This window comes from Mesorhizobium sp. M1078, assembly GCF_040318615.1.
In the GTDB taxonomy this organism is placed as follows: domain Bacteria; phylum Pseudomonadota; class Alphaproteobacteria; order Rhizobiales; family Rhizobiaceae; genus Mesorhizobium.
The window spans coordinates 1-112893 of record NZ_JAMYMP010000013.1; the positions used below are offsets into that span (position 1 = coordinate 1).

At 62.2% G+C, this 112893-nt stretch carries 105 protein-coding genes, 2 tRNA genes and 4 pseudogenes (1 of these 111 only partly in view); 52 read left to right on the top strand and 59 right to left on the bottom strand.

The window, feature by feature from the left end; all coding sequences use genetic code 11:
• Window positions 1–193 precede the first annotated feature (193 nt).
• Complete coding sequence (locus tag NKH38_RS17950) at window positions 194–1123, top strand: LysR family transcriptional regulator (RefSeq protein WP_352762140.1); 930 nt, start codon at window positions 194–196, stop codon at window positions 1121–1123.
• A 106-nt stretch (window positions 1124–1229) separates the two neighbouring features.
• Here the strand turns inward: NKH38_RS17950 and NKH38_RS17955 are convergent, their stop codons facing one another.
• The 3 genes and pseudogenes from NKH38_RS17955 to NKH38_RS17965 all read right to left on the bottom strand — a co-directional run bounded on the left by NKH38_RS17955 (window position 1230) and on the right by NKH38_RS17965 (window position 3195).
• On the bottom strand, window positions 1230–1703 hold the full coding sequence (locus NKH38_RS17955; protein ID WP_352762139.1) for a Ros/MucR family transcriptional regulator: 474 nt from the start codon (window positions 1701–1703) through the stop codon (window positions 1230–1232).
• Window positions 1704–1988: 285 nt separating this feature from the next.
• Window positions 1989–2251, bottom strand: a pseudogene (locus NKH38_RS17960) (ornithine cyclodeaminase); the annotation flags it as partial.
• Between the two features lie 59 nt (window positions 2252–2310).
• Window positions 2311–3195 carry a LysR substrate-binding domain-containing protein gene (locus NKH38_RS17965; RefSeq protein ID WP_352446654.1) on the bottom strand — a complete coding sequence of 295 codons (885 nt, stop codon included), beginning with the start codon at window positions 3193–3195 and terminating at the stop codon, window positions 2311–2313.
• A 103-nt stretch (window positions 3196–3298) separates the two neighbouring features.
• Here NKH38_RS17965 and NKH38_RS17970 point away from each other — a divergent pair, with 103 nt between their 5' ends.
• The 7 genes and pseudogenes from NKH38_RS17970 (at window position 3299) to NKH38_RS18000 (ending at window position 11390) form a co-directional block, all read left to right on the top strand.
• Entirely contained in the window at window positions 3299–4507 is a 1209-nt protein-coding gene (locus tag NKH38_RS17970; protein ID WP_352762138.1) for a trans-sulfuration enzyme family protein, read from the top strand.
• A gap of 231 nt (window positions 4508–4738) precedes the next feature.
• A pseudogene (locus NKH38_RS17975) lies at window positions 4739–6059 on the top strand (ABC transporter substrate-binding protein).
• A gap of 8 nt (window positions 6060–6067) precedes the next feature.
• Entirely contained in the window at window positions 6068–7009 is a 942-nt protein-coding gene (locus NKH38_RS17980) for an ABC transporter permease (protein ID WP_023669026.1), read from the top strand.
• Window positions 7006–7896: an ABC transporter permease gene (locus tag NKH38_RS17985; protein ID WP_352446657.1), complete on the top strand. Its 891-nt coding sequence runs from the start codon at window positions 7006–7008 to the stop codon at window positions 7894–7896. The genes NKH38_RS17980 and NKH38_RS17985 overlap by 4 nt, the downstream gene beginning before the upstream one ends.
• Window positions 7896–8897 (top strand): ABC transporter ATP-binding protein, encoded by a 1002-nt coding sequence (locus NKH38_RS17990; RefSeq protein ID WP_352762137.1) that lies wholly within the window; start codon window positions 7896–7898, stop codon window positions 8895–8897. The genes NKH38_RS17985 and NKH38_RS17990 overlap by 1 nt, the downstream gene beginning before the upstream one ends.
• Window positions 8897–9943 carry an ABC transporter ATP-binding protein gene (locus NKH38_RS17995; protein WP_352762136.1) on the top strand — a complete coding sequence of 349 codons (1047 nt, stop codon included), beginning with the start codon at window positions 8897–8899 and terminating at the stop codon, window positions 9941–9943. The genes NKH38_RS17990 and NKH38_RS17995 overlap by 1 nt, the downstream gene beginning before the upstream one ends.
• 31 nt (window positions 9944–9974) lie before the next feature.
• The gene (locus NKH38_RS18000) at window positions 9975–11390 is read left to right on the top strand and encodes an amidase (protein ID WP_352762135.1); all 1416 of its coding nucleotides are present in this window, start codon (window positions 9975–9977) and stop codon (window positions 11388–11390) included.
• Window positions 11391–11558: 168 nt separating this feature from the next.
• On the opposite strand, the gene NKH38_RS18005 is transcribed toward NKH38_RS18000, so the two are convergent.
• Window positions 11559–12620: a site-specific integrase gene (locus NKH38_RS18005; RefSeq protein WP_081727403.1), complete on the bottom strand. Its 1062-nt coding sequence runs from the start codon at window positions 12618–12620 to the stop codon at window positions 11559–11561.
• 115 nt (window positions 12621–12735) lie between these two features.
• Here NKH38_RS18005 and dusA point away from each other — a divergent pair, with 115 nt between their 5' ends.
• Window positions 12736–13731, top strand: a complete 996-nt coding sequence (gene dusA / locus NKH38_RS18010; protein WP_352762134.1) for a tRNA dihydrouridine(20/20a) synthase DusA — start codon at window positions 12736–12738, stop codon at window positions 13729–13731.
• Window positions 13732–13736: 5 nt separating this feature from the next.
• Here dusA and NKH38_RS18015 read toward each other — a convergent pair whose 3' ends face one another.
• Window positions 13737–14441, bottom strand: coding sequence for a TIGR02281 family clan AA aspartic protease (locus tag NKH38_RS18015; RefSeq protein WP_023726599.1), 705 nt, complete (start codon window positions 14439–14441; stop codon window positions 13737–13739).
• Between the two features lie 13 nt (window positions 14442–14454).
• A complete protein-coding gene (locus tag NKH38_RS18020) occupies window positions 14455–14688 on the bottom strand; it encodes a DUF1289 domain-containing protein (protein WP_023824914.1) in 234 nt (77 codons plus the stop codon).
• Between the two features lie 186 nt (window positions 14689–14874).
• Between NKH38_RS18020 and NKH38_RS18025 the strand changes: the two genes are divergently transcribed.
• The gene (locus tag NKH38_RS18025) at window positions 14875–15873 is read left to right on the top strand and encodes a nicotinate-nucleotide--dimethylbenzimidazole phosphoribosyltransferase (RefSeq protein ID WP_352762143.1); all 999 of its coding nucleotides are present in this window, start codon (window positions 14875–14877) and stop codon (window positions 15871–15873) included.
• A 9-nt stretch (window positions 15874–15882) separates the two neighbouring features.
• Here the strand turns inward: NKH38_RS18025 and NKH38_RS18030 are convergent, their stop codons facing one another.
• Entirely contained in the window at window positions 15883–17406 is a 1524-nt protein-coding gene (locus NKH38_RS18030) for a sensor histidine kinase (protein WP_352762133.1), read from the bottom strand.
• 75 nt (window positions 17407–17481) lie between these two features.
• Here NKH38_RS18030 and NKH38_RS18035 point away from each other — a divergent pair, with 75 nt between their 5' ends.
• The 4 genes from NKH38_RS18035 (at window position 17482) to NKH38_RS18050 (ending at window position 20008) form a co-directional block, all read left to right on the top strand.
• Window positions 17482–18105, top strand: a complete 624-nt coding sequence (locus NKH38_RS18035; protein ID WP_023682482.1) for a thermonuclease family protein — start codon at window positions 17482–17484, stop codon at window positions 18103–18105.
• 39 nt (window positions 18106–18144) lie between these two features.
• Window positions 18145–18756: a glutathione S-transferase gene (locus NKH38_RS18040; RefSeq protein ID WP_023752261.1), complete on the top strand. Its 612-nt coding sequence runs from the start codon at window positions 18145–18147 to the stop codon at window positions 18754–18756.
• On the top strand, window positions 18756–19373 hold the full coding sequence (locus tag NKH38_RS18045; RefSeq protein ID WP_352745890.1) for a uracil-DNA glycosylase family protein: 618 nt from the start codon (window positions 18756–18758) through the stop codon (window positions 19371–19373). Before NKH38_RS18040 ends, NKH38_RS18045 begins: the two co-directional genes overlap by 1 nt.
• 143 nt (window positions 19374–19516) lie before the next feature.
• On the top strand, window positions 19517–20008 hold the full coding sequence (locus tag NKH38_RS18050) for an Lrp/AsnC family transcriptional regulator (RefSeq protein ID WP_023669013.1): 492 nt from the start codon (window positions 19517–19519) through the stop codon (window positions 20006–20008).
• Between the two features lie 48 nt (window positions 20009–20056).
• Here NKH38_RS18050 and NKH38_RS18055 read toward each other — a convergent pair whose 3' ends face one another.
• The 12 genes from NKH38_RS18055 to moaA form a co-directional block, all read right to left on the bottom strand.
• Window positions 20057–20626 (bottom strand): DUF3299 domain-containing protein, encoded by a 570-nt coding sequence (locus NKH38_RS18055; protein WP_352762132.1) that lies wholly within the window; start codon window positions 20624–20626, stop codon window positions 20057–20059.
• Between the two features lie 102 nt (window positions 20627–20728).
• A complete protein-coding gene (locus NKH38_RS18060; RefSeq protein WP_352762131.1) occupies window positions 20729–21433 on the bottom strand; it encodes a DNA alkylation repair protein in 705 nt (234 codons plus the stop codon).
• Between the two features lie 9 nt (window positions 21434–21442).
• Window positions 21443–22312 carry an NAD(P)-dependent oxidoreductase gene (locus NKH38_RS18065; protein ID WP_352444271.1) on the bottom strand — a complete coding sequence of 290 codons (870 nt, stop codon included), beginning with the start codon at window positions 22310–22312 and terminating at the stop codon, window positions 21443–21445.
• A 103-nt stretch (window positions 22313–22415) separates the two neighbouring features.
• A complete protein-coding gene (locus NKH38_RS18070) occupies window positions 22416–23330 on the bottom strand; it encodes an ABC transporter permease (protein WP_352762130.1) in 915 nt (304 codons plus the stop codon).
• Complete coding sequence (locus NKH38_RS18075; RefSeq protein WP_023669007.1) at window positions 23327–24043, bottom strand: ABC transporter permease; 717 nt, start codon at window positions 24041–24043, stop codon at window positions 23327–23329. Before NKH38_RS18075 ends, NKH38_RS18070 begins: the two co-directional genes overlap by 4 nt.
• Window positions 24044–24118: 75 nt before the next feature.
• Window positions 24119–24904 (bottom strand): ABC transporter substrate-binding protein, encoded by a 786-nt coding sequence (locus NKH38_RS18080; protein WP_023688509.1) that lies wholly within the window; start codon window positions 24902–24904, stop codon window positions 24119–24121.
• A 319-nt stretch (window positions 24905–25223) separates the two neighbouring features.
• The gene (gene mobB / locus NKH38_RS18085) at window positions 25224–25727 is read right to left on the bottom strand and encodes a molybdopterin-guanine dinucleotide biosynthesis protein B (protein WP_023690740.1); all 504 of its coding nucleotides are present in this window, start codon (window positions 25725–25727) and stop codon (window positions 25224–25226) included.
• Window positions 25724–26356, bottom strand: coding sequence for a molybdenum cofactor guanylyltransferase MobA (gene mobA, locus NKH38_RS18090; protein ID WP_352638304.1), 633 nt, complete (start codon window positions 26354–26356; stop codon window positions 25724–25726). The genes mobB and mobA overlap by 4 nt, the downstream gene beginning before the upstream one ends.
• Window positions 26357–26363: 7 nt before the next feature.
• Window positions 26364–27284: a DMT family transporter gene (locus tag NKH38_RS18095; RefSeq protein WP_352444278.1), complete on the bottom strand. Its 921-nt coding sequence runs from the start codon at window positions 27282–27284 to the stop codon at window positions 26364–26366.
• Window positions 27285–27510: 226 nt separating this feature from the next.
• The gene (locus NKH38_RS18100) at window positions 27511–27867 is read right to left on the bottom strand and encodes a hypothetical protein (protein ID WP_023669002.1); all 357 of its coding nucleotides are present in this window, start codon (window positions 27865–27867) and stop codon (window positions 27511–27513) included.
• Window positions 27868–27963: 96 nt separating this feature from the next.
• Entirely contained in the window at window positions 27964–28464 is a 501-nt protein-coding gene (locus NKH38_RS18105; RefSeq protein WP_352762129.1) for a hypothetical protein, read from the bottom strand.
• Window positions 28465–28516: 52 nt separating this feature from the next.
• Window positions 28517–29512, bottom strand: a complete 996-nt coding sequence (gene moaA / locus NKH38_RS18110) for a GTP 3',8-cyclase MoaA (RefSeq protein ID WP_031193366.1) — start codon at window positions 29510–29512, stop codon at window positions 28517–28519.
• 198 nt (window positions 29513–29710) lie between these two features.
• Here moaA and NKH38_RS18115 point away from each other — a divergent pair, with 198 nt between their 5' ends.
• Both NKH38_RS18115 and NKH38_RS18120 read left to right on the top strand, forming a co-directional pair.
• Window positions 29711–30064: a gamma-butyrobetaine hydroxylase family protein gene (locus tag NKH38_RS18115; protein WP_023668999.1), complete on the top strand. Its 354-nt coding sequence runs from the start codon at window positions 29711–29713 to the stop codon at window positions 30062–30064.
• 64 nt (window positions 30065–30128) lie between these two features.
• Window positions 30129–30740 carry a pyridoxamine 5'-phosphate oxidase family protein gene (locus NKH38_RS18120; RefSeq protein WP_352762128.1) on the top strand — a complete coding sequence of 204 codons (612 nt, stop codon included), beginning with the start codon at window positions 30129–30131 and terminating at the stop codon, window positions 30738–30740.
• Window positions 30741–30766: 26 nt separating this feature from the next.
• On the opposite strand, the gene NKH38_RS18125 is transcribed toward NKH38_RS18120, so the two are convergent.
• The gene (locus tag NKH38_RS18125) at window positions 30767–31219 is read right to left on the bottom strand and encodes a MarR family winged helix-turn-helix transcriptional regulator (protein WP_352638299.1); all 453 of its coding nucleotides are present in this window, start codon (window positions 31217–31219) and stop codon (window positions 30767–30769) included.
• 48 nt (window positions 31220–31267) lie between these two features.
• Between NKH38_RS18125 and NKH38_RS18130 the strand changes: the two genes are divergently transcribed.
• Window positions 31268–32176, top strand: coding sequence for an alpha/beta hydrolase (locus NKH38_RS18130; protein ID WP_023710493.1), 909 nt, complete (start codon window positions 31268–31270; stop codon window positions 32174–32176).
• A 45-nt stretch (window positions 32177–32221) separates the two neighbouring features.
• Here NKH38_RS18130 and NKH38_RS18135 read toward each other — a convergent pair whose 3' ends face one another.
• Window positions 32222–32620 (bottom strand): rhodanese-like domain-containing protein, encoded by a 399-nt coding sequence (locus NKH38_RS18135; protein ID WP_352638297.1) that lies wholly within the window; start codon window positions 32618–32620, stop codon window positions 32222–32224.
• Window positions 32621–32682: 62 nt separating this feature from the next.
• Window positions 32683–33291, bottom strand: a complete 609-nt coding sequence (locus tag NKH38_RS18140) for a TetR/AcrR family transcriptional regulator (RefSeq protein ID WP_023710494.1) — start codon at window positions 33289–33291, stop codon at window positions 32683–32685.
• A 100-nt stretch (window positions 33292–33391) separates the two neighbouring features.
• Here NKH38_RS18140 and NKH38_RS18145 point away from each other — a divergent pair.
• Together NKH38_RS18145 and NKH38_RS18150 are read left to right on the top strand one after the other, a co-directional pair.
• A pseudogene (locus NKH38_RS18145) lies at window positions 33392–34138 on the top strand (SDR family oxidoreductase).
• A 212-nt stretch (window positions 34139–34350) separates the two neighbouring features.
• Entirely contained in the window at window positions 34351–36231 is a 1881-nt protein-coding gene (locus tag NKH38_RS18150) for a L,D-transpeptidase family protein (RefSeq protein ID WP_352762127.1), read from the top strand.
• A 96-nt stretch (window positions 36232–36327) separates the two neighbouring features.
• Here the strand turns inward: NKH38_RS18150 and NKH38_RS18155 are convergent, their stop codons facing one another.
• The 3 genes from NKH38_RS18155 to NKH38_RS18165 form a co-directional block, all read right to left on the bottom strand.
• A complete protein-coding gene (locus tag NKH38_RS18155; protein ID WP_352762126.1) occupies window positions 36328–36798 on the bottom strand; it encodes a hypothetical protein in 471 nt (156 codons plus the stop codon).
• A gap of 91 nt (window positions 36799–36889) precedes the next feature.
• Window positions 36890–37630: a lysozyme inhibitor LprI family protein gene (locus NKH38_RS18160; RefSeq protein ID WP_352638291.1), complete on the bottom strand. Its 741-nt coding sequence runs from the start codon at window positions 37628–37630 to the stop codon at window positions 36890–36892.
• A gap of 82 nt (window positions 37631–37712) precedes the next feature.
• Window positions 37713–37970 carry a PepSY domain-containing protein gene (locus NKH38_RS18165; protein WP_023668990.1) on the bottom strand — a complete coding sequence of 86 codons (258 nt, stop codon included), beginning with the start codon at window positions 37968–37970 and terminating at the stop codon, window positions 37713–37715.
• Between the two features lie 356 nt (window positions 37971–38326).
• On the opposite strand from NKH38_RS18165, the gene NKH38_RS18170 reads away from it, so the two are divergent.
• Together NKH38_RS18170 and NKH38_RS18175 are read left to right on the top strand one after the other, a co-directional pair.
• Window positions 38327–40099: an adenylate/guanylate cyclase domain-containing protein gene (locus NKH38_RS18170; protein ID WP_023730571.1), complete on the top strand. Its 1773-nt coding sequence runs from the start codon at window positions 38327–38329 to the stop codon at window positions 40097–40099.
• A gap of 129 nt (window positions 40100–40228) precedes the next feature.
• On the top strand, window positions 40229–44551 hold the full coding sequence (locus tag NKH38_RS18175; protein ID WP_352762125.1) for a cytochrome P450: 4323 nt from the start codon (window positions 40229–40231) through the stop codon (window positions 44549–44551).
• Window positions 44552–44558: 7 nt separating this feature from the next.
• On the opposite strand, the gene NKH38_RS18180 is transcribed toward NKH38_RS18175, so the two are convergent.
• Window positions 44559–45245 (bottom strand): Crp/Fnr family transcriptional regulator, encoded by a 687-nt coding sequence (locus NKH38_RS18180; RefSeq protein WP_352762124.1) that lies wholly within the window; start codon window positions 45243–45245, stop codon window positions 44559–44561.
• Between the two features lie 510 nt (window positions 45246–45755).
• On the opposite strand from NKH38_RS18180, the gene NKH38_RS18185 reads away from it, so the two are divergent.
• From NKH38_RS18185 to NKH38_RS18205, 5 genes are all read left to right on the top strand, one after another.
• The gene (locus NKH38_RS18185; RefSeq protein ID WP_352762123.1) at window positions 45756–48020 is read left to right on the top strand and encodes a DNA/RNA non-specific endonuclease; all 2265 of its coding nucleotides are present in this window, start codon (window positions 45756–45758) and stop codon (window positions 48018–48020) included.
• 16 nt (window positions 48021–48036) lie between these two features.
• Window positions 48037–49020, top strand: coding sequence for a trypsin-like peptidase domain-containing protein (locus tag NKH38_RS18190; RefSeq protein ID WP_023726582.1), 984 nt, complete (start codon window positions 48037–48039; stop codon window positions 49018–49020).
• Between the two features lie 304 nt (window positions 49021–49324).
• Window positions 49325–50455, top strand: a complete 1131-nt coding sequence (locus tag NKH38_RS18195) for a hypothetical protein (RefSeq protein ID WP_352762122.1) — start codon at window positions 49325–49327, stop codon at window positions 50453–50455.
• The gene (locus NKH38_RS18200) at window positions 50452–53121 is read left to right on the top strand and encodes a DNA/RNA non-specific endonuclease (protein ID WP_023688491.1); all 2670 of its coding nucleotides are present in this window, start codon (window positions 50452–50454) and stop codon (window positions 53119–53121) included. Before NKH38_RS18195 ends, NKH38_RS18200 begins: the two co-directional genes overlap by 4 nt.
• Before the next feature lie 111 nt (window positions 53122–53232).
• Window positions 53233–53505 carry a hypothetical protein gene (locus NKH38_RS18205; protein ID WP_023668982.1) on the top strand — a complete coding sequence of 91 codons (273 nt, stop codon included), beginning with the start codon at window positions 53233–53235 and terminating at the stop codon, window positions 53503–53505.
• A gap of 38 nt (window positions 53506–53543) precedes the next feature.
• Here the strand turns inward: NKH38_RS18205 and NKH38_RS18210 are convergent.
• Together NKH38_RS18210 and NKH38_RS18215 are read right to left on the bottom strand one after the other, a co-directional pair.
• A tRNA-Val gene (locus tag NKH38_RS18210) sits at window positions 53544–53618 on the bottom strand.
• 127 nt (window positions 53619–53745) lie between these two features.
• Window positions 53746–54429: a phosphoglycolate phosphatase gene (locus tag NKH38_RS18215; RefSeq protein ID WP_023752269.1), complete on the bottom strand. Its 684-nt coding sequence runs from the start codon at window positions 54427–54429 to the stop codon at window positions 53746–53748.
• A 155-nt stretch (window positions 54430–54584) separates the two neighbouring features.
• On the opposite strand from NKH38_RS18215, the gene rpiA reads away from it, so the two are divergent.
• The 3 genes from rpiA to gor all read left to right on the top strand — a co-directional run bounded on the left by rpiA (window position 54585) and on the right by gor (window position 57436).
• Window positions 54585–55316, top strand: coding sequence for a ribose-5-phosphate isomerase RpiA (gene rpiA, locus NKH38_RS18220; RefSeq protein WP_023710501.1), 732 nt, complete (start codon window positions 54585–54587; stop codon window positions 55314–55316).
• The gene (locus NKH38_RS18225; protein WP_023668979.1) at window positions 55303–55920 is read left to right on the top strand and encodes a DUF2059 domain-containing protein; all 618 of its coding nucleotides are present in this window, start codon (window positions 55303–55305) and stop codon (window positions 55918–55920) included. Before rpiA ends, NKH38_RS18225 begins: the two co-directional genes overlap by 14 nt.
• Before the next feature lie 124 nt (window positions 55921–56044).
• On the top strand, window positions 56045–57436 hold the full coding sequence (gor, locus tag NKH38_RS18230; RefSeq protein WP_352762121.1) for a glutathione-disulfide reductase: 1392 nt from the start codon (window positions 56045–56047) through the stop codon (window positions 57434–57436).
• A 73-nt stretch (window positions 57437–57509) separates the two neighbouring features.
• Here gor and mgtE read toward each other — a convergent pair whose 3' ends face one another.
• Window positions 57510–58877: a magnesium transporter gene (mgtE, locus tag NKH38_RS18235; RefSeq protein WP_352762120.1), complete on the bottom strand. Its 1368-nt coding sequence runs from the start codon at window positions 58875–58877 to the stop codon at window positions 57510–57512.
• A 289-nt stretch (window positions 58878–59166) separates the two neighbouring features.
• Window positions 59167–61053 carry an ABC transporter ATP-binding protein/permease gene (locus NKH38_RS18240; RefSeq protein ID WP_352638278.1) on the bottom strand — a complete coding sequence of 629 codons (1887 nt, stop codon included), beginning with the start codon at window positions 61051–61053 and terminating at the stop codon, window positions 59167–59169.
• Between the two features lie 606 nt (window positions 61054–61659).
• On the opposite strand from NKH38_RS18240, the gene NKH38_RS18245 reads away from it, so the two are divergent.
• Complete coding sequence (locus tag NKH38_RS18245; RefSeq protein ID WP_352762119.1) at window positions 61660–62094, top strand: hypothetical protein; 435 nt, start codon at window positions 61660–61662, stop codon at window positions 62092–62094.
• A gap of 126 nt (window positions 62095–62220) precedes the next feature.
• Here NKH38_RS18245 and NKH38_RS18250 read toward each other — a convergent pair whose 3' ends face one another.
• On the bottom strand, window positions 62221–62901 hold the full coding sequence (locus tag NKH38_RS18250) for a DsbA family oxidoreductase (protein ID WP_352762118.1): 681 nt from the start codon (window positions 62899–62901) through the stop codon (window positions 62221–62223).
• Window positions 62902–62950: 49 nt separating this feature from the next.
• A complete protein-coding gene (locus tag NKH38_RS18255; RefSeq protein ID WP_023706824.1) occupies window positions 62951–64771 on the bottom strand; it encodes an extracellular solute-binding protein in 1821 nt (606 codons plus the stop codon).
• A gap of 259 nt (window positions 64772–65030) precedes the next feature.
• Here NKH38_RS18255 and NKH38_RS18260 point away from each other — a divergent pair, with 259 nt between their 5' ends.
• Window positions 65031–65654: an invasion associated locus B family protein gene (locus NKH38_RS18260; RefSeq protein WP_023668972.1), complete on the top strand. Its 624-nt coding sequence runs from the start codon at window positions 65031–65033 to the stop codon at window positions 65652–65654.
• 81 nt (window positions 65655–65735) lie between these two features.
• On the opposite strand, the gene hspQ is transcribed toward NKH38_RS18260, so the two are convergent.
• Window positions 65736–66059 carry a heat shock protein HspQ gene (hspQ, locus tag NKH38_RS18265; RefSeq protein WP_023668971.1) on the bottom strand — a complete coding sequence of 108 codons (324 nt, stop codon included), beginning with the start codon at window positions 66057–66059 and terminating at the stop codon, window positions 65736–65738.
• Window positions 66060–66283: 224 nt separating this feature from the next.
• On the opposite strand from hspQ, the gene NKH38_RS18270 reads away from it, so the two are divergent.
• Entirely contained in the window at window positions 66284–67246 is a 963-nt protein-coding gene (locus NKH38_RS18270) for an AEC family transporter (RefSeq protein WP_352762117.1), read from the top strand.
• Here the strand turns inward: NKH38_RS18270 and NKH38_RS18275 are convergent.
• Entirely contained in the window at window positions 67223–68434 is a 1212-nt protein-coding gene (locus tag NKH38_RS18275) for a UbiH/UbiF family hydroxylase (RefSeq protein ID WP_352762116.1), read from the bottom strand. The two genes, NKH38_RS18270 and NKH38_RS18275, sit on opposite strands and share 24 nt — an antisense overlap.
• 95 nt (window positions 68435–68529) lie before the next feature.
• Here NKH38_RS18275 and NKH38_RS18280 point away from each other — a divergent pair, with 95 nt between their 5' ends.
• The 8 genes from NKH38_RS18280 to NKH38_RS18315 all read left to right on the top strand — a co-directional run bounded on the left by NKH38_RS18280 (window position 68530) and on the right by NKH38_RS18315 (window position 76815).
• The gene (locus NKH38_RS18280; protein ID WP_352762115.1) at window positions 68530–69417 is read left to right on the top strand and encodes a DUF2182 domain-containing protein; all 888 of its coding nucleotides are present in this window, start codon (window positions 68530–68532) and stop codon (window positions 69415–69417) included.
• A gap of 14 nt (window positions 69418–69431) precedes the next feature.
• Window positions 69432–70046, top strand: a complete 615-nt coding sequence (locus tag NKH38_RS18285; RefSeq protein WP_023688484.1) for a DUF1326 domain-containing protein — start codon at window positions 69432–69434, stop codon at window positions 70044–70046.
• Window positions 70043–70873 carry a phosphatidylcholine synthase gene (pcsA, locus tag NKH38_RS18290; RefSeq protein ID WP_023688483.1) on the top strand — a complete coding sequence of 277 codons (831 nt, stop codon included), beginning with the start codon at window positions 70043–70045 and terminating at the stop codon, window positions 70871–70873. Before NKH38_RS18285 ends, pcsA begins: the two co-directional genes overlap by 4 nt.
• A gap of 17 nt (window positions 70874–70890) precedes the next feature.
• Window positions 70891–71868 (top strand): quinone oxidoreductase family protein, encoded by a 978-nt coding sequence (locus NKH38_RS18295; protein ID WP_023668965.1) that lies wholly within the window; start codon window positions 70891–70893, stop codon window positions 71866–71868.
• Window positions 71869–72078: 210 nt separating this feature from the next.
• Window positions 72079–73656, top strand: coding sequence for an ABC transporter ATP-binding protein (locus NKH38_RS18300; protein ID WP_352762142.1), 1578 nt, complete (start codon window positions 72079–72081; stop codon window positions 73654–73656).
• Complete coding sequence (locus NKH38_RS18305) at window positions 73653–74777, top strand: ABC transporter permease (RefSeq protein WP_352762114.1); 1125 nt, start codon at window positions 73653–73655, stop codon at window positions 74775–74777. The genes NKH38_RS18300 and NKH38_RS18305 overlap by 4 nt, the downstream gene beginning before the upstream one ends.
• Window positions 74777–75697, top strand: a complete 921-nt coding sequence (locus NKH38_RS18310) for an ABC transporter permease (protein WP_023668962.1) — start codon at window positions 74777–74779, stop codon at window positions 75695–75697. Before NKH38_RS18305 ends, NKH38_RS18310 begins: the two co-directional genes overlap by 1 nt.
• A gap of 50 nt (window positions 75698–75747) precedes the next feature.
• Complete coding sequence (locus NKH38_RS18315; protein ID WP_023682527.1) at window positions 75748–76815, top strand: BMP family ABC transporter substrate-binding protein; 1068 nt, start codon at window positions 75748–75750, stop codon at window positions 76813–76815.
• A gap of 138 nt (window positions 76816–76953) precedes the next feature.
• Here the strand turns inward: NKH38_RS18315 and rimO are convergent, their stop codons facing one another.
• The 6 genes from rimO to NKH38_RS18345 all read right to left on the bottom strand — a co-directional run bounded on the left by rimO (window position 76954) and on the right by NKH38_RS18345 (window position 82430).
• Window positions 76954–78267 (bottom strand): 30S ribosomal protein S12 methylthiotransferase RimO, encoded by a 1314-nt coding sequence (gene rimO, locus NKH38_RS18320; RefSeq protein WP_352762113.1) that lies wholly within the window; start codon window positions 78265–78267, stop codon window positions 76954–76956.
• A gap of 142 nt (window positions 78268–78409) precedes the next feature.
• A complete protein-coding gene (locus NKH38_RS18325) occupies window positions 78410–79069 on the bottom strand; it encodes a TerC family protein (RefSeq protein WP_023668959.1) in 660 nt (219 codons plus the stop codon).
• A 262-nt stretch (window positions 79070–79331) separates the two neighbouring features.
• Entirely contained in the window at window positions 79332–79739 is a 408-nt protein-coding gene (locus NKH38_RS18330; RefSeq protein WP_352762112.1) for a DUF930 domain-containing protein, read from the bottom strand.
• Window positions 79740–79849: 110 nt separating this feature from the next.
• The gene (locus NKH38_RS18335; protein WP_352762111.1) at window positions 79850–80776 is read right to left on the bottom strand and encodes a glycosyltransferase family 2 protein; all 927 of its coding nucleotides are present in this window, start codon (window positions 80774–80776) and stop codon (window positions 79850–79852) included.
• On the bottom strand, window positions 80777–81976 hold the full coding sequence (locus NKH38_RS18340) for an FAD-dependent oxidoreductase (protein WP_352762110.1): 1200 nt from the start codon (window positions 81974–81976) through the stop codon (window positions 80777–80779).
• A 64-nt stretch (window positions 81977–82040) separates the two neighbouring features.
• Window positions 82041–82430, bottom strand: coding sequence for a sugar 3,4-ketoisomerase (locus NKH38_RS18345; RefSeq protein ID WP_023730596.1), 390 nt, complete (start codon window positions 82428–82430; stop codon window positions 82041–82043).
• Window positions 82431–82861: 431 nt separating this feature from the next.
• Here NKH38_RS18345 and NKH38_RS18350 point away from each other — a divergent pair, with 431 nt between their 5' ends.
• Window positions 82862–83593 carry a hypothetical protein gene (locus NKH38_RS18350; RefSeq protein ID WP_352762109.1) on the top strand — a complete coding sequence of 244 codons (732 nt, stop codon included), beginning with the start codon at window positions 82862–82864 and terminating at the stop codon, window positions 83591–83593.
• Between the two features lie 347 nt (window positions 83594–83940).
• Here the strand turns inward: NKH38_RS18350 and NKH38_RS18355 are convergent, their stop codons facing one another.
• Complete coding sequence (locus NKH38_RS18355) at window positions 83941–84132, bottom strand: DUF3606 domain-containing protein (protein WP_352638266.1); 192 nt, start codon at window positions 84130–84132, stop codon at window positions 83941–83943.
• Between the two features lie 186 nt (window positions 84133–84318).
• Between NKH38_RS18355 and NKH38_RS18360 the strand changes: the two genes are divergently transcribed.
• Complete coding sequence (locus NKH38_RS18360) at window positions 84319–84480, top strand: hypothetical protein (protein WP_023691300.1); 162 nt, start codon at window positions 84319–84321, stop codon at window positions 84478–84480.
• Window positions 84481–84627: 147 nt separating this feature from the next.
• Here the strand turns inward: NKH38_RS18360 and NKH38_RS18365 are convergent.
• Together NKH38_RS18365 and NKH38_RS18370 are read right to left on the bottom strand one after the other, a co-directional pair.
• Window positions 84628–84717, bottom strand: a tRNA-Ser gene (locus tag NKH38_RS18365).
• Between the two features lie 212 nt (window positions 84718–84929).
• A complete protein-coding gene (locus NKH38_RS18370; RefSeq protein WP_502896608.1) occupies window positions 84930–85460 on the bottom strand; it encodes an MgtC/SapB family protein in 531 nt (176 codons plus the stop codon).
• A gap of 246 nt (window positions 85461–85706) precedes the next feature.
• Between NKH38_RS18370 and NKH38_RS18375 the strand changes: the two genes are divergently transcribed.
• From NKH38_RS18375 to NKH38_RS18405, 7 genes are all read left to right on the top strand, one after another.
• Window positions 85707–86912: a septal ring lytic transglycosylase RlpA family protein gene (locus NKH38_RS18375; RefSeq protein WP_023701721.1), complete on the top strand. Its 1206-nt coding sequence runs from the start codon at window positions 85707–85709 to the stop codon at window positions 86910–86912.
• Window positions 86913–87014: 102 nt separating this feature from the next.
• A complete protein-coding gene (locus NKH38_RS18380; protein ID WP_352762108.1) occupies window positions 87015–88181 on the top strand; it encodes a D-alanyl-D-alanine carboxypeptidase family protein in 1167 nt (388 codons plus the stop codon).
• Window positions 88182–88253: 72 nt separating this feature from the next.
• The gene (gene tmk, locus NKH38_RS18385) at window positions 88254–88928 is read left to right on the top strand and encodes a dTMP kinase (RefSeq protein ID WP_352762107.1); all 675 of its coding nucleotides are present in this window, start codon (window positions 88254–88256) and stop codon (window positions 88926–88928) included.
• Window positions 88925–89980 (top strand): DNA polymerase III subunit delta', encoded by a 1056-nt coding sequence (locus NKH38_RS18390; RefSeq protein WP_352762106.1) that lies wholly within the window; start codon window positions 88925–88927, stop codon window positions 89978–89980. The genes tmk and NKH38_RS18390 overlap by 4 nt, the downstream gene beginning before the upstream one ends.
• Window positions 89981–90070: 90 nt before the next feature.
• Complete coding sequence (gene metG, locus NKH38_RS18395; protein WP_352762105.1) at window positions 90071–91621, top strand: methionine--tRNA ligase; 1551 nt, start codon at window positions 90071–90073, stop codon at window positions 91619–91621.
• Complete coding sequence (locus tag NKH38_RS18400; protein ID WP_023734018.1) at window positions 91621–92409, top strand: TatD family hydrolase; 789 nt, start codon at window positions 91621–91623, stop codon at window positions 92407–92409. Before metG ends, NKH38_RS18400 begins: the two co-directional genes overlap by 1 nt.
• A 3-nt stretch (window positions 92410–92412) precedes the next feature.
• Window positions 92413–93222: an MBL fold metallo-hydrolase gene (locus tag NKH38_RS18405; RefSeq protein WP_023688471.1), complete on the top strand. Its 810-nt coding sequence runs from the start codon at window positions 92413–92415 to the stop codon at window positions 93220–93222.
• 23 nt (window positions 93223–93245) lie between these two features.
• Here the strand turns inward: NKH38_RS18405 and NKH38_RS18410 are convergent, their stop codons facing one another.
• From NKH38_RS18410 to NKH38_RS18450, 9 genes and pseudogenes are all read right to left on the bottom strand, one after another.
• Window positions 93246–94007 carry a GNAT family N-acetyltransferase gene (locus NKH38_RS18410; RefSeq protein WP_023730624.1) on the bottom strand — a complete coding sequence of 254 codons (762 nt, stop codon included), beginning with the start codon at window positions 94005–94007 and terminating at the stop codon, window positions 93246–93248.
• A 513-nt stretch (window positions 94008–94520) separates the two neighbouring features.
• A pseudogene (locus NKH38_RS18415) lies at window positions 94521–95371 on the bottom strand (translation factor GTPase family protein); the annotation flags it as partial.
• 41 nt (window positions 95372–95412) lie between these two features.
• A complete protein-coding gene (locus NKH38_RS18420) occupies window positions 95413–96315 on the bottom strand; it encodes an alpha/beta fold hydrolase (RefSeq protein ID WP_352762104.1) in 903 nt (300 codons plus the stop codon).
• Between the two features lie 70 nt (window positions 96316–96385).
• Complete coding sequence (locus tag NKH38_RS18425; protein ID WP_352512113.1) at window positions 96386–97162, bottom strand: DUF8605 domain-containing protein; 777 nt, start codon at window positions 97160–97162, stop codon at window positions 96386–96388.
• A 107-nt stretch (window positions 97163–97269) separates the two neighbouring features.
• Window positions 97270–98046, bottom strand: coding sequence for a pyrroline-5-carboxylate reductase (locus NKH38_RS18430; protein ID WP_023730628.1), 777 nt, complete (start codon window positions 98044–98046; stop codon window positions 97270–97272).
• A gap of 23 nt (window positions 98047–98069) precedes the next feature.
• A complete protein-coding gene (locus NKH38_RS18435) occupies window positions 98070–98948 on the bottom strand; it encodes an aldose 1-epimerase family protein (RefSeq protein ID WP_352762103.1) in 879 nt (292 codons plus the stop codon).
• A gap of 174 nt (window positions 98949–99122) precedes the next feature.
• Complete coding sequence (locus NKH38_RS18440; protein ID WP_023710521.1) at window positions 99123–99839, bottom strand: Bax inhibitor-1/YccA family protein; 717 nt, start codon at window positions 99837–99839, stop codon at window positions 99123–99125.
• A 38-nt stretch (window positions 99840–99877) separates the two neighbouring features.
• Window positions 99878–100654 carry an anti-sigma factor family protein gene (locus tag NKH38_RS18445; protein WP_023805228.1) on the bottom strand — a complete coding sequence of 259 codons (777 nt, stop codon included), beginning with the start codon at window positions 100652–100654 and terminating at the stop codon, window positions 99878–99880.
• Complete coding sequence (locus NKH38_RS18450) at window positions 100651–101184, bottom strand: sigma-70 family RNA polymerase sigma factor (RefSeq protein ID WP_023688465.1); 534 nt, start codon at window positions 101182–101184, stop codon at window positions 100651–100653. Before NKH38_RS18450 ends, NKH38_RS18445 begins: the two co-directional genes overlap by 4 nt.
• Before the next feature lie 175 nt (window positions 101185–101359).
• On the opposite strand from NKH38_RS18450, the gene NKH38_RS18455 reads away from it, so the two are divergent.
• From NKH38_RS18455 to mazG, 3 genes are all read left to right on the top strand, one after another.
• Window positions 101360–101797: a DUF3592 domain-containing protein gene (locus NKH38_RS18455; protein WP_023706554.1), complete on the top strand. Its 438-nt coding sequence runs from the start codon at window positions 101360–101362 to the stop codon at window positions 101795–101797.
• 128 nt (window positions 101798–101925) lie between these two features.
• On the top strand, window positions 101926–103110 hold the full coding sequence (locus NKH38_RS18460; RefSeq protein WP_352762102.1) for an amino acid aminotransferase: 1185 nt from the start codon (window positions 101926–101928) through the stop codon (window positions 103108–103110).
• An 80-nt stretch (window positions 103111–103190) separates the two neighbouring features.
• Window positions 103191–104015, top strand: coding sequence for a nucleoside triphosphate pyrophosphohydrolase (gene mazG, locus NKH38_RS18465; RefSeq protein WP_352762101.1), 825 nt, complete (start codon window positions 103191–103193; stop codon window positions 104013–104015).
• A gap of 6 nt (window positions 104016–104021) precedes the next feature.
• Here the strand turns inward: mazG and hflX are convergent, their stop codons facing one another.
• From hflX to NKH38_RS18500, 7 genes are all read right to left on the bottom strand, one after another.
• Complete coding sequence (gene hflX, locus NKH38_RS18470) at window positions 104022–105413, bottom strand: GTPase HflX (protein WP_023688461.1); 1392 nt, start codon at window positions 105411–105413, stop codon at window positions 104022–104024.
• Complete coding sequence (hfq, locus tag NKH38_RS18475; RefSeq protein WP_006202172.1) at window positions 105414–105659, bottom strand: RNA chaperone Hfq; 246 nt, start codon at window positions 105657–105659, stop codon at window positions 105414–105416.
• Between the two features lie 145 nt (window positions 105660–105804).
• A complete protein-coding gene (locus NKH38_RS18480) occupies window positions 105805–106665 on the bottom strand; it encodes a D-amino-acid transaminase (protein WP_023668930.1) in 861 nt (286 codons plus the stop codon).
• Window positions 106666–106767: 102 nt separating this feature from the next.
• Window positions 106768–108129: a nitrogen assimilation response regulator NtrX gene (gene ntrX, locus NKH38_RS18485; protein ID WP_023668929.1), complete on the bottom strand. Its 1362-nt coding sequence runs from the start codon at window positions 108127–108129 to the stop codon at window positions 106768–106770.
• On the bottom strand, window positions 108119–110407 hold the full coding sequence (locus tag NKH38_RS18490; RefSeq protein ID WP_023688460.1) for a sensor histidine kinase NtrY-like: 2289 nt from the start codon (window positions 110405–110407) through the stop codon (window positions 108119–108121). Before NKH38_RS18490 ends, ntrX begins: the two co-directional genes overlap by 11 nt.
• Before the next feature lie 144 nt (window positions 110408–110551).
• Complete coding sequence (gene ntrC / locus NKH38_RS18495) at window positions 110552–112009, bottom strand: nitrogen regulation protein NR(I) (RefSeq protein WP_023710528.1); 1458 nt, start codon at window positions 112007–112009, stop codon at window positions 110552–110554.
• On the bottom strand, window positions 112006–112893 hold the 3' portion of the coding sequence (locus tag NKH38_RS18500; protein ID WP_023706549.1) for a two-component system sensor histidine kinase NtrB. 258 nt of this gene lie beyond the right edge of the window; 888 of the gene's 1146 nt are visible here — the last part of the coding sequence; the start codon falls outside the window, past its right edge; its stop codon occupies window positions 112006–112008. Before NKH38_RS18500 ends, ntrC begins: the two co-directional genes overlap by 4 nt.

The window sequence follows — 112893 nt, forward strand, 5'->3', positions numbered from 1 at the left end:
CGGATTGTTATATTTGTAATCTGGAGTTAATTTGGGGTATTGGCTAATTCTAGCGCTTGAAATTACACACTCAATCTATAATTTTTATTATTTTATCTATAACGCGCCGTTATATACTGAGGCGGTTCGTTGCTCCCCAGGTAGGCGTCGTCTGCTCCCCGGGTGGGCGTTTTCATGGAAAGGCGCGCAGGGAATGGAATTGCTGCAGGGCGCCCTCAAGCTCCGTCAACTGAAGGTCTTCCGGGAAGTCTTGCGGGCCGGATCGACAAGGCGAGCAGCAGTTGCGCTCGGGATAAGCCAGCCGGCCGTCAGTCAACATGTGAAACAACTCGAGACCACGCTCGGCATCACTCTCTTCAAGAGATCAGCCAACCGCATCGTCCCCTTGCAGGAAGCCTGGGAACTCCTGCGAAACGTAGAACTTGCCCTGACGTCGCTGGATCGGCTGGAAGCGTCGATCTTCGCAATGAAGAACGAGGAAAAGCAACGGATTGCGATTGCCGCGCCCTCTGTTTTCGGTTTCGTGACCTTGCCCAAGGTCGTGGCGATCATCCGCTCACAGAGCGCTTCGAATGTCCGCTCGATTTCGGGAAGCTACGAGCAGATCGGCGAGCATATCCTGGCGGGACGCGCAGATCTCGGAATCTCAAGACTGCCCCTGGATCCACGCCTGTTCGATTGGGCGCCGCTTGGGTCGGCACGAAACGTATGCATTTTTCATCCCGACCACCGCTTTTCAAAACAGACCTGTATCGAGGCGCAAGACCTGGCAGGCGAAACGATCGTCGATATCGATCCCCAGTTTGCCGCCCACCAGATGAACTTCAATGCCTTGCGCTTCGCCGGCGTTGAGCCGGACATACTGGTGGAATTCGATTGCAACGGTCACGAAGCCGGATACGTCTCGGCTGGCCTGGGCATTTCGATCACAAACGAGATCATCGCGCGTGAGTACGCGGCGTTTCAGCTGGGAATAAGGCCAGTAGAACCGTCCGCGCTCTATCACTACGTTGCGATTTGGCAGAAGGGTAGGACCTTTTCGAACGCACTGGATGTGACGCTCGAGGCGATCATCGCCGCGTTTTCCCAGTCCGCTAGAGGGGGATCATCCCTTGAGGGCTGATATCCTCGGCAGCCGCTGCCCACAACAAGCAGCGGTTCTTTCTGACGGAGCAATCGGCCCGCGCCCTTGAACAGGATGCGGGCTTTTGTGCGAAATAGCCCCTATGTCAGGTTGTTTTGATGCCGATCTTGCGGCGCTTGGCCGGTGCCGGCAACGTTACGGGTTCAGGCGCGACGGCCTTCCGTCCAAGGCCGATCGCCTTTGCCATCGCGGATCGCACCGCGGCATAGTTCGGCGCAACCATTGGGTAATCGGAGGGCAGGCCCCATTTCGCCCGGTACGCATCCGGCGAAAGATCGTAGTGAGTGCCAAGGTGCCGCCTGAGCGATTTGAACCTCTTGCCGTCTTCCAGGCAGATGATGAAATCGGGCGTCACCGATTTCTTGATCGGGACTGCGGGTGTAAGCTTCTCTTCCGCTTTGGGTGGGAGTGCTCCCTGCAGCTTGCTGATTGCTCCATAGGTATCGGCAATTATGCGGGCGAGTTCCGCGACGGGAATCGGGTTGTTGCTGACATAAGCGGAAACGATGTCAGCTGTCATCTCCAGCAATTCCGCGTCGGAGCTAAGATCTTCAGGCATTTAGCCACCCTTCATTTGCTCTTCAGTTGCCGTAGCCCCGATCTACGTCAGCTGCCTCGCTACAGCAAATCGCACCGGGTGCACAAGACAAGAAGTCACAAAGAGGAACGTGGCGGGGGCGTGGGCCACGAAACTCTGCATGAAGCAGTTCAGGCGAGGCACCGCCCAGCAATAAAGGCAATTGGGCGGGAGGGCGGAAGCTGGTTTCAAGCGAGCCTTGTTATCCTGCCGGCTGCATGGCTGCCTTCGCTAGCATGCCGAACAGAGCTGGCGGCTCGTCGGTGCTTGTAGCGGGTCGCGCACGTATCGCAGCGCCGAAAAATCTTCGATGGCGAGGCCGACGGAAGTGAAGAGGGTGATCTGCTGACGTCCCGGCGGCCTTGCGCGTTGGCGGCGATCACTCCCCGAACTCGGTACCCGGACAGTTGGGGTCCAGTTGCTGGATCTCGCCCTTGATGCGTGTCCGTGGTGGGAATTCGACGAAGATGTCAGAGACGCACCAGGATGCCGCCGTGCAGTTCAGTCTTGCCAGGGCAGTCGCCACCGACGCGCCCGGCTAAGGTAGAATCGACCGAAACCTTACGCTCACGACGTCGATCGCGCTCACCTATACCCCGGAGGACCCCTTCAACAGCTCTTCTATAAAATCAGCCACAATCGTCGAAGGCTCCCTTTGAGGCGGGAGCAACAGAAGCGTCCGAAAGTGAATTGCTGGCTCGAACGGCACGATCATCATTCCCCGTCCGAGGAAGGGGTCCGCCGTAATCGGATTGACCATGCCGCAGCCAAGACCAGCCTCGACCATCGCCGCGATCGTCGTCGAATAAGGGGTCTCCAAGACAATTTTTGGCTTCACCCCATGCTCCGCGAAGATCGCCTCCGCCTCTCGCCTTGTCGTGTCCTCCGGCGCGAGTGCGACGAAGTTTTCATCGTGGAGGTCTCTTGGATAGATAACTGCTCTGCCCTGCAAACGGTGGCCCGGAGGCAGGGCAATGGCAACCTGATAGCTGGCAAAGGGCCGAGCGATGACGCCCGCGAGATCGATCTCGTCCGCCGCCACACCGACGTCGAACTGGCCGGAAGCAACCAACTCCTTGACCGAGGACGACATCCGCGCTTGGAATGTTATAGCCACCTGCGGGTGGCGCTTCTGGAACGAGCGCATGACTTTCGGCATAACGTTTGTGCTTAACGCCGACAGGCTTGCCACTCTTATTTCGCCCGACCCGAAGTCTCTTATACGCGCAGCCGCACTCTTGAGATGGATCAGGCCGGAAAACGAGGTTTCAACCTCTCGGAAGAAGAGCCGCCCTTCCGCAGTTGGGCTCATGCGCCCCTTAGCGCGATTGAACAGCGCAAAGCCAACGGTGCGCTCCAACTCCTGAACTGCCTTGCTCACGGCCGGCTGTGAGATGCGCAGGATCTCGGCCGCACGTGTCGTCGTGCCGTTTGTCATCAGGGCATGGAAGACTTCGATCTGCCTCAGGTTCATCCGACCCTATAACCTCCGAGAATAGTAAACCGCAATCTTGATATTAGACCGCATAGTGAGGAGTGTGCTTAAACAATCGCCATGTCCAGGGGGTGGCGAGAGAATGAACGACTTTACCGAGGTAGTGCTGACCCCGAAGGTTAGGAATGAGGGCTTCGATCCTCTTGGAACGGCGGTCCACAGAGCTTCGACAATCGTGTTCGAGAATGCGGAGGCATACGCCAACCGCGCGCAGCGCGGGCCTGAAGGATATTCCTACGGCTTGTACGGCACGCCGACGACGCGCACGCTCGAACAAAAGCTTACCAAGCTCGAAGGAGGCGTCCGGACGTTCCTCGCCCCTTCTGGCCAAGCGGCCAACTCGGTAGCGATGCTTTCTTTCCTGAAGGCTGGCGACAACATCCTCGTTGTAGACACGTCCTACCCGCCCGTCAGGGACTTCGCCAACCAGGACCTGGCACGCTTCCAGATAGAGACGAGGTACTTCGATCCATCCACGATCGATGATCTCGAAAGCAAGATCGACGAGCGCACCGCGATTGTCTGGTGCGAGTCTCCTGGTTCGACGAGCATGGACGTCCAGGACATACCAGCCATTGTGGCGGTGGCCCGGAGCCGCGGCATTCTCGTCGGATGCGACAACACTTGGGCGACGCCGCTGAACTTCAAGCCGATCCTGCACGGCGTCCATATCGTCACAGAGGCGTTGACCAAATACATCTCCGGGCACTCCGACATACTGATGGGATCGATTACGATCGCCCGTCCCGAACACGAGGCTGTGGTCAAGGGTTTCATGGGACGCTTTGGGATAGGCGTCTCGCCGGACGACGCGGCCCTCGTCCTGCGCGGCATGGAGACACTCGGCATCCGGATGCAGCGCTCGTTCGAAAGCGCGCGGACCTTGGTCGAACAGATCGAACGGCATCCGTTGGTAGACCGCGTGCTGTGGCCGCCACTCGCCCATTCGCCTGGTCATGAGTTCTGGAAACGCGACTTCGTTGGAGCGAGTGGCGTATTCGGCGTGCTGTTCAAGGACGCCTGCACCCCACATGTCTCACCAGCGCTCGACGTCTTGACGACCTTCGCCATCGGCGCCTCCTGGGGAGGCACCCGCAGTCTCGTCGCACCGATGCCCGTCCGGCAGAACAGAACGGCGACAGAATGGCTCGCGTCCGACCTCGTGCTGCGCATCAGTGTCGGGATCGAGGCGCTTGAGGATTTGCAGGCGGACGTCGCTCGCTTGCTCGAAGACATATCTGTTCGGACCGCACAAGATCGGTCCGGCACGGGAGCTCGCGCCTACGGGTAATCAAATCAAAAACAAGGGGAATGGAACATGGACAGCAGCAAATTCATAGCAATTCACAGGCGGTCGTTTCTGACAGGCTTGTCCGGCATGATCGGCATCGCCGCCGGCGGCTCATTCTTTCCGAGCATGGTCGCGGCCGCGGCTGATAATGATACGCTTAGGATCGCCATCTCTGTGGCCCCCGGCGACTTGGACCCCCACAAATTTAAGGGGCTCTACGCGGTCCAGGACATGGTGTTCGAACCACTCGTCACATACTCCTATGACGGAAAAATTGAACCTGGACTGGCGACCGCTTGGTCCATCGAGAATGAGGGCAAGCTCCTGCGCCTGACGCTCAGAGAGCGGGTGGTCTTCCATGACGGGACACCCTTCGACGCCACCGCGGCCAAGTGGAACCTGGGGCGCTGGATGGGGCAGGCTGACAACAACTGGATGAACTGCTCCAGGCTCTTCGTGGACGCCACCGTCGTCGACGACAGTCATATCGATATTCGCTTCAAGGAGCCCGTTCTTGGGCTGCTGCAAGAATTGGCCTATGTCCGCCCCGGTCGTTTCCTCAGCCCGAAATCGGTCGCAGCTGACGGGAGCTACAAGGCTCCGGTCGGGACCGGTCCGTGGCGTGAAATCAGCGCGGATAACTCGGGCAGCGTCTTCGAGCGGTTCGACCGCTATTGGGGCGAGAAGCCCAAGTTCTCGAAAGTCCAGTTGCTTCGTATCGCCGATCACCGCGATCGAGGCCCAGACCTTGAAGCAGGCGGGGCTAGACGTCGTTGTGGAACCCGGTTCGACGACGATGATCATGGCATTCAATCCCGACCGGGCTCCAGCTCTCAAGGAAGTCGCAGTCCGGAAGGCCATCGATATCGGCATAGACCGGGCAGCAATTTCAAAGGTACTTTATCGCGGGATGGCAGCGACGTCGGCCAATCTCTTCGCCGAATCCGTTCCACTTGCCGGAAAGCGCTATGAGGTTCCCCAGATCGACGTCGAAGGCGCTAAGGCGCTTTTGGAAAAAGCGGGATGGGTCGGCAGTCCTGTGAGAGAGAAGGAGGGTACTCCGCTCGCTCTCGAAATCGTCGTCAGCGAAGAACAAATTCCCGGATCGAGATCCGTCGCCGAGGTGCTTCAGGCGGAACTGCAGGAGATTGGCATTCAGCTTACGATCCGCTCGGTGGACCATGCCTCGCGACACAGCGATATTCCCGAGCGCAAGTTCGACCTTGCTTTCTTCCAGACATACGGCGCCCCTTACGAGCCTTTCGCCACAATCGTCGGTCTTTTCCTGTCTACCTACGACAACGGGGTCGACGGCAAGCTGTTCGTCGACGCCGAGCGGCTCGATCCGCTCGTGACCGCGACGATGTCGGCGTTGGACCCAAACATGGAAGCCAACGTCCAGAAGGTTTACGATTGGCTGCACGACAACGTCGCCATCGCTCCACTGATTTACGTGCCAGGTATCTGGGCGCACTCCAGCCGCGTCAAAGACTTCAAGGCCCCAGCAACGGAGTACGACATGCCTTACGAAAACATCAGCCTGAGCGAATAGGAGACGCCGTGTTCTTCTTCATCGCAAAGAGAGCCCGGAACGCGCTCATTCTGCTTTTTCTGGCTTCCGTCTTGTGCTTCTCGCTGGTGGTGTCAGCCCCAGGCAACATCGCTATCTTGATTGCGGAGCTTCGCACCCCAACGGCGACCAAGGCAGACATTGCCAAGGTCGCCGAGGAAATCGGCCTGAACAAGCCATTGCTCATTCGATACACGGATTGGCTTGGCAATGCCGCTCACGGCAACTTCGGTATCTCCTACAAGACTGGGGAGGACGTTGGAACATCTCTTCGGAGCCGGTTATCGGTTACCGCTACGCTGGTCGCCGGCGGAGCCATGGTCGCCCTCGTGTTGAGTTTGCTCATAGGATTTCTCGGGGCCCTGTGGGCACACAGAATGCCCGACCACATTGCACGCGGACTGGCGTTGTTCGGTGCATCCACGCCCTCGTTCTTCGTCGGTGCGCTTCTGGTCTATGCTTTCTCAGTGTCGTTCAAGATATTTCCGACATTCGGCTACGACGGTTTTCGCAGCTTCATTTTGCCATGGCTCACAATAGCGATGCTGCCTGCCGCTGTCCTCAGCCGCGTCGTCCGAGTCGGCCTTGAGGAGGCCATGGCGCGTCCTTTCGTCCTGACCGCGATGAGCAAGGGCTTCAAACGTGAGCGGATACTCGTGCGCGACGCTTTGCCCAACATCGCGCCGACCTACCTTAATGCGCTCGGAACTCAGATAGGTCTCATGGTCGTGGGCGCCGTCGTGGTGGAGCCGCTGTTCGCCTGGCAAGGGGTCGCAGAGCTGTTCCTGACCGGGGTCCGGTTCCGCGACTTCATGGTGGTGCAGGCCTGTCTCCTGATCTTCATAACCTTCTTCATTATCCTGAATGTGATCGTGGACGTCCTGATGATGCTCACCGATCCGCGGATGCGCCGGCAAAGGAGCGGATCATGAACATAGTAGGCAAATTGGCAGAGCCGATAAGGAAACTGCCGCGCGCATCCGTCATCACCATTGGCGCTTTCGTATTCATTGGCGTGTTCGCACCGCTGCTCACACCTCACGCACCGAACGCCCAGAACCTGCTGCTCGCAGGCGAAGGGCCAACCATGACACACTGGCTGGGCGCCGACCACCTTGGACGGGACACGCTCAGCAGGCTGATAACCGCTGCCCGGACCTCACTTGTCGGCGTCTGTCTCGTGCTCGTCATCGCCCACACGATAGGAACCACCATCGGTACGGTCGCCGGATATCGACGCGGCTGGACGGACGAGATCCTGATGCGCATTGTCGACGTCGGTCTCGCTATCCCCAGCCTTATCATTTCGCTCGCGGTCATCGGCGTATTCGGGGCCAGCTACTGGAACATGATCCTCGCCTTGGCGCTGGCTTGGTGGCCGGGTAGCGCTCGCGTCAGCCGCGCGGTGGCCGTGAGCGTCATGAACAAGCCCGAGATGGAGGCGCTGCGCGTCCTTGGTGCTAGCCCTATGCGGATCTACTTCGTCCATCTTCTTCCAACGACGCTCGGCGCCGTCCTTGTCTATGCCACGGCAGACGCGGGCGCAGTAGCTCTGGCGATTGCCACTCTGAGCTTTCTCGGCCTCGGCATCCAACCGCCAACTCCAGAATGGGGGCAGATGCTGGTCGATGCGCTTCCCTATCTGGAAACGGATCCACGGCAGGTCGTTCTCCCGGGTCTTGCCCTTACGCTGGCCGTGATTGGATTCAATATCCTGGGTGAAGCAGTCGCGCTGAACCGCGTGCCGACCCCGCTCACGAACAAGATGCTTGTCGCGCGTCGCCGCGCCACGGCGCTCTGGGCAAAGGAGTCGATCTGATGCCCGCTCAAACCATACTGGACGTGAGAAACCTGACTGTCGATCTCTTAACTGGCCATGGGGCGGTCCGTCCGGTCGATGGCGTCAGTTATTCGATACGACGCGGGGAGACGTTGGCTGTCGTAGGAGAGAGCGGCAGCGGCAAGACCGTGATGAACTTCGCTCCTCTCGGTCTGATGCCGATTGGTGTGAAAGCGGACGTTTCGGGCTCAGTGGTCTTCGACGGTACCGAGCTGGTTGGAGCCTCCGAGGACAAAATCAGACGCCTCCGTGGAAAATCGATAGGCTTCATTTTTCAGGACCCGATGAGTGCACTGAACCCCGCAAGAAGGGTGGGGCGACAAATCGCGGAGGTGGCTGAGTTCCACTTGGGCATGTCGGCAACTGCCGCCGAAGCAAGGGCGCTAGACCTTCTTAAATTGGTCGACATATCCGACCCGGCGGCGCGACTAAGGCAGTATCCTCACGAACTGTCCGGTGGCCTCAGGCAGCGCGTGATGATTGCAATTGCCATCGCGGCCGAACCCAAGCTCCTGATTGCGGACGAGCCGACCACCGCGCTCGACGTCACCGTTCAGGCACAGATCCTGCGCCTGCTCAAGAACATTCAGTCAAAGCTTAAAATGGCGATGGTTCTCATTACTCACGACATGGGCGTCGTCGCAGGATCGGCAGACCGAGTGGTCGTCATGTACGCGGGCCGGAACGCGGAAACCGGTCCCGTCGAAAAGGTTCTGGTTTCCCCGCATCATCCCTACACGATGGGGCTGATCGACGCCATCCCGCGGCGTGAAGACGCGATCGGGGCACCCTTCCGGGGACTCCCCGGCGTGCCGCCTATGCTCGCGGCTCCTATTGTCGGGTGTGCTTTTGAGCCGCGCTGCGTTCATTCGGTCCAAAGCTGCAAATCGCATCGGCCTAAGCTCGTCGAGACGCTCGACCCTTCGGTCTTCGCCGCATGTCCTGTGATCAACGACCACCTCTTGGAGAGAGTAAGCTGATGGCTGTTCTCGAAGTCGAAAACCTTGTGACCAGCTTTCCCAGCGCGATGAGGGGCAAGACCATCAAGGCCGTAAACGACGTGTCAATCACGTTGAACGCGGGCGAAATCGTCGGCCTCGTCGGCGAGTCCGGCTGCGGTAAGTCGACACTTGGCCGATCCATCGTGGGGCTGGAGAACCCTCAGTCGGGTAGAGTGATCTTCGACGGCGTCGATCTCGGATCCCTCTCGGGCAGACGCCTTAGGGAAGTGCGCCGTGCCGTCCAATACGTGTTCCAGGACCCCTACGCCTCGTTGAACGATCGACAGACCGTTGGCGAAGCAATCGCAGAGGCTCTGATCATCAAAGGGATGCGCTCGAAGGAACAACGTGCGGCGCGTACGACGGAGCTGTTGGACCAGGTCGGACTGGCGACCCAGGTCAGGGACCGGTTCACCCGAGAGCTGTCCGGTGGACAGCGTCAACGTGTGGCAATCGCGAGGTCACTTGCCGTGGAACCGCGGGTGCTGATCTGCGACGAGCCCGTTAGCGCGCTCGATCTTTCGATCAGGGCGCAAGTGATGAATTTGTTCATGGGACTGCGCAGGGACCTTGGCGTCGCCTGTTTGTTCATCGCTCACGACCTCGGCCTCGTTCGACAGGCTTCGTCGCGTGTTTACGTCATGTACCTTGGTCGGATCGTCGAGATGGGAACGTCTGAGGACGTCTACAACCATCCGAGCCACCCCTACACGCAGTTGCTCCTGGCATCGGTTCCAGTAGCCGATCCCATTGAGGAGAGAAATCGGAAGGTCCCGCTGCTCGTAGGAGAAATACCGAGCCCGACCAATCCTCCTTCGGGATGCGCGTTTCGGACGCGTTGTCCACTAGTTGTCGCCGACTGTGCGACAGCACTCCCGCCTCAGGTCGAGGTCAGTGCCGGTCACCGGGCGGCGTGCGTGCTCGCGGAAAAGGTCTTCCGTGGAGAACGCAGTGCTCTCAACGTCCCGCCTGAATCCGGAAGAATGCCCGGGCAAGTGCGTCTGATGACTGCCCCCGCCCTCTGAAAGTAATTGTTCAAGATCGAGTCGCACCTGCATGAGTCTGTCACCGGACATCGCCCTGCTGTCGCTTGCGGAACTGTCCCGCAGACTTCGCGCGAGGGAAATATCTCCCCTTGAACTCACGAAGACGTACCTCGACAGAATCGCTGCGCTGGACCAGAGACTTCACAGCTTCAACTCGCTGCGAACTGAAAGCGCGTTGCAGGAGGCATCGGCGGCGGAGCAGGCGCTCATGCGCGGGGACTGGCTAGGCCCTCTGCACGGCGTGCCCATTGGCATCAAGGACCTCATCGATGTCGCGGGACTGCCGACCACGGCGCAGGCTGTTCACAGGCGCGACGCGATCGCCAGCGAGGATGCAGGCGTCGTCGCATCCTTGAAGCGGGCCGGCGCGATTATCCTCGGGAAGCAAGCAACCACCGAATACGCGGTGTCCGGGACGCAGTTCGATCTTGGCTGGCCGCCCGCCCGCAACCCGTGGAACCTCGATCTCGACCCATCGTCGTCATCGAGCGGCTCGGCGATTGCGGTTGCGGCGGGTTTGTGCGCCGGGTCGGTGGGGACGGAGACCGCAGGCTCCATACGAGATCCTGCCGCGTGGTGTGGGGTCGCAGGTCTCAAGCCGACCGACGCGCTGGTAAGCCGAAAAGGCGTACTTCCGCTGTCACGATCAATGGACTGCGTCGGTCCGCTAGCCTGGACGGTCGAGGACTGCGCCCTCATGATAGCGTCGATGGTGTCGACGGATACTGACGATCTTTTGCTTAGAGGTTTCAAGAGCCCTGATATCTCAGGGATAGGAGAAGGGATCCGAGGTCTGCGTGTCGGCGTCATAAGGCAATTCTATGAGGGCGATCCCGACGTCGATCAGGACGTGCTCGACGCGATGGAGAATACGCTCGCCGTCGTGCAGGATCTTGGCGGCCGTGTTTCCTCCGTCAAACTGGCGGATTTCGGCCTGTACGGTTCTGTCGCAAGGAACATTACCTGGCCGGAGGAATACGCCGAACATCGGGCGGAGCTCGATGCCTATCCAGAACGGTTTCACCCTGTCAGCCGCTCCCGCCTGCAGGACGGGAAGACCGTTTCGGCGGCCGACTATATCGATGCCCGCCTTCGGCAGAAGGCGCTGACTGAAGCCCTAGCCGGCATTATGGAGGACGTCGACGTCCTTGTCCTGCCGACGATGAAGACGCCCGCTCAGGCCCTAGGTTATGAGATGACGGAGATGGGCGAGATGGAACTTTCGCTCAGCCGGCCTTTCAACCTTACTGGTAGCCCGGCGCTTGCGATCTGCAACGGCTTTACCGCGACGGGACTTCCGATCTCGATGCAGATCGTGGGCCGCAAGTTTGAGGACGACACAGTGCTGAGGGCGGGACACTCCGTGGAGCAGGCGCTGGGACTTCGATCCAGGAGGCCGGTGGTGGCGACAGAAAATCCCGGGTGAGACCCGCCAAAGCGCAGCCAGCCGAAACGCGTCGATCTCATGGCGCCTTCGGACCTATGTGCAGAGCAATCTCCCGAAGGCGGTGCACTCGGTCAATGCCACGCTCGTTTTGTAACAGCTTACAAGGCAGAAAGCGTGGCGGAGATGCCAGTTAACCCGAGCCGCGGACTACGCTGCCCTCGCAGCTTGGAGAGTGTGCAGCATCTCCGGCTTGAGATGCGTATACCGCCGCAACATCTTCCAATCCTTGTGACCCGTGACCAAAGCTACCTGTTCGATCGTGAATCCAGCTTCGAAGAGGCGGCTTGTTCCTTCATGCCGCAAGTCGTGAAAGTGAAGGTCGTCGATGGCCAGGTCAGCGCATCCTCGACGAAAGGCGGTGCCGACCGACCTATGATTGAAGGGGAAAATTCGATCATCGTCATTGCTTCGCTTGGCCAGTCGGTCCTCGACAATGGCCCATGCGTCGTACCCAGTTGCCGCGAACAAGGGTATGCGTTGATTGTTCCCGTTTTTGTTTCGTGGGTCTTTCCGGTCACGGATGAGAAGCATCCGCGTGCGGGCGTCCATGTCGGACCACCGCGCCTTGCAGATTTCCTCCTGGCGCATCGCCGTTGCGACGGCGAAACGTATTATCTGACCAACCGGCGCTATTTGACGAGGATTTGCATCGAAGTGGGCGATGAGTCTGTCGAGTTCATCCTGGGTCGGCCTCCTGTCGCGCTGATTGCCTTTACCAACGAGGCCAAGCCTCTTTAGGGCAATACGCGCGAGATCAACCGGTTCGACCTTGACGGGCAGGCCGTGCACCGCAGCGGCATGAGCCAGTATGAGTTTTACAAAGCCGATGTCCATGCCGAGCGTCATCGGTCCGGCACCTTGGGCGGCCCGGTCGCGCCCAAAACGAATGAGCCGTTCGCGATCGAGAGCCGCAATGTTGCACTTCCCCAGATGTCTTTGGAGCATATCGAGAGCCGCGGCCTTGGAGCGGCGAGGGGACTTGCCTACATCACACATGTCGTCGATATGAAGGTCGATGAGTTCACCGAAAGTTTTCAGGCGGGCTATACGGGACTTGGTCGGCGTCTCACCACGATCGACTTGGCGCTCGGCTTCGGTTGCCCAGCGCCGTGCGTCGTCGCGGCGTAGGAAGGTCTCGCTGACGTAGCGACCCTTGCGACGGACTTGGACGCGCCAGGAACCGGACGAGAGTTTTGTGTAGGTGGCCATTTTTTTGTGTGCGCTCTGTGTGCACTGAGAGATCGAAACGTGGCGAAAAGGGTCGTATTCTGGCGTAAATTCGTGTGCACTCAGTAGGTTCTAACGATTTGATGTTAAAGAAAAAATGTTGAAAAATCAAGAGCATAGACTTGCTATTGCACCCATGATGGACTGGACCGACCGGCATTGCCGGTTCTTCCACCGGCAGTTGACGCAGCGTGCGCTGCTCTACACCGAAATGGTGGTGGCGGACGCTGTCATCCATGGTGCGCGCGAGCGGCTGCTTGGTTTTGACGAGACCGAACATCCGGTGGCACTGCAGCTCGGCGGCTCCGATCCGCAAAAGCTGGCCGAGGCGGCGCGCATCGGCGAGGGCTTCGGTTACGACGAGATCAATCTCAATGTCGGCTGTCCGTCCGACCGCGTCCAGTCCGGCACGTTCGGCGCCTGCCTGATGAAAGTGCCTGACCTCGTCGCCGATTGTGTGGCGGCGATGAAGGCGGCGGTGAAAATCCCGGTGACGGTCAAATGCCGCATCGGCGTCGACGAGCAGGATCCGGAGCCCGCGCTCGACGCGCTGGCCGACGGCGTTTTCGCGGCCGGCGCCGACGCGCTGTGGGTGCATGCGCGCAAGGCTTGGCTGGAGGGTCTGAGCCCGAAGGAAAATCGCGACATCCCGCCGCTCGACTATGACAGGGTCTATCGCCTCAAGGCTAGAAAATCGAACAAATTCATTGGCATCAATGGAGGCGTTCAATCGCTCGAAGAGGCGGCTCGCCACCTCGATCATGTCGATGGCGCCATGCTTGGCCGCGCCGCCTACCACACGCCAGGCATCCTGGCCGGCGTCGACGCGGCATTCTACGGCGACAAGGCCGGCGCCTACGATTTTGCCGCGCTGATCGACACGATGGCCGACTACGCCGCGCGGCATATCGAGCAGGGCGGGCGGCTCGGCCACGTCACCCGCCACATGGTCGGGCTGTTCCACGGCCTGCCGGGCGCGCGCCGCTTCCGGCAGATACTGTCCACCGACGCGACGAAACCCGGCGCCGGACCGGATGTGCTGAAGGCAGCGTTCGCTGCCGTCGATTTCGACCGTGTTGAAAAGGCCGCTTAAGCAGTTCAGTCGCGCAGAATCATCCGGTCGCCGCGCACGTCGAAACCCGACAGCGAACCGATGAAGTTCATGCCGAGCAGGCTCTGGCTGAGCGCGCCGGGCGCGGCGACCATCACCTGCATGTTCTTGCGCACGATGCCGCCGATCGCCAGTTCGTCGGTGCGCACCGAAGCGGCGCGTGCCATGCCATTGGCGGTCGAGACCGGGACGGTGAAGCTCAGCGCGGCCGGATTGAAGCCGGCCGCCTGCGCGTCTTCGGCGGTGAGCACTGTACTGGTCGCGCCGGTATCGACGACGGTGCGGATCGGCGCGCCGTTGATCGTGATGCGGGCCTCGAAATGGCCGCTGTCGGCCTTGTCCAGGGTCACGGTGGCATGGCCGTCCTCGACGCCGAGCGCCAGCGGGCTGCCGGGAACGAGGCCCGCCGTCACCCGGCTGGCGAAATCCTGCAACTCGTAGCGGTACTGGTAGCCGGCGACGAGCGCCAGCACGATCAGGGCCCACGTGCCGAGATTGCGGGCCATGACGCCGAGCGGCCTGCCGGACCGGACAAGGCCGGCGCTGACCAGCAAGCCGATCGCCCCCAGCCAGACCAGACGGCTGAAATCGTAATTCTCGATGCCGAACGTGCTGCCGGCGTCGTTGTTGATCATCAGCAGCACCAGCCCGAGGCCGATTGCCGCCATCACGATCCAGAACAGTCGGTTCATTGGACCTGCCGCCTCAAGAGAGGACGTCGCGCTCGCGCGCCATGCGGCTGCGGCGTGTTTCCCGGCGCGGCCGGCGCTCGACCGTTTCCAATCGGGCCGGCAACTCGGCCATGACGCTGCGGCGTACCTCCGGCGTCATGCCCATCCAGGCGCCGATTTCATCGCGCGTGCGGCCACAGCCGAAGCAGAAGCCGGTTTTCATGTCGATCGAACAGACCAGGATGCACGGGGATTCGATGGCCGTCATGACTTTCTCTTGAAGGTTCCGTCCGGATCCCTCGTTCCATCTCCACATGGTGCAACGGCAAAGCCAATGCAAGCCCTTCGGAATGCGGCGCGGGCAACCGCTTTCGCGCCAATGTCGAGGGGAGTTGTGCCGGCCGGGCAAGGCGGTTATGCCGCTGATCAACCACAGGGAATGATCAGGACCGACATGACCAGCGCGCTGCCCTTCGACGACTTTCGCAATCTGCTGGCGAGCCTGCCGCCTGCCGATACAGTCGCAGAAAACAGGGTGCGCACCCTATTTTCCAAGGCCGACAAGCCGAAAGCCTCGCTTGGCCGCATCGAGGACATCGCCGCCTGGCTTGCTGCCTGGAGCGGGCGCGCCCCGCCGGCGGTGAACCGGCCCCTGGTGGCGATCTTCGCCGGCAACCATGGCGTGACCCGCCACGGCATCTCGCCGCGCCCTGTCGCTGCGACCGCAAACGCCGTTGCGCTGTGCGCCGCCGGCGGTGCGGCAATCAACCAGATTTGCGTCGCCAACAATCTTGGCCTCAAGGTGTTCGATCTGGCGCTGCACATTGCGACCGCCGACATCACCGAGGACGCCGCCCTCGACGAACGCGGCTGCGCCGCCACCATGGCCTTCGGGATGGAAGCCATCGCCGGTGGCGCCGATCTGATTTGCCTCGGCGATCTCGGCGTCGGCAACTCCACCGTTGCGGCGGCCTTGTGCGCGGCCCTGTTCGGCGGCGGCGGCGCCGACTGGGTCGGCCCCGGCTCCGGTGCCGACGCGGCCATGCAGGCGCGCAAGGCTGATGTAGTCGATGCAGCCGTCGCCTTCCATGGTGCGGCTCTGAAGGACCCGTTGGAAGCACTGCGCCGGGTGGGTGGCCGCGAGTTTGCGGCCATTGCCGGCGCCATCCTCGCCGCCCGGATGCAAAAAATCCCGGTGCTGCTCGACGGCTTCGCCGCGACCGCTGCCGCTGCCGTGCTGCATGCCGCCAACCCGGGTGCGCTCGACCATTGCCTGCTGGCCAGCCAGTCGCCCGAACCCGGCCAAAGGCTTGCCGCCGAGCGGCTCGGCCTCAGGCCGCTGTTCGATCTCGGCATCAGCCACGGCGAAGGGGTAGGGGCCGCCCTTGCCGCCGGTCTGGTCAAGGCGGCGGCGCTTACCAGTTCGGGCATGGCGGCGGCGGTCAAAGCCTAGAACAAGCTGTCAACGTCGGCGGGCCGCCGCCACGGTCTTGGTTGGCAGCGCCGGCAGTTCCTCCATCACTCGGGCGAGCGGGAAGATGGCGATTGCCTCGGTGCCTTCGCGCAATTTCGACTGAAGTTCGAATTCGCCGCCATGCATGGCGAGCAGGCCCTGAACGATCGGCAGCCCGAGCCCGGTGCCCTGTTCGGCGCTCTTGATGGCGATCGAGCCCTGGCCGAAGGCGGACAGCACGATCGGGATTTCGTCCTCCGGTATGCCCGGCCCATTGTCCTTGACCGAAATGTACTGGCCACCGCCCGCCGTCCAGCCGACGCGCACGCGAACTTCGCCCCCGGTGGCGGTGAATTTGATGGCGTTGGACAGGAGGTTGAGCGTGATCTGCCGCACCGCGCGCTCGTCGGCGAACAGCCGCGGCAGGGCACTTTCGAAATCCTGGACGATGCGGATGTCCTTGTTGCGCGCCTTCAATTCCATCATGTGGCAGCAATCTTCGGCGATGTTGAGCAGCATCACCGGCTCTTCGTTGAGCTGATAGCGGCCGGCCTCGATGCGCGACAGATCGAGGATTTCGTTGATCAGGTCGAGCAGATGCTGGCCGGAATCGTGCACGTCGCGGGCGTAGTCGCGATAGGTCGGGTTGCTCATCGGCCCGAGCACCTCATTGGCCATCACCTCGGAAAAACCGAGAATGGCGTTGAGGGGCGTCCTGAGCTCATGGCTCATAGAAGCAAGGAAGCGCGACTTCGCCAGATTGGCGTCTTCGGCCCGCCGACGAGCTTCGTCCGACATCGATTTCGCGGTCTCCACCTCGGCGAGCAGCGCATCCTTTTCGGAGCGGAAGGACAGAAGTATCAGCGACGAGCGGTTGAGATGGCGCGCGATATAGGCAAAGAACGGCAATGCAGCGACCAGCAGGGCGACCATGATCGTCCCGACCGGCACCGAAAATTTCGTTTCGGCATAGGCATAGACCGCCACCGGAACGACGAAGGTGGCAAGCAGCGAGCCGCGCAAGGACGACGCCATGATAGCGGTCGCCGCCATGGCCAGCAGCAGCACCACCGCCTTGGCCACCTGGAACTGGTCGATCTGGCAGGTGGCGCAGCCGAGCCAGGCGAACCACGCCCAGCCGAGGCCGCACAGCGAATGGCCGATCAGGAATTCCCTGCGGGTGCGAACAGCGTTGAGCTCGGCGGCTTCGGTGCGGCCGACGCGGCGCGCCATGAAGGCGACGATCGAATAGCAGATCAGGGTGAACAGCGCCCAGACGCTGATCTGTTTGTCCACACCGGCCAGCAGCCCGGCCGCCGCGACCGCCAACACCAGCAGTGGGATGATGGCTGCGCCGCGCACCATGGTCCCGGCATGCAGCTTCAGCAGCTCGCGGTCGAAGTCGAGATTGCCGACCTGCTGCGAAAGACGGTCGCGCGTCTTGCGCACCGCGCGCGCCACATCGCTGTTGCGGTGCGGTTTCCGGCGGTCCACAATGAATTTATCCGCTGTGTTCGAGCGTAGCAGAGGCATGGAAACTTCGATTTATGCGCGCAGCGATCTCAATTCGTTAAGCTACGTTCGAATGATTAAGAGACTGTTTGCCATATGAGCCGTTCGTGGTCGCCAAGACCGCGCCGGCGATACTATCCGCCGCCTCCGCGAAGCCTGTGGCGCAAGCTGCTGGATTACGCGCTGACGGTCATTCTGCTCGGCCTGCTGATCCTGCTCGCCGCACGCCTCGACCGTTTCGAGACGCGCAAGGCGCAAGGGGCGGCGATCGTCAACGATGGCGATTCACTCACCCTTGGCACCGAACGTATCCGCATGCGCGGCATCGACGCTCCGGAATACCAGCAGATCTGCCGTAGGGATGGCGCAGACTACGCTTGCGGCAGGCTGGCACGCCAGGCGCTGGTGCGGCTGATATCAGGCAATCCGGTGACCTGCAGCGGCTGGCAGCGCGACCGCTACGGCCGCCTGCTCGGCGATTGCAAGGCCGGTGGAAAGGATCTCAACCGGGCCCAGGTTGAGGCCGGCTGGGCAATTGCCTATGGCGATTTCGACACCGAGCAGGCCATTGCCCGCGCCGGCAAGGTTGGCATCTGGGCCGGCACTTTCGATCAGCCGCAAGACTGGCGCGAAAGCCACCACGGTGGCCCGCTCGAAAGAAAGCACGGCACCCTGGCTTCGGTCGGTGACGCCTTGCGAGAGATGTTTCGCTTCTGGTGACGAGCACTATAGTTGAAGGACCAGATCGGGAGGATAAGCATGAAACTGTTCGACGGCGGCCGCGCCCCCAACCCGCGGCGAGTACGGGTTTTCCTCGCCGAAAAGGGCATCGCAGTGCCGCTGGTGCCGGTCGACATGGGTGCGATGGGGCACAAGCAGGAGCCGGTCAGGTCGCGCAACCCGCTGCAGCGGCTGCCGGTGCTCGAGCTCGACGACGGTACCATCCTCACCGAATCCGTCGCCATATGCCGCTATTTCGAGGAACTGCATCCCGAACCGGCGCTGTTCGGGCAAGGCGCGCTCGGCAAGGCCAAGGTCGAGATGTGGCAAAGGCGCATGGAGTTCAATCTGCTCAGCTGCGTCGCCCAGGCTTTTCGCCACATCCATCCGGCGATGAAGGAATGGGAAATTCCGCAGATCCCCGAATGGGGCGAGGCCAACAAGGCGAAAGCGGTTGAATTCCTGAAACTGCTCGAGCCCGAACTGGCAAACTGCGAATTCGCCGCCGGCGACGCCTATTCGATCGCCGATATCACCGGCATGATCGCCATGGATTTCATGAAACCGGCGCGCATCAAAGTGCCGGACGAGTGCACAAACGTGCTGCGCTGGTACAGTGCCGTCTCCAGTCGCCCGAGCGCTTCCGCCTGATGGAGGCGGAACTCGAACGCCTGACGGCAAAGGTCCGCGCTTGCCGCATCTGCGTCGACACTCCAGTCGGCAGGCCGCTGCCGCACGAGCCGCGCCCGGTGCTGCTGCCATCATCCAGCGCCCGCATCCTGCTCGCCGGCCAGGCGCCAGGCACAAAGGTGCATTTGTCGGGCATGCCGTTCACCGACGCGTCCGGCCACCGCTTGCGAAGCTGGCTGGGCGTAACCAGCGAGGAATTCTACGACACGGAAAAATTCGCCATCGTGCCGATGGGCTTTTGCTTCCCCGGCCAGGACGCAAAGGGCGGTGACCTGCCGCCGCGCCGAGAATGCGCGCTGGCCTGGCGCGCGCCGCTGATAGCACTGATGCCGCAGATCGACCTCGTTCTGACAATCGGCTCCTACGCGCAATCCTGGCATATGGGCGCCACGCGCCGGCCGTCGCTGACCGAAACCGTGAAGGACTGGCGCACCATCTGGGATGCGCCGGCCAGCCCGAAAGTGCTGCCGCTGCCACACCCGTCATGGCGCAACTCAGGATGGCTGAAGCAGAATCCATGGTTTGAAATGGATTTGCTGCCGTTTCTGAGATCGGAAATCCGCTATCGCATAGATTAGACTTTAAGCAAGATATCACTCGCTTTTGTGCCATCCGGCAGAATTTCTTTCTTGTGAAAGGTCGAAATAAGAGGGAGTATAGCCAATCTATTCCCAAAGCGCGTCGCGCCCGAGGGAACGCGGCCTGCACCAGGAGCACCTCAATGGATCGCCTCGACAGAAAAATTCTCCGCCTCCTGCAGGAGGACGCGACGCTCGCGGTTGCCGATGTCGCCAAGAAAGTCGGCCTGTCGACGACGCCGTGCTGGCGCCGCATCCAGAAGCTGGAGGAAGAGGGAGTCATCAAGCGGCGGGTCGCCATCCTCGACCACGAAAAGGTCAATGTGCGCGTCACCGTCTTCGTGTCGATCCGCACCAATTCGCACAGCCATGAATGGCTGCGGCGTTTCTCGGAAGTCATCCAGGAATTTCCCGAAGTTGTCGAATTCTACCGCATGAGCGGCGACGTCGACTATCTCCTGCGCGTCGTGGTGCCCGATATCGCCGCCTATGACGCCTTCTACAAGCGGCTGATCGCCAAGATCGAGATCCGCGACGTGTCGTCGTCCTTCGCCATGGAGCAGATCAAGTACACGACCGAAATGCCGCTCGACTACATGCTGCTGGACAAGGAATCCGGCGCCAACGCGGCCTGAGCGCGGTTGTCCGTGACTGGGTGGTGACGCTGCACAAGCAGGCGGCGCTTAGTTTTTCTTTTTGTTGAGGAAACTCCAGGGCGAGTTGACCGGCAGCGTAATCGTGTCCGGCACCGTTTCGACTGCCACCACATCGGCTTTGCGTACGGTGTAGCCGGACTGGATGATGCTGACGCCGTCGAGAATGAACAACTGGCTCTTCTCCAAGCCGGGCCGCAAGGCGCCGGTCACGGCAACCGACTCATAGGCCTGCGACATCTTGTAGGGACGGGCCGGCGTCACCAGCACGATCTGGTTGGGCGGCGGCGTCGGCATGTGGCTGCAAGCGCCTGTCCACGGCACCAGCAGGAACTGGTAGACGAGATCGCCATCACGGTCGACCGGCAATGCATAGCCGGCTAATTGTACCGTCTTGTCCTGCAGGTTGAGCGACAATGTCTCGCCACGATCGGGCAGTTTTGCCGCAATCATCGGCAGGCCGGCATCTTCGGCCACCGCCTGCGTCGCCGGGCGGAGATCCTTCCAAAAGATATGCGCGGTTTGCGCTGAGGCGTCGAAGGTACCGGCTGTCAACAACGCGGCTGCAAGCGCGAGGGTCGATTGGAGATGTTTGGTCATAGGCCGAGTAAAGACGTCCTGGCCAATTGCGTCAACGCTTGAGCCGCATCATATGTCTGCGAGAGCCGGCGGCCAGGTTGCGCCGGCAAACGGGTTGCCAGGTCAGCCTTTTCTGGCGGCGATCCGCTCGATGATCTTGGCATTGGTGAGTTCCCGTACGGCGTCCTTGCCAATCCAGCGAGCCGTCTTGTCGGTCGACTGGGCCAGCCGTTCGGCCACGGCAAGGGCAGCACCGTGCATCTCCAACGATCGCTTGCCAATCGAACGAAGCGCCCAGTTTGCCGCCTTCTTTACGAAATTGCAGCTGTCGGCGGCATGCGCTTCGATGATCGGCAGGAAGCCGAGGAAAGTCGCCACCGGCTCCTGCTTCCGGTGCACGACGGACCACGCCATCATGGCAAAGGCCGTGCGTCGAACGAACTCGCGCTCGTCCGCCGCGAACTCTTCAATCAGCTCCTTCCAGGCGTCCGTGTCGACGAAGAGATCGGAGACGCCGTCGACGATATCCCAGGAATCGAAGGACGCGGCCCATTGTCGTGCATCCGCGGCTGAGAAGCGCTTCGGGTCGGCCGTGACGGAAGCGATGAACTGCGCCTCCATGATGCCGGTCTGCCAAAGCTCGAAAGCACGCTCGTGGTTGCGCTTGATCTTTTTGGCGATCTGCCGCTGCATGCCATGCGAGATGCCGAGCGCGCGCTCGATCTTGATGCCGTAGCGCAGCATACCGCGGCGATTGTCCTCCGAGCCGATCGAGCGCAAATGGGCGACGATCTCATCGGCGCTCGATTGGGGCGAAAGCTCGGCCATTGCGAACGCCTATTTTTCCAGGCGCGCCAGCAAGGACGAGGTGTCCCAGCGCTTGCCGCCCATCGCCTGCACATCCTTGTAGAACTGGTCGACAAGGGCGGTCACCGGCAGTCTCGCGCCATTGCGGTCGGCTTCATCGAGGCAGATGCCGAGATCCTTGCGCATCCAGTCGACGGCAAAGCCGAAATCATATTTACCGGCATTCATCGTCTTATGGCGGTTCTCCATCTGCCAGGACCCGGCAGCGCCCTTGGAAATCACCTCGATGACCTTCTCGATGTCGAGCCCGGCCTTCTTGCCGAAATGGATGCCTTCGGCCAGTCCCTGAACCAGCCCGGCAATGGTGATCTGATTGATCATCTTGGTGAGCTGGCCGGCGCCCGACGGACCCATCAGCCCGACCATGCGGGCGAAGGCGTCGATGACCGGCCTGGCCTTGTCGAAGGCAGCCTGCTCGCCGCCGACCATCACCGTCAGCACGCCGTTCTCGGCGCCCGCCTGGCCGCCGGAAACCGGCGCGTCGAGGAAGGAAAAGCCGGCCTTTTCGGCGGCGTCGGCCAGTTCGCGCGCCACTTCGGCCGAAGCGGTGGTGTTGTCGATGAAGACGGAGCCTTTTTTCATCGCGGCGAAGGCGCCATTGGCCCCGGTCGTCACCGAGCGCAGATCGTCGTCATTGCCGACGCAGGAGAAGACGAAATCCTGGCCCTCTGCGGCGTCCGCCGGCGTCGCGGCAAACTTGCCGCCATGCTGGGCCACCCATTGTTCCGCCTTCGCCGCGGTGCGGTTGTAGACGGTGACGTCGTGGCCGCCTTTGTTCCTGAGGTGCCCGGCCATGGGATAGCCCATTACGCCAAGACCGAGAAATGCCACAGATGCCATGAGTTTGCCCTTCAGACGGAACGGAATTGTCAGCGCAAGCTCTAGGCACTGCACTCAATTCGTCAAGACGCGCATGAGCCGATCGACTGGTACAGCCGAACGCTCAGCGCATCAGATGAATGGTGATCCGCCGCTCGATCCATTCGACGCCGTGGCGCAGGATCTCGACCATCACCAGATAGACGATGGCGACCCAGACATAGGCCTGGAAGTCGAAGGACTTGGCGTAGGCCAGCTTCGCGTTGCCCATCAAATCATAGACGGTGATGATGGCAACGATCGCAGAGGCCTTGATCATCAGGACGAGTTCGTTGCCATAGGGCCGGAGCGCGACGATAAACGCCTGCGGCAGGATGACCTTGCGCAGCGTCTGCAATTTGTGCAGGCCGAGCGAAGCAGCGCCCTCCCATTGACCCCTCGGAACACTCTCTATGGCGCCGCGCAGGATTTCGGCCTGGTAGGCGGCGGTGTTGAGCGCGAAGGCGAACACGCCGCAGTTGAAGGCGTCCTTAAAAAAATCCCAAAGCGTGACTCTTTCGATCGCTAGTCCCGATGGGATGCTCACGTAAGGCAGAATTTGGAACCAATCGCTGACGACCGGTAGGTAAAGTCCAAAAGCGCTAAGTTCCGGTCTGAACGAGCCCAGGCCGTAATAGACGAGATAGACCTGGACCAGCAGCGGCGTGCCGCGGAAGAAATAGACATAGCAATAAGCCAGGACGGACAAATAGCGGTTCTTCGACATGCGGGCATAGGTGACAGGCAGCGAAAAGAGCGCGCCGAGCACCATCGAGATGGCCACCAGCGCAAGCGTGGTTCCCAAGCCCTGCAGATAGGCAGGCGCGTATCTGGCGAAGAACTCGCCATGCCAGGCGTAAACCAGATAGACGGCGATGCCGATGCCGAACAGGATCCAGAAGCCCACCAGCGCGTAGCCGACGATACGGGCCCGCGGCCAGCCCCGCGCCCGTGGTGGTGGCTTCTCGATGTCGACGGCGGCGCGCGTCACGACGCTCATCGTGCCTCCCTCCGCCCGAGCGAACGCAGGATGAAGCCGGTGGCGATCGACGACAGGATGGCAAGGATAAGGAACACCATCGCCGCGACGCTGTAGAACAGGAAGGAATGTTTGGTGACACGGGCCGCCACGCCGGCGTTGCGCAAGGTTTCAGCCAGATTGACGACCGACACCAGGGCGGTGTCCTTGAGCAGGCTCAGCCAGCAATTCTCGAGGCCGGGGAAGGCGATGCGCAGCAGCTGCGGCAGGATCACCTTGCGCATCGTCTGCCATTTCGACAGCCCGATGGCATAGCCGCCTTCATACTGGCCCTTCGGAATGGCGCGAAAGGCCGAAAGGAAGACTTCGCTGGAATAGGACGAAAAGATAAGCGACAGCACGATCATGCCGGCGAGGAAGCTGTCGACATCGACCGTCGCTTCCGGCCTGAACAGACGGATGACATACTGCAAGAGGATCGGCATGCCGAAGAAGAACAGGAAAAGCGTCACCAGTTCCGGCAGTCCGCGAAACACCGTGGTGTAGATGTTGGCAGCCACGCGAAGCGACGGCTCTTCGGATTGTTTCGCCCAGGCGACGAAAAAACCGATCGTCAGGCCGATCGGCAGTGTCGCCAGCGCGAGCGCAATGGTGACCAGTGCGCCATAGGCAATATCGTCAATCCAGCCATCGGGTCCCCAAGTGAGAAGTATCCATATGTTCTGGCTTGGCATTGACGGGTCTTGTCTCCACTTCTGTCAGGCCAAGGCGGCAGGAGGAAACTTCCCCTGCCGCCTTGTTTCAGACGTTCAGGACTCGGCGCCGAAGACGTCGAACTTGAAGTACTTGTCGTTGATTTCTTTGTACTTTCCGTTAGCGCGGATTGCGTCGATGGCGCTGTTCAACTTGTTGACCAGATCCGTCTCGCCCTTGCGCACGGCGATGCCGGCGCCCGGTCCAAAGATATCGACCGGCTGCGGCGAGGGCTGGCCGAGAATCTTGCAGCAGGCGCCATCAGGCGAATCCAGGAACTGCTGCAGCACGACGATATCGTCCTCGATCGCGTCGAGACGCCCGTTGGCGAGATCGGCCTGCTCTTCGGGGCTGCTCGGATAGCCCTTGACCGTGCTGTCCGTATAGGTTTTCGAGGCGTAATTGAAATGCGTCGTCGTGGTTGCGACGCCGATGGTCTTGCCGGCCAGGTCTTCCTTGGTCACGCCCTTGAGGGTCGAATCCTTGGGTACCGCGATCGCCGACGGCGTGTTGTAGTATTTGTGGGTGAAGTCGACCTTCTCGGCGCGCTCCGGCGTGATCGACATCGAGGCGACGATGGCGTCGAACTTGCCGGCCTGCAGAGCCGGAATGATGCCGTCCCAATCCTGGGCGACGAAGGTGCACTTGACCTTCATCTCGTCGCAGAGCGCCTTGGCGATGTCGATGTCGAAGCCCACGAGCTGGCCGTCCGAGGTCAGGTTGTTGAATGGGGGGTAGGCGCCTTCGGTGCCGATTCTCAGGGTCGTTTCCTGAGCCTGGGCGACGCCGAGCGTCAGCAGCGCAGCCGATGCGGCGAGCGCGATACGCAGTGCAATACGCATGATAGTCCTCTCTTTATGGCTCCCGGCCGTCGTTCCGGAACGGCTCTGTGGGGCGGTGCTTTTGACCGCCCGCTGGCGCGATACTCCCACTGTTTTCGGGAGAAAAGCAACTGTAAAACCGTTGCTTGCGGGATTTGCGGGTCCAGCCAATGCCGACGCCGGGTTAATGCATGTCTCCCAAAAGTGCGCAGCGGTTTTGGGACGACGACATGCATAAATAAAACAACCTGAAGCGCGTCGCATGAGGCCGTTCAGGCGCGACGCGCTTAGACAATGCAACGGCTGAAGAGGGCGGCTGACCCGGGCGAGGGCAGGGGCCTCAAGGTTTGAGGCCGGTCATGCGCTCGATGAAGTCGGCTATCCCTCCCGTGTCGTCGAGATCGAACACAGGCAGGCTTTCGCCGGTAACCGCGAAGTCGGCGGCAATCGCCACGATATGTCCGTCGTTCGCCGACAGCGGCGAGCGGTCCTTGGCCTCCCGCCGCCGGGTCTCGATCTTTTTGTGCGCCTCGCGCTTGTAGCCTTCGACCAGCACGATGTCGCACGGGGCCAACCGCGACAGGACCGTCTCCAGCGTCGGCTCGTCCTCACCGCGCAATTCATGCATCAGCGCCCAGCGTTTGCCCGACACCACCGCGACTTCGGTGGCGCCCGCCTGGCGGTGACGAAAGCTGTCGGCGCCAGGCTTGTCGATGTCGAACTCATGATGGGCGTGTTTGACCGTCGACACTGTCCAGCCGCGCCGGACGAGCTCTGTGACCAGCTTCTCGGTCAGTGTGGTCTTGCCGGAATTCTTCCAGCCGGTGATGCCGAAGATGTTCATGGGCCGATGCTCTGCAACAGACGCTCGGCCACCGCAAGGTCGTGCGGTGTGTTGATGTTGAAGAACGGGTCGATCTCGTCACTGCCGTGGGTCAGCAACGGAAATTCCACTTCGACACAGTCGTGCCGCTCGATGAAGGCGGAGACGCGCCTGTTGTCCTCGTGGATCAGAAAGTGGCGGAGTGCCTGGCCTAGCCCAAGCGGCCACAGCGCGAAGGTCGGATGCTGCCGGCCGCCGGAACTGGCAACCGCAATCGAGCCTGGTCGCTCGTCAACAGCCGCAGCCAGCCTCACGACCAGGTCCACCGGCAGGAACGGCGTGTCGCCGGCGGCCGTCGCCAATGCCTTGAAAGCGGTATTCGCTGCCGCCCATTCGAGGCCGGTGAGGATTCCGGCAAGCGGTCCGGCATAGCCTTCGACCATATCGGCGAGAACCGGAAGACCGGCCGCGGCGAAGCGCGCCGGGTCACCATTGGCGCTAAGCGCCAGCGATCCGACCTGCGGCGCCAGGAGGGCAACGACATGGTCGAGAAGCGGACGCCCGCCAAGCGCCAGCAAAGTCTTGTCGCCGCCGCCCATGCGCCGTGACAGGCCTCCGGCCAGGATAATTCCTGCAATGTCTTGGCTCATGGCCAAGCTATATGCCGTCCGGCGCCATGTCGGGTCCAGCGCTTTCGGCTGCGGGTTTCTGCCGGCCAACGACCCGCTCGCGATAGAGCGCGTAGAGGCCGGAGCCGATGATGATGGCGGAGCCGAAGATCATCGGCAGGTCGGGGACATCGCCGAAGATGATGAGGCCAAGCAGCATCGACCAAAAGAGGGCGGTGTAGCGGAATGGCGCAATGAAGGAGATGTCGCCGGCCCGCATTGCCATGATGATGAACTGGTAGCCGATCAGCACCAGCACCGCCGCCAATGCCAAAAGTGCCGTGCCTTTGCCGGACATCGGCGTCCAGCCGCCCATCGGCGACAGCAGCACGGCGCCAACGATGGTCATGGCGATTGCCGTTGCCGTCGACACCAGCAAGGTCGGGATAGCCCTCGGGATGCGCTTGGTGGCGAGGTCACGAACTGCGCAACAGGCGACGCTGACGAGTGCGTACAGCGAATAGATGCTGAAGCCTTCGAAGCCTGGCCGCACGATGATCAGCACGCCGCCAAAGCCGACCGCGATCGCCAGCCAGCGCCGCCAGCCGACCGCTTCGCTGAATACGAGTGCCGCCCCCATCGTCACCGCCAGCGGCAGCGCCTGCAGCACCGCCGAGACATTGGCGATCGGCAGATGCGCTAATGCCACAAGGAAGGCGACGGTGGCGCCGGCCTCGGCGACCACGCGAAGCGCTACCAGCGGCTGCAGCATCGACCTCGGTCGCGCGAGCGCGCCTTGCTGCCAGGCGAGCAGGCCGACGAGCAGCGACGCAAAGGCGCCGCGCACCAGCATCACCTGCGCCATGTTCATCGATTCCGACGAGAACTTGGTGATGGCGTCGTTGAGGGTGAAGCCGATCATGGCCACCATCATGCACAGCGCGCCGCGAATGTTTGGGGAAAGAGGCAAGGGCGTTACCGGTTTTGCAAGAGCAATTCCAGGAAAAGTGTGAAACGGTTTTCCGTCCGGAATTGCGTGAAAACAAAGAATAAAGCGGTTCGACGTTTCGGCGAAACGGTGAACCGCCCAAGCCTGTAGCAGCCGGCGGCAAGACAGCAACGTCAAAGAAATAGGCCACGGATTTTCACCCGTGGCCCACAACATCGCTAAGAGGCTGGTCAGCCGACCAGCAGGCTCATTTCGGCGTCAGCACCTCGGTGCCGCTGCCGTTCTTGCCGGCGATGGTCCACAGGCCGTGCAGCGAGCCGTCATCTTCTACCTTGTAGACGACGAGACCGATTTCCTTGCCCATGACATAGCCGGCGGAAAAGGCATCGTCGTTGCGCATGCAGATGCCGTCCGACGATGATCCGCCCGTCTCCCAATGGATGGTACAGGTGGTCTCGCTGGTCAGCGTGATGGTGGCTTCGCCGCCATATTTCGAGCCGTCGAAATTGGTGCCCGCGACGGTGTAGCTGCCACCGATGGACTGTGCTGCGGCCGGCGCGGCGGCAAACCCAAGCATTGCAAGAGAAAGTAAGAATGTGCGCATGTCGTATTCCCTCAAACCGAGCGACGAGCCGCTATAGGCCGAAATTTAGGGCGGAACGCGATGGCGGTAAATCGGGTTTGCAGCGTCGAGAGCGATTTATTCCCAGTGTTGCTCAGCCCCATGCAGGCTGTCGCCGATAGCGCCGACCAGTGGGTCGTACTTGGCCTTGAGCGAGGCGGGATATTCGATCCAGACTGTATGGATTGCATCCTCTTTTTCGAAGACGATTCGGGTATAGAAGATCTTGTCGCCTTTGGTGCCTGAGACCACTGCCCAGTTCTTACCGGTTTTGCTGTAAGTGACCTTTTCCCCAGAGTCAGGGTCGGCTTTTTCCTTTTCAACCAGACTGTCGGGCGTATCTTCCGTCAGCTTGTATCCGCCGTAACAGTACAAGCTCGCACCATCGGGGCTAAGCCATTTTCGACCGTCGCCATTGAGGGACTCAGGCATCGGCTTGCTGAAAATCTGGCTCGGGAACGTGCACACCGTGCCATAGCGCGCATTGATGTAGGTGAACGGCTTTGCGAGCGCCACTGTGGTCGCCAATGATAGGGCCACGACCAGCGCTGACAGCCCGGTTTGGCAAACACGCTGCATGGAAATCCCCCTCGCTTCCAACGGAAGCATTCTGCACCAATCGCGGAGAAAATCAGCCGCCGGTGACGCTCATATGTCTCGACACCGACGGGCGGCTGGTGCGGCGGTCGATGATGAAATCATGGCCCTTCGGCTTGCGGCCGATCGCTTCGTCGATGGCAGCAGCGACCAGTTCGTTGCCTTCGGACGCACGCAACGGCGCGCGCAGGTCGGCGGCATCCTCCTGACCCAGGCACATATAGAGCGTGCCGGTGCAGGTCAGCCGCACGCGGTTGCAGCTTTCGCAGAAATTATGCGTCATCGGCGTGATGAAGCCCAGCCTGCCGCCGGTCTCTGCGACATGGACGTAGCGGGCCGGACCGCCGGTCTTGTAGGGGATGTCGCTCAGCGTGAACTGGCGCTCGAGCGAAGCGCGCAGCAGCGACAGCGGCAGATACTGGTCGGTGCGGTCGGCGTCGATCTCGCCCATCGGCATGGTCTCGATGACGGTCAAGTCCATGCCGCGGCCATGCGCCCAGCGCATCATCTCCGGCAGCTCGACGTCGTTGAAGTCCTTCAGCGCAACGGCGTTGAGCTTCACCTTCAGCCCCGCCGCCTGCGCGGCATCGATGCCTTGCATGACCTTGCCGAGATGGCCCCATCGGGTGATGGCGTGGAACTTGTCGGCATCGAGCGTATCCAGCGAGACATTGATGCGCTCGACACCGCAATCGGCAAGCTCGGCGGCAAAGCGCGACAGCTGCGAGCCATTGGTGGTCAGCGTCAACTCTTCCAGCGCGCCGCTCTTCAGGTGCCGCGACAGCTGGCGCACCAGATGCATGATGTTCTTGCGCACCAGCGGCTCGCCGCCGGTGAGGCGCAGTTTGCGCACGCCCTTTTCGATGAAGACGGTGCAGAGCCGGTCGAGTTCCTCGAGCGACAGCAGGTCCTTCTTGGGCAGGAACGCCATGTCCTCGGCCATGCAATAGGTGCAGCGGAAATCGCAGCGGTCGGTGACCGACACGCGCAAGTAGCTGATCGTGCGACCGAAGGGATCGATCATGTCCATGCGTTCAAGCATTCCCGTGGCTGCGAGTGGCGCCGTTATATACGGCTATGTGATACGATCCAACCCGCCATTCAAGATAGCCGCTCTCGATCTTTGGTGACATTCCCTGGCCGACATCCGGTGTCGGCCGGGTCCAAATGGCCTTTTCCGCGCGCGCGAAGCAGCGTAGGGAAGGGCGGATTGACGGGATGCAGAACAATGACGGCGCCGAAGGAACTCAGGGTCTCGAAGGACAGAAAACTGCTGTCCGTCACCTTTCCCGATCATCGGCCGTTCGAACTGCCGGCCGAACTGCTGCGCGTCGCTTCACCCTCGGCCGAGGTGCAGGGCCATTCGCCGGACCAGCGGGTGACGGTTCCCGGCAAGCGCAACGTGGCCATCCTCAAGATCGAGCCGGTCGGCAACTACGCCGTGCGCATCACCTTCGACGATTTTCACGACACCGGCATCTTCACCTGGAATTACCTGCACACGCTTGGCCACGAAAAGGACGCGCGCTGGAATGCCTATCTCGCCGAGCTCCAGGAGAAGGGACTGAGCCGCGACCGCTAGTTCGGCACTGTCGGCAAAACGTCATTGACTGGGGGTAACGCTGGCAAAGGTTCGGAGACGGGAAATGTCTGAGATCACATCGGTTGAACAACTTGAAGCGCTCTACGGCTTGCCCGGCGAAGCGTCGACGGTCAAGGAACTCGACCACGTCATTCCCGAATATGCCGCCTTCATCGAAGCCTCGCCTTTTGTCGCTCTGGCGACGAGCGGGCCGGAAGGGCTGGACTGCTCGCCGCGCGGCGATCTCGCCGGCTTTGTGCGCATGCATGACCCGAGAACGCTGATGATGCCAGACCGACGCGGCAACAACCGCGCCGATTCGCTTAAGAACATCATCCGCAATCCTCGCGTCGGGCTGCTGTTTCTTGTGCCGGGTTCGGGCACGACGCTGCGCGTCAACGGCCGCGCCCGCATCACCACCGACGCCGCGCTTTGCGCCTCCTTCGCCGTCGAAGGCAAGCCGGCGCGCTCGGTCACCGTGGTCGATGTCGATTCGGTCTATTTCCAGTGCGCCCGCGCCATCGTTCGCTCGGAGCTGTGGAACCCGGCAAAGCACGTCGACCCGAAATCGCTGCCGACACCCGGAACAATCCTGGAAGTCACCAGCCGCAAGAACATCAATGCCGGTACTTACGACAAGGAATGGCCGGAGCGGGCGAAGAAGACGATGTGGTGAGGTGGGAGGCGCGTGGATCGAACGGCTCAGGTATCCTTCAGCACGTCATAGATCTTGCGCATCTGTTCGCCGATCATATCGCACTGTTCCGCTGTCGACTGGCTCATCGCCTTTTCGATCAGCGCCATATGCACCTTCAGCGCCTTCATCAAAAGCTCCGTGCCGGCCTCGGTAAGCGTCAGCCGCAGCACGCGCTTGTCCTTCTCGTCGCCCTCGCGGCGCAGCAGGCCGCGCGCCTCGATCTGCGGCAACAGCATGGTGATGTTGGAGCGGCCGACCAGCAGTTTGCGGGCGAGATCGTGCTGCGACATGCCGGGATGGCGATAGAGGTTCATCAGCACGTCGAGCTGCGCCGGCTTGAGATCCAGCGGCGCCAGCTTTACCGCCAGCGCACGCTCCAGCACATGGCAGGCGCGCGCCACCGCGACCCAGTTGCGAAAGCGCGGGTTGTCCCAGGGCAGCTCTTGTTTAATGTTCATGTTTGAACTATTATGTTCATGCTTGAACGGAATGGATGGATCGCCACTATGGCATCATTTGGACTGAAGGTCATCCGGGGCGTGTTCGGCGCGGCCGAGCTTGTGGCGCCGCGTCTGAGCGGGCGCGCGGCCTTCGAACTGTTCTGCCGCACGCCGAGCGTGAAGGCGCTCAGCGACGGCGAGCGGCGTGCGGTCGACCGCGCCGCCGGCTTCATGGCCGAGGCGCGCCATCATCGGCTGACGACCAAGGCCGGCTGCGTCATGGTGCACGAATTCCGGCCCGAGCCGGGCAGGGCGTCCGCCGGCACGGTGCTGGTGGTCCATGGCTGGCGTTCGCGCACGGAATATATGCGGGCGCTGATCGAAGGCTTTCGCGATGCGGGCTACCGGGTCGCCTCGCTCGACCTGCCGGGCCATGGCCAGTCGCTGGGCCGTCATCTCAATATGGTCAATGCGGTCGAGGCGGTCAGGGTCGCCGGCGAATGGTTCGGTCCGTTCAAGGCGATCGTCGGCCATTCCTTCGGTGGCGCCGTCGCCGCCAATGCCATTGCCGGTTCGATCAAGGGTATCCAGCCCGTCGCGGCCGAGCGGCTGGTGCTGGTCGCCGCGCCAAGTTCCCTGCCGGCGATCTTCGCCGACTTCAGCCGCATGCTCAATGTCGGTCCGCGTTCGCAGGTTTCCATGGCCGATCAGGTGAAAAGGCTGTCGGGCCGGCCGCTGCATGAATTCACCGGCGACCGCCAGTTGGCTGAGGCGCCGGTGCCGACGCTGGTCATCCACGCGCCGGACGACCGCGAAGTCCCCGCCGATCATGCCACACGTTATGCCGGCGCCGGCAGCCATGTGCGGCTGCACTGGGCCGATGGGCTCGGCCACCGTCGCATTCTCGCCGACAAAGGTGTTGTCGAACGCGCTGTGACTTTTGTCAAAAACGAGCGCGAGCTGATACTGCATTGATTCCAATGGGTGTATTGTCGACTCCGACAACGCCGGAGCGGTGAGCTAACCGTTCTTCTTGCCGCCCGGCTCGACGGGCAATCCGGCCGCCTTCCAGGCGGTATAGCCGCCAAGGATGTGCTTGACCGGCGACAGCCCCATATCCTCCGCCGTCTTGGTGGCCAGCGCCGAGCGCCAGCCGCCGGCGCAAAAGAAGACGAAGCTTTTGCCCGAGGCAAAGAACGGCTTGTGGTAAGGGCTTTCGGGATCGATCCAGAATTCCAGCATGCCGCGAGTGACATGTTTGGCGCCGGGGATCTGGCCGTCCCGCTCGATCTCGCGTGGATCGCGCAGGTCGACGAAGATGGTGTCCTCGTCGTCGAGCAGCCCGGCCGCTTCCTCGGGCGAGACCACCTCGATCTCGGCATTGGCCTCGTCGAGCAACTCGCGATACCCTTTTTTCACGGATGATCCCTCCCGGCGCATTTCGCCGCCGACTGGATTCCCAGCACAAGCTCCGCGCTTTGTCACGCTGTTCCGACCAGCCCCTGCCACGCCGCCATCGCTCCGGCCACTGTGGCCATCAGCGCTTCGCACGAGGCGCCGTCGCGGGCCTGGATCGACATGCCGTGCTGGACCGTCGCATAGAAGGTCGCCGCCGCGTTGCTGTCGAAGCCCGCCGGCAATTCGCCTTCCGCCACACCGCGTTCCAGCCGTCTCAGCAAGAGGGTGTGGTTTTCGGCGCGGCGGCGGCGCAAATCATCGCAGATCGCGCCGCTGCTTGAATCCTGGTGCAGTGCGCCCAGCGCGATGAGACAGCCCTGCGGGCGGTCGTCCTGAGAGTACGCTTTTGCCGTCTGGCGCAGGAAATTCTCGATCGCCTGGCATGCCGTCGGCGCTTCGTCCAGCGCGCTCCAGATCTCGGTGCCTTCGTTGCGGGTGTAATACTCGGTCGCTTCCAGAAACAGCGCCTCCTTGCTGCCGAAGGCGGCATAGAGGCTGGGCGAGCTGATCCCCATCGCCGCGGTCAGGTCGGCGATCGAGGTGCCCTCATAGCCTTTGGCCCAGAACAGCTCCATCGCCTGCCGCAAGGCGGCGGTTCGATCGAAGGTGCGGGGACGGCCTCTTTCCGGCATGACGATCTTTTCTGTGTTGATCGATACATAATTCACTTGACGTCGCCAGGCAAGGTTGCCAGATATTTATGTATCGATCGTTACATAACGGAGAAATGACATGTCAGCGAACGGATTGAACGGCAAGGCAGCACTGGTCACCGGCGGCAGCCGCGGCATAGGTGCTGCGATAGCAAAACGGCTTGCGGCCGAGGGCGCCGACGTTGCCATCACCTACGTCAACAGCTCGGCGCCGGCCCAAGCTGTCGTCGCCGAGATTATAGCGGCAGGTGGTCGCGCGATCGCCATCCAAGCCGACAATCGCGACGCCGCCGCCATCGAAGGCTCGGTCACCGAGGCGGTGAATGCCTTCGGCCGGCTCGACATCCTGGTCAACAGCGCCGGCATCTGGCGCGCGGCGCCCATCGAACAGATGTCGCTGGCCGACTTTGACGAGACCATTGAGGTCAATCTGAGAGCGCCGTTCGTGGCCTCGAAGGCGGCAGCGGCTCACATGGGCTAGGGCGGCCGCATCATTTCGATCGGCAGCAATCTGGCCGAGCGCGTCACCGACACCAGCCTCAGCGCCTATTCGACCAGCAAGGCTGCGCTGGTCGGCCTGACCAAGGCGCTGGCGCGAGACCTCGGTCCGCGCGGCATCACCGCCAACGTCGTTCATCCCGGTTCGACCGACACCGACATGAACCCGGCCCAAGGCCCGCATGCCGAACACCAGCGGCGGAAGATGGCGACGCCCCGCTTCGGCAAGGCTGACGAGATCGCCGGCATGGTTGCCTGGCTCGCCGGTCCGGAAGGGCGCTTCGTCACCGGCGCCGCGCTCACCATCGACGGTGGCGCCAACGCCTGAAGCAGCAGCCGCTTTGACCGGTCTGGAGCGGCAACGCCGCGCCAGACGTCACGATGTTGTGAAACCGTTCTGCAACAGGCCTGCGGAAATTTATGGAAGCTTAACGAAATCGGTATGAATCGGTATGGTAGCGCCTTACATCCGCCATGCGGTTGGCAAGATCGTCTAGCGGCGCGGAACGGGAGCCGGCTTGCAGCCGGAGCGGGTGATTAATGAAATTCCTCGGAAATAAAGCCACCGTGATGCCGCTTGCAGTGGCGGCAGCACTGGCCTTCGGTGTGCCGCAGGCAAGCGCGCAAGGCCTGTTCGACATGCTGTTCGGCGGTGGCGTCAAGCACAGGCCGCAAGGCGAATTCCCGCCGCCGCCAAAGCGCAAGCCGAAGCCCGCCGTATCGGGCGGTGGCGGCACCAGAATCAGCAGCCCGTCCTACTACACCTACAAGGCCGACCGGCTGGTGCGCGTCGACTTTGCCGCATTGGTGGCAGCACCTCCCCAGGTGGCAACAGCTGAAGACGCCGCCTTTGTGCCGTCGGCAACCAGCACTGCCTTCCGTGAAGCCGTTGCAGGCCTCAGCGACTATGAACTCTATGCCGAGCCCGATATCGCCAAGGCACTGATTGCCTATTACTCTGCCAATCCTGATTTCATCTGGGTGAATGATGGCAATCCCAATGCCCGCGCCCAGGACGCGGTGAGGGTGCTTGGCGAGGCCGCGAGCTATGGCCTCGCATCGGCCGACTACACGGTCGAGGTGCCGGCAGCCAACGCATCGGCGGTCGATGCCGATGCCCATCTGAAGGAACTCGTGCGCTTCGAGATGGCGCTGTCGGCGCGCGTGCTGCGCTATGCCCGTGACGCCCAGAGCGGGCGCGTCGATCCCAATCGCATCACCGGCTACTATGAATTTCCGCCGAAGCCGGTCGACATGGAAGGCGCGCTCAAGACGCTGGCCCACACCCAGGAAGTGCGCACCTACCTCGAATCGCGGCACCCGCAGAACGCGGAATATCAGGCGCTGCGCGTCGAACTTGAATCGCTGCAGGCGAGCGCCGAAAACGAAATCGTCGTCGATCCCAAGCTGTTGCTGAAGCCCGGCGAGACCAGCGCCGAACTGCCGAAGCTGCTGACGCTGATCGCGCGCAATCTCGACGACGAGATGGGCGGCGCCTATGGCGAGATCCTGTCTCGTCTCGGCACCAGCGATGTCTATGTTCCCGAACTGGTTCCGATCATCAAGGCCGTGCAGGTGAAGGCCGGCATGAAGGGCGATGGGGTCATCGGCCCGCGCACCGTCGCCTCGCTCGCCGGCGCATCCAAGGCAGACAGGCTGCAGAAGGTGCAGGTCGCGCTGGAAGAATTGCGCTGGCTGCCGTCCGATCTCGGCAGCCCGCGGGTGTTCATCAACCAGCCCGCCTTCACCGCCAGCTATATCGACAATGGCGAGGAGAAGCTGAAGACCCGCGTCGTCATAGGCCGGACCACCAACCAGACCGCCTTCTTCTTCAAGGAGATCAAGCAGGTCGATTTCCATCCCTATTGGGGCGTGCCGCAGTCGATCATCGTCAACGAGATGCTGCCAAGGCTGCGTGGCGATCCGGGCTATCTCGACCGTGCCGGCTACGAGGTGACCGATTCGCGCGGCAGGCGGGTTCCCTCTTCCTCGGTCAATTGGGGCGCCTACGGCGCCAACATTCCCTACAGCGTGCGCCAGCAGCCGAGCGAAGCCAATGCGCTGGGCGAACTGAAGATCCTGTTCCCCAACAAGCACGCCATCTACATGCACGACACGCCGCAAAAATCCTTCTTCCAGCGCGATATGCGGGCGCTCAGCCATGGCTGTATTCGCCTTCAGGATCCACGTGGGATGGCGGCGGCGGTGCTCGGCGTCTCGGTCGACGACATCGCCGAAAAGCTCAAGCACGGCCATGCCAGCGAAGACGTGACACGCACGATTCCCGTCTATGTCTCCTACTTCACTGCCTGGCCGGACCTGTCCGGCAAAGTCGAATATTTCAACGACGTCTACGACCGCGACACGCGGCTGATGCAGGCGCTGGACGCGATCGAAGCGGTGCGTTCGCCGACGAGCTGAACCAGCGGAGTTCCTCGTTCAACGAAACGAGGAACTCACTTTGTCTATCTGGTTTTATTAGATTTTTGGCCGATGGACGGTCGCCCGTTCCTGCGATCAGCGCTGGATGAGCGGACGCCGGAAGCCGGCGTCGCGGCCCGCGATCAGCCAATAGACCAGGCCGGCTACGAGGCCGGCGGCGGCGATGATGCCGATATCGGCCCAGCGTCCGGCATCCTCTTCCGCGGCCGGCCAGACCAGGAAGAAGCCGGCTGCAGCGGCAGCGGCGCCAAACAGCATGTGCACCAGGAAATTGCGCAGGGCAAAGAATTCGGCGAGCAGCGCGAACATCAGCGTCTGCAGGCCGGTCAGCACGATCGTCAGGAAATAGACGACCATGCCGAGCGGCGGCCACAGCAGCACGACAATGGGCGAAAATTGCATGGCGCCGAAATAGTCCGGCGCGTTGGGCAATACGGCGAGTGCGCAATATATCGCCACGACCGCGAACAATCCGAGCAGCACCGAAACGAAATAGCCGGCAAGCATCATCAGGATGCGCTTCAAAACATGCTTAACCATGGCCATGCACCCCCGTGCCCTGCAACTGTTACGCGCACTCAGCCATCAAAGGCGGATCGGCGCAAGAGTGCATCCAGCAGTGCTTTGCGGCAAATCTTCAGGCGCCGCCGCATAGATGTTGCGAATCCGGCAAAACCCATGTGCCTTTTATCGTGAGGTCGACGCCGTAATAGACCCGCCCGCGCTCGTCGCCCTGCGGACAATCCCTCGGGATCGATATCAGGCACATGACGACAGGATCGCCGGCTTTCGAACTGGCAAGGCCAGGCTCCCGCTCGTAGGAAACCCCGGCGCCGCCATTGCTGAACCGCGCCAGGCTGCCGGCTTCAGGGCCGGCGGTTTCCAGCGGGTCGTCGCCGAGCCGCGTCGTCAGCGCGGTGATGTGGGTCAAGGCGCATTGGCCGATCGACGAGGGCAGGCGATGGTCGGGGCTGCCCGGATGGCGGGCCGCGGTGTCGAGCGCCTTCTTGCCGATCAGGGCGATGTTGTAGTCCTGCACCCAGGACGGCGCATTGCCGTAGGTCTGCAGCGCGTTGTTCTGGGCGCTGACGATGCAGGCAGCATCCTGCCCACAGGCGTTCCTGTCGGCGATGAGCGCACGGGCGATCTTGCGCTTGTCGCCGCCAAAGGCTGGCTCGAAACCCGTAAAGGCCTCGGCCACCAAGGCATCAATTGCCGACAGTTGCGGGTCGGCACAGATCGCCTTTTCCACCGGCAGGCTGGCTTTCCGGCAATCGAAGGACGGCCCGTCGGCACGCGCTGGACCAAGGCAGACCGCCGCGCCAGCCAGTGCGACGACAAGCGCAAGCGAGTTGGCAATTCGATTGGAAGAAAGCATGGTCGCCCCGTTGTCCGACAACTGCCACCATTCTAGGCGAAAACGCGGCGGACGGAATTGCCGAAGCGGTGCGGTATCGGCGCTATTTCGGTTCGGCGGTCACGGGATCGAAGGTGATTTCGACTTTCGCCTTGTCGGCGGTGTAATAGGTGACGGTGTACCCGTCCTTGTCCCAGTCGACCTCCTTCACATAGCGAAAGCCGTCGCGCTGCTCGACCTTGGCGATGATTGCCGACAGTTTCTGGGCATTCGTCGGCGGCAGTGGGCTGTCATCCGCGGCAAAGGCCGTCGAGCCAGCCAGAAGAACGACGACACCGGTCGCCAGAACAAGATTTCGCATGATTACCCTCATTTCACGTTGGTATGAACCGCACCGGAAACTCGCAGGCAGCACAGTTTGTTCCGAGAGCTGACATCGCGCAGCTTCCGTGAAGCCCTGGATCGCCGCGCTCAGAGCGACGGCACGCCAATATTTGCGCCAACGCCGGCCAACCATGAGTGCTGCCACGGCCCGCGCTGGACAACCCGATGGTGGTAGAGCTTTGCCCAAGACCCTGCTAGACTTCTGGTCCTGGCGGGGTGGCATGGCGCGCCAACCCCGCCGGAATCTTCATCTCTCAGCGCGCGGCGAAGTGTTTCAGGAACGGGTCGTCGCCTGTGCTGGACCAGAACCAGAAAGGGAGCGGGGGCTCGAACATGGCTGTACGGAACTACACCCGTCAGCTGGCGACAATCATTTCTATCGATGCCGTCGGGTTCTCCCGGCTGATGGGCATCGACGACGAGTCTGCTGTCGCGGCATTCGAGGAACGGCGCGACATCATCGCCGACAGCTGTGGCACATTTGGCGGCCGCACGTTCGGCGACGCCGGCGACAGCATCATGGCCGAGTTCGGCAATCCGATCGAGGCGTTGCGCGCGGCCTTTGATTTCCAGGGCCGCATCGTCGCCCTCAACGCCGAGGTTGCCGACGATATGCGCATGCCGTTTCGCGCCGGCATCAACACCGGCGACGTCATCGTGCGTGGTGGCCGCCTCTACGGCGACGACGTCAACATCGCCGCGAGAATCCAGGAATTCGCGCCGGGCGACGGTCTCGCCGTTTCGGAGACGACCTGGCACCATGTGAAGGACAAGACGGCGGCCGAATTCACCGATCTCGGCGAATTCATGCTGAAGAACATCGCCTTGCCGGTGCGCGTTCTGATCGCCGGCCGCAGCGGCAACGGATCCTCGCCGGCGGCGTCGTTCGCGGCCATTCCCCAGGCCAATGCGCAGCAGAAGCTGTCGTCCAAGGGGCCGCCGGCGATCGCCGTCCTGCCCTTCCACGCCGATGGCGGCGAGCATGACATCGGCTACATGGCCGACGGCATCGCCGAGGACATCATCTATGGTCTATCCAACACCAGATGGCTCTCGGTCATCGCCAAGGGCTCCAGCTTCCAGTTCCGCGACGACACGCTGGGCACCCGGGTGATCGGCAACGCGCTCGGCGCGCGCTACATCGTCAGCGGCACGCTGATGCGCAATGGTGGCCAGATCCGCCTCAACACCTCGCTGGCCGACGCATCCAACGGGCGGCTGGTGTGGTCGCAGCGCTTCGATCGCGATCTGGTCGACATCTTCAACCTGCGCGACCAGATCGGCGCTGAGATCGTTTCGATCCTCGACAAGGAGGTCGACCGGGCGGAACAGGCACGCACCTTCCAGGTTCCCTGGGAAAGCCTGGAGACCTGGCAACTGGTGCGACGGGGCCGCTGGCACATGAACCGGCGCACCCGCGGCGACACCGAAACCGCACTCGAGTTCTTCCAGAAGGCCTACCGCGAAGACGCCAATTCGAGCGCCGTGCTCAACGAACTGGCGTGGTGGTATTTCTGGCGGGCATGGCTGCGTTTCGGCGACAGCGACGATTTGAACAAGGTCGAGCAGTTTGCCCGCAAGGCGTTGCTGGTGGACAGCCTGGATGCGCGCCCGCACGCCCATCTCGGCGCCGTCGACATCATGCGCGGCGAACCGCGGTCGGCCGTCGACCATCTCGAGGAAGCGATCCACATCAATCCGAGCTTTGCCTTCGCGCGCTCGGCCATGGGCAGCGCCCAGCTGCTGCTCGGCAATGCCGCGACCGCGATACCGTTCTTTCTCGATACCGAGCGATTGAGCCCGTTCGACCTCTACCGCTTCCACAATCTGGGGGAACTGACGGCGGCCTATTGTTTGGTCGAGAACTGGCCGGCGGCGATCGCTGCCGCTGACCGCTCGCTCAACCTGTCTCCCGGCTATTTCTATTCCAGGTTCCTGAAGATCGGCGCGCTGATGCGAAGCGGCCGGCCGGAACAGGCGCGGCGCGAGATGACCATTTTCACCACCCGGCATCCCGATTTTTCAGAACAGCGTGTGCGCTGGATACCGTTCACCGACAAGGCCGCGAACGAGATCCTCGTCGCCAATTTCCGACTGGCCAAATGAACATGGCGTCAATGCTGGCTGGAACATGGACCAACTGTGAAAAGATTCACATACGTGCAACCGATGCAAACCTAGGCGTTGAACGGCCGGCATCGCAATGACGTGGATAGCCGGGGGGCTTGAACGCGCATGACCGAACTGAAGTATTTCGACGCTATTCGCGTGGCCCAGAAAAACCAGCGCCCGCTGTCGGAAATGCCGCCCTTCGATCTCGGCCGGATCCGCAAGACAGGGCTGATTGCGCGCATCGTCGGGTCTCTGGCCGAAGACCCCCGCTGGGCGCTTTCCCTGTTGCGGCGTATCCGCCCGACCGGCAAGCTCTTCGGTGTTCTGGTGGTCACCAAGAACGCCGATGTCCGCGACATATTGGAGCGCGGCGACGAATTCCAGACCCCGTACGGCCCGGAAATGACCGAGCTTGCCCGCGGATCGAACTTCATCCTCGGCATGCAGGACGGCGCCGACTACCGGCGCATGAAATCGTCGGTGCTGAGTGCATTCCCGCCGGCCGAGGTCGAAGCCGCCGTCAGGCCGATCGCGGCGCGTCATTCGCAAGAGATCATGACGCGCGCCAGCCCCGGCTTCGATGCGATCTCCAGGTTGATGAAGATCGTCCCGGTGCACATCTGCCGCGATTATTTCGGCGTCGAGATGGACGATGAATCCGAATTCGCCGACTGGGCGATCGCGCTGAGTGCGCTGTTCTTTTCGGACCCGACGGCGAGCCCCGTCATGCGCGAACTCGCAGTGGTGGCGGGCGACCGTCTTCTCAAAGTCATCGATCGCTCCATCCAGTCGGCTAGGGACCGGGGCTTGAAGGCCGAGCAACCGCTGGCGAGGCTGGTTGTCCAGATGGATCAGGGCCGCCTGTCGCGGGATGACCTCAATTCGATCATGCTGGGCATGATCGCCGGCTTCGTCCCGACCAATGTGCTGGCCGCCGGCAATTGCCTCGACGTGATCCTGTCGCGGCCCGACGCACGGCAGGCTATCGATGCCGCATTGGCCGAAAACGATACCGCCAAGCTCGACAGGGCCGTCCTTGAAGCCATGCGCTTCAAGCCGATCTGGGTCGGCCCGTGGCGCTACACGGCCCGCGACGCGATCATCGGCAAGGGCACGCGCCGCGAGCGCCTGGTGAAAGCCGGCACGGTGGTGATGCCGGCGACGCTGTCGGCGATGTTCGATGCGGACGCCGTGCAGAACCCGGACCAGTTCGACACATCGCGCCCGCATCGCGACTACATGGTGTTCGGCCACGGCATTCATCAGTGCATCGGCGCCGAGATCGCCAGGATCCAGATCGGCGAAAGCCTGCGCGCCCTGTTCCAGAAGCAGGGCGTGCGCCGCATGCCCGGCAAGGCCGGGCGGATGACCCGCATCGGCGCCTATCCCGAAACCCTCAAGGTCGATTTCGAACGGGCAGAACTCTGCCGCACCGTAACGCAGTCCATGGTGACGGTGGTCTGCCCGGTCACCCGATCCGCGTCGCTGGATGCTGTCCGCGACAAGGTTGCCAGCCTCGGCAACCCGGCCGTCGAAGATATCCGCACCGCGCTCGACATTGCCGGCACCGTCCACTTCACCAGCCTGACCGTGGTCGGCACCGGCGAGATCGGCGCTGATTCCGGTCAGGAAAAAGGAGCTCTGGTTCTCGAGATTTCCGGTGACGGCAGCATCGACGATGTCATCGATGCGGTCACGCACGCCATCGGGCACCGGCTGCGGCCGATCTTCAAGGATGTCTGCGATCTGCGCGATGGCGGCGCATTGAACGATTTCCTGCGCAAGCACAATGTCGACATATCGCCGTCCTTCGGCAGCAATGCCGGACTGGTGTTTTCGGGCACGCCGGGGCACTCGGTCCAGCGTATCAAGGCCGAGCAGCAGCTTTTCGAAGCCGTGCGCGACATCGTCGAGCGGCCACGCAAAGGCGCCGGCAACGCTCCTGCCGTGCTCGCTGAAGTTCGCCAGCATGTCCAGTCACTAGGGACGTTTGCCTGGGCGTTCGAGCCGGCCGAGAGCCTGCTGGAAAAGCCGCCGGGTCATTGGGGCCGTGCCCTGATGACGACGTTGCTGGTACCACCGGTCTTCGTCACGGTGGCGATCATCTGGGCTGCTTGCTGGTACATGACCTACAGTGTGGTGTTCGGCAGATCTATCGACATCAGTTCCCAGGAAATCTCCTTCACCGCCATAGCCGTAGCAATCACCTCACTTCTGTTGTCGGGACTTGGAGTGTCGGTGGCAGCGGCGCTGCTGGCGTTTTCGTGCTTGCTGGCGCTGCGACGCCGCGAGGACAGGGATCGGCCGGAAAGCACATCGATCGGCATATCTGAATTGAACGCGATACTCGTCAAGGAGGGCCACGCGGCACAAAACCATCTGACTGCGATTTCGACGATGAAGGCCGGCATTCTGCGGCGGCTGGCGCTCAGGTTTTCTTTCTACCTGATCTCGATAGCTGCCCAGAAGGTATTCAAGCCAGGCTTCCTCAACACCATCAACACCATCCATTTCGCCCGCTGGATACTGCTGCCCGGCTCCAACCGATTGATGTTCTTCTCCAACTACGGCGGCAGCTGGGAAAGCTATCTTGAGGACTTCATCGCCAAGGCGTCCGCTGGCCTGACCGGCGTGTGGAGCAACACCGTGGGCTATCCACGCACACGATGGCTGTTCCTGGACGGCGCCCGCGACGGCGATCGTTTCAAGCGGTGGGCGCGGCGCCAGCAGGTGCCGACCCTGTTCTGGTACTCCGCCTATCCCCAAATCAACACAGAGCGCATCCGGATCAATTCCCGGGTCAGGCGCGGCATTGCTTCCGCCGTCGGCAACGAGGCGCGCGACTGGCTGAGCTTGTTCGGTTCGCTACGGCGCCCGGCGAGCGAAACGACCACCGTTCAAAAGACCACTTCGCTGCTGGCCAATATCAGCTCTGCCTTTCCGGCGCCTCTCGAACAGCAGCTGGAAACCGGCGAGATCCAGTCCATCTTCTTCGGCCCGCTCGGCCCGCTCGCTTATTCGCATATGCTTGCGATCCGGGTGCCGGACAAGTTGCCGGCGCCCAAGCGCAGAGCCTGGCTCGATTTCGTTGTCGAGCAGACGAGTTTCGGCGAAGGCAGGCCCGCCGGGCGAGCTATGATAGTCGCCTTTGGTCCCGGTGGCCTGCGGCAGTTTGGGCTCGACGAGGGTGTGGAGGGCGATCCACTGGAAACATTTCCGATCGCCTTTCGCCATGGCATGGGCAATCCCGAGCGTGGGCGCATACTGGACGACCGAGGCCGCGACGGCCCGGACGAATGGGAGTGGGGGTCGTTGGAGAACCCTGTGGACCTGGTCATCGTCTGCTATGCTGAAGACCCGGGACGGTTGAAGACCGAGATTGCCACCGTGAGACGAAAGACGACCGGTGCAGGCATGAAGGTCGTCGCCGAACTGCCGCTCGCCGTAAACCGGGGTCCGACCGACACGAAGACGAAATCGTCCGACGGGGCAAAGCGTGACGATCGGTCGGAACGTGGGCCAGCCTACGAGCATTTCGGTTTCGCGGACGGGATTTCGCAGCCGATTGTCCGGGGCACGACCCGCGCCAGCAGGGGTGCTGCATCAATGCATCTGGTCGCGCCCGGCGAGTTCCTGTTCGGCTATCGTGATGAGCATGGGTTCTATCCAGCCTCGCCCTCGGTAAGCGCATCACGCGATCGGACTGGAATCCTTTCGCAGGTGCGCCGTAGCCGGCTGATTCCGGGCCTGCCGCCACCGCCGCGCGATTTCGGGCGCAACGGTTCATTCCTGGTTATTCGCCAGTTCGAGCAGCACGTCGACGTCTTCAACAACTACTGCAAAAAGGCTGCAGCCTTGGTCGCGAGCCAACTCGGCAACCAAGCCATCACGCAAGACTGGATTGCCGCCAAGATGCTCGGCCGCTGGCAGAACGGTAGCTCGCTGGTGCGCAACCCGGATCATCCGGGACGCGTCATCGACAACAACTTCGCCGCTGGCGCCGAGGATCCGCAAGGCCATCGCTGCCCGCTTGGTGCCCACATTCGCCGTTCCAACCCACGCGACTCGCTGGGTGAGGACCGCGATACGCAGATCAATATCGGCAAGCGCCATCGTATCCTGCGGGTCGGCCGCACCTATGAGAAGCAGGACGGTAAGAATGGCAAGGTCGAAAAGGGGCTGCTGTTCATGTGCCTCAACGCCGACATAGAGCGCCAGTACGAATTCATTCAGCAGACCTGGGTTTCGTCGGCCACGTTCCAGGGCCTCGTCGCTGAAAAGGACCCGACGATTGGTTCGCGCGGCGGCGATGGCAGGTTCACCATTCCGTCATGGGAAAAGGTCACGACGCTCCGTGACATGCCGCAATTCGTCACCACCAAGGGGGGTGGATATTTCTTCATGCCCAGCCGCTCGGCGCTGCGCTACCTGATTTCGCGGCTCTGATTCGGCGTCAGTCGTCGTCCTGCGACTCGGCGATGTGGCGCAGTGCCCTGGTGTCGGTGATGCGCAGGCCGCCGCGTTTGATGGCAATGAACGAGCGGTTGCGCCAGTCGTTGAGCGTCTTGTTGACGGACTCGCGCGTGGCGCCGAGGAACTCTCCGAGTTCCGATTGCGAGATCGGGATCCAGCCGGCGCTGTCGGCCATCACCTTGGCCAGGAAGACCAGGCGTTTGGCGAGCCTCGCCTGGATGCCGAAGAAGGCCTGATCGCCGAGTTCGCCGCTGACCCAGCGCAGCCGGGCGCACAGAAGTTCGATCATCGCGCGTGCCAGCGGTGGATTTCTCTCAATGCGATCAAAGAGTTGTATCCTGCTGAGCGAAACCAGCTCGCAAGCGGTCAGGCAGATGGCGGTGGCGGTGCGTGGCCGGCCGTCCAGGGCGCCGATCTCGCCCACCAGACTGCGCGACAGCTCGATATTGGCCACCAGCTTCTGTCCGCCGGGCGAATAGATCGAGATTTCCACCGTGCCGCTCATCACCCCGTAGATCCGGTCGGCGGCATCTTCCTGGACGAACAGATGCTGGCCGGCGGCGTAGCGCTCGACCTTGCAGCCGCTGAACAGGATATCGAACAGCTTTGGATCGATGCGTGCCAGGCGCGGCAGATCGTTTCTGTCGTTAGGGCCGCCAAAAGCCATGTTCCAAATTCCCAATTGCCGCAATCGGCGAAGTTTAAGGCCCGAAGTCTAAGGCAAGAGTGCACCGCGTCAAAGGCCGGCGTTCATCCCTTGCGATTACGCCTTGTAAAGGCTTGGCGCCGTGGTCGCGCCCAGTGCCTGGCTCGTGCCGGGCGGAAAGCCGCCTGCAACCGCGGCGAGAGGAGCCGCGCGTGCAGGCGCCAACTGATAAAAATGGATAGGTGATAAAATTTCTGTAAAACCGAGCGGCCGCAATGGCCCTTCCACCCGTTGCGATAGGTGGGCGCAAACAGCGTGAGCGTCTGTGACGGAGATCACATACGGCATCGCTGAAATAATGCGAACGTCATACATCGCGCGAGCGACTGCCGGCAAAGAGACATGCCGACGTTGCGCTCCGGTCATCTTCGACGCAAATTGATTTGTTTCTTTGCCTGCCGGTCAGAATTGCGCCGGTCTAAAATCTGGCAATACAGTTCTTTTACTTCGACAGGACCTTTGGGGGCGACTATGCCGGTCAGCAGAGAGCAGCGAATCCGTCAATATCTCGATCTCGTCACCGGGGGCGAGGGGACTGAATCGGTCCTCGGCAACATGGAGAAGATGGCAGGCGGCGCTCTGGAATCCCTTGCGCCTGCGGAAGCCGGCAAGACGGAGGCGGCGTTTGAATCGGCGCGCGCTGGCATGGAGAGCCTCGCGCGGGGCGCCGAAGTCGCGCCCGAGCAGCTTTCCGATCTGGAAGCCATAATCATCCCGGAGTTGCGGCCGGTCTATGACATCAAGGATGGCACCTTTACGACGCTGACTTTCGACGGCGCTCCGACACCTGGCCATTCCCTGTGGACGAAGCTTACCAGCGAGGCCGCATTGAAGCAGCGCATCGAAGCCGCCCTGCCGGCGATCGGGCGTATCGAACTGTTGTGGAACACCAATATCCCTTACGGCGGCACGGGCTTCGTCGTCGGCCGCAACCTGCTGATGACCAACCGTCATGTGGCGCAGATATTTGCGGACGGCCTTGGCGACCGCAATCTGCAATTCATCAACGGCCGCGCCGCCGGCATCGACTTCAAGCGCGATTCGGCGGCGGGAAACGTCTTCAAGATCCGCAATGTCCGGATGATCCATCCCTATTGGGACATGGCGATCCTCGAAGTCGAAGGCCTGCCCGACAACATCACGCCGCTGTCGCTCGCGGTCGCCGACGCGCGCGATATGCTGCGCCAGGAAGTCGTCGCCATCGGCTATCCCGCGTTCGACAATCGCAACGCGGTCGATGTCCAGAACGAGCTCATGCGCAATCGTTTCCAGGTCAAGCGCCTGCAACCGGGCATGCTGCGGGGCGGCTTCGATACGGAGAGTTTCGGCAAGATCGTCAGCGCGGCGACACATGATTGCTCGACCACTGGCGGCAACTCCGGCACCGCCATGATCAACCTCGCCACCGGCGAGGTCGTGGCGCTGCATTTCGCCGGCCGCTATCTCGAGCGCAACTACGCCGTGCCCACCGGCGCGCTCGCCAAGGACCAGCGTGTCGTCGACCTCGGCCTCAATTTCGCCGGCGCCGCCAGCGGCGGCCCAAACGATTGGGGCGCATGGTGGAACAAGGCGGACAGCGGGTCGCCGGCCGAGGGCGTAAACCTGGTTGAAGTCGGCGGCGTCCAGCAGATCCCGGGCGTCGCCACCCAGACGCCTCCATCCGGAGGCGTCGTCGTTTCGCCGGGCGGCAGCGTCACCTTCGAAGTGCCGTTGCGCATCACCGTCTCGCTCGGCGCAACGCCTGCCCATGAAGCGGTCACGGAATCGGTCGAGCTCGAAGCGGCCAAGCCGACCCCTCCAGGCGGCGCATTCGTTCCCAAAACGGTCGCGGACTATGCCGGCTATAAGGGCTACGATGAGAAATTTCTCTCTGGCGGCACCAAACTCGCGCCGGTCGTTGTGCCCATGCCTGAGGCCACCGACCTCTCCGTGCTGGCGCCGCTCAAGGCCGGCGGCACGCAACTCGACTACCAGAATTTTTCGCTCAAGATGCACGCCAAGCGGCGGCTGGCGCTGTTCACCGCCTCCAACGTCACCGAGGAGAGCAATCTGCGCGAGCCGGAAAAGGGCCGCAACTATTCGCGCGGCGGCCTGTTCAGCGAGCGCTGGTTCCCGGATCTGCGGCTCGACGACAAGTACCAGATCCCCGACGTCTTCTACACCCAGGATCAGGGCGCCTTCGACAAGGGTCATATCGTCAGGCGCGATGACGTGGCCTGGGGCAGCACCTTCGAGCTGCTGCTCAGGGGCAATGTCTGCTCCTTCCATGTCACCAACTGCTCGCCCCAGGTCGAAGGCTACAACCGCTCCGACAGCGGCGAGAAGAACTGGGGCGATCTTGAGAACCACGTCCTGTCGGAGGCGGCGAGCGAGCGGCTTTGCGTCTTCGCCGGGCCGGTCCTCGCCAAAGACGACCGGACCTTTGCCGGCAAGGGTCCCAAAGGCACCAGTCTTCGCGCGCTAGTGCCGCGCCGCTTCTGGAAGGTGGTGGTCGCCCGCGTCAGTGACGGCATCGCCAGTTATGGCTTCGTGCTCGAACAGGATCTGTCAGACACGGAGCTGGAGTTTGCCGTCTCCGACGAGTTCATCGGCGCCATGTACCCGCTGACCGAAATCTCCGAAATGACCGGCGTCAGCTTCGACCAGTCGTTGATCGATGCCGACCAGTACGAAACGGTTCGCGGCACCGAAATTGCGATGCGGGCGGGATCACGCAAGCGGAAGAAGAAGGCTTAGGGTCGGAGGGAATCCCATGACCGAATGGACGCAATCCGAACTGAACAGTCTCAACCGCATCCTTGCCAACCTCTACCCGATGATCGGCGACGGCGTGCGTGTTGCCAAAGGTGTCGGTCTTTCGACTGCCCAGATCGCCTTTGACAACAAGGCGATCAACAACTGGTTTGCGATTGTCCAGCGCGCAAAGCAGGAGACCAGGGCCGACGACCTCGTCGCCTTTGCACTCGATGAGAATCCCGGCGACCAAGCACTGCTGCAGGCAAAGCAGCACGCCCCGCCGCCGCCGGTCGAAGGCCCCGCGACCGCCAATTGGAGCGGCGCGACGGCGCCGGCCCAGCTCGAAAAAATCCTTGGCGACAAGAGCACGCTGGTGCCGATCAGCTATCTCGAACTCGGCCTTGTCAGGGCAAGATCGGTGGTGCGCATCAAGCGTGCGGATGGCAGCTCCGGCACCGGCTTCATGACCACCGGCGGGATACTGATCACCAACAACCATGTCTTGCCTGACGACGCTTCATTGGCGGGCACGGTGGTCCAGTTCAACTATCAGCGCACCGTTGCCGGGCTCGACGCGCCGCTCGACCAGTTCGACATCGACACCGCCGTGCCTCTTCGTACCTCCAACGACAATGATTGGTCAGCCGTCCGCATCAAGGGCGATGCTTCCAAGTGGGGCGAGCTGGACATGAAGCCCATGGCCGTGAAGGTCGGCGATCACGTCAATATCATCCAGCATCCCGGCGGTGCGCAGAAACAGATTTCGTTCGTCGCCAATGTCGTGGCCTTCGTCGGCGGCGGCCGCGTCCAGTATCTGACCGACACACTGCCGGGTTCGTCGGGCTCGCCGGTCTTCGACACCGACTGGAACCTGATTGCGCTGCATCACAGCGGAGGCTGGCTCACCGAGCCCAACGCGCCTACCAAAAGCACATATTATCGCAACGAGGGCATTGCGATCGACACCATCATCCAGGACCTCGCGGCCAAGCCTGTGTAGATGGTGAGCTATGCAGACCGATGGCGCAGCTCGATGCGCGGCGATTTGGGACTACGGCATGTAAAATTTTTGGGATGTGACGGTTCATAACGCCAGACACCAAACACCAGGGAGTTCAGAGATCAGCGCCTATTTCGACCTCAGGCTTCAACTGGCTGATCTCTACCCATTGCCTCCCGATTGGTTGCAGGTAACCAAGGACGCTGGAATCGTCGCTGGCGCCATCAACCTCCAGGGGGCGGCGCTTACAGTCTGGTTCAACATCCTTGACTATGCGTTGACCAATAAACTGTCGCAGGCGCTTATGACTGCCGTCGTGGCGCAAAATCCGCAGTGCGCGGCCCGGTTCAAGGCCTATCTGGACGAACTCGCCGCGGGCCAGAAACCGACGGCCGAGTTGCCCGGCATGACGACCGACGATCGGGTCAACACCGCGCTCGCAGGCTTCAACGCCGTCAACCAGCAGTCCAAGGACATTCAGGCCACGCTTGCCGCCGACAACGGCCTCACCAATGTCACCAGCCAGATCGATGTCCTCAAGACCTACAAGGACCTGCATGACCATCTGCAGAGTTTTCAATACGGCATCGGCAGCTTCCAGAACCTGCTGGTCGCCGCCCGCGACATGGGGGCCGACCTGGAGCAGGTCCGCGTCATGCGCAATTTCCTCAAAATATTGAAGCTCTTCTGTGTCTCTATCGGAGAGTCGGTCATGGAACTGCCGGCGGGGCCGGCGCTTCACGATATCGAGCAGGCCTGGCTCGACGACCTCAAGGCGGCTGCGATCAAGTTGCAGGCTGCCGTCGATAACAAGTCTCCGGACGCCTACGACGCGCTGTTTGACGTGCGCACCGTGCTGCGCGTCGTGCCGTCGCGGCTCAACCAGCAGATTTTCGTCACGGCAAAGAACCTGCCCTTCGGACTTTTGGCCACCGGTCTAGATACGATAGCCGGCAAACTTCCTGCAGAAGAGCCGTCCGTGCCCTTGATCAAGGCCGCGCATGACGCGATCATGGTGCTGTCCTCGACCATCTATGCGCGCGTCGTCGAGCACAAGCTATGGCAGGACATCGACAACAAGCTGGCCAGCCTTACCGACATGATTGAGCCGATAGAAGGGGGCGCTGCGGCGGACAAGTCGCTGCCGTTCCAGTTTTCGCCGCTGTGGCGAAACCTGGAAGTGAAGGTCAAGGTTCTTGCCGACCTCGACCCCACTGGAGCGTGGCGGGCGACGCTCGTCGACTACTCCACCGACGTCAACGACCAGCTATCGCGCGAGACCGTCGATACCGCCTTCATCCTTGCCTTCGAAGCCTATCGGGACGAGGCCCAGCAACGCTTCGTCCAGGTCGATCTGGCGCTGAAAACGGAATGCGCCTCGATCGTCCGCGTCAGCACGCCTTTGCACAAGATCATTGAGGACCTGGGGCCATGAGCGATGAACTTGCGACAGGCACGGAGACCGAAACTCCGGCCGATTTTATTTCGCTGAGCGACATCCGGATCGCACATCTCGAGCTGATGCGCATCGCCAGCAGCAATGAAGCCGTCGACCCATCGATGAGCCGCAGCGACAAGGCCGGCGCCGAGACGACGGAAGCCAGCATCGACAACACGGCCCCCGATGCGCAGGCCATCCGCGACTTCCTGGCCAAGGCACGGCGCGCCGGCAGCACCATCGCGCGGGAATCCGACCGGCGCGCGGCGCAGCGCATACTCGATTATTGGTCCGCCGAACTAGTCACGCGGCCGGGCATCACCTCAGCCGACGTCAGCCCGGTGCGGCTCGCGTCTTTCGCAGGTGGCGGTGGGCTCGAAACAACAGAGCCAATTGCCGTCGCGGTTGACTCCGAATCGGCATCGCGTGAAATCAACGATTCAGGAACGGTCGCCATCGCCGTTCCTGAATCAATGGCCGTCGCGACCAAAGACGGTGCCGAATCCGGCGACGGCTTCGCATCCGACGACGAACTGAGTTCGGACGAGCTGACCGAGCGCTTTCGCATTCGCGTGGCCGCCCAGGCGCGGCAATGGAAGAACACCGGCTATCCCGGCTATCTCCTGCGCGGCGAAGCGCTGAAGGAGGCGGCGGAGCTGCCGCAGGGGCCGGACATCGCCGAGTTCGTCGAGGCGAGCGCCAAGGCGGAGACCGACAGCCAGAAGCAGCGCGATCGCAGCAAGAATATATTGATCGCGCTGTTTGCCATCCTGGCCGCGATCCTTGGGGCAACCACCTATTTCGCCTACGTCCAGAGAAATGACGCTGTTGACGCGCGCAAGGATGCCGAGACGACGGCGAGTGAGGTCGCAAAGCTCAATGGAAAGCTTTCCACCGCCCTTGAAAAGACGGAAGACGCACGCCAGCGAGCCGAGGCTGCACTTGCCGTTGCCGAGAAGAAGGCGGAAGACGCCGCCAAGACGCTGGCCGAGCAGCAAGCCACGCAGGCCACTTTGCGATCCGCGATCTTGCTTGTGGTCGAACAGCTCAAACTCGGCAGCGTGTCCCTGGACAAGTTGGCGCCCGATTTGCGACAGGGGGTGCTGGTCGAGCTGGCCGGGCAGGTCAAAAGCGGCGAGGTCGCGCTCGACCAATTGCCGGCGCCGCTGCGCGCCGCGCTTGAACCGCTGCTTGGCAAAGACATAGACAAACAGCCTAACGTTCTTTCGGGATACAAGGTCGATTTCATAGGGGCCACGATCGGCTTGCCCAGGATAACCGACGACCTGGCCAACGACGCCGTGGCGCCGCCGCTTGATTACATCAACTACTCGCTGGTCATGTGCCGAACTCATCGCATGGCCATCTATTCGGCCGTCAACCTGGATCGGTCGCAGAGGTTGCCGCTGCAATTCACCGCCAGCAGACTGAAACCCGACAGCCGATTGTCGGTCGACTACCAGCCTCGTCCCAACTGGTACTTTCGCGCGGACCGGCCCTGGCTGGCGGCGCGATTTGCAAGTGCCAGCGACATCGCCTGGGGTCCGGAGTTCGCCGGCGATCCGGCAACGGCGGCGCTCAAGCTGGCGCAGTATGCCTCTTTCCTGCCAAACACGATGCCGCAGCCGCGTACTTTCTACGGCAGCCGATGGGTGCCGCTCGAAAACTGGGTTCGCTCGCAGCACAATCCGCTCGCCAATCGGGTGACCATCTTCAGTGGTCCTGTCTTCCGGCCCGCGGACCAGCCGGTCGACGGCGTGCCGGTCCCTTATGCCTATTGGAAGCTCGCGGTGTCCTCGGTGTCGGCGGCCGTGAAGGGAGAGGTGAGGGAGCCGGAATTTGAGGTCGATGCGTTCTTCATTCCAGCCGACGCTACGGGGGCGTTCAACGTCGAGCAGTATCGGCTCCCGGTTGCCGAGCTTGAAAGGCTCACGAGCCTCAATTTCGACCCTCTCATCGAATGGACGGATTCACTGAAGAACCGCGGCCCCAATGGAACCGCGGCCGACGAACTGGCGGCTCGCGTCAAGCTGCTCGACGGCGCAAATGATGCACTGCGCGGTGACCTGATTGCCGTCCTCGAAGACGCAGACCTTCCGGTGGTCGAACGGCAGAAGATCGTCGCGGCTCTCGTCGAGATGGCCGGCCTGCAAAGCATAAGCGGGCTGACACCGGCGGGGCGCCGCAACGTGCTTGAGACCCTGCTTGGGGTACCGCCTGAATTGTGGGAACGCCCGGACTGGCTGGCTGTGTTTGCCGGCGCGCGCCGGGCGGTTGCCGATCTCGCCCTTTCGGCAGCCGACGGCCAGACTGTTATCGGTGAGCAGGATCGCAACGCACTCAACACGCTGAAGGACCGGCTGCGTATCCAGCAGAGCCCACAGACGGTTTACGTCCAGTTCGCCGGCATGGCGCGCGAGGACGCCGGGGCGCTTTCCGCAAAAATGCGGGCCTTGGGCTGGGGCATTCCAAACCCTGGCGAAGAACGTGTCGCCGCTGCCGCCGGCAAGAACGAAGTTCGCTACAACCCCTACAACGACGCCGACCGTGGCGCCGCCGAACTGCTGGCCGCCGACCTCACGGTTGCCGCTGGCCGACTGGTGACAGCCCGTGCGGTGCCGATCATCAAGGCCAACACATTGGAGATATGGACCAGCATATAGAAACACTGAAGGCCCGAGCGGGGCGAAGACAAGGGCGCGTAAAAAAGCCGCGATGCGCCGCTCACTATCGTCGCGACAAATACGGGCTGTTCTCACTCCAGAGGTTTTTACATGCGCACGCGTCACGCCGTCATGCTTGCACTTTCCGCGTTTTGCATTCCAGCCGTCTCCATGCCGCTGCAGAAAGCCAACGCGCTGGAGCCTGAAAAATACACGGTCTACTGCGCCAACGATCACATCGAGGTTTCGTTCTGGGATCTCGAGCAGATGAAGGTGCGGAACGGATCCGATGTATGCCAGTTCCAGAGCTACACGAGCTACTCAAGCGCGTTGAACTTTGCGCAGAAGAATTTTGGTGGGGAAGGGGCGAGTTGCAGCTGCTAGGAGTGCTGGCTTGGAGTGTGCTGTTCCGGGAAAGAAAATGGTGGGCGATGCAGGGATTGAACCTGCGACCCCACCCGTGTGAAGGGTGTGCTCTCCCGCTGAGCTAATCGCCCGCTCGTTGCCCGAAGGCCAAGCGAGCCGCGATATAAGGGAGGCAGGGTCGTGAAGTCAAGGAGATGCGCCGGCCTTCTGTGCCTGAAATAGCCGAGGACAGGCGCTGCCGCGGAATCCCCGTTTCGCTCAGCCGGCCGCCGCTGCAATCAGCCGTTCCGCCAGGTCGAGCGTCAGCGCGTCGAAATGCGAAATCACCGCCGATGGCTCGAATTCCCTGACATGGCGGTCGGTGTAGCCGAAATCGACGGCGACGACCGGAATGCCGGCGGCCTTGGCGGTGTCGATGTCGATGTGCGAATCGCCGACCATCAGCGCATGATGCGGATCGCCGCCGGCGAGCCGGATGGTCTCGGTCAGATGGCGCGGGTCGGGCTTGCGGAAGGCGAACGTGTCCTGGCCGGCGATCGCGGCGAAATGCTTTGTCAGGCCGAGCGCCTCGATCAGCGCTTTCGAATTCGCCTCATATTTGTTGGTGCAGATGGCAAGCAGGTAGCCGGCCTTCTCGAAGCGGGCGATCGCATCGACCACGCCGGGGTAGGGGCGGGACTTGCCGGGGATGTTGAGCGTGTAGTGGTCGAGGAACAGTTTCAGCAGCCGGTCGTGCTCCTCCACCGCCAGCGACTTCTGCTGCGCGGTATGCGCGCGCTCGATCATCACCCGTCCGCCCTGGCCGACAAAACGCCGGAAGCCGGCCTCGTCGACAGCGGCAAGCTCGCTGGCGGCAAGGCTGTGGTTGAGGCTGTCGAGCAGGTCCGGCGCCGTGTCGATCAGCGTCCCGTCGAGGTCGAACACGATGATCGGTTGGGTCATGGCCTGTCCTGTGGCTGATGCATTGCAGGCAGGCGATAGCGGCTGCGCTTCTTTCAGGCAAGCCGGTGCGAGCCAAAGTCTTTGACCCTGCGGGCAAAAGTGCTAGGAGCGCGCATCCAGAAAAATCAGAACCAAGCCAAATCCCCGGGGCGAGCATGGATGCGAGGCAGTTGAAGGTCGAGGCTGCGCGGGCTGCCCTTGCCCATGTCAGTGACGGCATGCGCATCGGCATCGGCACCGGGACGACGGCCGACGAATTCGTGCGGCTGCTGGCCGAAAAGATCGCCACCGGCTTGTCCGTCATCGGCGTGCCGACGTCGGAGCGCACTGCAGCCCTTTGCCGCGAACTCGGCGTGCCGCTGTCGACGCTTGAGGAAACGCCCGAGCTCGACCTCACCGTCGACGGCGCCGACGAGATCGACGCGGCGCTGACGCTGATCAAAGGCGGCGGCGGGGCGCTGCTGCGCGAAAAGATCGTCGCGGCGGCATCTCAGCGCATGATCGTCATTGCCGATCGCTCGAAGATGGTCGACACCCTTGGCCAGTTTCCGTTGCCGATCGAAGTCAACCAATTTGGCCTGCGCGCCACTGAAATCGCGGTCGCGGCAGCGGCCAAAAGTCTCGGCCTTTCCGGCCCGGTTACATTGAGGATGACGGGGGGCCAGCCTTTTGTTACAGACGGCGGCCATTTTATCCTCGATGCATCTTTTGGCCGCATTCCGGATACAAGAGCGCTTTCGAATGCTCTCCATGCCATTCCTGGTGTGGTCGAGCATGGTCTTTTCATCGGGCTGGCGTCAGCGGCCATCATCGCCGGCGGCGACGGCATCCAAACCGTCCATGCCGCCCGAAAACCAGGGAGTTCTACCGATCATGATGTTGCATAACCGGGTTCGCAATCTTTGCGCCGTTCTGGCGGCTTCGGCCGTTTTCGCCTTCTCCTCCCCGGCGTTCTCGCAGGAGATCACGGAATCGCATCTGAAGGCAGCACGGGCGGCGGTCACGGCAATCCACGCGACCGACTCGTTCGACAACATCCTGCCGCAAGCAGCGGCCTCGCTCGAGCAGCAGCTCATCCAGAAGAACCCTGATATGCAGGAGCTGATCGGCAAGACCGTCAGCGAGAAGGCACTGGCGCTGGCCTCGCGCCGTGCCGATCTGGAGAAGGAAGCAGCGCTCGCCTATGCCAAGGTGTTCTCCGAGAAGGATCTCACCGACATCGCCGCCTTCTACAATTCCGATGCCGGCAAGAAGCTGCTCGACAACGGCCCCAACGTGACGCGCGAACTGGTCAAGGCCGCCGACATCTGGCAGAACGGCCTGGCGCGCGATCTCGCCCAGCAGGTCGGCGAAACGCTGGCAGCAGCCGCGAAGGCCGCTGCTCCGGCCGCGCCTGCGCCGGATAACGCAACTGCCCCCGCCGATGGCGCTGCACCTGCCGACGGCGATGCGCCCGCAGACGGTGACCAGCCGGAAGCGCCGAAGAACTAAGACGTCTGATTTCGCCACCGGCATCCTTGCCGCTGGACCAGAAAGCTCGGTGGAAACCGGGCTTTTCTTTTGGCTTCATGCGGCCTACCTGTCGCAAACATTTCCTGAGGCAAGGAACAGCAGCATGGCCGGTTACGACTACGATCTCTTCGTCATCGGCGGCGGCTCCGGCGGGGTGAGAGCGGCGCGCGTGGCGGCAGCGCTCGGCAAGCGTGTCGGCATCGCGGAGGAATACCGCTATGGCGGCACCTGCGTCATCCGTGGCTGCGTGCCGAAAAAACTCTATGTCTATGCCTCGCAATTTCCCGAGCATTTTGCCGACGCCGCCGGCTATGGCTGGACGGTGCCGGAGGCGAGCTTCGACTGGCCGACGCTGGTCGCCAACAAGGACCGCGAGATTGCCCGTCTGGAAGCGATCTACGAAAAGAACGTGAAAGGCGCCGGCGGCGAGACGTTCCACTCGCGCGCCATGCTGGTCGACCCGCATGTCGTGCATCTCCTGGGCGATGACCGCACCGTCACCGCCGACCAGATCCTGATCGCCACCGGCGGCCGGCCGGCGCCGCACCCGGCGCTGCCCGGTCACGAGCATTGCATCTTTTCCAATGAGGTTTTCGACCTCAAGCAACTGCCGAAGGCGATCATGATCGAGGGCGGAGGCTACATCGCCGTCGAATTCGCCAATATCTTCCATGGCTTGGGCGTCGACACCACGCTGGTCTATCGCGGCAAGGAGATACTGTCACGCTTCGACATGGACCTGCGGCACATGCTGCACGAAACCATGGAAAAGAAGGGGATCAAGATCCTCTGCCACGGCGTGTCGGAATGGGTCCGCAAACGGCCGGACGGCAGGCTGGATGCGTTGGTCACCGGCGGCAAGGTACTGACGATCGACCAGGTCATGCTCGCCATCGGCCGCCTCCCAAACACCGAGAATATGGGCCTGGAAGGCGTCGGTATCGAGCTCGGCATAACCGGCGCCATCGTTGTCGACGAATATTCCCGCACCAACATCGACAACATTTGGGCGATCGGCGACGTCACCAACCGCGTGCAGTTGACGCCGGTGGCGATCCACGAGGCCATGTGTTTCATCGAGACCGCATTCAAGGGCAATCCGACCGCGCCCGACCACGACACCATTCCGACCGCCGTCTTCTCACAGCCGGAGATCGGCACCGTCGGGCTGTCCGAGGACGATGCCGTCAAGCGCTACGCCGATATCGAAATCTACCGCGCCACATTCCGGCCGATGCGGCACACGCTGTCGGGCCGCGACGAAAGGATGCTGACGAAGCTGGTGGTCGATGGCGCCACGCGAAAAGTGCTCGGCGCGCACATCCTCGGGCCGGACGCCGGCGAGATGGCGCAGTTGCTCGGCATTCCGCTGAAGGCCGGCGTCACCAAGGATGATTTCGACCGCACCATGGCCGTCCACCCGACGGCAGCGGAGGAACTGGTCACCATGTACAAGCCCACCTACCGCGTGAAGAACGGCGTGCGGGTCGATTGACGCCCGCGCGCTCGATCTTGAAGAACCCCCCATGGCAGCCGCTGTGCCACCGCGATGGGAGGCCTGAAGCTTATTACAACAAAGTGCCGCGCAGGATGACCAGCGCCACCGAGAAATAGATCACCAGGCCGGTGACATCGACCAGCGTGGCGACGAACGGCGCCGAGGCGCTCGCCGGATCGAAGCCGATCCGTTTCAGCGCGAACGGCAGCATCGACCCCGACAGCGAGCCGAAGGTGACGATACCGACAAGGGCTGCCCCCACGGTCGCCGCGATCAGCGGCCAATGCGGCCCATAATCGTAGAAGCCCATATACTGCCAGAGCGCGATGCGGCAGATGCCGACCACGCCAAGCATGGCGCCGAGTACCAGGCCGGTTGGCAATTCGCGCAACGCCACCCGCCACCAGTCACGAAGGCCGATCTCGCGCAGCGCCAGCGCGCGAATGACGAGCGAGGTCGCCTGCGAGCCGGAATTGCCGCCCGAGCTCATGATCAGCGGGATGAACAGGGTGAGCACGATCGCCTTTTCCAGTTCGCCTTCATAGCTTTGCATGGCATTGGCGGTCAGCATCTCCGAGATGAACAGCGCGCACAGCCAGCCGCCGCGCTTCCTGATCATGGCGAGAAAGCTCATCTTCATGTAGGGCTCGTCGAGCGCCTCCATGCCGCCAAAGCGATGCGCGTCCTCGGTCGTCTCCTCGATCATGGTGTCGATGATGTCGTCGATGGTAACGATGCCGAGGATCTTGCCGCGGTCGACGACGGGAACCGCTAGCAGATCGTATTTGGAGATCGTCTGCGCCAGTGTTTCGCGATCGGTAAGCGGCGTCACCGTCACCGGGGCGCGATCCGGCGCCACCGACAGGATCGGATCGTCCGGCTCGCCCGTGATTAGCCGGCGCAGGCCGGTCGATCGCACCAGCACATGCGTCTCGGGGTCGACGATGTAGATGGCGTAGACGGTCTCGCGCGTCCGCTCCACCTTGCGGATGTAGTCGAGCGTGCGGCCAACGGTCCAATCCGAAGGCACGCTGACGAACTCGGTCGTCATGATCGAGGCGGCGCTGCCTTCGGGATAGCCGAGAATGGAAAGCAGCGTTGCCCGCAGCGGCGGAGCCAGCCCGCCAAGCAGCTCGGAACGCGTCGGCTCATCCAGCTCTCGCAGGATATCGGCGGCGCGGTCGACCGACATGGCGGTCAGCAGCTTGCACGCCTTGGCGCGCGGCAGCGCTTCGGCCAGTTCGGAGGCGCCGTCGAGTTCCGGCTGGTCGAAAATCTCGACCAGCCGCTCGAACGGCACTTCGCAAAGCAGTTCGATCGCGGTTTCGCGAGGTTCCCGGTTCAGGGCCTCGACGACATCGGCGACGTGATTATTGGCAAGGATACGCGCGATCGCGACGGCATCGTCGCCCGCTACGACGGGGGTAAATTCGTTCATGGCTCACTCCTTGCCGTCCGGCAGGACGTGAGCCGTTAGAGGTCACTTCCAGGCGGACGGCGGTTGCGTTCGACTACTGTCGCCAGGCATGGCGCCGTGACCTTTCTGCTCGCGGGTTCGAGTTGGAATTCAGCGAGCGGGCGCAACATAGGAGCGCATCTTGGCGAGTCAATCGCAGGTATGGCGGAAAACAGCCGGGAACCGGCGCAATCGCGGGACTGTGATCGTTATTGCAGGGGAGGGAGCGGGTGCCCGGTTGCCGGTGGCGGAACGCGCTTCGGCGTCGTTGCTATTTCTGCTTCAGCCGGCGCGAAAAACGCATCCATTTGTCCTCGACCGGCCGCGGCTGCGTAAGGATGGTGGTGAGCTCGCGCGGCAGGTTCGGAACAAGCGGCCTCTTGGTGGCGACGCCGTCGGCGATCGCGACCACGCTGTGGTAGAATTCCTCGCCCGAGGCCGAGCGTGGCGCCACCGCCTCGTGCATGATGCTGATCACCGTGACATCGGGACAATTGTCCTTGATCGCCTGATGGAAGGCAATCTTGCCATCGGGATCGAGCGCGCCGGTCGCTTCGTCGAGGAACAGCAGTCCCGGTTGCTGCAGCACGATGCGGGCCACAACCAGCTTCTGCTTCTGGCCGCCGGAAAGCAGCTGGTCCCAGATCTTTCCCTCGCGGCTTTCATCGGCCATGTGTCCGATGAAGTCGCCAAGGCCGGCCTTGTGCAATGCTGCCGCGACCTGGGCATCGCCATAGTCGACCTCGGAGCCGGGCAGGCACACCAGCTGCTTCAGCGACACCTGCTGCAGCTTGACCTCCTGGGCGGCATAGAAGCTCCTCACACCGTCAGGGAAGACGATGGTGCCGCGGCCATAAGGCCACAAGCCGTTGATCGCCTTGATCAGCGAAGTCTTGCCGCAGCCGGATTCGCCCTTGAGGAATGCCCACTCGCCGCGCCGAAAGCGCAGATTGGCTGCGCTCAGGAACGGCGTGGCGTCTTCACCCTGATGCGCCAGTTCAAGCTTCTGGATGGTCAGGCCGAAAACCGGGTTCTGGCTGGCATAGTGGAAGTCGGAACGGCCGGTCTGGCTGTAGAATTCCTGCGGCTGTTGGACGTTTTCAATGGCGTGCGCCAACTCGATGACGCGCTGGCTGTTGGCCCGCAAGGTGGCGAGACTCGGCATGACATGGATGAACCAGGAACATTTGCTGATCAGCGCGTTGACCTGCTCGGAACCGGTTATGTAGCCCTTGAGGTCGACGCCGTTGTGGATGAACGGCACCAGACCAGGTCCGTAGGCGACAACTTTGGCCCCGACGAAATTATAGACCGATTCGAATCCCGCATAGAGGGTGTTGACGATGTTGAGCTTCGACCAGGTGGTATCGATATCGAGATAGAGCCGTCCATGTATCGTCTTTTGCACGTCTTCGCCTTGCGACGCCGACACATGGAAACTGCGGCGCAACAAAGTGATCAGCTCGCTGCGATAGGTGCCTTCGGCCTTCTGCATCCTGACGTTGAGCCACTCCAGCATTCCGCCGAGTTTGATCGCGATCCAGGTATTGACGGGCACGTAGATGGCAACCGCCAGCAGAGCGAGGACGGCGCTGCCATAGCTGCCGAGGGCATCCAGGCCTTTTACCTCCACGGAATTCGCCAGCAAAGCGCCGCCGACAAAATAAAGTGAGGTGAAGACGCCGAAGACACCTTGGGCAAGCCCGATGGCGCCGCCCGCCATGTCTTTGATGGATTCCTGCACGCGCTGATCGATGTTGTCGGGCGCTGGCGCATCTGGCGAGCCATTCTGAGCGTGGTAGTGAGTATGGTTGGTATCAAGCAGCGCCGCATTGAAACGCGCGTTCAACCAGGCGCGCCATTTGCGATGCAATGTCGCCGATACAAATTTGCAGGCCCCTATGATTCCCATGTCCTTGAACACGACCAGCAGCACAAGCAGGCCGGCATTGGTAAGCACTGATTCAAGGGGCGTGGTATTCGCGGCGTCGTGGAAAAAAGCGATTGAGGCTGCCAGTTCGCCCGCCAACACGGTAAACCAGACGTCGGCCTTGCTCGACAGGGCTATGATGAGTGCGAGGACGACGGTGAGAGCCCAGGCCTCTCTCCACCGGTCCGAGAACCAGTAGGCCCGCATCAGTCCCCAGAAGGTCCGCATCGACGATACTGGCGTCAGGGGCGACGGCCCGGCGGGGGCGTCGCGGTTCCAAAGTGCCGATATTGAACGTCGCGGTCTGTCGACCCGAATCACAATCCCGCCCAAACCTTTTTTAGTTTTGTTACGGATAGTAACACCAATTGATCATTTTCTATGAAATTTTATCCTGGCGAATGTGAAGCAGCCCACCCGCCGTTGCCATGAGGCAACAGTTGGTACTGCGAGATCGCCGTCTTTGGGTCAAATTTGTCCTTTGTTTCAATGTGTTGCGAGAACGCTCAGATGTGCGAATATATTCCCTGAGGGAAGGCTCATACACGGCTTTGTGACCAAAAGGCCTGCCCGTCGGCCGGTTTTCCCACCGCGCGCTAACCGGATCGCCCGAAAAATTGCCGTCCGTGATCGCCCCAGGCCGCCCGAATCATTTCACCGGCCATCATGGTTGGGCACGCAAGATCGTCGCTCCTGCACGGCGACTGCTCATGAGTTGGCCCACGCTTTTTAGCTGCAGCTCAACACCGTTTGACAATCAAGCGCACTGGAATGAACCTTGCCGGGCACTGTCGGCACCGATGCATGTCCGGTCCCCAACAAGGAAGCTCCCCAATGCTTGCACGCGCAGCCGTTCCCGCAATGGTGACGCTCTTTGCCTGGCTGCCTCTTGCGCATGCCGTCAGCCAGACCATTCCGGCAAGCGCCGAAGGGCAAATCGAGTTCAATGCTCCGTCCGGCAACATCGGCTGCATCTACACGCCGAAGGGCGGCACCAGCACCTACGAACCACAGGATGGCGGTCCGGAACTGAGCTGTTCGCGCGTCGAGCCCAGCTACGTCACCGTGATCCTTGGGCCGAACGGCCCGGCGACATTGATCAGGAATCCGGGCGAGCAGGGCTGCTGCAGCGATGTGGCGAAGCTGGCTTACGGAAGCAGCTGGAGCAAAGGGCCGTTTACCTGCCAGTCGTCAACCAAGGGACTGACCTGCACGGGCAGCAACGGCCACGGATTCTTCCTCAGCAAAGCCAAGGTGACGGTGAAATAACCCGAGCATGATCCCGAAAAGTGGTTGCCGGTTTTCTCGGACAAACGGGAAACCGTTTTGTCCAGAGAACATGCTCAAACAAGGAGATAGAGGCCCATCCCGATTTCCATCGGGATGGAACAGGCTCTAGCCGGCCTTTTCCAGCTCGCCCTTGGCCTTTGCAGCCGCGACCTGGCGGATGGCATCAGTCAGCGTGTCGGCGTCCTGCGCGCCCATGACGGCGTATTTGCCTTCGAGCAGGAAACACGGCACGCCGGTGATCCCCATCCGCGATGCCGTGGCGATTTCTGTGCGCACCTCCTCGACGTCGGCATCGGTCGGCAACAGCGTTTCGACCACGGCAGCGTCCATGCCTGCCTCGCGGGCGGCATCGATCAGCACGGCGTGGTCGCCAATATTGCCGCCTTCCTCGAAATACAGCTGGAACAGCCGGCGCACGAGCCGGTTCTGCACGGCTTCACCGGCGGCACCGGCCCAGCGGATGACACGATGCGCGTCCAGCGTGTTGGCGGCGACCTTGATGGCGTCGAAAGCGAAATTGATGCCTTCGGCTTCGCCGAGCGGCTCTACGCGGGCATGCATCTGACGGATGCGCTCGTCGCTGCCGAATTTGGCCAGCATGTATTCGCGCCGGTCCTTGCCCTCGGGCGGGATGGTCGGGTCGAGCTGGAACGGCCGCCAGCGCACATGAACCTCAACGTCGCCGGCAGCGGCAATCGCTTTATCCAGCCGCTTCTGGCCGACGAAGCACCAGGGGCAGACGACGTCGGAAACCACGTCGACGGTAATGGAATTGTCATCGCTCATCTTGATCTCCTGCAGCCGAACGTTTCAGCGAGACCGATCTCGGCCACGCTCAGTTCGGCTTGCGCCACCAGGTCGGCCATTGATAACCGAATATGGGCGTCTTTTTGGGATGGTCCAGGTAATTCCAGTAAGCGAGCCATTGCTGCGCGTTGTACTGCATCGGCACCATGTAATTGCCGGAGATCAGCAATCGGTCGAGCACGCGCACGGCGGCGACATAGTCTTCCTTGGTCCGTGCTCTCAGCATCGCGTCGATCGCCGCGTCGACCGCCGGATCGGCGACGCCGGCCAGATTGAATGAACCTTCTCTTTTGGCCTCTGAAGAACCCCAGCGAAGGTTCTGCTCCATACCGGGAGACAGCGAGTTGCTGAACCCGCTCGACCCGACAAGAACCTCAAAGTCGAAACGCTGCTTGCGCGACTGGATCTGGTCGGCCTCGAGGCTGCGGATGGTCACCGCGATGCCGATCTTTTCCAGCGAGCGCTGATAGATGGCGGCAAAGCGTTCCTCGTCCTGCGACGCCGTCAGGATCTCGAAACCGAACGGGTTTCCCTTGGGATCCAGCAGGACGCCATCCCTAACGGCGTAGCCCTGGCTCTTCAGCAGGTCGAACGCCAGCTTCAGCACCTTGCGGTCCTGGCCGGTGCCGTCATTCACCGGCGGGCGCCAGCTGCCGTCCATGACATCGGCCGGCACGCGGCCGGGGTAGGGCGCCAGCAGCGCCTTTTCCCTGTCGCTAGCGGGATGGCCGAGCGCGGAAAGTTCGGAATTCTGCCAGTAGCTCATCGTGCGCGTGTACTTACCGCCGAACAGGTTCTTGTTGGCCCATTCGAAGTCGTAGAGCATGCCGAGCGCGCGCCGCACCTCCGGATTGGAAAACTTCTCCAGTCGCGTGTTGAACAGGAAGCCGGTCACCACGGGCGGTATGCCGGTGTCGAAGGTCTCGGCGATCACCTCGCCGCGATGAAAGGCGGGAAAATCGATATCGCGCTCGCGCTTGACCGGATCGCCCTCATCGTAAATGGCGCAGATGCCTTTCTTGAACGCTTCCGTCTTGGCATTGGCGTTGAGGAAGTACTCGATGGTGATCTGGTCGTAATTGTCGAAGCCGCGCTTGGAAGGGATGTCCTTGCCCCAGTAATTCGGGTTGCGCTTGAACACGATGCGCTGTCCCGGCTGCACCTTGTCGATGATGTAGGGACCGCTGCCGATCACCGGCTTCAGCGTCGTCTTGTCGAAGGTATCCTTGTTGAAGGCGTGCTTTGGGATGATCGGCGTCAGCGCGATGATCAAGGGGGTCTCGCGATTGGCCTTGTCGTTGAAGGTGAAGCGCACGCTGTGATCGCCGGTCTTTTCGAGCTTGGCGATCAGGCTCATGCGATCCCTATAGGGCGGGCGGCCCTTGTCGGTGAAGACATCGTAGGTGAACAGCACGTCATCCGGCGTCACCGGGTCGCCATCGGACCACTTTGCATTTGGGTTGAGATGGAACTCGATCCACTTGCGCTCGGGATCCATATCGGCTGTGTCTGCGAGCAGGCCATAGAGGCTGAAGGCCTCGTCGTAGTTGCGCATCATCAACGGCTCGAAGACGAGATTGCCGAAAATGAGGTCCTGCATGCCGCGCGCCGTGGTGCGCAGGCTCTTCAGGATGAACGGGTTCAGATTGTCGAAGCTGCCGACGACGCAGTAAGTGATGTTGCCGCCCTTCGGCGCATCGGGATTGACGTAGTCGAAATGCTGGTAGTCGGCTGGCAGCGCCGGCTCGCCCTGCATGGCGATGGCATGTTTCGGTTCCGACATCGCCACGCCGGGTGCAAAGGCGAAGAACGAAATTGCGGCGATCAGCCAAACAAGAATGCGGCCCATGACCGTCTCCTTACTGGGCGGCTTGATGATTCGGAGTGCACCCTAACATGGCGCCGCGGCGCTCCGGCCAGATACATCAACCCAAATCGCACGACCCAAATTGCGAGGCCAAGAATTGCAGGCGGCGGGCTGGATTCGGCTGCTCATGCAGTGTAACACGCGCTCCGAAGTCATTCTGTTGCCTCAATTCGGCAACAGGTAGCAGGACCACACGGCGCGAAGAAGCCGTCCCGGGATCATTTGAGAGGAAATGCACGACATGACGAGCCTGAACAGCAACGCATACCGCCTTTCGGTCCTGGCCGCGGGCGTGGTCGGCTTTCTGGGCGCCGGACTTCCCACCGCTTCGGCACAGCAACAGATTCCGCAGGGTTGGTTCAAGGCCTGCACCAAGCAGGAAGATGTCGACATCTGCAATGTCCAGAACATCATCACTGCCGGCAACGGCCAGTTCGTCACCGGCGTCAGCCTGATCGAGTTGAAGGGCAAGGTAAACCGCAAGGTCTTCCAGGTCACGGTTCCCCCAGGTCGCCTGGTGCCCCCCGGCATCGCCCTGCAGATAGACGCCGGCAAGGCGACGAAGCTGGATTATGTCATTTGCTTCGCCGACCGTTGCGTTGCCGAAGTGCCGCTGACCGACGCGCTCGTCGCGTCCTTCAAGAAGGGACAGGCGATCACGCTGACCTCGATCAACTTCCAAAGTCAGCCAAATCCCATCAAGGTTGCCTTGACCGGCTTCAGCGGCGCCTTTGACGGCGCGCCGCTGCAGCAGTCGGACATCGAGGATCGGCAGAAAAAACTTCAGGATTTCGTCGTCAAGAACAACCAGGACTTCGCCAAGAAGCTCAAGGACGAGCAGGCCAAGGCCAAAGCCGCCAACTAATCGCCGGGACAGATACCGGAGCGACAAAAAGCGGGGTCATGCCCCGCTTTTTTGTTGTCGTCACGTCGATGCAAGGTGATGTCAGTGTCTCGACTGGCGTTTTGGCTCGTAGCGTCCGTCCGGCCGCTTGTCGAACATCTCGCCGATCTGTGGATGCCGGACCGGCTCACCTGACTGGTCCTCGAGCAGGTTCTGCTCGGAGACATAGGCAATGTATTCGGTTTCCGAGTTTTCAGCGAGCAGATGGTAGAACGGCTGGTCCTTGCGCGGCCGCACGTCGGCCGGGATCGCCTCGTACCATTCATCGGTGTTGGCGAATTGCGGATCGACATCGAAAATGATGCCGCGGAATGGAAACAGCCGGTGTCGAACCACTTGTCCGATCGAGAATTTGGCTGTTTTCATCGTACTCACCACTAAGCCTCTAGAGCGCCCGGCGTCCCCTCGTATGTGCGAAGAGCGCTCTAACACTTTGAATTTACACACACCGTGGCCAAAAATCGAGCCCGACTTAGGTCTGGGATCAGGCTTTATTTGGCGCAGATAGCGGGTCAGTTCAATGCCGAAGCGCTTGACGCCCGATGAAGCTACGGGCTAGCCCGGTCCCGGGGTTTCGGGCCAGGGCAAAAATGTCTGACATTGTCGGTCTTGTTCTTCCGTTCTTCGGGCTGATTTTCATCGGCTTTCTGGTCGCGCGCATGACCAGGCAGCCGCTGGAAGCGCTTGGCTGGATGAACACCTTCATCGTCTATGTCGCGCTTCCTGCCCTGTTCTTCCAATTGCTGGCCCGCACGCCGTTCGAACAGTTGACCGAATGGCGCTTCATCTTCGGCTCGGTATTTTCCACCTACACGATCTTCTCGATCATGTTCGTATGGTCGGTGACGGCGTCGCGCGGCGAGATCGCCCAGTCGACGATCAAGGCGCTGGCCGCGGCCTACGGCAATATCGGCTATATGGGGCCGGGGCTGGCGCTGCTCGCCTTCGGCGAACAAGCGGCGGTTCCCGTCGCGCTGATCTTCTGCTTCGAAAATATCATGCATTTCGCCATCGCGCCGTTGATGATGGCGCTGTCGGGCGACGACAAGACATCGCCGTGGCGGCTCATCCTCGGCGTAGTCAGGAAAATCGTCCTGCACCCGTTCATCATCGCGACCGCGCTTGGCGTTGGCGCCGCCTATCTCGGCTTTCACCCACCGCAGCCGGTCGATCGCCTGCTTGAATATCTTTCGCGGGCAGCCGCCCCTTGCGCCCTGTTTGCCATGGGCGTGACGCTTGCGCTCCGGCCGCTCAACCGCGTGCCGCATGAGCTGGCGTCGATCGCGGCGCTGAAGCTGATCCTGCATCCATCGCTCTGCTACGTCGTGCTGAGCTGGATCGGGAACTTTTCCGAAATCTGGGTTTTTTCAGCCGTGCTTTTGGCGGCATTACCGACCGCAACCAACGTCTTCGTCATCGCCCAGCAATATGGCGTCTGGGTGCAACGCGCCTCGGCCAGCGTGCTGATCACCACCTGCCTCTCGGTGCTGACGGTGACCGGGCTGCTCTACATGATTCGCCACGGCATCTTACCGCCGGACCTGTTTCCCTGAACCGCCGGTAAGCGCCGCAAAGCCGCTGCCCGGCCTCAAGCCTTCGCGCATGAAAAAGGCGCGCAGCGGCGCGAAACTGCCGAGCACATTGAGGCCGGCGCTGCGTGCCATCTGCGCCGGCAGCATGTCCGAAAGCAGCGACATGTTGAGCAGATTGACCGCGCCGGAACGCGCCAGAATGTCGGGACGGCGCCTGGAATCATAGGCGGCCAGGGCCTTCGCGGCGCCGGGGTCGCCGCGATTTTCACCAGCGATTCCAATCAGATCCTCGATGTCCCTGATGCCGAGGTTGAGACCTTGGGCTCCGATCGGCGGGAATACATGTGCAGCCTCGCCGACCAGCGCCACCCGGTTTTGCGCGAAGCGCCCCGGTGATGCCGCTGATAGCGGGTAAATTTGTCGGCCGGGCTCGACCGACACCCGGCCCAGCATCGACTGCATCTGCTGCTCGACAAGCTCGGAAAGCGTCGCGTCATCGAGTGCGGCGAGGTCCTTCGCCGTCTCCGGTTTCACCACCCAGACGAGGCTGGAGCGGTTGCCGGGCAACGGCACCTGGGTGAACGGCCCAGTCTCTGTGTGGAACTCGGTCGAGGTGAAGCCGTGTTCGCTGCGATGGCCAAAATTCAGCACCAGCGCCGCTTGGCGGTAGGATCGCACCGAGGCCACTATGCCTGCCGCCTCGCGCGCCGGCGACAGGCGCCCATCGGCAGCGACCGCAAGCGCGGCCGAGACTTCGCGACCATCAGTCAAGACGGCATGCGCCTGATCGGCGTCCAGACGCCAACTCTCGACCATCGACGTCAGCCATTCGATGCCGGAATGCGCCGCGACGGACTTGGCCAGCGTCGGGTTCAGCGCACTGTTGGGCAGGTTGAGCCCGAACTGCTCCTCGCCGATCTCTATGGCGCGAAAAGTCACCACCGGGCTGCGGATCAGCCGGCTGGTCGCATCAACGATGCGCATGACCTTCAGCGGCGCGGCCTTCGGCGCAAGTTCGGCCAGCACGCCCAGCCGATCGAGAACCTTGAGAGCAGGGTTCATCAGCGCCGTGGTCCGGCCATCGGGCCCGCCTGCTTCGGGTCCGACCAGGGTTACCGGAAAGCCCGCCTCGGCGAAACCGAGCGCCGCGATCAGTCCGGCAGGGCCGCTGCCGGCTACCAGTATCCGTGCTGTCTCGCGATGATCCAAATTGGACTTCCAGTTTGCGATGCAGGTGTCTACCCATGGATATAGGTCAGACCATGCGGCTTGATCAACGCGGCGATTAGGCTCATTCGGTTGTCATGACCGGCCAGCAGGACGATTTCAGCCATCTCGACCGCGCCGGCCGCGCCACGGCAAGCCTGGCCCGCAGCCCCCGCCTGACGGTCAACATCGCCATCGCAGGCGGCATTCTGCTCGCCTGGTTCATTCTCGGCGCCATGGCGATCCGCGGCGCCGAAGGCCGGCTCCCCGGCGTACCAGGCGATGTGGTCCTGCGATATCTGCCGCAACTGCCGCTGCCGGATGTCCTCGACCGCTTCTTCGGCATGTGCCTGACGCCCGCACCACTTGATGCTGGCGGCGCACCGGTTCTGGCGCTGATCGTAATGTGGTTTTTGATGGCCGTGGCGAAGATGCTGCCGTCGGCGGCGCCGATGATCCGTACCTATTGTGAAATCGCCGACACCGCCCGCATCAAGGGCGAGCCGGTGGCCCACCCGCTGGTCCTGGTCGCCGGCTACCTCTCGACATGGCTTGTCGCCTCTATCGGCTTCGCGGTGCTGACGTTGCTCGTCCACGCATTTGCGTCCTCCGCTCGATTGCTCGATCCGGTGAGCGGCCTTGCCGCGGCGGCCGCGCTGCTGGTTGCCGGCCTTTACCAGTTCAGCAGCCTCAAGCAGGCCTGCCTGACAAAATGCCGGAACCCGTTCTCGACACTGTTTTCCAACTGGAGCGCGGAGCCGGGTGGCATCTTCCGGCTAGGGCTGAAGCAGGGCCTGTGGTGCCTCGGCTGCTGCTGGGCGCTGATGCTGGTGATGTTTGCCGTCGGCGCGATGAACGTGTTCTGGATGGCGCTGATCGGCCTGTTCACCTTGATCGAAAAACAGACCACCGGCAGCCTTCCAACCCGAGTGGCCGGTGCGATACTGCTTGTCTGGGCAATCGCCCTGCTAGTAGTCTCGGCATGACGGGGGATAATTCCATGGCAGAGCAAGGCTGGGCAATGAAAGGAGAGCTCGTGCTCTCCTGCAATTGCACGGTTTTTTGTCCTTGCGTGCTGTCGCTTGGCAGCCATCCGCCGACGGAGGGTTATTGTCAGACCTGGGCGGGCTTCCGCATCGACGCAGGCCATTTCGGCGAGGTCGACCTGTCCGGCCTCAATCTCGGTCTGGTCATGGAAATCCCCGGCTATATGAGCCGCGGCAACTGGACCGCAGGCCTGTTCATCGACAAGCGAGCCTCCGTCTATGCGGTGAAAGCGCTGACCAGGATCTTCACCGGGAAGGCCGGCGGAACCACCGCGCTGTTGTCGATCCTTGTCGGCAAGTTCCTCGGCGTCGAGCAGGTGCCGATCACCTACGAGACGCGTGACAAGACCCGTATTTTCCAGATACCGAAGATCATCGACGGGGCGGTCACACCGATTCCCGGCAAGGATCGCGAGAAGGATACCGTGATCGGCAACTCGGAATACTGGATCGCGCCGGAGATCATCGTGGCCAGGTCCGACAAGAGCAAGATGCGGGCTTTCGGCCGCAACTGGAACTTTGCCGGCCGCTCGGCCGAAATCTGCAAACTGGATTGGCGGGGCCCGTGAGCAAGAACACAACCGCCAGAAACGCCGCCAAAAAGATCACCGACCGGATTCCGAGGCCGAAGAAGAAGGTCACCTGGCCGCAGGCGCGGGCATTCTCGGTGCATCTGTTGACCGCGTCTGGCTCGTTCCTGGCCTTCCTGTCTCTGGTGGCGGCAAGCGAGCAACGCTGGACGGCGATGTTCTGGTGGCTGGGTCTGGCACTGTTCGTCGACGGCATAGACGGGCCGATCGCGCGCAAGCTCGAGGTCAAGGAGATTTTGCCGACCTGGTCGGGCGAACTCCTCGACAACATCATCGACTATGTCACCTACGTGCTGATCCCGGCCTTCGCACTCTACCAGCGCGGCTTCATGGGCGAGGGGCTGTCGTTCCTGTCGGCGGCCATCATCGTGGTGTCCAGCGCCATCTATTATGCCGACACCGGAATGAAGACGAAGGAGAACTTCTTCAAAGGCTTTCCGGTGGTCTGGAACATGGTCGTGTTCACGCTGTTCGTCATCGAGCCCGGACAGTGGGTGTCCTTCGGCGTCGTCGTGGCGGCCGGCATCCTGACCTTCGTGCCGATCAACTTCATTCACCCCGTGCGGGTGGTGCGGCTGCGGCCAATCAATCTTGGCATGACGCTGCTCTGGTGCGCTTTCGGTGCGCTGGCGCTGGCGCAGGCGGCCCTTGCCGCCTTCTACGACCAGATCGGCGTTTTGGGCGAACAGGTCAGCGTCTTTACCAAGGTCGGCATCACCATCACCGGACTTTACCTCGCCTGCATCGGCGGTATCATGCAGTTCTTCCCCAAACTCGGCGCCAAGCCGGACCCTAAGAAAGCCTGACCGCAGGAAAGCCCACAATGTCCAAAGCAGTCCGTATCCACGCCCATGGCGGTCCGGAAGTCCTGACCTATGAAGACGCCGATCCGGGACAACCCGGCGCCGGGCAGATCCTGGTCAGGCACACCGCGATCGGCCTCAATTTCATCGATGTCTATCACCGCATCGGCCTCTATCCGCCGCCCGGCGGCTTCCCGCTGATCCCCGGCGGCGAGGCGGCAGGTGTGGTTCTCGAGGTCGGCGCAGGCATCGACTGGCTGAAGCCGGGCGACCGCATCGCCTATGCCGTCAACGTCGGCGCCTATGCCGAACAGCGCGTCGTCGCCGCCGACCGCGTCGTCAAGGTGCCGGACCGCATCAGCGACGAACAGGCCGCCGGCATGATGCTTAAAGGCATGACGGCGGAGTATCTGTTGCGCCGGACCTTCAAGGTGAAGGCAGGCGACACCATCCTGTTCCATGCCGCCGCCGGCGGCGTCGGGCTGATCCTGGGACAATGGGCAAAACATCTCGGCGCCACCGTGATCGGCACGGCAAGCTCAACCGACAAGATCGAGCTCGCCAAGGCGCATGGCTTCGGCCATGTCATCAACTACAAGGAGCAGGATTTCGTCGCCGGGGTCGCCGCCATCACCGGCGGCAAGAAATGTGACGTCGTCTACGATTCGGTCGGCAACGACACATTCCCGGCCTCGCTCGACTGTCTGAAGCCGCTCGGCATGTTCGTCTCTTTCGGTCAGTCCTCTGGACCGATCCCGCCATTTTCGATGTCGCTGCTGGCGCAGAAGGGCTCGCTGTTCGCTACCAGGCCGACTTTGTTCGTCTACAACGCCAAGCGTGAAGACCTCGAAGTCTCCGCCGCGGCATTGTTCGACGTGGTGTTGAGCGGTGCGGTCGAGATCAAGATCAACCAGCGTTATGCGCTGAAGGACGCGGGCAAGGCGCAAGCCGATCTCGAAGGGCGCAAGACCACTGGCACGACCATACTGATCCCCTGATCTGCCTTGCTTTTCAGCGTTTTGCCGCGACGCCAGGCACTGTTTACCCGAAAAACCGGACGATCGGTTTGTTGTGCGAAGCAGGTCAATCTTTACCCCTTGAGTTTCCGCTAAAATTCTTGAAGCTCTTTCAAGGTGGGTGCTGCTTTCGCACGAGAGCGGCCAGCGCATACCATGCTGGCGGGAACACAGAACATGTCCGGGAACCGGATGGGAGGCACTGTGAGTGCAGATCATGATGGAGCGAACCTGCTTGAGGTTCGTGGCCTGACCAAGATATTCGGCACGTTGACGGCGTGCGATCATATCGACCTCAACATCGCCAAGGGCGAGATCCACGCGCTGCTTGGCGAAAACGGCGCCGGCAAGTCGACGCTGGTCAAGATGCTGTTCGGTTCGCTGGAGCCCAATTCCGGCGAGATATTCTGGAACGGCGAAGCGGTGCGGATCACCAGTCCGGGCATGGCGAAGAAGCTCGGCATCGGCATGGTGTTTCAGCACTTTTCGCTGTTCGAGGCGCTGACCGCGGCCGAGAATATCGCTCTGTCTCTGGATGACGGCTCACCGATCAGCTCGATCGCGGCCAAGGCGAGGGCGCTTTCCTTCAGCTATGGCCTGCCGCTCGATCCGGACTCGCTGGTCGGCGATCTCTCGGTCGGCGAACGCCAGCGCATCGAGATCATCCGCTGCCTGTTGCAGACGCCGCAGCTCATCATCCTCGACGAGCCGACCTCGGTGCTGACGCCGCAGGAAGCCGACAAGCTGTTCGAAACGCTTGAGCGCCTGCGCTCCGAGGGCAAATCCATCCTCTACATTTCGCACCGGCTGGAAGAGGTCAAACGCATTTGCGACCGCGCCACCGTGCTGCGTCACGGCAAGGTCGTCGGCCATTGCAATCCGCGCGAGGAAACGGCTTCGTCGCTGGCCCGCATGATGGTCGGCAACGAGGTGAAGGCCGTGGTGCGTGCGCCGGCCGAAGGCATCGAGACCGCGCAGCCGCTGCTCGAAATCCGCGCCCTCAGCCGCAAGCCGGCAACGCCGTTTTCGATTCCGCTGAAGAATATCAACCTCACTGTGCGCGCCGGCGAGGTGATCGGCATTGCCGGTGTCGCCGGCAACGGCCAGGGCGAGTTCTTCGAATCCGTCTCCGGCGAGGTGCTGCAGCAGGACGCCGCATCCGTGCGCATCCGCGGCAAGGATGCCGGCTCGCTCTCGATCACAGGCCGGCGGCTGATGGGCGCTGCCTTCGTACCGGAAGAACGCCTCGGCCATGGCGCCGCGCCGCGCATGAAGCTTTCGGAGAACCTGCTCCTGTCGCGGCACGCCACCGACGGCAAGGTTTTTGTCGGCACCGGCGGCACGGTCAAAAGCGGTGCGGTCTATGCCGCCGCCCAGCGCATCATCGTGGCGATGGATGTGCGCAAGAGCGCGCCCGATCCGGAAGCCGCGGCCCTGTCGGGCGGCAATCTGCAGAAATTCATCGTCGGCCGCGAACTCGACCGCAGCCCTGCCGTCATGGTCGTCAACCAGCCGACCTGGGGCGTCGACGCCGGCGCCGCCGCCCACATCCGCCAGGCGCTGATCGAACTGGCGCGCAGTGGCTCGGCGGTTCTGGTCATCAGCCAGGACCTCGATGAGCTGTTCGACATTTCGGACGCGATCGCGGTCATGCACAACGGCGAATTGTCGAAACCGCTGCCGATCGCCGAAGCAACTTTCGAAAAGATCGGCCTGTTGATGGGCGGCGCCGAGCCCGGCCACGCCGAACATGGTCTGGAGACGGCATGATGCGCCTCGAACTCGTCAAACGCCCGCAGCGCTCGATGCTGTTTTCGGCGCTGTCGCCCTTCATCGCTTTCGCCCTGACGATCATCGCCGGCGCGGTTCTGTTCGCGTTGCTCGGCGTCAACCCGCTGAGCGCATTCGATATCTATTTCATCGAGCCGATCAGCCAGGTCTGGCAGCTGCATGAACTGGCGATCAAGGCCGCACCGCTGATCCTGATCGCGGTCGGCCTTTCGGTCTGCTACAAGGCCAACATCTGGAACATTGGCGCTGAGGGACAGTTCATCCTCGGCGGCATTTTCGGCTCGGCCATTCCGGTGCTATTTCCCGGGTTCGAAGGCCCGCTTGTGCTGCCGCTGATGCTGTTGTTCGGCATGGTCGGCGGCGCCGCCTATGCAGCAATCCCGGCTCTCCTAAAGACGCGCTTCGGCACCAACGAAATCCTGACCAGCCTGATGCTGGTCTACGTCGCCCAGCTTTTCCTCGACTGGCTGGTGCGCGGTCCCTGGCGCGATCCGCAGGGCCATGGTTTTCCGCAGACGATCCAGTTCAACGACTCCGCCGTTTTGCCCGAGCTGATGCCGGATGCCGGCCGCGCCAATTGGGGTTTTGTCTTCGCTCTCATCGCAGCCGTGCTGATCTGGGTGCTGATGAGCCGCCTGCTCAAGGGTTTTGAGGTCCGCGTGCTCGGCTCCAGCCCCAGGGCAGGGCGCTTCGCCGGCTTCGGCCTCAACCGGATGGTCTTCTTCGCCTTCCTGCTGTCAGGCGCGCTGGCCGGGCTTGCCGGCATTTCGGAAGTCTCCGGCGCCATCGGCCAGCTCCAACCGGTGATTTCGCCCGGCTACGGCTTCACAGCGATCATTGTGGCGTTCCTCGGCCGGCTCAATCCGCTCGGCATCGTCGCCGCCGGCCTGGTGCTGGCGCTGACCTATCTCGGCGGCGAGGCGGTGCAAAGCGCGCTCGGCATCTCCGATAAGGTGGCGCGTGTGTTCCAGGGCATGCTTTTGTTCTTCGTGCTCGGTTGCGACACGCTCATCCATTACCGCATTCGCCTGGTCGGCATGGCGCTGACGAAAAGCGCGGCGAAACTTGAAGCCGCGCCGAAGTTGAGGGAAGCCCGCTGATGGACATCGCCGTCAACATCCTTTTGACCATCGCGACCGCGGCGACGCCGCTGCTGATCGCGGCAATCGGCGAACTGGTGGTCGAGCGCTCCGGCGTGCTCAACCTCGGCGTCGAAGGCATGATGATCATGGGCGCCGTCGGCGGCTTCGGAGCCGGCTATCTCACGGGATCGCCCTGGATCGGCTTGTTGGCGGCAATCGCCATGGGTGCCGTGTTCTCGCTGCTGTTTGCGGTGATGACGCTGTCGCTCGCCACCAACCAGGTGGCGACCGGCCTGTCGTTGACGCTGCTTGGCCTCGGCCTGTCCGGCATGATGGGGACCAGCTTCGTCGGCCAGCCGGGCGAGCGGCTGCCAAACCTCTACGTTCCGGTGCTCACCGACATTCCCGTCGTCGGCAGGCTGTTGTTCGGCCAGGACCCAATCTTCTACATCTCGATCGCGCTGACGGCGGCCGTCATGTGGTTCCTGTTCAAGACCCGCACCGGCCTCACCCTGCGCTCGATCGGAGACAGCCATACATCGGCACATGCGCTCGGCATCAAAGTCATCCGCTACCGCTATCTCGCGGTCATCTTCGGCGGCGCCTGCGCCGGCCTTGCCGGCGGCCACCTGTCGCTGGTCTACACGCCGCAATGGGTAGAGAACATGAGCGCGGGCCGCGGCTGGATCGCGCTGGCGCTGGTCGTCTTCGCCTCCTGGCGTCCGTGGCGCGTGCTGGCCGGCGCCTACATCTTCGGCGCGGTGTGGATCGGCCAGCTTCATGCACAGGCATTTGGCATTCCGGTGCCTTCGCAGCTGCTTTCTTCTCTGCCCTATCTGGCAACCGTCGTGGTTCTCGTTCTAATCTCGCGCAACAAGCGTCTGACGATGATGAACACGCCGGCTTCCTTGGGGCAGCCATTCGTTCCGGATCGTTGACAACAAAAACAAACGGGAAGCTCCAAGGCTAAACTCAGAGAGGTAACACAATGAAAAAACTGCTTATCGCGTTGATGACCACGACCGCCGCCATGTCACTGGCGGCGTCGGCGCAGGCCGCCGACAAGTTGAAGGCATGCTGGGTCTACACCGGCCCGATCGGCGATTTCGGCTATTCCTACCAGCACGACCAAGGCCGCCTCGAGGTGGAGAAGGCGCTCGGCGACAAGGTCGAAACCGCCTATCTCGAGAACGTCTCGGAAGGTCCCGATGCCGACCGCGCTTTCGAGCGTCTGGCGCGCGAAGGCTGCAAGATCATCTTCGGCACCTCTTTCGGCTTCATGGACCCGGAAGTGAAGGTCGCCAAGAAGTTCCCCAAAGTGATGTTCGAGCACGCCACCGGCTACAAGACCGCTGACAATCTCGGCATCTACAATGCGCGCTTCTATGAAGGCCGCTACGTGCTCGGCCAGATCGCCGCCAAGGAATCGAAGGCAGGGGTCGCCGGCTATATCGTTTCCTTCCCGATCCCCGAAGTGGTGATGGGCATCAACTCCTTCATGCTCGGCGCGCAGTCGGTCAACCCGAACTTCAAGGCCAAGATCGTCTGGGTGAACTCCTGGTTCGATCCGGGCAAGGAAGCCGACGCCGCCAAGGCGCTGTTCGACCAGGGCGCCGACATCATCGTCCAGCACACCGATTCCACTGCGGCACTGCAGGTGGCGGAAGAGCGCAAGCTGCACGGCTTCGGCCAGTCCTCCGACATGATCAAGTTCGCGCCGAACGCGCAGCTGACCTCGCTGACAGACGAATGGGGGCCGTATTACATCAGCCGCGTTCAAGCGGCGCTCGACGGCACCTGGAAGCCTGACAATGTCTGGCTCGGCATCAAGGACGGCGCCGTCAAGCTGGCGCCCTTCACCAACATGCCGGACGATGTGAAGGCGATGGCCGAGGCAACCGCGAAGAAAATCGCAGATGGCTGGAACCCCTTCACCGGACCGGTCGCCAAGCAGGACGGCACGCCGTGGCTCAAGGACGGCGAAGTCGCCGACGACGGCACGCTGCTCGGCATGAACTTCTATGTGAAGGGCGTCGACGACAAGTTGCCGCAGTAAGTATCGGAACGCAAAAGAGAAGGGGCGCCGCGCGGCGCCCCTTTTCATTTCGCGGACTGCACGCTTCGACCGCGAAACCGCGCCGAGGGCTGTGCCAAAAATCCGAGGGCCCCGGGAGGCGCCCTTTTTGGTAATTTTCTAAACCGCCGAGCCGTAAAGGTCGTAGGCGTCGGCGCGGTCGATCTTGACCGTGACGATGTCGCCTTGGCGCAGCGGACGGCGCGACTGGATATGCACCGAACCGTCGATCTCGGGCGCGTCGTATTTTGTCCGGCCCTTGGCAGACGTGCCATGCGCCTCGTCGATCAGCACCGGCAGGCGCTTGCCGACCTTCTTGGCCAGCTGCGTCGCCGAGATCTTCTGCTGGCGCTGCATGAAGCGATGCCAGCGCGCTTCCTTGATCTCCTGCGGCACCTGTTCGAGGCCGAGATCGTTGGAGCGGGCGCCGCGGACCGGCTCGTATTTAAAGCAGCCGGCGCGATCGATCCTGGCCTCGTCCAGCCAGTCGAGCAGCATCTCGAAATCCTCGTCGGTCTCGCCGGGGAAACCGACGATGAATGTCGAGCGTATCGCCAGATCCGGGCACACCTCGCGCCAGCCGCGAATGCGCTCCAGCGTCTTTTCGCCATGGGCTGGACGGCGCATGTTCTTCAGCACCTGCGGCGAGGCGTGCTGGAAGGGGATGTCCAGATAGGGAAGGATTTTTCCATCCGCCATCAGCGGGATGACATCGGCGACATGCGGGTAGGGGTAGACATAGTGCATGCGTACCCAGATGCCGAGCTTGCCCAGCTCTTCCGACAGGTCGAGGAATTTCGCCCGCACTTCGCGGTCGCCGAAAATCGACGTCTGGTACTTGATGTCGATGCCGTAGGCGCTGGTGTCCTGCGAGATGACCAGCAGTTCCTTGACGCCGGCCTTGGCCAGCTTCTCGGCCTCGCGCAGCACATCGGCCGCCGGGCGCGAGACGAGGTCGCCGCGCAGTGCCGGAATGATGCAGAAGGTGCAGCGGTTGTTGCAGCCTTCGGAAATCTTGAGATAGGCGTAGTGGCGCGGCGTCAGCTTGACGCCTTGCGGCGGCAGTAGGTCGATATAGGGATCGTGGCTGGGCGGCGCCGCCTCATGCACCGCGGCCATCACGCTCTCATAGGCCTGCGGGCCGGTGATGGCGAGGACGTTGGGGTGCTTCTCTCGGATGACGTCCGGCTCGGCGCCGAGGCAGCCGGTGACGATCACCCGGCCGTTTTCCGAAAGCGCCGAACCAATGGCTTTGAGCGATTCGTCGCGGGCTGAATCGAGAAAGCCGCAGGTGTTGACGACGACAAGGTCGGCGCCGCCATGCTTGCGCGCGATCTCATAGCCTTCGGCGCGCAGGCGCGTGATGATGCGCTCGGAATCCACAAGGGCCTTCGGGCATCCAAGGCTGACGAAACTGACGCGAGGCGCAGACATGAGAAAACATTCCGGGTTTTTTCGGGATCGGCGGCCAGTACCACACTTATTGCGGCATTGGTATGGGCAGCGGCTGCGGCGAACGCGACCACTGCCTCCGGCAGATACCCATGCTGCTACAGAAGCTGTGGGACCGGCTGCGTCAGCTCACCACAGGACTGACATGCGGCCAGACCTCGACAACGCCGCGATAGACCATATCGATCGCGACGTAGAGAATGATCAGCAAGCCGACATAGGCGATCCAGCGGTGGCGATGCAGCAGCTTGGCAATGAAGCTCGCGGCCAAGCCCATTAAGGCGATTGACAGCACCAGGCCTATGACAAGCACCGGAAAATGATCGCGCGCCGCACCGGCGACCGCCAGCACATTGTCCAGCGACATCGAAACATCGGCGACGACGATCTGCAGGGCCGCCTGGCCGAGCGTCTTGCGCGGCGCCTTGCCACCCACCGTTCTGTCGCTGTTGAGGTCGGAATCGGACAGCGCCTCGGTCGCCTCGAACTCGTCGGCATGCGACGTCCGCAGCTCGCGCCACATCTTCCAGCACACCCACAACAAAAGGATGCCGCCGGCCAGCAGCAGGCCGACAATGGCAAGAAGCTTGACGGTGACGGCGGCAAACAGGATGCGCAGCACAGTCGCTGCCAACACGCCGATCAGGATGGCTTTCTTGCGCTGCTCGACCGGCAGGCCGGCGGCGGCAAGGCCGATGACGATGGCATTGTCGCCGGCAAGCACCAGATCGATGGCGATGACCTGGAGGAGGGCCGTCATGCTTGCAGCGCTGAAAATGTCCATCGACCGGAGCCCCTTGCTGTATCGGCGTGTTCGTCGTCGGATATGCCGACGCCCTAACGTGTATGGTTCCCGCGCGTCAAGAGACTGCCGGCGCAATTCCAGGAAAAGTGCGTAGCGGTTTCCCGTCCGGAATTATGCAAAAACAAAGAGTTAGAGTGGGTCAGCTGCTCTATAAAAAGCTGAACCGTTCTAACGGCCGACGCTGAAAGCCACGGGAATAGGGAAGGTCGTTCTGCCAGAGAGAATTCTGGTCGCAGCGAATTCAGTCGTAGAGATTGTACTTCGCCCAGTCGGCTTCCGGAATCTCGTCGCCGGTGCGGTAACGGAACTGCAGGACCTCCATATGGTCCGGCGCCGTCTCGCATTTGAACTTCAGCCGGTACCACTGTCCCTTGCTGCGGAAGGCAGCACCCGGGCTGCGGATGGCATCGGCTTTCATTTCCGGCGTCGCGAAGGCGTAGGCGACGACGCGGTCTGCCTTGTACTTGTGGTCGTCATGGCTGATGCGGTCGAGCACTTCGGCGTCGCATCTCTGCTCCAGCCGGGTCTCCGGGTCGAGTTTCAGCAGGCCGGCGCGCAGGGCGGCGTCCATGGCGTGGGCGGGCCAGGCCAGCGTCACCGAGGCCAGGGCCACAAGGAATAGGTTTTTCATGGGCGGGAGAACGAGCATATTTCGGCTCAGGAATCAACCGGAGTGCCATTTTGGGGCAGCCGGATATGCGCGGAAATCGCCGTTACCCGGGCAGGCGCAGCCGCTTTGATACGTCGCCGGCGCCATTCTTATTTGTCCGGGCTGCCATGCACCGATTGCCTGTTTCGCCGTCTTTGCGCTTCTCGCGATCGCGGCACCCACCGCCACGGCCGCAAGGCGATATAGACAGCGAGGAAGGCTCTTTGTGCAAGGCCGGCCTCGCTGTGCCAGACCTCCCTTATCCCCGCCGCCCGCAAGGCCCTTCGTTGGGTGCTGTTGCGGTCCCAGCGCCGGCTGATGCTGCCCGCCCGGTAGTATTTGTGGCAGAGCACTTGCGGCACGCGGACAAAGCCGCCGAGCAGCGACAGATGCAGAAGCCAGGTCCAGTCGGCGCTGAATTCGCCTTGGCTGTTGGGCTTGATCCCGCCGCTACGGTGGAACGCCCAGGCCCTGAATATCCCACGATTGGGAACCCACCATCCATGCGGCTGGCGCGCCATCGCCCGGCCACGCGCAAAACCGTCCTGCAAGCCCTCCAGCAGGTCGAACTTCCACGTGGCACTTTCGCCGCTGACTTCGATCACTTCGACGTCGCTGAACGACAGTACGGCCGCGGGATTGGCATCGAGCGCCCGCACCAGCGCCTCGATATAGGTTGGATCGATGACGTCGTCATGGAAGGCAAAGAACATCAATTCGCCGCTGGCATTGGCCATCAGATCGTTGGAGTTCTTCAGCCATCCCAGGTTTTTGTCCCGGCGCAGGATACAGACATCGTCGCGGCCGCCGGCGAAGGCTGAAACGATCTCGAATGTCGCGTCGGTCGAATTGTCCTCGCCGACCAGGATCTCGATATTGTCCCAGGTCTGCGCGGCGAGGCTGTCCAGCGTACGCGAAATGAATGCCGCCGAATTGTAGCACGGCACCAGCGCCGTGACCTTCGGCCGCCAGCCGGATCGAAGCTGGACTTGTTTGTGCGCTACCTGCTTCGCGCCGCCCTGTTCTGTCTCACCCATTCACTCGATCCCGCAGATTTGCCGCGCCAGCCTGTCGGCAAGCCACGGCGCCGTCGAATATTTACCTGTGTCGACCGAGATGTAGTTGCCCAGGCGGTTGACCCCGAATTGGTCGCGGCGATGGATCGTGGCTTTCGGGTCGCTGAGCGAACCACGCCCTTGCGCAAACACGAAGCCGCCGCGTACCTCAAGCTCCTCGGCATCGTCGAACATGCTGGAAACAACGGGCACCAACCGAGTGAGCGTGGCGCGAACGTCGCCGATGAACCGCTGTCGTGCGTCGGCATCGAGCGCTTGTGGCGTTTCGATCGACAATACGCCACTCTCCGCAAGCAACCCGCTCGGGTACCAGGAGAGATAGAAGTTGCGCCCGTCATAGTTTTTTATGTCGCCGAACGGGCCAAGGGCGACGACCGCGCACGGCACATTGACAGGCTGGCTGGTGCGGCCGAACAGGCAAAGCCTGTAGCGGTGCGACCATCCGGGAACCGGCTCGATGCCGGCCGTGCGGTCGACAGCCAGCCGCCCCTCCCAAAGGCAATTGACGACGATGTCGAACGCCTCACTTTTTTCGCCTGCGACCGCCACGCGCCATTTCCCGTCAATTCCGTCCACCGGCTGTGCCGACAGGACTTTGGCCGCCATTCGCAAGCTGGTGTTGGGTTCACTCCGAAGCACGGCGCAAAGCCGGTCGGCAACCCATCGCGTGTTGACGGATCGCTCCGGCACCTGGAAGCCGCCGACGATCTGGTCCGAGTTGGTGACATCGGCCAATTCAGTTTTGGAAAGCCGATTCGATCGCGCCGCCGATACGTCGGCAAGGTAGCTGGTGGCGTCAGCGTGGCTGCGCACCAATACATCTACACGTTCAAAGATCGCCCCCAGCGCCTCGACAGGGACGACCGAGTTGCGATGGACCAGATAAAGGTCTTCCGAAAAGGTCGTGTGCGCTTCCAGATTGCTTCCGATCAGCTCGGAAACAAGCCTGCCGAAACACAGTCCTCCCGAAAGCAGATGCCGGGCGGTCAGCAGCGAGGGATCGTTCCCGTAGAGATAGCCGAGATGAATCTTGCCCTCGTTCCAACGGCTGGCGCAGGCCATCGGCTCGCTCTCCTTGTCGAAGAGGGACACCGCGTAGCCTCTGCGGGCCATCATGAGAGCGAGGCTGGCGCCCATGATGCCGGCGCCGAGAATAGCCATTCTACCGCGAGGCGCTGTCATGTCCTGGCGCGCATCGCGGCCTCTCCTTTCCTGACGATTGTCATCAGGGATACGAGACGTAGTCTTTAGGGTCGTATTCGGTATCGCAGAAAACCAGCAAAGACGGGTTCTCGCCTTTATAGGTCTGCAGCGCCCAAACCGGGGCGTCGACCAGCACCGCGCGGTTCGATGCGGTGAGCGTCAGCCGTTCGATCCGTTCCTGGTAGCGAAATTCGATGCCGATCTCGCCCGACAGCTGCATCATCAATTGCCGGCCCGAGCCGTGTGCATGTCCCCCCCGCGACGTGCCGCGCGGCGCGGTGACGACGAACGCCCGCACGGCTTGGAAATTGTAACCGCTGAACTCGATGGCGGTCAGCATTCCCCTGGGATCGCTATGTAACGAAGTGGGGATCTCGGTGACCTTGCCGCCAAAGAACGTTCGATGCTGCATAACGTAAGCCCGCCAGATGCCGGTCGAAATTTTACCTCAGACTAGCGCTTATATCAAAAGACAGGGAATACAACCACTTAGGCGGTGTTTGGGAACACTGCAGCGGATCGATGTCGAGCTCGGCCTCAGGCCGATAGGTGCCGACTACCGAAGGTCGCCGCGCCGTCACGACTTCTGAGTCGCGGCCGAAACCACGGCTTAAGACCTTGGTCTGAGCGGTCTAGGACCTTTGAGTTCGGAAGGCCGGCCGGTTCCAAGGAGGGTGATCTACTTCAGCAATTTCAAAGAGTTATGCTGGTTGGCGTTTCGCCGGCCGGCCGCTTCGTTCTCGCAATGAAAGCACATCTATATCTAAGTTTACCCTTTGTGTTAGCGATTCCTCATGTTGCCCGCTATAGCGGTTCGTGGCGGTGGCAATCTCGGAGGTAGTTATGACATCCCGAAAGACCCTTTTTGCTGCATTTGCGGTGTTCTCGCTTCTGGTGTCGCCGGCCCTGGCTGCTGCTGGTGGCAACGGCCATGGTAACGGCCATGGCAATGGTAACGGCAATGGCAATGGCAATAGCGGAGGAAACGGTAATGCTGGCGGCAATGGCGGAGGCGGCGGTTCGGTCGGCAAGTCGGCATCCGCCAAGGGCCAGGCCCCTAAGGGCCAGGTCGCCAAGGCCGCTACCCCTTCTGTGTCCAAGGAAAAGAATATCCATGCCAAGCTCGGCCGGTTGAACTCGCTGCAGCGCAACGCCAACGCCTTTATGCACTCCAAGAGCAACAACTTCGCTGGCGTGCAGGCTTTTGTGACACAGTCGGCAATAGCCAAGAACGCTCAATCGGCGCTCGATGCCGCTAATCAGGCGGTTACCGACGCCAAAGCGGGGCTCGACGCGCTGAATGCGAAAGCGGCTGACCCGAATACCCTGCCCGAAGATGTCCCGACGCAGGCCGACCTCGATGCAGCACAGGCAGCGCTCGATGACGCCACCCAGGATGCGGCCGCTGCTCAGACCGCCGCCACAGCTGCCGCTGCCAACGTCCCATCGATCGATGCAGCCCTTGCCCAAATGGCCAACAAGCCCGTTGACCCTGAGGTGACAGATTGGGCCAATAGCGTACTTGCCGACAAGATCGACCAAGTAGCCGCCAAGCTGGCGCCGGCCGCGCCTTAAGGCCCCATGCGGCGGCAGCGATCCAATCGACGATAAGCCGTCGGGTCCGCCCGGCGGCTGCACCTTTCTCGCCTATCTGCAGCGTTGGTCCCAATGCAGGTCCGAGATTCTGGTCATGGCTATTTTGCGAAATCTCCAGCCGGGCCGCCGTCCTCAAGGCTGAATTCATGCGTGCTTCGCGCATCTTCATCGACCACACGAAACCAATGCTCCTGAAGCGCTCTAGGCGACACCCTTTGGCCCGTGACCTTCTCTACCGCAGATAACGGATCATCGGCGCTCGTGGCCTGAGTTGAGACACACTCCTCTCCATGCCACTCTTCCACCTGGTACTCTGGCATGCCGGCCTACCTACCGCTCCCCAGAGCCTTCGCTTCCCGCTCCAGCGTCTCGCGTCGGTTGCCGTGCTTCGCGATCGATTCCTTGACCTGCTGCGGGGTGATGCCGGCCTTGGTGGCGAAATACTCGACTTCATAATCCTCATCGGCAGAGACGCGGTCCCGATCGCGGAAGCCCGTCTTCGTTTTGTCGTCGGCCATTTGCTTTGCTCCTGGTTGAATGATCAACCGCAACGTGCAGCCGCAGCCTTTTGTTGCAGCGGAGCCCGGATTTCCGAAACGGTCACATGGGAAAACGGCCCTCAGTCGCAGGAGGTGCTGGTGTTGCTGTAACTTTGAACGGAACGGTTCTTCTCCTTGACGGTTGTGACGTGAAGGAGATGCCTCATGTTTGAAAGTGTGATGTGGTTGATCGTCGTTGCTGGTGGGCCACTGTTGCTGGCCCTATTGATGGCATACGTTCTTATGACCCGACGCCACCGTGGTCCTGCAGAACGCATGGAAAGCGACCGCGCGACCAAACGGCTCTATCGCCAGGACGAACGTTGATCCTGAGGCTGGCGCAACGTTTGCGCTCACGCTGGCCCGCTGCCTCGCGGTGGCAGGCTTCTTCGTTTTAGGAAGTTAGGAATAACTTAGGAAAGATTTGGCCCTCTTTGAAAATACAGAGGCAATTCAGCACGGTAGCCAAATATCTGGCGGAGGGAGTGGGATTCGAACCCACGGTGGGCTTGCACCCACGCCGGTTTTCAAGACCGGTGCCTTAAACCGCTCGGCCATCCCTCCAACGTGACTTTTCAATCATCTAGGAACATCAACCGACCCAGTGAACGACAGTTGGTATCGAATGATACCTATCCTTCCGGACCAGCTTGCGGTTCATTTCTCTAGAGCGTTGCCCATCGCCAAGTCAACCATCGGCGCTGCCATGGATAACAGGGGGTGGCGTTCGGTGCCCGAACGGAGCTGCGAGCCCGTTTTTTTCGAGCGCAAGGGCTCTAATTGCGATCCTTGCTGCCGACCTGCACAAGTTGCAGAAGGCCCAGCACGACAAGTGCGAGCACAGTTGCCAAAGCCGCGATCTGCCAGAACCCGAGCCCAACCGCCAGGCCTGTGGCGCCTGCCAGCCACATGCCCGCCCCAGTGGTAAGCCCTTGAACCTCGCCCTTGGAGAAGAAGATCAAGCCCGCGGCCAGAAATGCCACGCCGGCAGTCGTGGCTTCGATCAAGCGGATAGGATCGATGGCGATTTCCTGACCATCGAAGACGTGAAGATGAGTAATCTCGATCGTGAGGATGGCAATTAGAGCCGTCGCAACACAGACCAGGATGTGTGTCCTCAATCCGGCCGGTCGGTTACGCCATTCGCGTTCGATCCCAACGATGGAGCCAAGGACGGCCGCGAGCAAAAGCCTGGCTGAAATTACGGAAAAGGGCAGCCACGTCTGTTGCCCGAAACGTTCAATGAATTCATCCATGAGGCGCAGAACGTATCTCGGGTCGGTCGGTTCCAGGCAGCCGCGCTTCATGCCACAGGTTCACTTCCAGAGACTCCAAAGGACAGAGGTCTCGGATGCCTCCTCACAGGCGCCCGGCCAGCCCGGGACCTGGCCGCCACATTCCTGCCCGGTTCCGGACACAATCGATTAATACGCTGATAAACAATTCCTGCGCACAAGGGATGGGGATTGGCGCGTCGCAGGCATTGCTTATCTGGCTCCGCCGAAATTCTAGAAGCGGCGCCTGTGTCGAGACGGTAGGGGACATCGGAAAACATGCAGACCACGACGCATCGGCGTCTTCGTCGCGCTCCTGCTTTGGTGTTGTGCGCTCTTTCGGCTGCGTTGCTGGCCGCGTGCGCGTCGCCGCAGTCCGAGCCGAAAGCTATGGTCTACAAGAAGCCTCGCTCGAAGGAATATTTTGCCGAGACCGAATACGGTGTGAAGGCCAGCCCGCGCGTTCAGTACATGCGGCGCGGCGGCGGCCGCGACCAGTTGGGCAAGCCCTATCAGGTGCGCGGCAAGTGGTATTACCCCAAGGAAGACAAGCGCTACGCCAAGGTCGGTCTCGCCTCCTGGTATGGCGATGCCTTCCACGGTCGTCTCACAGCCAATGGCGAAGTCTACGACATGACCCATCTGACGGCGGCGCATCCGACCATGCCGCTGCCAAGCTACGCCCGTGTCACCAACACCGAGACCGGAAGCTCGGTCATCGTGCGCGTCAACGACCGCGGCCCCTATCACGAGGGACGCATCATCGATGTCTCGGAACGCGCCGCGCAAATGCTCGACTATGCCAAGGTCGGCACGGCCAGGGTCAAGGTGGAATATATTGGCCGCGCACCGCTCGACGGCGACGACGACCAATATCTGGTCGCCTCCTACCGCCCGGGCAACCGCCCGGACCCGTCCGATGGCTTGCCGACCGGCGTCATGGTGGCGATGAACGGACCTTCGCCGAGCCTATCTGTTGGCGCACCCCCTGCCGTAGTGCCGTTTCCTGGTCAGTTGACGAATTCCGACACACAGCCAGTGATGTCGATGCAGGCACCGGCATCAAGCGATGTGACGCTGCCTGAATTCGGGCCGATCGTGCCTCAGCGCCCGGAATCGCCCTTTGCCGTGGCTTCGCTCTCCTATGCGGATGAGCGCGTACAGCGCGCCGACGTCTTTGCAGCGCTTGACGACCAGGGCATGTCGCCAGCCGACATCCTGCAATCGTGGAAGAAATCCAACCCGCAGGCATCGCCTGCCGTTTCCGACTATGTCGCCGCCGGATCCTTCGACGATGCTGCCGAGGCAAAGCGGGTGGCTGCGGCTCTCGAACCGTTCGGCAGGACCGAAATCCAGAGCACCGAACTCGACGGCAATGACTGGTACGCGGTCAATCTCTATCCGGATGGCCATGGCAATGTCGACGACCTCTTGCGCGCGGCATGGTCGCATGGCGCGCCGGACGCGCTGGCTGTGCGCAACTGACCAACAAAGGCACGCCGGTTTTGTTATTGCGCGGTTGATCCGCCGGGAAGAAGCCTGATAGCGTTGCGGCAAGTTTCTGCCGGCTAACAGTCGAGCCTCTTCATGCGATTTCGCCTTTTCCACCCTTTTGCCGGGCTTTTTGGCCTTGGCTTCTTGCTTGCCGCGCTGGTTCCGGCCAACGCGCAGCTTTTCGAGACCAGGGCGACGCAGGCTTTCATGATCGATGCCGAAACCGGCACGGTGCTGTTTTCCAAGGATGCCGACCAACCGATCCCGCCGGCCTCGATGGCCAAGCTGATGACGATGGAGATGGTCTTCAACGCCATCAAGTCGAAGCGCATGAGCCTCGACGACACCTTCGTGGTTTCGGAAAATGCCTGGCGCAAGGGCGGTGCGCCTTCGGGAACGTCGACCATGTTTGCCAAGCTCAAATCGGCGATCCGGGTCGAGGATCTGATCCAGGGGGTCACCATACAGGCCGCCAATGACGGCTGCATGGTGCTGGCCGAAGGCATGGCCGGTTCGGAAGAGAATTTCGCGGCGCAGATGAACGATCGCGCCCGCCAGATCGGGCTCGCGAAATCGACATTCGTCAATTCGACTGGCCTGCCGGCCGACGGCCAGCAGACGACGGTGCGCGAACTGGCGCAGCTTGGCCTGCATATATGGCGCGAATATCGGGATCTCTATCTCTATTACGGCCGGGCCGATTTCACCTGGAACAAGATCTCGCAAAAGAACCGCAACCCGTTGCTGGCCATGGGCATCGGTGCCGATGGGCTGGCGGTCGGGTCGAGCGAGGCGGGCGGTTTCGGCATCGTCGGCTCGGTCAGCCATGACGGGACCAGGGTGTTCGCGGCGATGAGCGGATTGGCCAACGATCGCGAGCGCGCCGAGGAAGCGCGCAAGCTGCTCGAATGGGGCGTCCGCTCCTTCGAGAAGACCGAGATTTTCGCCAGCAACGAAGTGGTCGGCGAGGCCCAGGTGTTCGGCGGCGCCAAATCCAGCGTAGCGCTGAAGGCAAAGGCGCCGATCGACGTCCTGCTGCCGATCGCCAACCGCGACAAGCTGACCGCCAGGATCGTCTATCAGGGGCCGGTATCGGCGCCGGTGGAGGAGGGGCAACCCGTCGGCGCGCTGCGCGTCTGGATCGGCGACACGCTGAGCCAGGAAACGCCGCTTTTCGCCGCCGAATCGGTCGGCGTCGGCACACTGCCGCAACGCGCGTTTGATGCCGCCAGGGAACTGGCCGTAGGCTGGCTGCGTTGAGTTCCTGTGGCGTGGACCTTTTCTCGGTCGCGGACTAAGACACCAGCGCAAAGCAGGACAAAGGCCTTTCGATTGGCAAGCGGATTTTTCATCACCTTCGAAGGCGGCGAGGGCGCCGGCAAGTCGACGCAGATCGAACGGCTGGCCCAGAAGATGCGCGCCAAGAAATACGATGTCCTCCTCACCCGCGAACCCGGGGGGTCACCCGGCGCCGAGGCGGTCAGGCACGTGCTCCTGTCCGGCGCCGCCGAGCCTTTCGGGCCGAAGATGGAGGCGTTGCTGTTTGCCGCCGCACGCTCCGACCATGTCGAGCAGGTCATCCGGCCGGCGGTGGAGTGCGGCTCCATCGTGCTTTGCGACCGTTTCCTGGATTCGTCGCGCGTCTATCAGGGCGTCACCGGCGGCCTCGATCCGGCTTTCATGGAAGCTCTGGAGGATGTCGCCATCAACGGCATGATGCCGGACATGACGCTGATCCTTGACATTGACCCCGCCGAGGGCTTGCGGCGCGCCGCCGCGCGGCGTGGCGCCGAGGACGGTCCGGACCGCTTCGAAAAGGAGACGCTGGATATCCACCAGCGCCGCCGTGACGCCTTCCTGGCGATCGCAGCCGCCGAGCCGGACCGCTGCATCGTGATCGACGCGTCGGCGCCTCCCGCTACGGTGGAGGATGCCATCACCGCGGTGGTGTTCGCCGCACTTGAGGCGAGGGCGCCCGCGCGCAACCGACAGGCGGCGCCCGCATGATCTTCGAACGCATCGCTCCCGAGCAGCACGATACGCTGGACGGTGTACCGGAGCCGTCCGAGACGCTGCGCCTGGTCGGCCATGAGCAGGCGGCCGCGATGCTCGCTGCCGCCTATCGCTCGGGAAAACTGCCGCATGCGTTGATCTTTGCCGGGCCGATCGGCATCGGCAAGGCGACGCTTGCCTTTCACCTGGCGCACCATCTGTTGAAGCATCCGGCCTTCGACCAAGCGCCGGATGTGTTTGCCGTTCCCGATCCGGCCTCATCGCTGTTTCGCCAGATCGCCACCGGGGCGCATCCCGGCGTGCTGCATCTGACCAGGCCGCTGAACGACAAGACCAAGAGCTTCAAGACGGTCCTCACCGTCGACGAGATCCGCAAGGTCAACCGCTTCCTGTCGCTGACCTCGCATGACGGCAGCTACCGGGTGGTGATCGTCGATCCGGCCGACGACATGAACACCAACGCCGCCAATGCCTTGCTGAAGAACCTTGAGGAGCCGCCGAGCCGCACGCTGTTCATCCTCATCGTGCATGCGCCGGGCAGCCTTTTGCCGACCATCCGCTCGCGCTGCCAGATGGTGCGGCTGACGCCGCTCGATGCCGGCAGCCTGATGAGCGTTCTGGAAACCGTCGAGCCGCCGCCACCTTCCGATCCTGCTGCGCGCGCGGCACTAACGGAACGGGCAGGGGGCAGCGCCCGCAATGCGATCCTTCTGACCCAATATGGCGGGCTGGAGATTGCCGGCACCCTCGACGCCCTGGTCACGTCGGGAAAGAGCGACATCGCCGGCGCCTATCGCCTTGCCGAGGCCGTCGCCGGCCGCGACCAGGCGATCCAGTTCGACATCTTCAACCGCCGCGCGCTCGATCTGCTCTCCACCGGCGCCAGTGAAGCCGCGCTGGCTGGGGATCTCGCGCGGGCGAAAACGCTGTCCGACACTTGGCACGAGGCGCTGAACGCCATATCTGAGACCGATACCTACAATCTTGACAAGAAGCAGCACGCCTTGACCATGATCGACCGCCTGAATTCCGCAATGCGAATGTGACCGGTTTCGGCATTGGGGCGGGATGGCAATCGCCGTCTCGATGCGATATCCACCGCTCACATTCATTCGGCCATTCATGACGGTTAATTCATGTCACGCGACACATTCTACATCACGACACCGATTTTCTATCCGAACGGCAAGCCGCATATCGGCCACGCCTATACGGTCATCGCGACCGACGCGCTGGCCCGCTTCCAGCGCCTGGACGGCAAGGACGTGCTCTTCCTCACCGGCACTGACGAACACGGCCTCAAGATGCAGCAGACGGCCGAGAAGGAAGGCATAACGCCACTCGCGCTTGCCGACCGCAACTCGGCGATCTTCCGTTCGATGACAGAGGTCCTGGGCGGCTCGAATGATGATTACATCCGCACGACGGAACCACGCCACTACGAGTCGTGCCAAGCGATCTGGAAGGCGATGGCGGCCAATGGCGACATCTATCTCGACCGCTATAGCGGCTGGTATTCGGTCCGCCAGGAAGCCTATTTCGAAGAGAGCGAAACCACGCTCGGCGACGACGGCGTGCGCCGCGAGCCGCTTGGCTCGCCGGTCGAATGGAATGAGGAGGAAAGCTACTTCTTCAGGCTTTCCGCCTATCAGGACAAATTGCTTGCGCTGTACGAAAACCAGCCCGATTTCGTCGGTCCGGCCGAGCGCCGAAATGAGGTGATGAGCTTCGTCAGGTCCGGCCTCAAGGACATCTCGGTCTCGCGCACGACCTTCAATTGGGGCGTGCCGGTGCCCGGCGACGACAAGCATGTGATGTATGTCTGGGTCGATGCCTTGACCAACTACATCACCGCTGCCGGCTATCCCGACACCAAGGCCGAGCAATGGCGCTACTGGCCGGCCACGCACATTATCGGCAAGGACATCGTCCGCTTCCATGCCGTCTACTGGCCGGCTTTCCTGATGTCGGCCGGCATCGAACTGCCGAAGCGCGTCTTCGCGCATGGCTTCCTGTTCAACCGCGGCGAGAAAATGTCGAAGTCGGTCGGCAATGTCGTAGACCCCTTCACCATGGTCGAGCATTACGGCCTCGACCAGGTGCGCTATTTCTTCTTGCGTGAGGTGCCATTCGGCCAGGACGGCAGCTACAGCCATGACGCGATCGTCAACCGCACAAATGCCGATCTCGCCAACGGTCTCGGCAATCTGGCGCAGCGCTCGCTGTCGATGATCGCCAAGAACTGCGGCGGCGTGGTGCCGCATCGCGGCGAGCTGACCGAAGCCGACAGCGCGATCCTCGACCAGGCGGTGGAAGCGCTGGGTACCGCGCGCCAGGCGATGGCGGAACAGGGCATCCATCTCGCGTTGGCGGCGATCTTCGGCGTTGTGGCGGAAGCGGATCGCTACTTCGCCTCGCAGGCGCCCTGGGCGCTGAAGAAGACCGATCCGGCGCGCATGGAAACGGTGCTGTGGACGACCGCCGAACTGGTGCGGCGCGTGGCATTGCTGTGCCAACCCTACATTCCGGGGTCGGCCGGCAAGCTGCTCGATCTGCTGGTGGTGCCGGCGGACAAGCGTGACTTCGCGCATGTCCATGCCGACTATGCGCTGGTGCCCGGCACGGCGCTGCCCGCGCCGGAGGGCGTGTTTCCGCGTTATGTCGAAAACCCTGAGGCGAGCGCCTGATGCTCGTCGACAGCCATTGCCATCTCGACTTTCCGGATTTCACCGAGGAGCGGGCGGCCATCGTCGCCCGCGCAAAGGCTGCCGGTATAGGTCACATGGTGACCATCTCGACACGCGTGAAGCGGTTTGCGCAAGTGCTTGAGATTGCCGAGAGTTTCGACGAAATCTATTGCTCGGTCGGCACCCATCCTCACAATGCCGGCGAAGAGCTGGATGTGACGGCTGAGGACCTTGTGCGCCTGTCCGCGCACCCGAAGGTGGTGGCGATCGGCGAGGCCGGGCTCGACTATTTTTACGACAAGGCGCCACGCGATGCGCAGGCGCAGGGTTTTCGCACTCATATAGCAGCTGCGCGCGAGACCGGGCTGCCGCTGGTGATCCATTCGCGCGATGCCGACGACGACATGGCTGCCATCCTCGAAGACGAAACAGGGAAGGGCGCCTTCCCCTTCATCCTGCATTGTTTTTCGTCGGGGCGACGGCTGGCAGAGGTCGGCGTGGCGCTTGGTGGCTATGTGTCCTTCTCGGGCATACTGACCTTCAAGAACTCCGCCGATTTACGCGCCATCGCAGCCGATGTGCCGCATGACCGGCTGCTGGTCGAGACCGACGCACCGTATCTGGCGCCGGTGCCGTTCCGCGGCAAACGCAACGAGCCGGCCTACGTCGCGCATACAGCCAAGGTGCTGGCGGAGACGGTCGGCGTTGGCGAAGCCGAGATCGCGACGCTGACGACGGCGAACTTCTTCCGGCTGTTCGGCAAGATGCCGCGGCCCGCCGGGCTCTGACGCATGAGCGACCGGCTGCGCCTCACCATCCTCGGCTGCGGCTCGTCACCTGGCACGCCGCGCATCACCGGCGATTGGGGCAATTGCGACCCGGCCAATCCGAAAAACCGGCGTACACGCTCAGCCGCGCTCGTCGAGCGGATAGCAGCCAACGGCGCCAGAACCACGGTGGTCATCGACACCGGGCCTGATTTCCGTGAGCAGATGCTGATGGCGGCGGTCCGGCGCATCGACGCCGTCGTCTATACGCATCCGCACGCCGACCACATCCACGGCATCGACGATCTGCGCGGCTACGTGCTGGAGCAGCGCCATTTGATCGATGTCCATGCCGACCAGCCGACCATGCTCAGGCTGCGCGAAGCGTTCGGCTATTGCTTCGAGACGCCGTTTGGCAGTTCCTATCCGCCGATCGTCAGGCCGCACATCATCGATCACGCAAGGGCGGTGACGATCGAAGGCGAGGGCGGTGCCCTCACCCTCGAGCCGCTGCCGCAGATCCATGGCGACATCATTTCGCTCGGCTTCCGCATCGGCGGGCTGGCCTACTGCCCCGATATAAGCGACTTCCCGGATGCCACCGCCGAGCGGCTGCGCGGCCTGGAAATGCTGGTCATCGATGCCTTGCAGTACCATACCCATCCCAGTCATCTGTCGCTCGGTCAGGCGCTTGGCTGGATTGAAAAACTGGCGCCGAAACAGGCCGTGCTGACGCATATGCATGTGCCGCTCGACTATGCCACGGTGAAGGCCGAGGTGCCGGCCAACGTCACTCCGGCCTATGACGGCATGGTGATCGAAATTCCTTTATGAGACAGCATGATACGAGCAGATCTTTATAAGGACGTTCGGTTCTTCGGCGCGAAGATCAGCAGCGTTCCAATCCGCTCATAGCCCATGCGGGGATAAAGCAGCGCTCCGGCACGCGTCGCCAACAGCATCGAGCACCGCGACCCATGCGCTTTGTCGTCATGCAGCATTTTGGCCATCAGCGCCTGGCCGATGCCTCGACGCCGGTGCGAAGGCTCGACAAACATTGCCGAGCACCATGTGGCGCCGACGGCGTCTATGCTGCGCACACGCCCGACGATGGCGTCGCCATCGAGCGCCACATACTGGCGAAACGGCGCATCGTCGCCGAGTTGATCGTCTGGAAGTGGCCGCCTGCGTATGACCTTTCCCAGTTGTGCAGCGCGTTCAGCCGTCCTCACCCGTTCGATAGAGACGATTGCTGGCGGGTCTGGAATTTGGCGCAGCGACTGGATGAAAAAGCCTTCCGTCCGCAGCAGCCGGTAGCCGAGCGCCTTGTAGGCCGTTCGCGTTGGTTCGTCCGGGCCGTCATTCGCGATCACGACCGAAACGGCAAAGCCCGGCCGCGCATGCTGCCGCACGATGGCATCGGCTTCCTCGGCGGCGACGTCATGGACGATCCATTCTTCGCCACGGTAGTCGCGTGCATTCTTGCGCTCGGCATCGCGCATCAGCCACAAGGGTCCGACGCGGCTGGCTTCGTATGGAAAGGTGCGGCTCTTATCGGTACTGAAGCCGTGCACGAACACTTCGATCGCCGCTTCGATGTCACGCGTTGCTGTCGTCATCGACACAGCGTAGCGTTGGCCATCGGCTCAAGGCAACACGCGTCGATCATGCCAAACCCGTGAAAATCGCAGCAATTTCCAGCTTCAGTCTAATGCACAAGTTCCATAATCTATCTTATGCGACTTTCATATGTGGCTGCTGCTTCCATTAGGGGCGTGCCAATATACGCCCTGCTGACTGAGATGCGGGCTGGCGGCTCTGATTGCTTGGCGGGAGGAACGTTGACGAAGCAGTGGCGAAATGAGTTGGCGTGGTCTTCATTTCTCAAGGGATGGCGCCTTTCGCAAAGGCCTCGACTTCCTGCTCGACCGGCCCGCGCCGGGATAACGAACAGGAGCGTCATCCCGAAAAGCTTTCCAGGAGGCCGCTGAAGGCTGCTGCGATTGCAACAAGATGGAAGACGCCAAGGGCCAGCCATCTGGAGCCGCCGGCGCCCGCAACAAATGCCCCATAGGCAGGAAACTGCAGCGCAGCCAATCCGATGGAAAGGCTGGTGATCGGCCGGGTGGCAGTGGTACGGGAGCGTATCCGGAATAGTCGGCGCGCAGGCGTGCCAGTCCGTTCGAACAGGACCGGAGCGCATCCTCCAGCATGAACATGTTCGCGAGCGGCATTGTCGCTTTGACAACGACGACCACGCCGCTGATTCCCCAGTCCGGATCAGGCCCCGGCGGCTGTGCAGTTCGGCGATGATTTTGTCGACATAGGCCGCCGACGTGTTCACCTCGACTTGCATGATCGGCTCGAAGAACTGCACGCCCAGCTTGGGAGCGGCTTCACGGAAGCAGGCTCGGCCGGCGATCTCGAAAATCAGGGGCGAGGAATCAGTATCGTGATACGCGCCGTCGATCAGCGTTGCCTTCACGCCAAGCATCGGGAAGCCAGCAAACGGGCCTGAAGACAGAATGTTCCGCAGCCCCTTTTCGACGCCCGCAACATATTCGTTCGGAAGCGCACCGTCGGCGACCTTGGACCCGAAGACGAAGTCCCAGCTACCGCCATTCGGCTCGAACGCAATCTTGACGCGGGCGAACTGACCCGTACCACCGGACTGCTTCTTGTGCGTGTAGTCCTGCTCGTGCTTACGGGTGATCGTCTCGCGATACGCTACCTTGGGCGCGCCGACATTCACCTTAATGCGAGACTCGCGGCGCAGGTGGTCGATGACTATGTCGAGGTGGAGTTCGTCCCTGCCGGCTACGATCGTCTGGCCCGATTCCGCATCCTGCTTGACGTGCAGCCAGGGATCCTCGTCCGCCAGCTTCGACAAGGCAGTAGCTAGCTTCTCCTGATCCGCCCGCGACTTCGGCTCGATCGCGATTTGCAGCAGAGGCCAGGGCGCGGCAGACTTTTCCATCATGACGCCATGGTTGCAGATCGATCCGATGACCGCAACGGAGGGGTCTACGCCCGGCCGGCCGCCCTGCCCGTCCCTTTCGCTTCCTGACTGTGGACGCGCGCCAGGAAATCGCGCACCAGCGGAAGTGCCTCATCGAAATGCGTTTCGAGCAACCAGTGGCCGGCGCCATCGATCAGATGAAGCTCCGCTTCCCGCAAATCGCGCTGGTAGGCATGCGCCGATTGTGCCGGCATGTAACCATCCTCGGGGCCCCAGACGATGAGCGTTTGCGGTTGGTGCTCGCGCAGATAGCTCTGATAGCGCGGGAACCAGCCGAGGTTCGCCTCCAGCTTCTCCATCAGGCCGACCGCGAGCCGCCGGCGGATCGGCGTGTCCATCAAAGGCCAGTGGAGTTTCCAAAGATCGGGAGGCACGCGCTCGGCTACAGCGTAATCCACCTCTCCGACAAACTCGTGCCGGAAGCCCTCCTCGCTTACCGCCTCTTCCAACGGCCGGTGCTTTTCGGGCGTCTTTTCCTTCCAATAGGCTTTTATCCCAGCGTATTTCGGCCCGAGAACATCCTGGTATATATCGCCGTTCTGGATGATGAGTGCCGCGATGCGCTCGGGATGTGCGATGGCGTGGCGCAGTCCGATCTGAGAGCCATAATCGTGCAGCCAGAGCGCATAGCGCGACGTGCCGAGCGCATTGGCGAAAGCTGTCAGAAACCCGGCATAGGCATCGAAATCATAGCCAAAGTCCGACATTTCGGGCGTGCCGCTGTAGCCAAAGCCGGGAAAGTCCGGCGCGAATGTATGCCAGCGATCGGCAAGTGCCGGCATCAACCGTCGGAATTGATAGGACGAGCACGGATAGCCGTGCGGCAGGAGAAGGACGGGAGCATCAGGCGGGCCGTCTTCGCGATAGAAGATGCTGTTTCCGTCAACGTCGATCCGGCGATGTTGCAATTCTACCTCCTTGCTCAAAGCTTGCCCGCCACTTTGTTTACGGCGCTCCGGCAAGAAGGTTCCCTTGAAGTCAGGGCGTGACGGCTTCCGGCTCTCCATTGCCCGACAGGATCTGCAGCGTTCCGCGGGTGGCGTTGCGGAACGCATCGTCGAAACTGACGCCACGTACCTGCCAGCGATACTCCTTATCCTTAAAGCTGAGCCGCCAGTCACCGACCCAGCCCAGCGCTTCCTGGCGCCATACCAAAGTGCCGGCAAGCAGGGCGTCCCCATCCAGCGTGTTGGCCACGTCGGCGAGCGCGACGTCGGACGGCCGAGGCAACTCCAGCGGCAAACCGGTCCGGTGCGCCGCGTCCGCCAGCGCAACGCGCATATCCGCCGCAAGCTCGCCGCCGCCATCGCGCACCAGCGTGAAGCCGTCGCCTTTCATCGGCCTTACATCCAGCAGTGCGACGATTTTTGGCCGCGGCACCGCCCACGGTTTGCGCCCGAGCGACGCCAGCAAGGCATCGATCTTGTCCGGGTCGAAATCGGCGGTGATGTAATGCGGCCGGTCGTGGGTGCCCTGCTCGTCATGCGGCGGGCGGTTGTTGAGCAGGTCGCGGTAGCCGACACCAGTGACATAGTCGGCCGCGTGCCGGCTCATGTCCGCAACACGCGGGTCGCCGATCAGCCGCGGGTCGCCGGAAACCTTGACCAGCACCTCTTCAAGGCACGGCGCCAGGCCCCACGCCCGGTTCTCCTCGCCAGTGCCGCTGGTCACCGATTGCGCGCGGTAGAGGCTGGCGCGGTCGATGTCGGCGGCAGCGACCGGAAAGACAATCAGCACAGCCAGCGCCGCTGCCACAAAGCCCAATTTCAAGCATCCAGGCACCCGACGACCCTCCCGAAACGGTCCGGAACATCCGTTGGAGCCATACTCCTGATCATCAGGGAATTTCAAGGTACCGCCCATCAAGGCGTATCGCCGACGATGCGCCGGTGTACGCCGTCCAGGCTCTCGGTGAGCGCCTCGAACACGTTTTGCGCCGTCAGTTCGCGAAGAACCTGTTCGTTGATGCCGCCGCGCGTCGCATAGTCCTGCGCCAGATTCATGAAGTCGGCATCCGGCGACATATCAGGAGCGCTTCCCAAGGCTTTGAAAAGCGAGGCGATGTAATCGCGCCCCTTCCCTTCCTCCACGCCATTCCTCTTGAGCCAGCTGTTGATCGTATCGAGATATCTGAAGTAGCTGGCATAGGTTGCGGTGGCCACGCTCAACGCGTTGAATTCGGCTGAGTTCTCGACCTCGATCGCTTTCCCCAGATTGCCGAACAAGGCAGCGACAGTGGCATCCGGCGGGCAGATGATCGTTGCCCCCAGCCGGTGGGCAATCATCGGCATGGGCAGCGCTTTCGTCACCTGGTGCGCTGGTGCGGTCAAGCCGGCAATCTCCTCGCGCGGCAGCGTGGCGATCAAGCTGATGAGGTGATGCTCGCGCCGAAACCGCAAACCCGGCAGGACGTCATGCGCAATTTGCGGCCGGACAGCCAGCATGACTAGGTCGCATTGATCGAGAACCGCCTGATTGTCATCAGCGATACGCACATCCGGATAACGGGCTGCCAGCTCCGCGGCGATCTCTTCATTGCGCGGCGACAGCAGCACGGAGACGGAGTTATCCGCGACGGATTTGAGCCCGCTGACAATGGCCGCTGTAAGGGCACCCGTGCCGATGAAGCCAAGTTTCATCGCGCCTGTCTCTGGTTCATCGGTCACAGCGGCGCATGGTCGAGCCGTACCTGATAGCTCAGCACGCGCTTTTCACCGGGCGCGATCAGCATCACGCCCGGCTTGTCCGCGAACTCGCCTTCGAAATCCACGGGGCTGGCAAGCCCGTGCCAGGGTTCAATGCACAGGAACGGAGCGCCGCCCGGCTTCGACCAGATGCCCAATTCCTTAAAACCCTGCCACGACATCTCGATCGCCGCACCGTTCGCGGCGGCATAGCGCACGCTGGTGCTGGCCGGCCGGTCGAGGATCACGGCGTCTGCCTCGAACAGCTGTTCGGAAAGCGCCAGCGTTTTGCCTTCGATGGGCGTCGGCCGCGGTGCAGCCAGCACCAGGCCATCCTTCAGCCGGCGGATCGGCGCCGGCTCGTCCTGGGCAAAGGTCAGGTGGTAGTCGGTCTTGGCGAGCCCCGGCTGCAATGGCCAATTGAAAGCCGGATGTGCACCGATGGAGGCTGGCAGCGTCTCGTCGCCGGTGTTGGCAATCTCGAAGCTCACACCAAGTTCCCGACGCTCGAGCGTATAGGTGATGGCAAGGCGAAAGGCGAACGGATAGCGCGTGCGTGTATCGGCATCGTCGGTCAACACCAGCGTGCAGGATCGGGGGCTCGCGTCAGCCCACACAAATGGCTTGTCGCGGGCAAATCCGTGCTGCGTCAGGGCATAGACCTGGCCCCGATGGCGGAGCTGGTCGCCCGCCAGCCGGCCGACGATCGGAAACAGCACCGGCGAATGCCGCCGCCATTCCGGCCCGGCCTGCCACAAAAACTCCAGACCCTCGGCATTGCGCAAGGAGATGAGCTCGGCCCCCTGCCCGACAATGGTTGCCGAGATGCCGTCGCCGTGAAGCGTCACTTGTTCCATGCGTTCTCGCGGAAAGCTGCGTGCGAGCGGCAGGTTAGCAAAAGCCCGCATGGACTCAAGGGCGCAGCGACATCGCGCTGATAGAGGAGCGATGTCTCCACGCCAAAACGACAGTGGCCGGAGATTCTCCTCCGGCCACTGCGAGATCGAGATTGTTGCCTTGCTACGGTTCGACTATTCGCGCTCGCCGGTGAAATTCAGCAACAGCTGGAAGATGTTGACGAAGTTCAGGTACAGTGACAGCGCGCCGAAAACGGCAAGCTTCTGCTGCGATTCCGCGTCGAAATTCTCCGCATACTGTTCCTTGATCGTCTGCGTGTCCCAGGCGGTCAGGCCGACAAAGACGGCAATGCCGATCACCGAGATGGCGAACTGCAGCGCGGTCGAGCCAAGGAAGATGTTGACGACGCTGGCGATCACCACACCGATCAGGCCCATGATCAGGAAGGACGAGAACTGGGTCAGGTCGCGCTTGGTCGTGTAGCCGTAGAGGCTGGTGGCGCCGAACATGGTAGCGGTGATGAAGAAGGTGCGCGCGATGCTGGTGCCTGTGAAGACCAGGAACACCGAAGCCAGCGACAGGCCCATCACCGCGCAGAAGGCCCAGAACATCAACTGGGCGCTCGCCGCCGACATCGTCTGCATCTTGAACGAGAACAGCAACACGAAGGCGAGCGGCGCCAGCATCACCACCCATTTCAGCGGGCTGGAAAAGATCGGCACGTAGAGGGCCGGCGTCGAAGCGACCACCATGGCGACGATGCCGGTGACGACGAGGCCAATGCCCATATAGTTATAGACGCGCAGCATGTGGCTGCGCAGGCCCTCGTCATAGACGGCGCCGGCGCGCGCGCCAGTGCCCATGCGGTATCCGAGGTCAGGGGTATTCATGCGGGTTCTCCTTATGTGGTCTCAGTAAAGCGTCTTGATCAGTAAAGTGTCTTGGCAAGCGTCTCGGCGGCGCGGTCGAGGTCGTGGACATCGCTGCGCGCGACGACCGCGTACGCGACCTCGCCGATCTGGAAATAGGCAGAGGAGATGTCGCCCGATGGCGCGATGGCAGGCTTGACGACGTCGAAGGTTCCAGGCCGGATCGCAAACAGCGAGACCAGCCCCATATCCTTCGTCTCCAGCGCCACTTCGACGCTCGGCCCGAAGCGCGACGGATAGATCTGCACGTCGCGAACCTTCCAGTCCTTGGGCAGCGATGGCATGACGATTGCGGTGGCGGCGCGGATTTCGTCGCCATTGTAGTTGGGCGCCTCCAACTGCGAGGGCATCGCCTCGCGCATGAGCGTCGTCTTGTGCGCCCGGATCGCTTCTTCGACATAGGCGGGCGGCGGCGGCGAAGCCACAACCTTGGTCACCAGCAGCGGCCCGAAGAGGCCGTTCGCCAGCCAGCCGGCAGCGACAAAGATGGCGACCGCCGCCGCCCGCTGCAGCACGGCGAAGACGCGGCGACTGGCCAGCCCCCTGCCCAGCCGGCGCGCGACTTCAGTCGTCGCGGGCCGCGCCATTCCTGTGGATGCGGCCAGCGCCAGACGCAGCTCGTCGCGCGTCCTCAAATCGGACATCACCCGGGCCGCTGCCTCCGGACGAGCCGACAGGAACGCCTCGACCTCAATGCGGCGCGCGACATCCAGCTGGTCGTCGACATAAGAATCGAGATCGGTATCGGTCACCGGGTCCCGCAACAGGTCGGTCATGACGGGTCTCCCACGATCCTCAGATGGCTTTTGGCCGGCGAAGGTGCAGCGTTTTCCATCTCGCGCAGTGCTGCGCGCGCCCTGCCGATACGCGACATCAGCGTGCCCAGCGGCACCCCGCTGGCGTCGGCGGCCTGCTGGTAGGAAAGGCCCTCGATGGCGACCAGATGCAGCGCCGAACGCTGCTCCTCCGGCAGACTGAAAAAGGCCTCGCGCACCTGCGCCAGTCGCACGGAATGTTCCTGAGGCGCCGGCGTGCTGGCATCGGTGAGATAGCCGGCCTGCTCGACACGCGCTGCTTCCGACCGGCGCGAGCGCATCTTGTCGATAAAAGCGTTGTGGACGATCGACAGCAACCATGCCCGCAGATTGCCGCCCGAGCGGAATGTGTCGCGCCGCTCGTAGGCGCGCACCAGCGCATCGTGCACCAGATCCTCGGCGTCAGTGCCGTCGCGCGTCAGCGAGCGTGCGTAGCGCCTGAGCGAACCCAGCTGTCCGACAATATCGAAGCGTGGCATCGACCGTTTCATGCCCCGTTTACGAAACAGGCGGGGATCTTAATCCATCGCCACCAAAACTTTTTTGCGTCGCCACAATAGGCATCATGCAATCAGAAGTCCGCTGCGCACTTACCCATCTCCCGTGCGGCAGATGTTTGCTTTATGGATGAAGTCTAGCCTTATCCGTCTGTCCCAGGAGCAAAAGATGGCCAATGGTAGTCGTGTAACGGGTTTTGCAGCGTTGCCGATCGTCGGCAGGGTGTTCATCATCTTTGGCATTGTCGGACTGATCGCTTCCGGCGTGCTGGCCATCGTCGAGATGTACGGCCCTCGTACCGCTTCGGCGACAGGCAGGATTGTCGCCGCCGAATACAATCCCCGCATCGAGTTCTCGACCGCCGACGGCACCGTCATCCGCTTCAACAATGCCGTCCACAGCTCGTTCTGGGGTGATGGCGACAGCGTCCCTGTCGCTTACGACCCAACCAATCCGCAAAATGCCTCCGTCGACAGCTTCGCCGGACGCTGGTTCCTTGCCGGGCTGGCCGGCATGCTCGGCGGTTTCTCCCTGCTGACCGGCATCGGTCTCGCCGTGATTGGACGGGTGCTTATCCGGCGGATTGGAATGAACCCGTCGCCATAGCCGCCGACCCCTGCCGTACAGACAAAGCTTGGCGTAACGGTCCAGTACGCTAGCGGACTGGCGCAGATGGAAGCACTGGCGAAACGCGGCCGCTTTGCGTATTACTCCGCCGCCATTGGAGCCGTATGATGTTCGAGACCCTGCAACCTGCCCCGGCTGACAAGATCATCGCCTTGATCGGCCTCTATCGCGCCGATCCGCGCCCCGGCAAGATCGATCTCGGCGTCGGCGTCTACAAGGACCGCGACGGCAGGACGCCGGTCATGCGCGCCCTGCGCGAGGCCGAGAAGCGGTCGCTGCAGGACCAGGACACCAAGACCTATCTCGGCCTTGCCGGCGACACCGGCTTCAACACGGCGATGGTCAAGCTGGCCTTCGGCCCCGCTGCCGACATGACGCGCATCCGCGCCGCGCAAGCGCCTGGCGGTTCCGGCGCGCTGCGGCTGGTGGCGGAGCTGTTGAAGCGGACCCGCCCCGACGCAACCGTCTGGCTGTCGGACCCGACATGGCCGAACCACCCGCCGGTGATGCGCGGGGCCGGCCTCAAGGTGCGCGATTATCCCTATTTCGATGCCGTTTCCGGCGCGGTGCGCTTCCACGAGATGCTGGCAACGCTTGGCGCAGCCGAGCCCGGCGATATCGTGCTGCTGCATGGCTGCTGCCATAACCCGACCGGCGCCAATCTCGATATCGCGCAATGGGCCAGCGTCACCGATCTTGTCGTCGAGCGCGGGCTGTTGCCCTTTGTCGACATTGCCTATCAGGGCTTTGGCGAAGGCCTGGACGCCGATGCGGCCGGCTTGCGCCTTCTCGCGGGCAAGGTGCCTGAAATGGTCGTTGCCTCGAGCTGCTCGAAGAACTTTGCCGTCTACCGCGACCGCGTCGGCGCGGCGATGATCCTGGCGAAGAATAGCGCGCAAGCCGATGTCGCGATGAGCCAGATGCTGGCGGCGGCGCGCGCCATGTATTCGATGCCGCCGGACCACGGCGCCGCCGCCGTGCGCATGGTGCTGGAAGATGATGGCCTTCGCGCCGACTGGGAGGCGGAGCTGGAGGAGATGCGGCTGCGCATGCTGAGGCTGCGGGTCCAGTTCGCCGACGCGCTGCGCCGGCAGTCCAACTCCGACCGCTTCGACTTCATCGCCAGCCATCGCGGCATGTTTTCCAGGCTTGGCCTGACCGAGGCGCAAGTCGAGCGGCTGCGTGCCGAGTATGGCATCTACATGGTCGGCGACAGCCGCATCAACGTCGCCGGCCTGCCCGAGGACGGCATGGATGACCTCGCCAAGGCGGTTGTGTCGGTACTCGGCTGATACGGCTGAGCTGTGGACAAGGTCAGGCCGCCAGCTGACAGCGTTGGCCGCACGACAGGCAGCGGGATAGCATTCGCCGCATGAAACCTTCGCGCGACATTTCCCGGCTGATCGAGATCATGGCGGCGCTCAGGGCGCCGAAGACCGGCTGTCCCTGGGACATCGAGCAGGATTTCTCGACCATCGCGCCCTATACGATCGAGGAAGCCTATGAGGTGGCGGACGCCATTGCGCGCGGCGATCTCGACGATCTGCGCGACGAACTCGGCGATCTCCTGCTGCAGGTCGTCTACCACGCGCAGATGGCTGAGGAAGCCGGCGATTTTGCCTTCGGTGATGTGGTCGAGGCCATCACCACCAAGATGATCCGGCGCCATCCGCATGTCTTCGGCGACGAGAAGGCGCGCAGCGCCGGCATGGCAAAGGGCATGTGGGAAAAGATCAAGGCTGAGGAAAAAGCCGAAAAGCGAAGTGCGCGCCTCGCCCGCGGCCTCGACCCCGAAGACCATGGCAAGGGTTTCCTGGACAGCGTGCCCGTCGCCCTGCCCGCTTTGACTCGTGCGCTGAAGCTGCAGGAAAAGGCAGCGCGTGTCAGTTTCGACTGGAGCGAGGCAGCACCCATCCTCGACAAGATCGAGGAAGAGATCGGCGAGCTGCGCGAGGCACTGGCTAAGGGCGAAACGGCTGAGATCAAGGACGAATTCGGCGACATGCTGTTTGCCGTCGTCAATCTGGGGCGTCACCTCAAGCTCGATTCGGAAGCGGCGCTTAGCGGCACCAACGAAAAGTTCCGCTCGCGCTTCCACTATGTCGAGCGCGCGATCGATGCATCGGGAAGCACGCTCGAAAAAGCCACGCTGGACGAGATGGAAGTGCTCTGGCAGCAGGCCAAGGGCGTGAAATAATCAGGCTTACTGCCTGTTTTTGCGGTGCAATCGGCTTTCGATCTCTTGCCGGGCGGTGTGCGTGGCCTTGAGTGCGATGGTCGCGCTGCCATCCTCATTGTCTACCCGCGAAACGACGTCGCCATTACGGTATAGCCAGTCGACAAGGCCGAACTGCGGCGGTTCGATCGTCACCGTCAATTCCTCGAGTTCGCCCGACATCCTGGTCTCGATCAGCGCCTTCAGCGCATCGATGCCTTCGCCGGTGACGGCCGAGATGGCGATCGGCGGCGCCTTGTTGGCGTCAGTGCCGTCGGCAAGCAGACGCTCGCGGTTGCCGTCGTCGAGCAGGTCGACCTTGTTCCACACTTCGACGACGCGCTTGGCATCGCCGGCATCGACGCCGAGATCGGCGAGAATGCGCTCGACGTCCTCGGCTTGCGCTGCGGTATCCGGATCCGAAATATCGCGCAGGTGGATGACCAGATCGGCCTCGACGACCTCTTCCAGCGTGGCGCGGAAGGCGGCGACCAGATGCGTCGGCAGGTCCGAAATGAAGCCGACTGTGTCCGACAGGATGATCGGCGTGCCGTGCGGCAGGCGCACGCGGCGCAGCGTCGGGTCGAGCGTGGCAAACAGCATGTCTTCGGCCAGCACGTCGGCCCCGGTCAGCCGGTTGAACAGCGTCGACTTGCCGGCATTGGTGTAGCCGACGATCGCCACCACCGGGAACGGCACCTTCTTGCGCTTGGCGCGGTGCAGGTCGCGGGTGCGGCGCACCGTTTCCAGCTCATGCTTGAGCTTGATGATTTTTTCCTGCAGCTGCCGCCGGTCCGACTCGATCTGGGTTTCGCCGGGGCCGCCGAGGAAGCCGGCTCCGCCGCGCTGGCGTTCAAGGTGGGTCCAGCTCCGCACCAGGCGGCCCTTCTGGTAGTTGAGATGGGCAAGTTCGACCTGCAGCGTGCCCTCCTTGGTCCGCGCGCGCTCGCCAAAAATCTCCAGGATCAATCCGGTGCGGTCGAGCACCTTGGCATTCATTTCTTTTTCGAGATTGCGCTGCTGCACCGGCGTCAGCGGATGGTCGACGATGACCACCTCCGCGTGACCCTCTTTGACGATCTCGGCGAATTCCGCGACCTTGCCGCTGCCGAGCAAGGTTGCCGGGCGTGGATCGTTGACGGTGACCACCGCCGTGTGGATCAGATCCAGGTTGATGGCGCGGGCAAGGCCGACCGCTTCGTCGTGGCGCGCATCCGCCGAACGCGTCAGCCGTGGACGGTTCGTTTCGTCATCGTTGCGCTGATGCCGGGTAAGCACCGGCACAATGACAACCGCCCGGGTCGGACCTGTGGCTTCCGTCCCGGAATTATGTGCTGGTTTCCCGCGGACGCCGCGGTCCGCGTCTTTTTCACGTGCCAATCAGGCGCCCTGGCTTTCCTCGCCATCGAACATCTGAACCGGCTGGCTCGGCATGATCGTGGAAATGGCATGCTTGTAGACGAGCTGGGAGTGGCCGTCACGGCGCAGCAGAACACAAAAATTGTCGAAGGAAGTGACCACGCCGGTCAGCTTGACGCCGTTGATGAGAAAGATGGTGAGTGGATTTTTGCTCTTGCGAACAGAATTCAGGAACAGGTCCTGAAGGTTTTGCGATCGTTCCGCCATTGTTCTTGTCTTTCGCCGATCCCCTTCGGTTTGCAGGCTAATGCGCCAAATTAGCGGGCACATGTCAAGCTTGCAAACACCCCCTTGCCGTCAGTAACGACAAGCAGAACGAGATATATTGATGTGCAGTCCGTCTGTGCGGTTATCAGGCTGGACTTTTTTCCGCAACGTCAAAAAAGGCTTGCCGCAATGAAAGTGTTATCGAACCGGGGTGCCCATTGGCGACCGCGGCACCGTCGATTGCCACGACCGGCATGGCGATTGTCGTTGCCGAACTGATGAAAGCTTCTCGCGCAGCCTTGGCTTCAGTGACTGAAAAACCGCGCTCCTCGATCGTCAACCCGAGCTTTGCCGCCACTTCGAACATCGTCGTGCGGGTGATGCCGCGCAGGATGCCATGCTCCGCCGGCCGGGTGACCAGAACGCCGTCCCTTGTAACGATCCAGGCGTTGGACGAGCCGCCCTCCTTGACGTTGCCATCGGTGTCGACGAACCAGGCCTCCTGGGCGCCGGCCTCCTTGGCCTTCTGCTTGGCCAGTACGTTGGGCAGCAGGCCGGTGCTCTTGATGTCGACCCGGTCCCAACGGTTTTCCGGCACGGTGATGACCTTGATGCCCGCCTCGGCTCGCTTGGCGGCCGCCGCCGGGTCGGCCTTTCTGGCCGTAATCACCAGCGATGACGGTGTATCGGCCGGGAAAACGAAGTCGCGGCTGGCAACACCGCGCGTAACCTGGACATAGACCAGGCCGTTGACGACGTGGTTGCGCCGGACGATTTCGCGCAGAAGAAGCGGCAGCACACCCTTGGTGACCGGCCAGTCGATCGACAATTCGCTAAGGGAGCGGCTCAGCCGGGCAAGATGGCGCGGCATGTCGACGATAAAGCCCTGCGCCACCTCGCAGACCTCGTAGACGCCGTCGGCGAATTGATAGCCGCGATCCTCGATATGCACGGCAGCGTCGGCATGGGCGACATAGCGCCCGTTCACATAGGCAATGCGCGGCATGGGTGATCCCTCAGAAAAGTCCCGGTTTTTCTATGCGATTCCGCCGCTGCCGTAACCGGCAATTGAATGGGCCACAGCCCGCTGGACCAACAACAACGGGGGTCAGACCCCCAGCGACTTCAGTTTCCGGTGCAGCGCCGAGCGCTCCATGCCAATGAATTCGGCCGTCTTCGAGATGTTGCCGCCGAAACGGTTGATCTGGGCGATCAGATAGTCCTTCTCGAACTGTTCGCGCGCCTCGCGCAGCGGCAGCGCCATGATGTGCTGGTCGGACTGGTTCGGCGTGCGCGGCATGACATCGCCGATCTCCGACGGCAACAGATCGGCGGTGATCGGCGCATCGATATCGTCGCCACGCGCCAGGATCATCAGCCGTTCGACATTGTTGCGCAGCTGGCGGACATTGCCCGGCCAGTTGTGCGCCTGCAGCACGGCAAGCGCATCGTCGCCGATGCGGCGCGGCTTGATGCCGGCCTGGCGAGCGATCTGCTTCATGAAATTGTCGACGAGATAGGGAATGTCCTCTCGCCGCTCGGCCAGGCCCGGCACCATGACCGGAACCACCGCCAGGCGATGATAGAGGTCTTCGCGAAAACGGCCGTCGGCGATCATCGCCTCCAGGTTCTGCGAGGTCGAGGAGATGATGCGGACGTCGACCTTGACCCGCTTGGTGCCGCCGACCCGCTCGAACTGCTGTTCGACCAGCACGCGCAAAATCTTGTTCTGCGTCTCGCGCGGCATGTCGGCCACTTCGTCGATGTAGAGAATGCCGCGGTGCGCCTCTTCAAGCGCGCCGACCTTGCGCTCGGTGCCGTTCGATTCGGTGCCGAACAGCTCGATCTCCATGCGCTCGGGCGTGATGTTGGCCGCGCTCAGCGTCACGAACGGCGCGCCCTTGCGCGTCGACAGCGTGTGGATGGCGCGCGCGGCGAGCTCCTTGCCCGAGCCGGACGGACCGATGATCATGACGCGGCTGTTGGTCGGCGCCACGCGCTCGATGGTCTGGCGCAGCTGGCTCATCGCCGACGACATGCCGATCAGGTCGAAGGTTTCGCCGCTGCGCTGCTTGAGGTCGGACACCTCGCGCCGCAATTTCGAGGTTTCGAGCGCCCGCTCGGCGATCAGGATCAGCCTGTCGGCCTTGAACGGCTTCTCGATGAAATCATAGGCGCCGCGGCGGATGGCCGACACCGCTGTCTCGATATTGCCGTGGCCGGAGATCATCACCACCGGCAGGCTCGGATGCATCGTCTTGATCTCGTCGAGCAGCGCCAGCCCGTCGAGGCGCGAGCCCTGCAACCAGATGTCGAGGAAAATCAGCCGCGGCGCCCGGTCGGCGATTGCCGCGAGCGCGCTGTCGGCATCGAATGCCGTGCGGGTTTCATGCCCTTCGTCGCTCAATATGCCCGCGACGAGTTCACGGATGTCTTCCTCGTCATCGACGATGAGAATATCAGACGCCATTACCGACCTTTTCAGTTTCTCGTTCGTGTTCCGTTTCGCCTTGACCGCGTGGCGGCGCGGTTGCGGCAGCTGGCGGCAGGATGATCGAGATCATCGCGCCGCGTCCACCGTGGAAGTCCGCAGGCGCATCGTGCAATTCAAGCCGCCCGCCATGGTCCTCCACGATCTTCTTGACGATGGCGAGACCAAGCCCGGTGCCCTTCTCGCGCGTCGTCATATAGGGCTCGAGCAGCCTTTGGCGATTCTCGCGCGGCAGCCCTTTGCCATTGTCGATGACGTCGATTCGTATGGCGCCATTCTGCCGGGCAGCTTGAATCCGGATTATGCCGTGCGAACCGTCCTTTTGTTCCAGCCCGTCAATCGCCTCGGCCGCGTTCTTGATGACGTTGCCGAAAGCCTGCGCCATCAATCGGCTATCGAACGTGCCCTTGAGCGGCTCGTTGCCGAACACGCGTTCGAAAGCAATGTCGGCGCGACTGACTTCGACCAGGAACGACGCCTCGCGCAGCGATTCACGCAGATCGATGGCTTTCATCTCGGGCTTGGGCATGCGGGCGAAAGCCGAGAACTCGTCGACCATGCGGCCGATATCCTCGACCTGCCGGATGATCGTGTCGGTGCACTGGTCGAAAATCTCGCGGTCCTCGGTGATGACCTTGCCGAAGCGTCGCTTGATGCGCTCGGCCGAGAGCTGGATCGGCGTCAGCGGGTTCTTGATTTCATGTGCGATACGCCGCGCCACATCCGCCCAGGCAGACGAGCGCTGTGCCTGGACCAGATCGGTGATGTCGTCGACCGTCACGACGTAGGATTTCTCCTCCTCGCCGTCGTCGCCGGCCTCGATGGTGATCTGCACGTTGAAGGTACGCTCGGCGCCGGTGCGATAGAAGGTGACCTGCTCGCGATAGACCGGCTTGCCGGATTTGCGGCCGATCTCGAAGACACGGCCGACATGCGGCAGCACGGCGGACAGGTTCTGCCCCAGCGCCGCCGTGGCCGATATGGCCAGCATCGTTTCGGCCGATTTGTTGACGATGGAGACGATGCCGTAGGGATCGACGCCGATGACGCCGGCGGTGACGCCGGCCAGCACCGCTTCCGAGAAACGACGCCGTTCGTCGATCAAATCCTTGGCCGACAGGATCTCGTTGCGCTGAGATTTAAGCTCCAGCAGCATCTTGTTGAACGTATCGCCAAGCGAGGCGACATCGCCGTCGGAAGGCCGTACCGGAACGGCGACATCGAGATTGCCGGTCGCAACCTCGTCAGCCGCGCCGATGAGCTGACGGATGGGCCGCACCAGACGGTCGGCCACCGCTATGCCGGTCCAGATGGCCGACAGGATGATGATCAGCGTCAGCGACAGATAGGGCAGCGCGAACGCCACCTGCGACGTCCGCCTGTTGTCTTCCAGGCCGCGATATTCGGCGGTGTTGGACTGGACGATCGCCCTCGCCTTGATCACTTCGGGGTCGACCAGGCGATTGGTGTAGAGGTAGAGGCCTTCGATCTCCCGCAGCTTGATGATGGCGCCCATGATGTTGCGCGTCTTCGGCTCGATCAGCACCGGCTTGCCGTCGGCCGCACTTGCCACCGCGCCCTCAGGCGGTGCCGGCATGGCGAAGTCCGCATCGGTCTGGGCACTCACGACAAAGGAGCCGTCTTCCCTGACCAGCGCCGCATGCACCAGGCTTCTGCCGACGGCTTCCTTGTTCATCAGGTCGAGAAAGCCGGTTCGATCGAGGCCGTAAAGCGTGCGCGACGCATCGAGATCGTAGGCCATCGACAGCGTCGTGCCCTGAAGATTGCGAGCGTTTTCCTGCACATAGGCGTCGGCGATCGACAGCGACGAGTTGACGATCGCCTTGGTGCGGATCTCGAACCAGCGGTCGAGGCCGATATCAAGCGTGATCGAGGCGATGATGGCCACCATGATGGCGGGGATGGCCGCGACCAGCGCAAACATCGTCACGATGCGCACATGCAGCCGCGACGCCGCCTTGCCGTGCCGGCGCGCCATGGTGATGCGATGCACCTCGCGGCCGACGAGGGCAATCAGCGCCAGCACAAATAAGGCATTGGCCGCAATCAGCGTCAGCGTTGTGTTTGCGTCTGGCGTGATCGGCGTGGCGCCGACAAGAATCGCAAACGAGATTGCCGCCGTAACCAGCGCGCCGGCAATTGCCACAACGCCGGGCAACGCAAGCAGCCGCCGTCCATCCCTCTGGCCGGGTCTGCTGAAAAGCGGTTCGTTTGATGTCAGAGCTTGCGAAGCCATGTCGCCGTCTAAGAGCCAGTGATTGCGTCGGATGTATGCAACGCATTGTGGCGATTATGCAACAAGTGTGGCCGTGACGGAAATCTTTCAGCCGCCGATCCCCTGAAAAGGGGACGACCTCGCGTCACTTCGGGCGCCAGGCGCTCATGATCTCGACGATTTGTAGACGTTGACGCCCAGCTCGCGAATCTTCTTGCGCAGCGTGTTGCGATTCAAGCCGAGCAATTCGGCCGCCTTGATCTGGTTGCCGCGCGTTGCCGTCATGGAAGCGAGCACCAGCGGATATTCGACCTCGGACAAGATGCGCTGATAGAGACCTGCCGGCGGCAACTCACCGGCGAAAGAGGCAAAATAGCGCTGCAGGAAGTGCTCCACCGCCTGGCCGATGGATAGATCGTCCGGGATCAAATTGCCGCCGCCGGGAACGACCGGTCTTTCGCCTGTCTTCAGCTCGGCTTCAATGATCTCGGCTGATATTTCGTCCTGCGAATAGAGCGCCGCAAGCCGGCGCACCAGGTTTTCCAGCTCGCGCACGTTTCCCGGCCACGGATAGCGCTTCATCAATTCGATGCCGCCGGTCGATATGCGCTTGGTCTGCAAGCCTTCGCTGGCGCCGATCTTGAAGAAATGCCGCACCAGATCGGGAATGTCTTCCGATCTCTCACGCAAGCCAGGCAGCCGAAGCGGCACGACATTCAGGCGGTAGAACAGATCCTCGCGGAAAAGTCCCTGGTTGATCAGCGTGCGCAGATCCTTGTTGGTGGCGGCGACGATGCGCACGTCGGTCTTGATCGGCGTGCGCCCGCCGACCGTGGTGTATTCGCCTTGCTGCAGCACGCGCAGCAGCCGCGTCTGCGCCTCCATCGGCATGTCGCCGATCTCGTCGAGGAACAGCGTGCCGCCCTCGGCCTGCTCGAAGCGGCCTGTCGAGCGGTTCTGTGCACCGGTGAAGGCACCCTTCTCATGACCGAACAGTTCCGATTCGATGAGGTCGCGCGGGATTGCCGCCATGTTGATGGCGACGAACGGACCGCCTCGGCGGCGGCCATATTCGTGCAGCGCGCGCGCCACCAATTCCTTGCCGGTTCCGGACTCGCCCGAGATCATCACCGTCAGATCGGTCTGCATCATGCGCGCCAGCATGCGGTAGATGTCCTGCATGGCGGCCGAGCGGCCGACCAGCGGCATGGCGTCAGGCTGTTCTTCCGGTCGCGTATCGATCTTCGGTCGGCGCGGCTCTGACAGCGCACGATTGACGATGTTGAGCAGCTCGGTCAGGTCGAACGGCTTCGGCAGATATTCATAAGCACCTGTTTCGGAAGCACGAATCGCCGTCATGAAAGTGTTTTGCGCGCTCATCACAATGACCGGCAGCTCCGGCCGGGCCTTCTTAATGCGGGGCAGCATGTCGAAGGCGTTCTCGTCCGGCATGACAACGTCGGTGATCACCAGATCGCCCTCGCCCGCCGCCACCCAGCGCCACAGCGTCGAGGCGTTGGAGGTCACGCGCACCTCATGGCCGACGCGCGACAGCGCCTGATTGAGCACGGTGCGGATGGCCGCATCGTCGTCGGCGACGAGAATATTGCCGCGAACCGTCATTTGCGGTCTCCTTCGCCTTCATCATCGGCAGTGTCGATGGGTGTTTCTTTCCAGGCCGGCATCAGGATTCGGAAGGTGGTGCCGCGCGGCGTCGAATCGCATTCGATGATGCCGCCATGCTCGCCGACGATTTTCGCCACCAGCGCCAGGCCGAGCCCCGAGCCGTTCGGCTTGGTGGTGATGAACGGATCGAACAGGATCGGCAGAATGTCTTCCGAAACGCCGGACCCATTGTCGCGCACGCAGAATTCAAGCGGTAGCGACACGCGGTCCTGGGTTCCGGGAACGGAAACGCGGATGCCCGGCCTGAACGCGGTCGACAGCACGATCTCGCCCTGCGGGTCGCCGCCGATCGCCTCGGCAGCGTTCTTGACCAGGTTGAGAAACACCTGGATCAGTTGGTCGCGGTTGGCGAAAACCGGAGGCAATGATGGATCATAGTCCTCCAATATCCTGATTCTCTTGGCAAAACCGTTCTTCGCGATTGCCTTCACATGATCCAGCACGACATGGATGTTGACAGGATAGCGGTCAATCGGCCGCTCGTCGGAAAACACTTCCATGCGGTCGACGAGGGAGACTATGCGATCAGTCTCGTCAGTGATGAGGCGGGTCAGCGCGCGATCCTCGTCGGACGCCGAGAGTTCGAGCAGCTGTGCGGCGCCACGTATGCCGGACAGCGGGTTCTTGATCTCATGTGCCAGCATGGCGGCAAGGCCGGTGACCGAACGCGCGGCACCCCTGTGTGTCATCTGGCGGTCGATCTTGTCGGCCATCGAGCGTTCCTGGAACATCACCACGATTGAGCCTGGGAATTCCGGCACCGGCGCGACATAAAGATCGACGACCTTCTCGATTCCGAGACGCGGCGACGACACGTCGAC

What these genes read in the sequence shown, in the direction of transcription:
- NKH38_RS17950 (WP_352762140.1), top strand. Translation starts at nt 194, where the DNA reads ATGGAATTGCTGCAGGGCGCCCTCAAGCTCCGTCAACTGAAGGTCTTC.
- NKH38_RS17955 (WP_352762139.1), bottom strand. Translation starts at nt 1,703, where the DNA reads ATGCCTGAAGATCTTAGCTCCGACGCGGAATTGCTGGAGATGACAGCT.
- NKH38_RS17965 (WP_352446654.1), bottom strand. Translation starts at nt 3,195, where the DNA reads ATGAACCTGAGGCAGATCGAAGTCTTCCATGCCCTGATGACAAACGGC.
- NKH38_RS17970 (WP_352762138.1), top strand. Translation starts at nt 3,299, where the DNA reads ATGAACGACTTTACCGAGGTAGTGCTGACCCCGAAGGTTAGGAATGAG.
- NKH38_RS17985 (WP_352446657.1), top strand. Translation starts at nt 7,006, where the DNA reads ATGAACATAGTAGGCAAATTGGCAGAGCCGATAAGGAAACTGCCGCGC.
- NKH38_RS17990 (WP_352762137.1), top strand. Translation starts at nt 7,896, where the DNA reads ATGCCCGCTCAAACCATACTGGACGTGAGAAACCTGACTGTCGATCTC.
- NKH38_RS17995 (WP_352762136.1), top strand. Translation starts at nt 8,897, where the DNA reads ATGGCTGTTCTCGAAGTCGAAAACCTTGTGACCAGCTTTCCCAGCGCG.
- NKH38_RS18000 (WP_352762135.1), top strand. Translation starts at nt 9,975, where the DNA reads ATGAGTCTGTCACCGGACATCGCCCTGCTGTCGCTTGCGGAACTGTCC.
- NKH38_RS18005 (WP_081727403.1), bottom strand. Translation starts at nt 12,620, where the DNA reads ATGGCCACCTACACAAAACTCTCGTCCGGTTCCTGGCGCGTCCAAGTC.
- dusA (WP_352762134.1), top strand. Translation starts at nt 12,736, where the DNA reads ATGTTGAAAAATCAAGAGCATAGACTTGCTATTGCACCCATGATGGAC.
- NKH38_RS18015 (WP_023726599.1), bottom strand. Translation starts at nt 14,441, where the DNA reads ATGAACCGACTGTTCTGGATCGTGATGGCGGCAATCGGCCTCGGGCTG.
- NKH38_RS18020 (WP_023824914.1), bottom strand. Translation starts at nt 14,688, where the DNA reads ATGACGGCCATCGAATCCCCGTGCATCCTGGTCTGTTCGATCGACATG.
- NKH38_RS18025 (WP_352762143.1), top strand. Translation starts at nt 14,875, where the DNA reads ATGACCAGCGCGCTGCCCTTCGACGACTTTCGCAATCTGCTGGCGAGC.
- NKH38_RS18030 (WP_352762133.1), bottom strand. Translation starts at nt 17,406, where the DNA reads ATGCCTCTGCTACGCTCGAACACAGCGGATAAATTCATTGTGGACCGC.
- NKH38_RS18035 (WP_023682482.1), top strand. Translation starts at nt 17,482, where the DNA reads ATGAGCCGTTCGTGGTCGCCAAGACCGCGCCGGCGATACTATCCGCCG.
- NKH38_RS18040 (WP_023752261.1), top strand. Translation starts at nt 18,145, where the DNA reads ATGAAACTGTTCGACGGCGGCCGCGCCCCCAACCCGCGGCGAGTACGG.
- NKH38_RS18045 (WP_352745890.1), top strand. Translation starts at nt 18,756, where the DNA reads ATGGAGGCGGAACTCGAACGCCTGACGGCAAAGGTCCGCGCTTGCCGC.
- NKH38_RS18050 (WP_023669013.1), top strand. Translation starts at nt 19,517, where the DNA reads ATGGATCGCCTCGACAGAAAAATTCTCCGCCTCCTGCAGGAGGACGCG.
- NKH38_RS18055 (WP_352762132.1), bottom strand. Translation starts at nt 20,626, where the DNA reads ATGACCAAACATCTCCAATCGACCCTCGCGCTTGCAGCCGCGTTGTTG.
- NKH38_RS18060 (WP_352762131.1), bottom strand. Translation starts at nt 21,433, where the DNA reads ATGGCCGAGCTTTCGCCCCAATCGAGCGCCGATGAGATCGTCGCCCAT.
- NKH38_RS18065 (WP_352444271.1), bottom strand. Translation starts at nt 22,312, where the DNA reads ATGGCATCTGTGGCATTTCTCGGTCTTGGCGTAATGGGCTATCCCATG.
- NKH38_RS18070 (WP_352762130.1), bottom strand. Translation starts at nt 23,330, where the DNA reads ATGAGCGTCGTGACGCGCGCCGCCGTCGACATCGAGAAGCCACCACCA.
- NKH38_RS18075 (WP_023669007.1), bottom strand. Translation starts at nt 24,043, where the DNA reads ATGCCAAGCCAGAACATATGGATACTTCTCACTTGGGGACCCGATGGC.
- NKH38_RS18080 (WP_023688509.1), bottom strand. Translation starts at nt 24,904, where the DNA reads ATGCGTATTGCACTGCGTATCGCGCTCGCCGCATCGGCTGCGCTGCTG.
- mobB (WP_023690740.1), bottom strand. Translation starts at nt 25,727, where the DNA reads ATGAACATCTTCGGCATCACCGGCTGGAAGAATTCCGGCAAGACCACA.
- mobA (WP_352638304.1), bottom strand. Translation starts at nt 26,356, where the DNA reads ATGAGCCAAGACATTGCAGGAATTATCCTGGCCGGAGGCCTGTCACGG.
- NKH38_RS18100 (WP_023669002.1), bottom strand. Translation starts at nt 27,867, where the DNA reads ATGCGCACATTCTTACTTTCTCTTGCAATGCTTGGGTTTGCCGCCGCG.
- NKH38_RS18105 (WP_352762129.1), bottom strand. Translation starts at nt 28,464, where the DNA reads ATGCAGCGTGTTTGCCAAACCGGGCTGTCAGCGCTGGTCGTGGCCCTA.
- moaA (WP_031193366.1), bottom strand. Translation starts at nt 29,512, where the DNA reads ATGGACATGATCGATCCCTTCGGTCGCACGATCAGCTACTTGCGCGTG.
- NKH38_RS18115 (WP_023668999.1), top strand. Translation starts at nt 29,711, where the DNA reads ATGACGGCGCCGAAGGAACTCAGGGTCTCGAAGGACAGAAAACTGCTG.
- NKH38_RS18120 (WP_352762128.1), top strand. Translation starts at nt 30,129, where the DNA reads ATGTCTGAGATCACATCGGTTGAACAACTTGAAGCGCTCTACGGCTTG.
- NKH38_RS18125 (WP_352638299.1), bottom strand. Translation starts at nt 31,219, where the DNA reads ATGAACATTAAACAAGAGCTGCCCTGGGACAACCCGCGCTTTCGCAAC.
- NKH38_RS18130 (WP_023710493.1), top strand. Translation starts at nt 31,268, where the DNA reads ATGGCATCATTTGGACTGAAGGTCATCCGGGGCGTGTTCGGCGCGGCC.
- NKH38_RS18140 (WP_023710494.1), bottom strand. Translation starts at nt 33,291, where the DNA reads ATGCCGGAAAGAGGCCGTCCCCGCACCTTCGATCGAACCGCCGCCTTG.
- NKH38_RS18150 (WP_352762127.1), top strand. Translation starts at nt 34,351, where the DNA reads ATGAAATTCCTCGGAAATAAAGCCACCGTGATGCCGCTTGCAGTGGCG.
- NKH38_RS18155 (WP_352762126.1), bottom strand. Translation starts at nt 36,798, where the DNA reads ATGGCCATGGTTAAGCATGTTTTGAAGCGCATCCTGATGATGCTTGCC.
- NKH38_RS18160 (WP_352638291.1), bottom strand. Translation starts at nt 37,630, where the DNA reads ATGCTTTCTTCCAATCGAATTGCCAACTCGCTTGCGCTTGTCGTCGCA.
- NKH38_RS18165 (WP_023668990.1), bottom strand. Translation starts at nt 37,970, where the DNA reads ATGCGAAATCTTGTTCTGGCGACCGGTGTCGTCGTTCTTCTGGCTGGC.
- NKH38_RS18170 (WP_023730571.1), top strand. Translation starts at nt 38,327, where the DNA reads ATGGCTGTACGGAACTACACCCGTCAGCTGGCGACAATCATTTCTATC.
- NKH38_RS18175 (WP_352762125.1), top strand. Translation starts at nt 40,229, where the DNA reads ATGACCGAACTGAAGTATTTCGACGCTATTCGCGTGGCCCAGAAAAAC.
- NKH38_RS18180 (WP_352762124.1), bottom strand. Translation starts at nt 45,245, where the DNA reads ATGGCTTTTGGCGGCCCTAACGACAGAAACGATCTGCCGCGCCTGGCA.
- NKH38_RS18185 (WP_352762123.1), top strand. Translation starts at nt 45,756, where the DNA reads ATGCCGGTCAGCAGAGAGCAGCGAATCCGTCAATATCTCGATCTCGTC.
- NKH38_RS18190 (WP_023726582.1), top strand. Translation starts at nt 48,037, where the DNA reads ATGACCGAATGGACGCAATCCGAACTGAACAGTCTCAACCGCATCCTT.
- NKH38_RS18195 (WP_352762122.1), top strand. Translation starts at nt 49,325, where the DNA reads ATGACTGCCGTCGTGGCGCAAAATCCGCAGTGCGCGGCCCGGTTCAAG.
- NKH38_RS18200 (WP_023688491.1), top strand. Translation starts at nt 50,452, where the DNA reads ATGAGCGATGAACTTGCGACAGGCACGGAGACCGAAACTCCGGCCGAT.
- NKH38_RS18205 (WP_023668982.1), top strand. Translation starts at nt 53,233, where the DNA reads ATGCGCACGCGTCACGCCGTCATGCTTGCACTTTCCGCGTTTTGCATT.
- NKH38_RS18215 (WP_023752269.1), bottom strand. Translation starts at nt 54,429, where the DNA reads ATGACCCAACCGATCATCGTGTTCGACCTCGACGGGACGCTGATCGAC.
- rpiA (WP_023710501.1), top strand. Translation starts at nt 54,585, where the DNA reads ATGGATGCGAGGCAGTTGAAGGTCGAGGCTGCGCGGGCTGCCCTTGCC.
- NKH38_RS18225 (WP_023668979.1), top strand. Translation starts at nt 55,303, where the DNA reads ATGATGTTGCATAACCGGGTTCGCAATCTTTGCGCCGTTCTGGCGGCT.
- gor (WP_352762121.1), top strand. Translation starts at nt 56,045, where the DNA reads ATGGCCGGTTACGACTACGATCTCTTCGTCATCGGCGGCGGCTCCGGC.
- mgtE (WP_352762120.1), bottom strand. Translation starts at nt 58,877, where the DNA reads ATGAACGAATTTACCCCCGTCGTAGCGGGCGACGATGCCGTCGCGATC.
- NKH38_RS18240 (WP_352638278.1), bottom strand. Translation starts at nt 61,053, where the DNA reads ATGCGGACCTTCTGGGGACTGATGCGGGCCTACTGGTTCTCGGACCGG.
- NKH38_RS18245 (WP_352762119.1), top strand. Translation starts at nt 61,660, where the DNA reads ATGCTTGCACGCGCAGCCGTTCCCGCAATGGTGACGCTCTTTGCCTGG.
- NKH38_RS18250 (WP_352762118.1), bottom strand. Translation starts at nt 62,901, where the DNA reads ATGAGCGATGACAATTCCATTACCGTCGACGTGGTTTCCGACGTCGTC.
- NKH38_RS18255 (WP_023706824.1), bottom strand. Translation starts at nt 64,771, where the DNA reads ATGGGCCGCATTCTTGTTTGGCTGATCGCCGCAATTTCGTTCTTCGCC.
- NKH38_RS18260 (WP_023668972.1), top strand. Translation starts at nt 65,031, where the DNA reads ATGACGAGCCTGAACAGCAACGCATACCGCCTTTCGGTCCTGGCCGCG.
- hspQ (WP_023668971.1), bottom strand. Translation starts at nt 66,059, where the DNA reads ATGAAAACAGCCAAATTCTCGATCGGACAAGTGGTTCGACACCGGCTG.
- NKH38_RS18270 (WP_352762117.1), top strand. Translation starts at nt 66,284, where the DNA reads ATGTCTGACATTGTCGGTCTTGTTCTTCCGTTCTTCGGGCTGATTTTC.
- NKH38_RS18280 (WP_352762115.1), top strand. Translation starts at nt 68,530, where the DNA reads ATGACCGGCCAGCAGGACGATTTCAGCCATCTCGACCGCGCCGGCCGC.
- NKH38_RS18285 (WP_023688484.1), top strand. Translation starts at nt 69,432, where the DNA reads ATGGCAGAGCAAGGCTGGGCAATGAAAGGAGAGCTCGTGCTCTCCTGC.
- NKH38_RS18295 (WP_023668965.1), top strand. Translation starts at nt 70,891, where the DNA reads ATGTCCAAAGCAGTCCGTATCCACGCCCATGGCGGTCCGGAAGTCCTG.
- NKH38_RS18300 (WP_352762142.1), top strand. Translation starts at nt 72,079, where the DNA reads ATGGGAGGCACTGTGAGTGCAGATCATGATGGAGCGAACCTGCTTGAG.
- NKH38_RS18305 (WP_352762114.1), top strand. Translation starts at nt 73,653, where the DNA reads ATGATGCGCCTCGAACTCGTCAAACGCCCGCAGCGCTCGATGCTGTTT.
- NKH38_RS18310 (WP_023668962.1), top strand. Translation starts at nt 74,777, where the DNA reads ATGGACATCGCCGTCAACATCCTTTTGACCATCGCGACCGCGGCGACG.
- NKH38_RS18315 (WP_023682527.1), top strand. Translation starts at nt 75,748, where the DNA reads ATGAAAAAACTGCTTATCGCGTTGATGACCACGACCGCCGCCATGTCA.
- rimO (WP_352762113.1), bottom strand. Translation starts at nt 78,267, where the DNA reads ATGTCTGCGCCTCGCGTCAGTTTCGTCAGCCTTGGATGCCCGAAGGCC.
- NKH38_RS18325 (WP_023668959.1), bottom strand. Translation starts at nt 79,069, where the DNA reads ATGGACATTTTCAGCGCTGCAAGCATGACGGCCCTCCTCCAGGTCATC.
- NKH38_RS18330 (WP_352762112.1), bottom strand. Translation starts at nt 79,739, where the DNA reads ATGCTCGTTCTCCCGCCCATGAAAAACCTATTCCTTGTGGCCCTGGCC.
- NKH38_RS18335 (WP_352762111.1), bottom strand. Translation starts at nt 80,776, where the DNA reads ATGGGTGAGACAGAACAGGGCGGCGCGAAGCAGGTAGCGCACAAACAA.
- NKH38_RS18340 (WP_352762110.1), bottom strand. Translation starts at nt 81,976, where the DNA reads ATGGCTATTCTCGGCGCCGGCATCATGGGCGCCAGCCTCGCTCTCATG.
- NKH38_RS18345 (WP_023730596.1), bottom strand. Translation starts at nt 82,430, where the DNA reads ATGCAGCATCGAACGTTCTTTGGCGGCAAGGTCACCGAGATCCCCACT.
- NKH38_RS18350 (WP_352762109.1), top strand. Translation starts at nt 82,862, where the DNA reads ATGACATCCCGAAAGACCCTTTTTGCTGCATTTGCGGTGTTCTCGCTT.
- NKH38_RS18355 (WP_352638266.1), bottom strand. Translation starts at nt 84,132, where the DNA reads ATGGCCGACGACAAAACGAAGACGGGCTTCCGCGATCGGGACCGCGTC.
- NKH38_RS18360 (WP_023691300.1), top strand. Translation starts at nt 84,319, where the DNA reads ATGTTTGAAAGTGTGATGTGGTTGATCGTCGTTGCTGGTGGGCCACTG.
- NKH38_RS18370 (WP_502896608.1), bottom strand. Translation starts at nt 85,460, where the DNA reads ATGAAGCGCGGCTGCCTGGAACCGACCGACCCGAGATACGTTCTGCGC.
- NKH38_RS18375 (WP_023701721.1), top strand. Translation starts at nt 85,707, where the DNA reads ATGCAGACCACGACGCATCGGCGTCTTCGTCGCGCTCCTGCTTTGGTG.
- NKH38_RS18380 (WP_352762108.1), top strand. Translation starts at nt 87,015, where the DNA reads ATGCGATTTCGCCTTTTCCACCCTTTTGCCGGGCTTTTTGGCCTTGGC.
- NKH38_RS18390 (WP_352762106.1), top strand. Translation starts at nt 88,925, where the DNA reads ATGATCTTCGAACGCATCGCTCCCGAGCAGCACGATACGCTGGACGGT.
- metG (WP_352762105.1), top strand. Translation starts at nt 90,071, where the DNA reads ATGTCACGCGACACATTCTACATCACGACACCGATTTTCTATCCGAAC.
- NKH38_RS18400 (WP_023734018.1), top strand. Translation starts at nt 91,621, where the DNA reads ATGCTCGTCGACAGCCATTGCCATCTCGACTTTCCGGATTTCACCGAG.
- NKH38_RS18405 (WP_023688471.1), top strand. Translation starts at nt 92,413, where the DNA reads ATGAGCGACCGGCTGCGCCTCACCATCCTCGGCTGCGGCTCGTCACCT.
- NKH38_RS18410 (WP_023730624.1), bottom strand. Translation starts at nt 94,007, where the DNA reads ATGACGACAGCAACGCGTGACATCGAAGCGGCGATCGAAGTGTTCGTG.
- NKH38_RS18430 (WP_023730628.1), bottom strand. Translation starts at nt 98,046, where the DNA reads ATGAAACTTGGCTTCATCGGCACGGGTGCCCTTACAGCGGCCATTGTC.
- NKH38_RS18435 (WP_352762103.1), bottom strand. Translation starts at nt 98,948, where the DNA reads ATGGAACAAGTGACGCTTCACGGCGACGGCATCTCGGCAACCATTGTC.
- NKH38_RS18440 (WP_023710521.1), bottom strand. Translation starts at nt 99,839, where the DNA reads ATGAATACCCCTGACCTCGGATACCGCATGGGCACTGGCGCGCGCGCC.
- NKH38_RS18445 (WP_023805228.1), bottom strand. Translation starts at nt 100,654, where the DNA reads ATGACCGACCTGTTGCGGGACCCGGTGACCGATACCGATCTCGATTCT.
- NKH38_RS18450 (WP_023688465.1), bottom strand. Translation starts at nt 101,184, where the DNA reads ATGAAACGGTCGATGCCACGCTTCGATATTGTCGGACAGCTGGGTTCG.
- NKH38_RS18455 (WP_023706554.1), top strand. Translation starts at nt 101,360, where the DNA reads ATGGCCAATGGTAGTCGTGTAACGGGTTTTGCAGCGTTGCCGATCGTC.
- NKH38_RS18460 (WP_352762102.1), top strand. Translation starts at nt 101,926, where the DNA reads ATGTTCGAGACCCTGCAACCTGCCCCGGCTGACAAGATCATCGCCTTG.
- mazG (WP_352762101.1), top strand. Translation starts at nt 103,191, where the DNA reads ATGAAACCTTCGCGCGACATTTCCCGGCTGATCGAGATCATGGCGGCG.
- hfq (WP_006202172.1), bottom strand. Translation starts at nt 105,659, where the DNA reads ATGGCGGAACGATCGCAAAACCTTCAGGACCTGTTCCTGAATTCTGTT.
- NKH38_RS18480 (WP_023668930.1), bottom strand. Translation starts at nt 106,665, where the DNA reads ATGCCGCGCATTGCCTATGTGAACGGGCGCTATGTCGCCCATGCCGAC.
- ntrX (WP_023668929.1), bottom strand. Translation starts at nt 108,129, where the DNA reads ATGGCGTCTGATATTCTCATCGTCGATGACGAGGAAGACATCCGTGAA.
- NKH38_RS18490 (WP_023688460.1), bottom strand. Translation starts at nt 110,407, where the DNA reads ATGGCTTCGCAAGCTCTGACATCAAACGAACCGCTTTTCAGCAGACCC.
- ntrC (WP_023710528.1), bottom strand. Translation starts at nt 112,009, where the DNA reads ATGACGGTTCGCGGCAATATTCTCGTCGCCGACGACGATGCGGCCATC.